Raw genomic sequence first — 112934 nt, forward strand, 5'->3', positions numbered from 1 at the left:
ACCCATTCCCTTGCCTGAGCTATCGGCTCTCGCGCTGCGGCTTGGTGCCGATGTGCCGGCCTGCCTGCTCTCGGTGCCGTTAGTGGCGCGCGGCGTGGGCGAAATTCTGTCGCCCCTACCCGAATTCCCCACGCTGCATATCGTATTGGTCAATCCGCTGGTGCCGGTCGCCACCGCGGACATCTTCCGGCGCCTGCGCGCCCATGACAATTATCCGCTGCCCGCTTTACCGTCGCCGCTGACGCGCCCGGCCCAGCTCGGCATCTGGCTGGCCGAGACCCGCAACGACCTGCAGCCGCCCGCGATCAAGCTTGTCCCGGTGATCGGTGATCTGATCGAGCTGCTCGGGCAAACCCAAGGCTGCATCTTGGCCCGGATGTCTGGTTCGGGCGCGACGGTGTTTGGGCTGTTTGGCTCGAGCGGGCAGGCCCATCAGGCCGCGCAGGTCATGCGTGCGGCGAACGCGGATCACTGGGTGGCGGCGGCGCCGTTGATTGTGCCGTAACGTTAGGGAGCCACGATCTGGCTCTCCTCCCCCTTGAGGGGAGGAGGTGGAGGGGGGGAAGTTTCCGCAGGCTGGGATTTGAGGAAGCCAAGGCGTCCGAGTTCAACCTGAGCAACCCCCACCCTGGCCCTCCCCTCAAGGGGGAGGGGACGATAGAGCGGCCATATCGTGCTTGTTTAATAAGCCCGCCGCACGCTGAATTCGACGACTTCGGCCAGCAGTGTTTTCATCTCGGAAGCCGGCAATTTCGCCAGTGCGTCGACCGCCGCCCGTGCATGATCGTCGGCCCGGTCGAGTGTCCGCGTCAGCGTATTATAGCGGCCCATGATGGTCACCACGTCGCGTACCTGGGCGTCGCTGGCATCTGCATCGCCAAGCGCCGACGAAATCAGCGCCTGCTCAGTCGGAGTGCCCTCCGCCAGCGCCAGAATCACCGGCAGCGTCATCTTGCCTTCGCGCAGGTCGTCGCCGGTATTCTTGCCCATGGCGCCGCTTTCGCCGCGATAATCCAGCACATCGTCGACCAGTTGGAACGCATTGCCCAGCTCCAGCCCATAGGCCTTGAGCGCCAGCCGGCCGGCATCGTCGGCACCACCCGCCATGGCGCCCACTTCGCAGGCCGCCTCGAACAGCGTCGCGGTCTTCGCGCGGATCACTTCGGCATAATCTTCGGGTGTCGTCGCCAGGTCCCCGGTCTTGGCCAATTGGAACACTTCGCCCTCGGCCATCGCCGCGGCAGCCGCCGCCAGCACGCCGAGCGCATCGATATCCTTGGTCTCGACCATCATCATGAAGGCCTGGCCCAGCAAGAAGTCGCCCACCAGCACGCTGGCCTGGTTGCCCCAGATCATCCGCGCAGCCGGCTTGCCCCGGCGCATGTCGCTCTCGTCCACCACATCGTCGTGCAGCAGGGTGGCATTGTGCATGAATTCGACGGCTGCCGCGAACTTGATCGCGCTGCCCACGCCGCCGCCGAACAGCGCCGCAGCCGCCACGGTCAGCATCGGGCGCAGGCGCTTGCCGCCACTCTCGATGAGATAGCGCGCCAGCTCGGGCACCATTTCGACGTGGGAATCGGCACGCTCCAGGATCAGCGCATTGACCTTGGCCATATCAGCGGAGGTCGCCGTCAGCAGGCGCTCGATCGCGTTGGCGCTGGGAGCCTGTTTTGTTTGCGTCGCCACTGACACCGGCACATCATCCTCGTTTGACCGCATTCGGCAATTCTGGTTGAGCACCGTGTGCCCAGGCATGTAAACTGGCGCCAAACCGGCCATTCGGATGCGATGTCCCTAGACCAGCCAAACGTCTTTGTAAAACACCAAACGCTGACGCGCGACGCCTTTTTGGGCGGTAGGATCACTGTGTCGCAGCCGCGCCACGGCTTTCGGGCGGGGCTGGACAGCGTCCTGCTCGGCGCCGCTATTGCTCCGGACAGCGCTGCATTGCTGGACCTCGGCTGCGGTGTCGGCACCGCCGGCCTCGTGGCGCTGGCGCACAACCCGGCATTGGCCGCGACGCTGGTCGATCAAAACCTCGAGATGCTGGCTTTAGCGAGGCTCAATGTTGAGGAAAACCGCTTCGCGGCCCGCACGACGTTGATTGAGGTCGATGTGGCCGCCAAGGGCGCCGCCCGCCTCACTGCCGGCCTGCGCGAAAACGCCTATTCCAGCGTCATCGCCAATCCGCCGTTTTTCGACAGCGCCGGTGGCACCCTGGCGCAAAACGGCGCCCGCGCCGATGCGCGCCATATGGGGGCGCAAAGCCTCGACCTCTGGGTGAAGACCGCCGCCGGCGCCGCTGCCGCCGGGGCCGAAATCATCTTCATCTATCCCGTCGAATCGCTGTCGCCGCTGCTGTCGGCCTTCGACGCCCGCTTTGGCGCCATCACCATATTGCCGCTCAGCCCCCGTGCCGACGCGCCGGTCACTCGCGTACTGCTACGCGCCATCAAGGGCTCTCGCGCACCCCTGACCATGCTGGCCACCCGCGCGCTGCACGATGCGGAAGGCCGGGCCTTTGCCCCCCAATTCGACGCAATTCTGCGTGGGACCGCCCAGCTCGTCTGGTAATTGGGTGCGATGCGCCCTAAATCTGGCGCGAGCAACATCGGAGCGGGCATGGCGCAGACACCGGCAAAACGGGGCAACTGGTTCAAGCGCCTCTTGGGGCGCGACAAGACCGTCATCCCCGTCATTCGCCTGCAAGGCGTGATCGCCGCCGACCAGCGCCAGGGCCGGCTCAATATCGCCAACGTCGCTCCGCTGCTGGCCCGAGCCTTCGCCATCAAATCGGCGCCTGCCGTGGCCATCATCGTCAACTCCCCCGGCGGCTCGCCGGTCCAGTCGCGGCTGATTTCCAAGCGCATCCGCGACCTCGCCAACGAGCACGACAAGCCGGTGCTCGTGTTTGTCGAGGACGCTGCGGCCTCGGGTGGCTATTTCATCGCCGTGGCCGGCGACGAAATCTTCGCCGATCCATCCTCCATCGTCGGCTCGATCGGCGTCATCATGGCGGGCTTCGGCTTTGTCGACGCCATCGGCAAACTCGGCATCGAACGACGCGTCCACACTGCTGGCCGCAACAAATCCACGCTCGACCCGTTCCAGCCGGAAAAGGCCGAGGACGTCGAGCGCATCAAGGGTTTCGAACTCGATATTCACCAAGTCTTCATCGACCACGTCAAATCGCGCCGTGGCAGTAAGCTCAAGGGCGCCGACGATGCGCTGTTCACCGGCGAATGGTGGACCGGGTTGCGCGGCCTCGACCTCGGGCTGATCGACGCTATCGGGGACGTGCACGAAGTGCTGCGCAGCCGCTACGGCAAGGATGTCGAGCTCAAGATGATCGCGCCCAAGCGCGGCCTGATCAATTTGCCCCGGTTCGGCTTCTCCGCGGAGAGCCTCGTGGGTGACGTTTCCGCCAGCATCGAGGACCGCGCCGTCTGGGCGCGGCTGGGCCTGTAGATGACCTACATTTTCCTCCGCCTCGCCATCTATGTCGGCATCGCGCTGATCATCTATCTCGGCATCCGCAAGATCTGGCGCGACTGGACGGGCACGTTCAAGAAGGAAGACGAAGAGGCCCGCCGCGTCCGCCGCGAACGCGACCTGCGCGAACGCGCCGAGCCCGGCGTTATTGACCTCAAGCGGGACAAGGACGGCACCTTCCGGCCGGGGGACAAGAAGTAGGCAGCGACTACAATGCCGATTGACCGGTTCCACCCGCCCCACTAGGTTCCGCCCGATATTCAGCCGGACCCGACCCATGACCGATCGCCCCTCCTACATGGACCCACGGAACTCGTTCCAGGGCCTCATCTTGACGCTGCAGCAGTTCTGGGCGGAGCAGGGTTGCGTCATCCTGCAGCCCTATGACATGCAGATGGGCGCCGGCACGTTCCACACCGCCACCACCCTGCGCGCGCTTGGCCCCAAGCCGTGGAAGGCCGCCTATGTGCAGCCCAGCCGCCGCCCCAACGATGGCCGCTATGGCGAAAATCCCAACCGGCTGCAGCACTATTACCAGTTCCAGGTGATCCTGAATCCATCCCCGGCCGACATGCAGGAGCTCTATCTGCGCTCGCTGACTGCCATTGGTCTCGATGTTGCGCTGCATGACGTGCGCTTTGTCGAAGACGACTGGGAAAGCCCGACGCTGGGCGCCTGGGGCCTTGGCTGGGAATGTTGGTGCGACGGCATGGAAGTCAGCCAGTTCACCTACTTCCAGCAGGTTGCGGGCTTTGAATGCTCGCCCGTTCCGGGCGAAATCACCTACGGGCTGGAACGCCTCGCCATGTATGTGCAGGGCGTCGAGAACGTCTACGATCTCAATTTCAACGGCGGCACGGGCGAGGACAAGGTCACCTATGGCGACGTGTTCCTGCAGAACGAGCGGGAATTCTCGAAATACAATTTCGAAGCCGCTGATACCGATATGCTGTTCCGCCACTTCAAGGACGCCGAGGACGAATGCAAGGCCATCCTGCTCAGGGGCGCCGAGGGCAACCGGCAGACCATGGCCGTCCCCGCCTATGAGCAGGTGATCAAGGCCAGCCACAACTTCAACCTGCTTGATGCCCGCGGCGTCATCTCGGTCACCGAACGCCAGAGCTACATCCTGCGCATCCGCGACCTCGCCAAAGCGTGTGGGGCGGCCTGGCTGGAAACGGCTGGCGGCGGGGCGGAGGACTAGGCTGCAACAAAGGGGCCGAGCCATGTCGACTGAGCAGGACATCATAGCCCCGACGGTCACCCAACTTGATCCCATCCTGCGCGATCTGGATGTCAGCGCACCTATCACCGTCACCGAACTGCAGGGCGGCACGTCGGCGACGTTTCGCATCAACCTGAGCGATGGTGGCGCACTGGTGCTCAAGACCTATGACGAGATCAGGGGCAAGGCACCGACCAAGGAGGCCTTCGCGACGCGCTTCCTTGATGGCCTTGACCTGCCGGTGACGCGCTATCTCTTGCTCGACGAGAGCAGGTCGCGGCTGCCGTTTCGCTTCGCCATCACGAATTACCTGCACGGTGCCTCCATCCGGGCCTTCAAGGGCCAGCCCGACGAGGCTGAAATCTACCGCCAGATGGGCGCGCTGCTGCGCAAGCTCCATGCGGTTCCAATGCCCGCCTTCGGCTATATCGGCGAAAGCGGCATCATCGATCCGGTGGCGAGCAATCTCGACTATGTCCGCGCCGAAGCTGAGCGTGAGTTCCAGCACTTCCGCGAACGTGGCGGCGACCCGGCACTAGCGAACCGGCTGGAACGCAGTGCCCGCGCCCGCTACGATCTGGCCGCGCACAGTCGCGGTCCCGTATTCGCACATAACGATTTCCATCCCGGCAATGTGCTTGTCAACCGCGACGCCGCGGGAAAACCGCAACTGACCGCGTTGATCGACTTCGGCAATGCCCGCGCTGCCGATGCCGTCTTCGATCTCGCCAAGTCCCTCTTCAACTGCGAGCATGAGTCCCCCGGCTGCACCCCGGCTATCCTCGATGGCTACGGGCCGATCGACCATCCCGATCCCGAGGCGGCACTCTGGCTCTATACGGTGCTGCACCGGATTTCGATGTGGTCCTGGCTGCGCTATGTCGGCGCCATCCCCGAGGGCGAGAATCACGAACTGATCACGGCCCTGCGCAAAATGGCGGACCAAGTCTCCGCCTGAGATGCCTTGCGGATTTCGCCGCCGTCTCGGGCGCGCGCCGGTTGTTTTAAGCGCGTGGTCTGCCCGCCAAATCCCGTTGCTTCCCCGCGTCCTCAATGCCAATGTCCCGCCGGGCATTGGGGCGGATTTCCGCCTCGCTTTGGAGGCGCTTATGGCCATCTGGATTATTCTTGCTATCGTCGTCGTCGCGGTCGTCTACGCGATCTCCATCTACAACAGCCTGGTCAAAAACCGGCAGCTGGTGCAGGAGGGCTGGTCGGGCATCGATGTGCAGCTCAAGCGCCGCACCGACCTGATCCCCAACTTGATGGAAGCCGTCAAAGGCTACATGACGCACGAGCGCGATACCCTGCAGGCGGTGACCGATGCTCGCACCAATGCGCAGAGCGCCTCCAATGCCAGCCCCGAGGAACGCGCCAAGGCCGAAGGCGCCCTGTCGGGCGCGCTGGGCCGACTGATCGCGGTGGCCGAGGCCTATCCCGACCTCAAGGCCAGCACCAATTTCCTGGAATTCCAGCAGGCGCTGCAGACCATCGAAGACGAAATCCAGCTCTCGCGCCGCTATTACAATGGCGCCGTGCGCAACCTGAATACGACGGTGGAGAGCTTCCCGTCCAACCTGATCGCCAACAACTTCAAGTTCGAGAAGGCCGAATATTTCGAGCTGGAAAACCCCGCCGATCGCGCCGTCCCGACCGTCAAGTTCTGACGCCATGCGCCCCATCGCCCGGCTTCTGCTTGCGCTGCTTGTCGGCGTGCTCCTGGCGCTGCCCGCGGCGGCGCGCGAAGAAATCCGAAATTTCACCGCCGATGTGATCCTGGCCACCGATGGCACGGTCAATGTCACCGAAACCATCGATGTGCAGGCCGAGGGCGACGAAATCCGGCGCGGCATCTATCGCGATATTCCCGTGACCCTGCTCGGACCCGAGGGCGGCAAGATCCGCCCCGGCTTCGATGTGCTTTCCGTAACCCGTGACGGCCAGGACGAGACGTTCCGCGTCGAGCGCATGGGCGATTTCCAGCGCGTCTGGATCGGCGATCCAGATGTCCTGCTCAATCCCGGCAAGCACCGCTACGTCATCAATTATACCATGACGCGCATGGCGCGCACTTTCCAGGATCACGACGAGCTCTATTGGAACGCCACGGGCAATTACTGGATTTTCCCCATCCTCAACGCTGTGGCCAATGTCACGCTGCCCGATGGCGCTGTGATCGCCAATACGGCCGGCTATACGGGCCCGGTGGGCTCGACCGAACAGGCGGTCACCATCACCCGCACCTCGGACAACACCGCCACTTTCCGCACCACGCGGGAACTGGGCGCGGGGGAGGGGATGAGCTTTGTCGTCGCCTTCCAGAAGGGCGTGCTGATCCTGCCGACGGGCCTCGACGCCTGGCTGCAATGGCTTTCCGACCTGCGCGAGGTCATTTTCCCCGTCATCGCGGCGCTGCTGGTGCTGGCGTACAATTTCCTCGCCTGGTCACGCGTTGGCCGTGACCCGGAAAAGGGCACCATCATTCCCCTGTTCCACCCGCCCAAGGACTTCTCCCCCGGCCTCGTCCACTACGTGCACAAATGGGGTTTCGATAAGTCCGGCTGGACCGCCTTCACCGCCACCATTTTCGAGCTTGGCGTGCTGGGCCTGGTGACGATCGACAATTCCGGCGACCACCTGCGCGTCACCGCCACTGGCAAGAAGCCCGATGCGCCCTTGCTGTCGGGCGAACAGATCGTTTTTAACTATTTCGCCGCCGAGGGCGACGTCACCGTCGACAAGACCACCGGGCCAGCGCTGCAGAAGAAGCGCGGCGAATTCGTTTCTGCCATCGAGAAGGAAAACCGCTCTACCTGGTTCAAGGGCAATCTCGGTTATGCGGTGCTTGGCTATGTGCTGGCGTTCGCGCTGCTTGGCGCCATGGTGCTGTTCGATGTCCTCGATCCGCTCTGGCTGATCGGCTCCATCATCATCGGCGTAGTGCTGGGCCTACTCGGAACCTCGTTCGGCTCCATCTCGCAGGGCGGCATTTTCACCAAGCTGTTCGCCGCCTTTTGGGTCTGCATCGTGGCCTTCAACATCTTCGGCTTTGCGCTGGATTCCCTCACCCACCTGACGGTCAATACCGCCGCCATCGCGGCGATTTCCATCGTGCTGATCACCGTGGTCTTCGCCGTGCTGATGCGTGCGCCCACCATTCAGGGCCGCAAGGTTATGGACCAGATCGACGGCTTCAAGATGTACCTGGACACCGCCGAAAAGGAGCGCCTCAACATCGCCGGTGAGCCGCCCATGACCGTGGATCGCTTCGAGCGCATCCTGCCCTATGCCATCGCGCTAGGCGTTGAAAAGCCCTGGAGCGACCATTTCGAGGCCGAACTCGCCCGCAACGCCGTCAGCGACGCCACCGGCGGCTATTCCCCGCTCTGGTATAGCGGCGGCAGCGGCTTCGGGGCCGGGAACATGGCCAGCAATATCTCCAACGCCGTCAGCGCTGCGGCCGCCGGCATGACCGCTGCCATGGTGGCGGCGCAGCCGGTGCAGGCGTCGTCCTCCGGGTTCAGCTCGGGTGGTGGTGGGGGATCCTCAGGCGGTGGCGGTGGCGGCGGCGGCGGTGGCGGGTGGTAATCGATGACGAGCGGTTGAGGGGGGCGAACCCTAATATTCGGGCTAACCGACACCCCTCCCAGCCTCCCCCATCACGGGGGAGGTGTCTCTCCACTCTTTGAACGCGATCCAGTTCAACCCACCGGCAGACACCTCCTCCTTGATGGGGGAGGAGGGAGGGGGTGTTAGTTTAGCCCCGATCCCCCAGACAGTCCCGCCATCACCCCAGCCAATGATGGACATCCGTCTCCCCCCAAGCTAACAAACCCGCGCCTCTAACGTCTGGTGCGTGCCATGCCCGAATTGCTGCTCGAACTTTTTTCTGAAGAAATTCCCGCCCGCTTCCAGCGTCGTGCGGCCGATGATCTGAAGAAGGCCGTCACCAACGCGCTGGTCGATGCGGGTCTGGTCTATGAGGGCGCCCGCGCTTTCGTCACGCCGCGCCGCCTGGCGCTGACCGTGACCGGCCTGCCGGCGCGTTCCCCCGATACACGCGAAGAAAAGAAGGGCCCCAAGGTCGGCGCGCCGCAGCCCGCCATCGACGGCTTTTTGCGCGCGGCGGGGCTGGCCTCCATCAATCAGGCCAAGATCGAAAGCGATCCCAAGAAGGGCGACTTCTACATCGCCCAGATCGAAAAGCCCGGCGCCGATGCCGCCACACTGCTGTCCGCCATCCTGCCCAAAATCCTCACCGATTTTTCCTGGGCCAAATCCATGCATTGGGGCAGCGGCAGCTTCAATTGGGTGCGCCCGCTGCGCGCCATCACCGCCACTTTCGGCAGCGAAAACGAAGACCCGGTAGTCATTCCATTCGCCAGCAATGAGCTGACCTCGGGCCAAACCACGTTCGGCCACCGCTTCCTCGCGCCCGACGCCATCAAGGTTCGTCGCTTCGACGATTACGTGACCGCGCTCGAACGCGCCAAGGTCGTGCTCGATCTCGATCGCCGCAAGGAAATCATCAAGGCCGATGCCGATAACCTGGCCTTCGCGCAGGGACTGACCGTCATCGCCGACGAAAACCTGCTCGAGGAAGTCGCTGGCCTCGTCGAATGGCCGGTCGTGATGATGGGTTCGTTCGATCCGGAGTTTTTGAAGCTCCCCGAAGAAGTCATCATTGCCACCATCCGCATCAACCAGAAATGCTTCTGCCTGCGCGATGGCTCGGGGAAGCTCGCGCCCAATTTCATCATCACCGCCAACACCATCGCCAGCGATGGCGGCGCCGTCATCACCGCCGGCAATGAGCGCGTCATTCGCGCCCGCCTCAGCGATGCGGCCTTCTTCTACCAGGGTGATCTGGCGACCCCGCTGGAGCATGGCCTGCCCAAGCTGGAAGACACCGTGTTCCACGCCAAGCTGGGCACCCAGTTCGCCCGCGTCGAGCGCATCGTCAAGCTAGCCGGTGATATCGCCCCGCTCGTTGGCGCCGACGTGGAGCGCGCCAAGCGCGCCGCCATGCTCGCCAAGGCCGACCTGACCACCGGCATGGTCGGCGAATTCCCCGAACTGCAGGGCCTGATGGGCCGCTATTACGCCATTGCGCAGGGCGAGCCCGCCGATATCGCCAATGCGGTCGAGCTGCACTACAAGCCGCTCGGCCCCACCGACAAGGTGCCGACCGATCCCACCGCCATCGCCGTGGCCCTGGCCGACAAGCTGGACATGCTTACCGGCTTCTGGGCCATCGACGAAAAGCCCACCGGCTCCCGCGATCCGTTTGCATTGCGCCGCGCGGCCTTGGGTGTGATCCGGATTATCGCGGAAAACGGCCTGCGCTTCCCGCTCAAGGTCGAGCCAGATCTGCTGGCCTTCTTCCACGATCGGCTCAAGGGGACGCTGCGCGATGCGGGCGCCCGCCATGATCTGGTCGATGCGGTGATCTCCGCCGATAGCGACGATATCCTGCAAATCATCGAGCGCGTCACCGCCCTGAGCGAACTGCTATCCTCCGATGACGGCGTCAACCTGCTCGCCGGCTATCGCCGTGCGGCCAATATCCTGGCTGCCGAGGAAAAGAAGTTCAATCTTGTCTACAATGGCGCGGTGGATCAGGACCTGCTGCGCCTGCCCCAGGAGACCGATCTGGCCTTCGTCGTCGATGCCGTGCATGCCGCCGTCTCGGCCCATGTCGGCCGCAACGACTACAAGGGCGCCATGGCCGAACTGGCCACGCTGCGCGGTCCAGTCGATGCGTTTTTTACCGCCGTCATGGTCAACGACGAGGACTCAATGGTCCGCGTCAACCGCCTGAACCTGCTCAGCCGCCTGCGCGAGACGATGCACCTGGTCGCCGATTTCTCGAAGGTGGCGGGCTAATTCACTGTGCGGGTAGCGCGCAGAGCACGCTGCCCATATTCGTCGTGAACATGAACGACGCCTCGCCCTTGGCGTCGGTTGTGAAGCTGCCGGTCAGCCCGATATCGGCCAGTGGCCCGCTGAGCGCGTTGACGCTATTGCCCGACGAGGCCACCTGGCCGCTGCCGCCCACCGCGGTCTTGGAGTCGAACTGATAGTCGCCGGCGACCTGCAAGGTCAGGACGCCGAAGGCCTTGCCGTTCATGTCGACGCATTGATAAACGCCGGGCGGGGGAAACTGCGCCAGCGCCGGCAGCGTTGCGACGAGGGTGAATGCGGCGGTCAGCAGTATTTTCTTCATGCCCGCGATATTGCGCCAAGGGCCAAGCGATGCCAAGTCACACTGGCGCTACAAAAGGATCGACGATGAGCATCGGACTTCTTGCCCTTCTTGATGACGTCGCGGGCCTCGTCAAGATCGGTGCGGCCTCACTGGACGATGTTGCCGGCCAGGCCGCCAAGGCCGGGGTCAAGGCCGCTGGCGCCGTGATCGACGATGCCGCCGTCACCCCAAACTATGTGCATGGCTTCGAGGCTAGCCGCGAACTGCCGATCGTGGGAAAGATTGCCTGGGGATCGATCAAGAACAAGCTGCTCTTCCTGCTCCCGGCGGCACTGATCCTGAGCCTCTTCGCCCCATGGCTGATCACGCCGCTGCTGATGATCGGCGGTGCCTATCTTTGCTATGAGGGCGCCGAAAAGGTGTTCCACGCTCTGGCGCCCCACAGCGCCGAAGCCCATGAGGCAGCGCTGGAACCTGCTGCCGTCGACCCCAAGACCTTGGAAGATCAACGCGTGGCCGGCGCAATCAAGACCGATTTCATCCTGTCGGCCGAAATCATGACCATCATCCTGGCCGCCATCGACGTGCCGGACTTCTGGACCCGCGCCGTGATCCTGGCCATTGCGGGCGTCGGCATCACCATCGCGGTTTACGGCGCCGTGGCACTGATCGTCAAAGCCGATGATTTCGGCCTGTTCATGGCCAAGAACGCCCGTACAGGTCCAGGGCGGGCGACCGGCCGCGGAATCGTGGTGTTCATGCCGGTCTTCATGCACGTTTTGAGCGTCATCGGCACCGCCGCCATGACCTGGGTCGGCGGCAGCATCGTCGCGCACGGCCTCTATCAATTTGGCCTCAACGGTCCTGAGCTGATCATCGAAGGGGCCGCCCATTGGGCAGAGCATACGTTGCCCGCAATCGGAGGCTTTGCCGGCTGGTTTGCCACCGCGCTGGTGGATTTCGTGTTTGGTCTGGTGCTCGGAGCGATCCTGATCCCAATCGCGGGATACGTGATCGCGCCGGCGTGGAAAGCGATCAAGGGTGTGCTGCCGAAGCGGGCCTGAACCTTCACCTCTCCCCCAAAGGGAGGTGAGAAGCCCCTAGACCGGCGGCATCAGCGGATCGCGCTTCTTCTGCTTGAACGGCGCCATGCCGTCATTGGCCAATTGGTCCGCGCGCTCGTTGAGGTCGTGGCCGGCATGGCCCTTGACCCATTTCCACTCGATGGTATGGCGCTTGGTCGCCTCGTCCAGCGCCTGCCACAGTTCGAGGTTCTTGACCGGCTTCTTGTCGGCGGTTTTCCAGCCATTTTTCTTCCAGCCCTTCATCCAGCTCTGCACGCCATTCTTGACGTATTGGCTGTCGGTATGGATTTCGACCGTGCAGGGGCGTTTGAGGGCATTGAGCGCCTCGATGGCCGCCGTCAGCTCCATCTTGTTATTGGTGGTCAGTTGCTCGCCGCCGCAGAGTTCCTTGGTCTTGTCGCCGTACTGCAAAATAGCGCCCCAGCCGCCGGGGCCGGGATTTCCCGAACAGGCCCCGTCGGTATGGATGATGACGGTTTCAGTCATGGGCGGGCCGTTCATAGATGTGGAACTGGCAGAGCAGCCCATTGGGTTCGGTTTCGACCCGCGTCGGTTCCATGCCGATCTTGCGGAGGACTGCGAGCGAGGGGGCGTTGCGGGTGTCGGCAAAGCCGATGAAATGAGAGGCGTCGGTGTCCCGGAAAATCCAGTCCCGCAAAGCCGATGCCGCTTCCGTCGCATAACCCTGCCCGTGATGCTCCTCAAAGAGCGCGTAGCCTATCTCTGGCTCGCCGGTGGGGGGATAAATGCCGTAGCCGGCCCGGCCGATGAAGGCCCCGTCCGATTTCCGCGTTAGCCGCAGCTTGCCCAGCTCGCGAGTTTCGAACAGCCCGATCCAGCCTTCGAGCGCCGTGCGCGCCTTAGCCTCGCTCCATGGCATGCCGTCCACCGACAGATAGCGCGACACATTCGGATTGCCATGCAACCGCACCAGGTCATCGACCTGATCCATCGTCCAGCCGCTGAGCACCAGCCGCTCGCTCTCGATCAAATCCAGGCTCATTGACCAACGGCCGCCGCGATAGTCCGCAATTCGCGCGGAATGTTGAAAGCGATATTTTCCCGCGCTGTCACCCGCGCCTCCACCTTGATCTCATAGCGCTGGGCGAACGCCTCGATCACCTCGTCCACCAGCTTTTCCGGCGCCGAGGCGCCCGCCGAAACGCCCAGCGTGCGAATGCCCTCAAGCCGGCTCCAGTCGATCTCCGAGGCCCGGTCCACCAGCATCGAGACCTTGCAGCCGGCGCGTTCGGCCACTTCCACGAGGCGCAGTGAGTTGGACGAATTGGACGAGCCCACCACGATCATCGCGTCGACCTCTGGCGCCACCGATTTGATGGCCTCCTGCCGGTTGGTCGTGGCGTAGCAGATGTCTTCCTTGTGCGGCCCGTTGATCGCCGGAAACCGCGCCTGTAGGGCTCCGACGATTTCGCGCGTGTCGTCCACCGACAGCGTCGTCTGGGTCACAAAGGCCAAAGTTTGCGGATCGCGCGGGGTGAAAGTGGCTACATCCGCCACCGTCTCGATCAGCGTGATCGCGCCCACTGGCAATTGCCCCATCGTGCCCACGACTTCGGGATGCCCCTTGTGACCGATCAGCACGATCTCGTGGCCCTCGGCAAAGTGCCGCTGCGCCTCCACATGCACCTTGCTAACGAGCGGGCAGGTGGCATCGAGGAAGAACATGTTGCGGGTGCGCGCATCGGCCGGCACGCTCTTGGGCACGCCATGGGCCGAAAACACCACCGGCGCCCCGGTATCGGGAATTTCGTCCAGTTCTTCGACGAAGATAGCGCCCTTGTCGCGCAGTCCGTCCACCACATATTTGTTGTGCACGATGGCGTGGCGCACATAGACCGGCGCGCCGTATTTCTCCAGCGCCAGCTCAACGATCTGGATGGCTCGATCCACCCCGGCGCAAAATCCGCGCGGGGCACACAGCAGAATGTCGAGATGTGGCCGCTTTTCCATTCCAGTGAGATGCTTTCTGATCATGGCCAAGTCAAGTCTTGTTGCGGTGACCGGCACTGATGGGCATTATGCAATGGTATTGACGACAAGGACTTATCGGTGAGTTTGGCGCAGGAAATGTTTGCGATTGCCCCCGCTCTGGGGAAGGCAAACCTGTCGGCCAGCCAGCTCAAGCTGCTCGCCGGCAAGGCCCGCTGGATTTTCCGCGTCGGGGAAACCGGTTTTCCCACCATCCCAACCATCGCCATCACCCGCGGCGCCTGGGAAGCCTTGCAAACCGAGCGCGCCCGCAAGGACACGCGCCTGCGCACCCATTGGATCGCCTGCCTGTTCAAGCTGGTGGGGGAGGATGCCAAGCCGCCGACGCTGGTGGTGCGTACTTCCGCCAGCCACCACAATGGCGGCCTCATGCCCGCCAAGACCGGCATCAGTCCGCCAGCAAGCCCCGAAGACGCGGTCGATCCCAGCCGCCCGCTGGCTAAGGCCATCAAGAACGCCTTCGATTCCTACGGCTTCGGTCAGGCCTGGTCCGGCCCACGGCAGGACGATGACCGCTCGCGACAAATCGTCCTGGTGCAGACCGCTGCGGCCGGCGAGCTGGAGCAGTTCCTGACCCGCAATGCCGTCACCGGCGCGCTTGGCCCAGCCCCCGTCGATGGCTTCGCATTGCCGCGCCTGCCCGAGGGCATCCATGCGCTGGTCAGCCTGCTCGACGCCAAGGCCGGGCGCCACATGACCTGCCTTGTGGCAATTCAGCGCGGGCAAGTGCAGTTCGTCTCCGCGCGCGGCATTCAGGCGACCCCGGCCGCCGAGCTCGAAGCGGCCGTCGATCGCGTGTCGCGCAAAGTCTGGTCAGCGCAGAACGCCGTCAGCCGCGTCGATCCGGCCCGTATGGCGCAATTGCTGCATCCGCGCCTGCGCTCCACCGAAAACGCTGCCCCCATCGCCATCGGCCTTGGTGTTGCCCCCGGTGCCGCCAGCGGCATCATCGTGTTCAATCCCGAGGACGCCGCGCGGCTGCGCGCACGGGGCAAGCACTGCATTTTGGTGGTCAACGAAACCGGCCCTGCCGATATCGAGGGTATGAAGGCCGCAACGGGTATCCTGACGGCGCGCGGCGGCATGTCAAGCCACGCCGGGGTTATCGCCCGCATCACCGGCAAGCCCTGCGTCGCCGGCGTGCGCAACCTGTCGGTCGATGCCACCGAGATGATCGCCCGCATCGGCGATCGCGAATTCCGCAGCGGCGACCGCCTGACCATCGATGGTAGCGACGGCCACGTCTATGCCGGCGTGCTTCCACTGGCCCAGCCGCATATCGGCGGCGCCATCGGCAAGCTGCTCGGCTGGTCCGATGCTTCCCGCACCATCGAGGTGCGCACCAATGCCGAGACCGTCGAATCGGCCCGCACGGCGCTCAGTTTCGGCGCCGAAGGCATTGGCCTCGCCCGTTCTGAACACATGTTCTTCTCGACCGAGCGCATGGTGGCACTGCGCCGCATGATCCTGAGCGAAGACGAAGATGATCGCGCCCGCGCTGTCGATGGGCTGGTGGGCTTCCAGACTGGTGACTATTCCGACCTGTTTTCGACCATGAAGGGCCTGCCGGTCACCGTCCGCCTGTTCGATCCGCCCTTGCACGAATTTCTGCCCCGTACCGATGAGGATATCGAGGAAACGGCGCAGTCGCTCGGCCTTGCCGTACGCGCTTTGCGCCTGCGGCTGGAGCGAATTGCCGAAATCAACCCCATGCTGGGGCACCGCGGCGTGCGCCTAGCTATCACCTATCCAGAAATTCTGCAGATGCAGATGCAGGCTGTCATCGCGGGGGTTCGCGCCGCCACCGAAACTCAGGACCAGCCAGTCGAGTTCGAGGTCATGGTTCCCTTCGTGTCGACCGTCAGCGAAGTGGCCTGGGTGCGGGACAAGGTCAACACCATCGTGGCCAATTCGGGTGTGCTGCGCTCCGGCAAGGTCAAATTCTCCTTCGGCACCATGATCGAGTTGCCGCGTGCCTGCCTCCGCGCTGGCGAAATCGCGCCGCTGGTGGATTTCTTCTCCTTCGGCACCAACGACCTGACGCAGACCACGTTTGGCATTTCGCGCGACGACGCGCCGACCTTCCTCGCGGCCTACCAGCGCAAGGGCATCTATGAGCGCGACCCGTTTGTCAGCATCGACGAGAAGGGTGTCGGCGAGTTGATCGCCATGGCCATCGCCCGCGGTCGCGCCACCAATCCCGGCCTCAAGATCGGCATTTGCGGCGAACATGCCGGCGATCCGGCCTCGTTGCGGTTCTTTGCCGGCCTCGGCATAGATTACGTCAGCTGTTCACCCTATCGTGTTCCGGTGGCCCGGCTGACCTTGGCTCAGGCCCTGGCTTAACTAACGCGATTGCAACCCCTATATGTACGTGGCGCAGCGCGGCACGAGACCGCGCACACGATAGGGATGTTGCTTTTGAAACTTCTGCCGGTTCTGGCGCTGCTGCTTTTGCCTCTGCTGCCTGCCACCCCCGCCTTCGCCCAGAGCAACGGCGCGAGCTGTGCCGCCGTCACCGATGATCCCGAACGGCTCGCCTGCTACGATGCCATTTTCCGCGCCGCGCCCGGCGACACTGCCAACAGCGTATCCTTCAATTCTGAGCAATTGATCCCCGCCCGGCCCAGCGGTCGCCAGCCCGCGGTGATGACAGTGGCCTGCGCTGCCAAGGTGCTGTCGGTCAAATTTGCCTTTGCGGGCAATACCATGTCGCCCATCGGCGGCGACGCCGGCATCAGCCTGCAGCTCGATCTGCAAGCCGCCCGCAACCTGACCTTGCCGACCACCGACGCCAACACCGCCCTCCTGGTGACCCGCGACGCCAAGACCTTCCTCGAGTCGTTCCAGGGCGCCACGAACCTGACCGTCCGCGTCACGCCGGTTAGCACGCGCTCGCTCACGGTGCGCTTCCGCGTCCAGGGCCTCGACCTGGCCATCGCCCCGATTATCGCGGCTTGCGAGTAGGTTTCTACCGCCGCCGATAATAGGTGGGGTGTTCGGAGCCACGATCTTAGGATCGGGGCTTAACCTCCCCACCCTTGATCCCTCCCCGAGTTGGGCAGGGTGTCGACTGCAAACGCAGTTGTCCTACTGATGGCTCACAATCCTGCGACACAATTACCCGTCACATCTGCGCCCGCATTTCCCCACGCTGTCGTCACATCGCCCGTTTACCGCCTGCTAACCCTAATCAGACATCATCACGATCGTCGGCATTTTAGCGTCACTTTCGCCGGCGATTAGTTTTGTTGCGTAAGTGTTGAGTAGCGTTTGATGGCCCATCCACACCGGCCCGTCGCCCGAAAGGGCGCGGCCAGAGCGGTTGCTCGGCGACACCCTTTTGCCCGTCTGCTGGCATTGGGCGTCATCGGCACACTGAGTTTTGCGGGCCTCACCGCTGCTGCCCACGGACCCGCGTCCGGAGATCTGGGCAATTTGGGCAAGCCCATGCCGGTGCTTGTAGAGGCCAGCATGGCTCATTCCAGCACCGATGCGATCATCACCGGTTCTGTCAATACCCTGGCCGATACCGCCAGCTTCTCTGGCCCCAACCGCGCCGAAAAATCCGATCGTCACCGGCCCACGCCCACCGCCATGGCCATCGCCATGAGCTTTGAGCGGGCCCGCATGCACATTGCCGAGATGCGCGCCGGTCCGGCCACGCCAGCCGCAACCACTCAGCTTGCCGACGCTGATCCGATCATTGTCGGCAAAGGCGAGGACCAGCCGCGCATTTCCGTCGCTGCGCTCGATCCCGCGATGGACTCCGATGCCCTGCGCGCCATTGCGGGGCTCGCCCCCGAAGCGGGCGCGACCCCCATGCCGATGCTAGCCTCGGACCAATTGGCCTATGCCCGTGCCAATGCGCCGGCTACCGGGGCTTATGCGGCGGGCGCCGTCATGACGGCCGATGCCAAGCAACTCTGGTGCCTGTCGACGGCGATTTATTTTGAAGCGCGTGGCGAAAGCTATCGCGGGCAGGTGGCGGTGGCGCAGGTGGTGCTCAACCGGGTCAAGGATCATCGCTATCCCAACACCATCTGCGGGGTCGTGTACCAGAACCAGACGCGGCGCAATTCGTGCCAGTTCTCGTTTGCCTGCGACGGCATTCCGGAGCGCATTAATGACGAGAAGTCCTGGGCGCAAGCCGAGGAAATCGCCAGCAAAGTCACTGCCGGCGAGCTTTATCTGACTGAAGTCGCGGACGCGACGCACTACCACGCCAGCTACGTCCGCCCCGCCTGGGCGCCCCGCATGACCAAGGTCACCCAGATCGGGCTGCACATTTTCTACAAGTTCAAAAACGGCTGGCTGTTCGGCTAATTGTGGCAAGCATGCTGGATTTCTTCATCGTCAGCAGGTTGTCGTATGCCGGGTGAACACGCAGGTGACGCCATTGCCGCTGAAGGTCGAGTGGTCGCGGCTGCGGATGTGCACGAAGGAGTTGCCGCGCGCCAGCGGCAACGCGATCCAATGGTGGCCAATGCCGAGGACTGAAATCGCGCCGGCATTTTCCGACGGCACTTGGTTCACTTCGATGCCCGGATACTGGATATTGTTCGAAAACATCGCGTCGGTCGAATAGGTGCCCGTGGCGGTTGTGGTGATGTCCACGTAACTCACGCGGCCGAATTCGACCTTCTTGATCCGGCTCTTGCTGGTGGGCGTGGTGTCGACCGTGTCGTCGTACTGCACATCGTAAGTGCTGCCTTCGAACTTCACCAGGCCGTTGGGATCGATGCCGGTGCGCGTTTCGTCGGCAATGGCAGCCATGACGGCGCCCGGCCCGATCGCCGCGACACCCATGCCGCACAGTACCCCTACGGCCATTCCCAGCAGCACGTTACGATCCGGCAAAGCCATGGCGGTGTGTCCCGAAATGGAGCGAATGTTCGCGCCCTCTTAACACTTCATTACCCATAATGGCGGCGCTGGAGCAAAGTTCATCCTTTGTTAGGGTTAATGTCCTTCGGTTTCAGAGCGTGATGGCGTGGAACGCGGCGACGAAGCGGTCATGGGCTTCGCGCGTCGGCCACGGCCGGATCAGGCGGTCGAAGGCGTCCACGTCAAAGGTCGGCATGCTGGGCTCGCCGAAGAATTTGCGCGCTTCAGGGGGCGCGAAGCCGGCGAGGTGGACAGCCTCGAAAAACGCTGCCTCGCGGTCCGCCTTCTTGATCAGCTTGGTGAGTGCCGCGGTGGGCAGTGCCGGCAGCGAAAAGCGCAGGTGGATCGCGCCGAGCAGACGGTTTTCCACGTCTTTGTAATTGCCGCCCATCGCCGCCTTGAAGGGGGAAATAATGTCGCCCATCACATATTCGGGCGCATCATGCAGCAGCGCCTGCAATTGTGCGGCCCCGTCGGCCTGTGGATTGTGGGCGCGGAACAGTTCGAGCACCAGCACCGAATGCTGCGCCACCGAAAATGGATAATCCCCGATCGTCTGCCCGTTCCAGCGCGCCACGCGGGCCAACCCATGGGCAATATCGCTCAGCTCCACGTCGAGCGGGGAGGGGTCCAGGATATCCAGCCGCCGTCCGGACAACATCCGTTGCCAGGCGCGGTCTTTTCCGCGTGCCATGCTGCCCCCAAAACTGATTGAGCCTTGAGGGTAGGGCAGGGCGGCCGATTCTTCAATTTCTACCCTTCACCTCTCCCTTCGGGGGAGAGGTCGGCGCGCAGCGCCGGGTGAGGGGGCCTTCACAGGGTGAAGTGCGTGGGGAACGCCCCCTCACCCGCCCCAAGAGGGTCGACCTCTCCCCCAAGGGAGAGGTGAAGAAGCGCTACGCCTCTTCGGCGCTGACCTCGCCGAAGGCGTAGGTGGCCCATGAGGGCAGTTCCAGCGTCACCGACTTCCCGTCCACGGTCGCCTCGACGTCTGCGCCAAACCGGTCCAGCCGCAAGATCCCGACCGCCGCGCCATCCACCACCCTGCCAATGGTCCCGCTATCGCGCCCATTCGCCAGCACCGGCGCTGCCGTCTCCACCCCATGTACGATCACCGGCCGCCGCCGCGCGGTGCCGCGATGCTTCATGCGGCTAACGACTTCCTGGCCGACGTAGCAGCCCTTGGCGAAGTCGATGCCATCGAGGATATCCATGCCGATATCGTGGGCGAAGACGCTATCGGGCGCAAAATCCTGCCCCAGTTCGGCAATGCCTGCCGCAATCCGGGCCTGTGCATAGTTGCTGTCGTCCGCCACCCAGCCCTTGGCTTCGTCGGCGCTGTCGATCACCCGATGGCCGATGCGCCCTTGATGCACGATTGCGCCGGGCTCCACCGCGCCCGCCCAACCCACACGATGGGTCTCGCGCAAATCATCGATCACGACGCTGGCGCGGAGGCGGTACATTTTCATGCGCTTGAAGAAATCATCTGCCACCGAGGCATGGACATCGAGCCACAGCGCTTCGCGCGCCCAGCCCGCCAGGCCCTCGGCCAGCACTTTGCCCTGCGGCGACAACAGCGCCCACCACGCCGCCTCGTTCCCCGCATTGGGGACTGGCCCGGTCACCACATCATTGAGTAATTTATGCGCGTCCGGCCCGGAAAACCGGAACACGGCACGATCGGCACGCAAATGCATGGTCATGTTGACTTGCCCCTGAGGCGCAGCTTCCGCTAAATCGGCCACGAACGATTGGCGAGCGGGACCAAGACATGGCGCACTACGAGCAGATTTTCAAGAACGGCACGCTGGTCAACCATGATGGCACCGGGCTAGCCGATGTCGGCGTGCGCCATGGCCGCATCGCCGCTCTCGGCAATCTGTCGGGCGACACCGCCGATCAGGTCATCGATTGCCACGGCCTGCACATTCTCCCCGGCGTCATCGACACCCAGGTGCATTTCCGCGAACCGGGCCTGACCCACAAGGAAGACCTCGAGTCGGGCTCTCTCTCGGCCGTCATGGGCGGCGTCACTGGCGTGTTCGAAATGCCCAATACCAATCCGCTGACCACAACGCGTGAAACCTTTGAGGCCAAGATCGCGGCGGGCACCAACCGCATGCATTGCGATTTCGCCTTCTATATCGGTGGCACCCACGAAAATGTCGGTGAGCTGCCCACGTTGGAAAAGCTGCCGGGCTGCGCCGGCGTCAAGGTGTTCATGGGCTCCTCCACCGGCTCGCTGCTGGTGCCTGATGACGACGGGGTCGAAAATATCCTGCGTGCCATTTCCCGCCGCGCCGCCTTCCATTCCGAAGACGAATACATGCTCGAAGAACGCAAGCATCTGCGCGTTCCGGGCGATCCATCCAGCCACCCGGTCTGGCGCTCGCCCGAAGTGGCGCTGAATTCCACCAAGCGCTTGGTCGCGCTGGCTCATAAGACCGGCAAGCGCATCCATGTGCTGCATATCTCGACCGGTGAGGAAATGATCTTCCTCGCCGACCACAAGGATGTCGCCAGCGTCGAGGTGACGCCGCATCATCTGACCCTGGACGAAACCGCCTATACCAAGCTGGGCACCTATGCCCAGATGAACCCGCCGGTTCGCGACGCTGTCCACCGCGCCGGCATCTGGGCCGGTGTCGATAACGGCGTAGCCGATATCCTGGGCTCTGATCACGCGCCGCATACGCGCGAGGAAAAGGACCACGCCTATCCCGCCAGCCATTCCGGCATGACCGGCGTGCAGACGCTGGTGCCGATCATGCTCGACCACGTCAATGCGGGCCGCATGAGCCTCACTCGCTTTGTCGATATGACCAGCGCCGGCCCCAACCGTCTGTTCGGCATCGCCAACAAGGGCCGCATCGCGGTGGGTTATGACGCCGACCTGACCATTGTCGACCTCAAGCGCATCGAGACCATCCGCAACGAAGACGTCAAATCCCGCGCCGGCTGGACGCCCTATGATGGCGTCTCCGTCACGGGCTGGCCCGTCGGCACCATCCTGCGCGGCAATACGGTGATGTGGCAGGGCGAGTTGGTCAGCCCATCGCTGGGCCAGCCGATGCGGTTTCTCGAGGCGTTGCCGGCCTAGGGGGCGGCCTCCTGTTAAGACGCAGCCAAAGTGCCACTCCGATAAGCGGCAACCCCCAGGCTATCCAAGCATCAAGCGCATAAAACGCCTCAAAATACTCGGACACGCCGAAGACTTTCCACAAGCCCAGATAAATCCGAAAGAACAACGCCCCCGACGTAACCGCCGCCATCATCAACATACAGGCTCGGTGAGAAGCAACGCGCCCAACCCGAATATTCCAGATGCCAAGGCCTAGCAGGACTATCCAGGTGATGCCCTGGGCCACAAACCCCGCCGCCGAAATTCCCGTCACAGGCACGACCACTGCAACCGGGATCGCCGTAATACCAGCGATTAAAATGTCTATCGCCGTGATGCGCCCCACTAAACGGTGCCATCTTGTGCCGCGCAAATATAAAACCAGCGGCACCAGCAACAGCGCCAAACCGCCCGTCACCATGTGAACGGGGAAAATAATCGGCAAGAGTTCCAGTTTTACCGCCAGCGCTTCGGGAAAGCCCTCATTGTCGAAACTTTCGGAAATACCGCGCACCGCAACATAAATGACAAAACTAGCTAAAGGCGCTAGCATTAGCCATCGGCAAACTGACCCAATCCTTGGGCTAATTTTATTCAAACCGGAGTTCCTGATGGCTCATCGCACCCACATTATTGCAAGCCTGACGCTGGGCCTAGCCCTCGGCTTGAGCGGAACTCTGGCATACGCGGCAACCGACCAATACTACGGTCGCTGGACTGTAAGCGATGACAAGCCGGTCTATTCATCTAAAGGCATTCTCTATAAAACTATTGATGTTGCCCCCTGCGGCAAAGATTTCTGCGGCGTTTCCGTTGCCGATGATAACGCCTGCGGCGAAGTTCTATTTCGCTTTTTGACGACCCATGCGGACGATGAAGAGTTGGTTGGCAAGGCCAGGTGGGGCAAGCTCAAGAAGAAGCTGCAACTCGGTTTTGGCACGGTCGAAAATGATGCGCCCTATATGTATCTGGGCTTAGGCTCCGACGATATGGACCTGAGCGGCCGTGAGGGCAGCATTCCCACTTTCCAAGCTGATTATAAGCGGGACGGCGACGCCGCCTGCACAACAGACTAACCAACATCTGGAACCTGTTCCACGCCAGTCTGAGTGGTGAGGTGCGTCGGGCACCTCACCACGACTTTGCACCTTCAGCGCCGCGGCTCCGGCTTCCACCGACCGCGCCGCATCCGGGTGGTCAGGCAGGTCCGTGGCCGTGTGAACGCTGGGTGCCGCGGGCGCGGCATGAGGCCGGCCGCTATTGCAGCACGCGGTCCAGATTGTATTCGCCGGTGCGGATGCGCTCGGGGAGCATTTTTACCAGCTCGGCGGTGGCGTCGTCGCCATGCAGCTTGACGAAGGTCGCCAGCGCCGCGAACAGCGAGGCATGCGCCAGGGCGACACTGTCCACCCCGTCGTCCTCGGCGCTGTTCCAGGCCTCGGCCAGGTATTCGAGCGCCAACTGCCGCTCGCCATGGTCGTGGTCCACCGTGCCGATGTCGTCGGCTTCTGGAAATGGGGTCTTGCTGATTGACATAAAGGTTGGGTTAGCATGGGTCTGGCGAGCCGGCGTGCAGGAAGTAACCCGAAGGTTAACGCTGGCCTAGGAATTAGACTTAACGGGGAAAAAGGCTATTCGGCAAAGCGCGTATGGATATCGCGTGCCACCTGCTCGGCTTCGGTGAGGAGCCGCGTTAGCGCTTCCTTGGCGGCGGGGGTGCAGGCGTGGTGAAACCGCGCGAAGGCCGTATAGCCGCCGTTGAACGCCCCGGCCAAGCGTTGCCGGCGGTCCTCTTCGGGCTCATCGAGATTGATGAGATCTTCCATCTGGGCCCGCCAATCGGTGGTGCCGGCGTCGCAGAGCGGCTGCAGGAAATAGAGGCTGCCCATGATCTCGGCTAGCCGCTCCATCTGCGGCTGATAGAGCGGATCGATGGCCCAGGCCGAGGGGCTGGTCAGCAGTATTGCTGCCGTCACGAACGTTCTGAAAAGCTTCAATTGTGCATCCGCATGCTGGCTTGCTTCGTCTCTATCAGTTTCGCTCGAACAGCGCGAACGCCTTGGCGAGCACAAGATCGAGACGGGACGTGGTACGCAGGCCGCCGATCTGGTCGGGACTGATCCATTGAACGCCGGCGATCTCGTGCGATGGGACAATGTCGCCGGCAAAGCTCTGCGTGGCGAACACGGCCAGTTGGAAAACCTTGTCCGCCCCCAGCGCCTGAACCATGACCGGGCGCAGCTCAGTGATGCTCAATCCCAGTTCTTCCTTGATCTCGCGGGCGGCGCATTGCTCGATGGTTTCGCCCGGCTCGATCCGCCCGCCCGGTAGGGTCCACAAATGCTGGTAGGGCGCATAGGCGCGCTTGATCAGTAGCACCTTTTGCTTGTGGATAAGGGCGACGCTGGCCGCATTGGCTGGACTGCTCATCACCGCTCCATTTGCGATTCTGCTGGCTCGGCACTACCTGTAACCCAGGCGTAAGGAGACCCCAAGCATGTGCGGACGCTACGCATCCACCCTGCCGCCCGAAATGATGCAGGAACTGTTCAAGACGCTGAACAGCATCGAGATGATCCCGCGCTTCAATATTGCGCCGACGCAACCGGTTGCCGCCATCTGGGAAGAATCCAAGCGCCGTGAGGCCCATTTCGCCCGCTGGGGGCTGGTGCCGCGATGGGTCAAGGATCCGCGCGAGTTTCCGCTGCTGATCAATGCGCGGGTCGAGACCATGGCCGAAAAGCCGGCCTTCCGCGACGCCCTCAAGCATGGCCGCTGCATCATCCCCGCCAGTGGCTATTACGAATGGCGCACCAATCCCGACAAGTCCAAGCAGCCGTTTTACATCACCCATGAGGACGGTCGTCCGATGGCCCTTGCCGGGCTTTATGCCACCTGGTCCGGTCCCGAGGGGGAGGAAGTCGATACGGTGGCGACCATCACCGTGCCGGCCAATGGGCAGCTCTCTGCTATTCACGACCGGATGCCGGCGATTCTTGAGGGCGACGCCATCGAGCAATGGCTGGATGTGCGCGGCACCGATGCCAAGAGCGCCTATCAGTTGGCGCTGCCGCTGGCCGTTGGGGCGCTGAAATTCCACCCGGTTTCGAGCCGCGTCAACTCGGCGCGCATGGACGATCCTGGGCTGATCGAGCCGGTCAGCGACGTTCGGCCTGAACCGGTCATCAAGAAGAAAGCCGGTGGGAGCGCGCAGATGGATTTGTTCTAGCCGCCCGTCGCATCTTCATGCAGTCGTGCTAGACAGTGTGGCCATATCGACCCCTCCAGCCTGCTTGCGAGTTTCCCCGTGTCCGCCCCAATTCGCCGTGCCGATACCGCCTCCCTCAAGGGCATGGCTCTGGGATTCCTCGCCTATTCGCTGTTCGCCGTGCATGACGCCGTGGTCAAGGGCATCATCATGGAACTGCCCGTGGTGCAGATCCTGTTCCTGCGCAGCCTTGTTATCGTCGTGATCACGCTCTCCATCGGACGGGCCGGCGTGCTAACCGGCCTGCGCCTGTCGCCCAACAAGCACATGATGCTTTATCGCGCGGCGCTGACGCTGGCGGCCTGGTGCATGTACTATTCCACCGGCCGCTACCTTCAATTGGCCGAGATGACGACGCTGTATTATTTCGCGCCGGTCTTCACCATCGTGCTGGCCGTAATCTTCCTCGGCGAGCGGCTGACCCTGGCGCGCGTCGGCGCCGCCGCCATCGGCTTTTTCGGCGTCATCGTCGCCTGCAATCCGGTCGGCATGAGCCTGGGCTGGCCGTCGCTGATGGTACTCGCCGCAGCATTCTGCTGGTCCGTGGCGATGATCCTGATGCGCACCATCTCCAAAAGCGAAGGCACGCTGGTGCAGACCCTGGCGATCAACCTCTGCTATGTGGCGGTGATGGGCGCGGCCTCGATCTTCTTTTGGCAACCCATGGATGCCCGCTCCATCGCCTTCGTCATCGTCGCTGGCCTCATCGGTGGCGTGGCGCAATATGCGCTCGTGGATGCCGCGCGGCTTGTCCCGGCCGGAGTGCTGGGAACCGTCGAATATTCGGCGCTGATCTGGGCCTTTGTGTTTGGCTACCTGTTCTGGGCGGAGGTGCCGTCCACCTCGGTCTATCTCGGCGCGGCCCTGATCACGACGGCGGGGCTACTGGTCGCCTGGAACGAGCGCCGGCGGGCACCCGTCCTCGAAATGCCATAGGCTGGTCGGCTCAAACGCCGATTCCGAAATAGCCCAGCGCGTCGCCGATCTCTGCTTCCTCGTAGCCGAGATGCGACAGCAGCACCCGACCGAGCGCGTCATAGACTTCCTTGGCGTCCTCGAACCGCGAGGTGCTGGGTTCGCGCGCCAGCGCGTTCAGCGCATCGATCTGCCGCACCAGCAGTTCATGCACCACCACATGCTCCGCCTGCAGCCGCTCCGCGACCTTGCGGAACGCCTCGCTCTGTTTGCTCAGCTCCGGAAAGATCGCGTAATCCTCGATCGAATGGTGCGTATTGACGATCTGGCAATGCCGCCCGCACAGATTGCCGAAGCGCCGGTAATTGCTGATGATCTCCAGGTCCGCCGTCTGCGCCGCAACCTCCTCGACCGAAACCGCTCCAACTGAGGCCCGCTCGATCAACGCGCCAATGGCGTGCATGTTCTCGCGCAGGTGGTCGTGGATCATCTTGAGGTGCTCCCCCGGCGCGCGCTGCGCCGGCGTTAGCCCCTCGAGCTTGGGCGCCTTGGGGCGCGTGGCATCATCGAGAAATTGGATATCGAGCAGCATTGGGTCTCCGAAACGGGAAAATGATCTGTTTGCTCGAAATGGGACCAGCGCCGGATGCGATCAAGTAGGTACATTTTGGTGACGATCACCCCAGCATCTTGCCGGGGTTCAAAATCCCCTTCGGATCGAGCGCGGTCTTGATCGCGCGCATCATCTCCAGCGCCACCGGGTCCTTTACCCGCTTGAGCAGGTCCACCTTGAGCTGGCCGATGCCATGTTCGGCCGAGAACGAGCCGCCCAGCTTCAGAACGATCTCGTAGATTGCCTCATGCACGGCGTCGTCCTGCGCCATCACCCATTTCGGATCGGCGCCAATCGGTTGGCTGAAGTTGAAGTGGATATTGCCGTCGCCCATATGGCCGAATGGCACCGGGCGAATGCCAGGCATGACCCGCTCCGCCGCCGCCGACCCTTCGGCGATCAGTTGTGGGATGGCGGCGATCGGCACCGACACGTCGTGCTTGATCGAGGCGCCCTCGCGCGATTGCACCTCGCTCATCTGCTCGCGGAAGGCCCACATATTGGTGCGGTCGGCGGCCGATTGCGCCATGGCCGCCGTTTCCAGAAGGCCCAGGTCCAGTCCTGCTTCAAGCGCTGCCTCCAGCGCACCCGGCTCGGTGCCCTTCATCCGCGACAGTTCAACCAGCGCATACCAAGGAGAGGGGCCGGCCGTTGGGTCGCGCGTCAGCATGCCGTGCCGCAACTGGAATTCTAGCCCGATCTGCGGGATCAGTTCGAACGCATTGAGGCGCGAGCCGGCCCGTGCCCGCAGCAGTTGAAACAGCTCCAGCGCCATCTCCGGCGACGCCACGCTGACCAAAGCCGTCTCGTGATCCTCCGGCTGCGGGAAGATTTTCAGCGTCGCTGCGGTGATGATGCCCAACGTCCCCTCTGCACCGACCAGCAGGTCTTTGAGGTCGTAACCCGTATTGTCCTTCTTGAGCGAATTGAGCCCACGATAGAGCCGGCCATCCGCCAGTACGGCCTCGACTCCCATGCACAATTCCCGTGCATTGCCGAACGCTAGTACGTTCACGCCGCCGGCATTGGACGACAGCACGCCGCCAATCCGCGCCGACCCCTGCGAGGCGAGCCATAGCGGGAACATCGCGCCCTCGGCCTCGGCGGCCTTATGCGCGTTTTCGAGAATGACCCCGGCTTCAGCCGTCATCGTCCCCGCCGCCGTGTCGATATTCCGCACCTTGTCCAGCCGCTGCAGGCTGACGATCACCTCGTCGCCGCGCAGGGGCACCTGCGCGCCCACCAGCCCGGTATTGCCGCCCTGCGGAATGAGTCCGACGCCCTGCGCATCGGCCCAGCGCACCACGGCCTGCACCTGCGCCACGTCCGCTGGCCGCACGATGGCGGCGGCCGGCGTGTGGAAGCGTTTGCGTGGTTCGTTGAGGTATGGCGCCATGTCATTCTGGTCGGCGATGACGGCGGCCGGCCCCAGCAGGCGGCTCAGCTCGGCGGCAATTTCGGCGGTGCTCAGGGCCATGAAATACCTAAATTCTTGCAATGGTTTCGCAGGGCAGCGAACTTGCCGGTGAGGGCACCCTGTGCCACAACCGATATGTTGGCTCCAACGTCGTTAGCATGAAATTGCTCGACAATGTCGAGCCCCAGGCGGGCGAATAGTCGCTCGTTTGTAACTATGTTGCGGCAGGCGGGCGCGCGCCTGCAAGAGAGATCGAACATGACCGCCTTGATCTGGCCAGAGATCTATTTCGTCCGCCATGGGGAAACCCCTTGGAACGCCGAGCGCCGCTATCAGGGGCGCAAGGATATCCCGCTCAACGAAAAAGGGCAGGGGCAGGCCGACCAGAACGGTCTGGCGCTCGCCGCCCTGTTGGCCGCGCGTGGCCTCGATCCCATGGCATTCGAGTGGCACGCTTCGCCCCTCAACCGTACCCGCGACACCATGGACCGCGTCCGCGCCGGCTTCACCACGCCGCTGCCGCCAGTCAAGTACGATGTTCGCCTGATGGAGATTTCCTTCGGTGTGCTCGAGGGCATGCTGTTTGAGGAGCTACCCGCCAACATGGCCCACGCCCCCGGCCTGCGCACCGAGTCGTATTGGGAATACCGTCCGGAAAATGGCGAAAACTACCGCGACGTCGAGGCGCGCATGGAACAGTTCGCCCACACCATGTCGGGCCCCTCCATCGTCGTCGCCCATGGCGGCATCGCCCGCACCCTGCGCGTCCTCATCGAGCGCGCTCCCATCCTCGAAGTCATCAACTGGGCCCCTCCGCAGGATGCCATCATGCATTTTACGCCGGGCAAGATGGAACTGCTAAGGGCGGGCGATATCTAGACTTCCTGTCCGGCCACATGTTCAGGCATATGTTAAGGCATATGCCTGATGGAGGCGCCCGTGAACGAGATCAAAACTGCAAGCCTGTTCCGCAATGGCCGCAACCAGGCTGTGCGCATTCCTGTAGAGTTCGAGTTGCCGGGAAAAGAGGTGACGATCATCAAGGACGGTAATCGCCTTATCATCGAGCCGAGCACCACGACCAAAGACGAACCAAGCTCCTGGGCCGAGTTTTTCGATAGTCTCGATCCGGTCGATGTGGACTTCCCAAATGTGGACGAAGGACTTCTGCCACTTGACGATATCGAGCTGTGACCGCCTATGCGGCGATGCTCGACACAAATATCATCTCTCACGCGCTCCGAGTGGCGGCGCCGCTGGCCGCTTCCGCGAATTTCCTAAGGGCGGGTTGTGCGTTTCCCTAGTTGTTGCGGCGGAACTGCGTTTTGGCGTCGACAAGTTGGGATCCGACCGCCTCAGAACTCAGGTAAATATAGCATCACGACTGTTCGACGTCCTCCCGCTGTCCCTTGATGTCATCGAACACTACTGCTCCACGCGGTTGGCTCTAGAACGGGCCGGAACGCCGATTGGCGCCAATGACCTTTTCATTGCCGCTCACGCTCTCGCGCTCGGCCTGCCGCTCATCATCGACAACATCCGCGAGTTCTCACGCGTTCCAAATTTGCGCGTTGAAAACTGGCTCGATTGACCTTCCCGCCACTCGCTCCTAAAAAGCCCGCACGCAAAGGGCCACACTATGTCTTTCAATACCTTCGGACAGCTTTTCCGCTTCACCACCTGGGGTGAAAGCCATGGTCCCGCGCTCGGCGTGGTCGTCGATGGCTGCCCGCCCGGTATTGCGCTGACCGCTGAAATGATCCAGCGGGATCTTGACCGCCGCAAGCCCGGCCAATCCAAATACACCACGCAGCGCCGCGAAGACGATGCCGTGCGCATCCTGTCCGGCGTGTTCGAGGACGAGCGCACCGACGGGTCGCGCACCACCGGCACGCCCATTTCGCTGATGATCGACAATACCGACCAGCGCTCCAAGGACTATGCCGAAATCCGCGACAAATACCGTCCGGGCCACGCCGACTACACTTATGACCAGAAATACGGCATTCGCGATTATCGTGGCGGTGGCCGCACATCGGCGCGTGAGACTGCAGCCCGAGTCGCGGCCGGCGCCGTGGCCCGCGCGGTGCTGGCGGGTATCACTATTCGCGCCAGCCTGGTCCAGATCGGCCCGCACAAGATCGATTATGCCAATTTCGATTGGGATCAGGTCGACCAGAATCCGTTCTTCTGCGCCGACGCCACGGCGGCTGCAATGTGGGCCGATTATCTTGATGGCATCCGCAAATCGGGCAATTCCGTCGGTGCCGTCATCGAGGTTGTGGCCGAAAACGTGCCCGCCGGCTGGGGCGCGCCGATCTATGGCAAACTGAGTGCGGACCTGGCCTCCGCCATGATGAGCATCAATGCCGTCAAGGCCGTCGAAATCGGCGCGGGTTTCGAAGCCGCTAGCCTCACCGGCGTGGACAACGCCGACCAGATGCGCGCGGGCCCGGACCGGCCGTATTTCCTGTCCAACCATGCCGGGGGGATTTTGGGTGGCATTTCCAATGGCGATCCCGTGGTCTGCCGCTTCGCCGTAAAGCCGACGTCATCGATCCTGTCGGAGCGCCAGACCGTGACGACGGCAAACGAGAATACCGACATCATCACCAAGGGTCGGCATGACCCCTGCGTCGGTATCCGTGCGGTGCCGGTGGGTGAGGCGATGATGGCGTGTGTTCTGGCCGATCACTATCTGCGCCATCGTGGGCAGACCGGTCGCGAGGGTGCGGTGGGATTTGAGCGGAACTAGGTCCGCGCGAACACCATTACGGTTTCCTGGTTGCCGTCGCCGCCGGTGATCGGGGAGGCCACCGACATGCGGTGGGCAAAACCCTGCGCGGCCATGAACGCCACGACCTCACCCAGTGCCTCGGCGATTGCCTCGGCGCTGGTCACGATGCCGCCCTTGCCGACGTTCTTGCGGCCGACCTCGAACTGCGGCTTGAACAGGATTACCGCGGAGGCCCCCGGTGCGCAGAGGCCCAATGGCGCGGCCAGCACTTTGGTCACCGATACGAAACTCACGTCCGACACCAGCACTTCGACGGGGTCGGTGATTTGCTCGGCGCTCAAGTCGCGGGCGTTGAAGCCTTCGATGTTGATGACCCTATCGCTGCCGCGCAGGCGTTGGTGCAACTGGTCATGGCCCACGTCGACTGCATAAATCTTGGCAGCGCCGCGCTCCATGAGCACCTGGGTGAAACCGCCGGTAGAGGCGCCGACGTCGAGACAGACCTTGCCGGTCACGTCGATCTCCGCCGCCTCCAGTCCCGCCACCAGCTTCAGCGCGGCACGTGACACATAGTTGGAGGCGGGATCGCTCAGCGCCAGTTTGTCGTCCTTGCCAACCATCTGGTTTTGCTTGACCGCAGTGACATCGTTGATCGTCACGGTGCCGCGCAAAATCGCGTCGCGGGCCCGCGCGCGGCTGGGCACGAGGCCGCGCTGCTCCAGCGCCAGGTCAAGGCGGATGCGTTCGCTCATCCGGCGATCAATCGTTTGATCTTGCCCACGGCGGTGTCGCTGGCTTCGTCATAGGCGACGGTGCTCTGGAAGGTGCCATCGGCGTTGATGAGGTAGACCAGCGCCGTGTGATCGACGAGATAATACGGGTCGCCTGGCTCGCCCTTCTTTTCGGAAAACACGCCGAACGCCTTTTTGACCGCGTCGGTCTGGGCCTGGTCGCCGACCAGTCCGATGATCGAGGGATCGAACCCTTCGACATAGCCCTTGACCTTGTCGAGCGTGTCGCGATCGGGGTCGACGGTGACGAAAATGATGCGCAAATCATCTGCACCGACGCCCAATTGTGCACGCCACGCCGTCGTCTCGGCCAGCGTCGTCGGGCACACGTCGGGGCAGAAGGTGTAGCCGAAGAATACGAGGCTCGGCTTGCCCTTGAGATCGGCCTGCGTGAACTCGCCGCCCTTGGTGGAGGCTAGCTCGAACGCCTGCCCGGTGACGCCCAGCGGACGGGCAGGAGGCTTGAACAGGTAAAGTCCCGTCGCGCCGATGGCGACCAGGACCACAAGGCTCCACAAGACGATGCGGAAATTGCGCAGGGTTTTTGGGTTTTGGCTCATCGATGTCCCGCGACGCCTTAAGCGTCCAGCGGCTCCGTCCCCGTCGCCTTGCCGTCGCGGCTGAGGGTGATCTTCTCGATCCGCGCTTCGGCCGTCCGCAGCAAACCCTCGCAATGGGCCTTCAGGGCTTCGCCGCGTTCATAGATGGCGATCGATTCCGCCAGCGGCGCGCGGCCGCTTTCCAGCTTGCCGACGATTTCCTCAAGCTGGGCCAACGCTGCCTCGAAGCTCAGCGCCTTGATGTCCTCATTGGCCTCAGCCATGGCAAAAATCCTATTCTTCCAGCCGCCCGATGGCGCCGTCCATCAGCATGGCCACGTGGTGCGAAACACCCCCGGCCAGCCCCTTGAGGTCATAGCCACCTTCGAGCAGCGACACAATCCGGTTGCCGCAATGGCGCTCGGCCACGTCCATCAGCTTGCCGGTGAGCCAGCCGTAATCCTGCGCATTCCAGTTGAGCTGGGCCAGGGGATCGCGCTCATGGGCGTCGAAGCCGGCCGATATCAGGATCAGATCGGGTGAAAAGTTAATCAGCGCCGGGAAAATCCGGCCGATATAGGCTTCGCGCATCGCCTGCCCGTCGGTATCGGGATCGAGCGGGGCATTGGTGATATTGCCGACGCCGGTTTCGCTCGGCTTGCCGCTGCCGGGATAAAGCGGCATCTGGTGGCTCGAGGCGTAGAACACGCTGGGATCGCTCTTGAAAATGTCCTGCGTGCCATTGCCGTGGTGCACGTCGAAATCGACGATTGCCACCCGCTCGGCGCCGTACTTGCGCTGCGCCTCACGCGCCACGATGGCGATGGTGTTGACCAGGCAAAACCCCATCGGGCTGTCGAATTCCGCATGATGCCCTGGTGGACGAATGGCGCAGAAGGCGTTGTCCGCCTCGCCCAGCAGCACCGCGTCCAGCGCCGCCAATGCCCCGCCTAAAGCGGTGCTCACCGTGTCCAGCGATGTGGAGGAGATGAAGGTATCGCCATCGATCTGGCCGATGCCCTCGGCCGGACGCGCATCGCGCAGGATGCTCATGTACTTTGTCGAATGCACCAGTTCCGCCAGCGTCAGGTCGCCGGAAGGGGCGGGCCGGCGCAGCAGCGCGTCGAAGCGCGACTTGGCCAGCGCATCGTCGACGGCGCGGATGCGGTCGGCGCGTTCGGGATGACCTGTCGGCGTGACGTGGCCGTCGAAATTGGGCTGGTTGATGAGAAGTGTGGTCACTCTGAAACTCTTCTCGTGGGTTCACTCCGTCTTGACGTGCCGCCGCCCGGTTGTCAAACAGCCCTCATGAGCGCTTTCCTCGATATCGCCGCCGCTGCCGCACTTCTGCGTGAGGGGAAGCTGTGTGCCTTCCCCACCGAAACCGTTTACGGCCTGGGCGCCGACGCCACCAACGCCGATGCGGTTCTGTCGATTTACGAGACCAAGGGCCGCCCCCGGTTTAACCCGTTGATTATCCACGTCGCTGATCTGGCGATGGCCAAGACCCTGGCCGAGTTCCCGCCGCTCGCCGAGCGGTTGGCTGAATTTTGGCCCGGTCCACTGACTTTGGTGCTGCCGGCGAAGCCGGGAAATGGGTTGGCGGATGTTGCTACGGCCGGGCTGGATAGCGTGGCGATCCGGGTTCCGAACCATCCGTTGGCGCTGGAACTGATCCGCGCGGCCGGCCTGCCGTTGGCTGCGCCCTCTGCCAATCCATCCGGGCGGTTGTCGCCGACAACCGCCGAGCAGGTCGTGCTGGGCTTTGAGGGTCGCGTTCCGGTGGTTGATGGTGGGCCGTGCACATCTGGTGTTGAGTCCACCATCATCCGCGTCGATGGCGATCGGTTGATCCAGTTGCGGGCAGGGGCGCTGGCCCGGTCTGACATCGAGGCGACGATCGGCCAGAGCGTGGAGCTTGCGCCCAAGGACAGCGCGATCGCGGCGCCAGGAATGCTGTTGAGCCACTATGCGCCGCGCGCGGCGGTGCGGCTGAATACGGCGCCGCAGGCTGGGGAGGCTTATTTGGCGTTTGGTTCAGAGGCAGGCTTCGCGGGCCCGGTGCGCAATCTCTCGCCAGCCGGCGACCTGCATGAGGCGGCGCGGAACTTGTTCTCGATGCTGCATGAGTTGGATGCGTCGGGGGCGGCGGTGATTGCGGTGGCGCCGGTTCCGATGGAGGGGCTGGGGGAGGCGATCAACGACCGTTTGGAGCGGGCGGCGGCACCACGATAGTGCCACGCCCTCGTGGTTCGAGGCTCGTGAAGAACTCGCACCTCACCATGAGAGCTACTGGAATAGCACAGGCCGAAAAATAGCCCTCATGGTGAGGTGCGCCTCTTGGCGCGTCGAACCACGAGGGCGTGCCACAATCAGTCCCGCACCTTGTACGGCTTGCTCTCGCGCATAAAGCGCATCAGCGCTTCCAAATCCGGATCGCCGCCCGGTGGCAAAACCACCTTGAGGTTCACGTACAAATCGCCGTCACCGTACAGCCCTTTGCCCTTGAGGCGGAGCGCCTTGCCGGTATCGACGCCTGGCGGCAGGTTTAGTTCGACCGAACCGCCCAGCGTCGGGACGCGGATTTTTGTGCCTAGTACGGCTTCGTAGAGCGCCAGGGCCACATCGGTGCGCAAATCGGCGCCGTCGCGGCGGAACTGCTTGGATTTCTGGAATTTCACCGTCACCAACGCGTCGCCGGCCTCGCCAAACGGATTGGGCGTGCCCTGGCCCTTGAGCCGGATCTGCTGGCCTTCCTCGACCTTTTCGGGCAGCTTGACGGACAGCACCTTGCCATTCGGCATCCGCACCGGCACCGAGGCCGCGTTGTTCGCGTCTTCGAGTGACACCGCCGCAGTCACGATCACGTCCTCGCCCTTGCGGCCACTGCCGCCTGGCTGCTGGGCGGCACCCGCAAACGGGTCCCATTGCGCGCCACCGGGGCCCGGACGGGCACCGCCGCCGCGCTGCGTGCCGCCGAAGCCGCTCATGAATTCCTTGAGGATGTCCTCGGCCGAAAACCCGCCCTGCGCCGTGCGCCCGCCGCGTCCCGCGCCTGCGGTGCGCGGATCAAAGCCAGCGAACTTCGGATTGCCGTCCGCATCGATTTCGCCGCGATCGAACTGGCCGCGCTTTTCGACATTGTTCAGCAGGTCGTAGGCATGCGTCGCCTCGGCGAACTTTTCATGCGCCGCGGGGTCTTCGGGATTCTGGTCGGGGTGGTATTTCTTGGCCAGCTTGCGATAGGCGGATTTGATGTCCTTCTCGCTTGCCGAGCGGGTCACCCCCAGCACGGTATATGGATCGCGCATCGTGTCCTGTCGATTGAGTCTTGGCGTTGCTTCGCCATGGTTTCCCGTCCTATATGGCGAGCGTCCCCCGCCTTGTCCAGTTTTACGGCTGTCATCATGCTGCAGACCCTGACCGAACGCCTGTTTGACGATGGCGACCGCACCGATCTCGATCCCTTTGCGCTGTTCGAGGAATGGTTCGCCCTGGCCCAGGAAGCCGAGCCCAATGACCCGCACGCCATGGCGCTCGCCACCGTCGATGCCGATGGCATGCCCGATGCGCGCATGGTGCTGCTCAACCAGCGCGACGCCCGGGGCTTCGCCTTTTTCACCAATTTCGAGAGCGCCAAGGGCGAGCAACTGCATGCCCATCCCAGCGCCGCCATGCTGATGCACTGGAAGTCGCTGCGCCGCCAGGTGCGGGTGCGCGGCCCGGTCGAGGTGGTCACGCCAACTGAGGCCGACGCCTATTTCGCCTCGCGTCACCGGGGCAGCCAGATCGCTTCGTCCGCTTCCGAACAGTCGCGTCCGCTCGATAGCCGGCAGACGCTGATGGATCGCGTTTCGGCTCTTGAGGCGCAGGCCGGCGACGGCCCGATCATCCGCCCGGCCCACTGGTCGGGGTTCCGCATCGTGCCGCTCAGCATCGAGTTCTGGAAGGACGGGCAGTATCGCCTGCATGACCGGGTGCGCTTTACCCGGCAAAGCCCCGATGCGCCCTGGGCAAATACTCGCCTCTATCCCTGATCAAGACATCTTCACCTGTCTTCCAAAAGCCGAAAGCCTCGCATAGACAGTATGCGGGGCAGCTGGGGACGCGTAATGGTCTTGGAGAGTGAGCAGGAACGGCCGGTACAGGTCGTTTTTACCGGCACGCGCCGCGAAATGGCCGGCATTCTATTGCGCGGCTATGCGCTGATGCTGCCCACCATTGGTCTTTATCGCTTCTGGGTGACCAGTTGGAAGCGCCGGTTCTATTGGTCCAATACCGAAATCGATGGCGATCCGCTGGATTACACCGGCCACGCAATGCAATTGCTGATTGGCTTCATGCTGGCGCTGATCGTCTTCGTGCCGATCTATGCGGTGTTCTTTTATCTCTCCACCCAGAGCGGGGAAGTCGCCGTCACCGGCTATGGCATCGTGGCCGTGGTGCTGTGGTTTCTCACCGGCTATGCGGGCTATCGCGCGCGCGATTTCCGCCTTTCGCGCACGCTATGGCGCGGCATTCGCTTCGATCAGGCCGGCAATGCCTTCGGTTATGCCTTCCGCCGCTTCGGCTGGACCATCCTGATGCTGCTCACGCTGGGCATCGTCTATCCGTGGATGAGCAGCAATCTCTGGCGCTATCGCTGGAACAACACCTGGTACGGCGATCGCCAGTTCAATTTCACTGGCCGCGCCCGAGCGCTGCTGGGGCCGTATTACCTGGCCTATGGCGTTGTCGTGGTTGTGGGCAGCGTTGGCGTTCTGACCAGCGCCGGAATGGGCGCTTTCACCCCCGGCGGCCCGAGCGATCCGCTCAGCGTCATCCCCGGCCTCGTGGCCGCTTTGATCTGCGGCGCCTTCGTCCTGATCTACCAATCGCGCGAAATGACCCGCTTCTGGTCGCAGGTGCATCTTGGGACGGCCAATCTGGCGGTCACCATCCGCGCCCGCAGCCTGATCGGCCAATATCTCCTGTTTGGCCTAGCGCTGTTCGTCGCCTATGTCGTGCTCGCCATTGGCGGCGTGGTGGTGTTGTTCACGCTCGCCAACGACGCCTTTGCGGGCGAACAATTCGACATGGCGCTGTTCATGAGCCATTTGCAGGGCAGCGCCGGCGTGCTGATCGCGGTGGTGGTGGGCTACCTGCTGATCCTGGCCGCGTTCAGCTTCATGCACGAACTGTTTATCGGCGTCGGCTTTTGGAAGCTGGTGGCCCGCAACGCCACGATCGGCGACGTCGCGTCCCTGCGCAGCGTGCGCGCCCGCGGCGAAGACAAGACGCTGGCCGGCGAGGGCCTCGCCGATGCGCTCAACGTGGGAGCCTATTGATGAGCGTTCCCGCACGATATCAGGATGGCCTCGTTGCCCAGGTCATCGACGTCTCCCTCGACTACGAAAGCGTCGGCAGCGCTGGTAATCTGCTACTGCGCGATCGGGAGACCAACGCCATCCTGACGCGCTGGGCGGCCGCCGATATCCACCCCGCTTATGGCCGCAAGGGTGAACTCCGCCTCAGTTCGATTACGCAGAATTCGGGTGCCCGCATCATCGTCACCGGCCCGGCCGAAATCGGTCAGGTCCGCGCCATGTTGCCGGACTTGACCACCAAGCAGGCCATGGAATTTTCCAAGCAGGTGCGCATCGGCGTCATCGCGACCGTGGCTTTGGCCACCGTGATCCTGGCCTATCTCTATGGCGTGCCCTTGCTGGCTGCGCGGGTGGTTAATTACGTGCCGCCCGATTGGGAGCGCACCATGGGCGATACGGTCGCGACTCAGATGGAGGCGAGCCTCAAGGAAACCGATAATTTCGCCATCTGCGATCCCGATCCGAACAGCGTCGCCAATGCGGCGATTGCCCGTTTCGGCGCCGCGGCGCTGGGCACCGGCTCGCCCTTCACGCTCGATATCAAGGTGGTGCGCACCGATGTGGCCAATGCCTTCGCGCTGCCGGGCGGGAAGGTCTATTTCTTCTCGGCCCTGCTCGATCGCGCCGAGTCTCCCGATGAGTTCGCGGGAGTGCTGGCCCATGAAATCGGCCATGTGGTGCACCGCCATGCCATGGAAGGGCTGATCTCCAGCGCCGGTACTGGCGCCCTGGTGGGCTTCATCCTCGGCGATATGACCGGCATTTCCATCGCCGCGGGCCTGGGCTCGACCATGATCGACACCCATTTTTCGCGCGAGGCCGAAAGCCAGGCCGACGCCTACGCCGCCGAAGTCGCCAGCCGCATGGATTTCCAGCCCGCCGGCCTTGCCGATCTGCTCAACCGCGTTGCCGAAGACGACGATTTCAGCAAGGCGCTGGCTCTGTTCAGTACCCACCCGCTCACCGAGGATCGCCGCGTGCACCTGCAGGCCCTGACCCACGAAACCCCGGCGGGACTGGAGCCGCCCTTCACCGCCGCCGAATGGACCGCGATCAAGACCATGTGCGGCAGTCCCCTCAAGGCGCCGCCCAGCAAAACCAAGCTGGGCAATTAGCCGTAAGCCCGCTTTCGGCAAATTGATTCAAACTCGCGCAATGGTTTGCCGCTAGTCTGGCTGAGCTTGGGAGATACGGCGACTTTTGCGCATACTGATCAGAACATCGAAATGGGCAATTCTAGCGCGCCGCCTCGGTAGCCTCGCTATTCCCCTGACCGTGATCCCGGTGCTGCTGCATCGCGAGCACCTGATCCCGAGCGACATCTTCCTGATTGCGGCCCTGCTGGCCGCGCTGGTGGCGGTGCTGGCGGTCTGTGTGGCGCTCGTTGCCTTCGTCCGGCTCTGGTTTACCGGGGACAAGGGCTGGGGCCTCACCTTTGCCGGCCTGTTCCTGGGGCTGCTTTGCCTCGTGCCGGTCGCCTACTTGGCCATGCTGGCCACGCGCTACCCGCCGGTCACCGATATCGCCACCACCGATCGTGGCCGCATGCCGCTGGTGCTCGAACCCGACACCACGCTGATGCCGCCGCCCAAGCTGCTGTCGCTGGCGCAAATCGATGCCATCTTCCCCAACGTGCGCACCCGTACCTATCCGCTCGATGCTCAGCAGGCCTATGACATCGTGCTGCGCATGGTCACCGATCGCGGCTGGGACATTCGCCGGCAACAAGCGCCGACCACGCCCACTGGCACTGGCCAGATCAACGCCCGCGTCGTCACCCTGTTCGGCTGGCGCGAGGAGGCGGTCCTGCTGATCACGGGCACTGCCGACGGTGTCAACGTCGATATGCGCTCGGCTTCCATCAATGCGCTGCACGACTTCGGCTCTAACGGCCAGCGCATTGAGGACTTTTTGGTAGCGCTCGATACCGAAATTACCACGCTGCTGCGCGATAACCCCAATGCCGACCAGCCGGTCGAGGCTGACCCGGACGATGGCGCCACGGACGATGCCGTTCCCGTTAGCCAGCCGCCGACACCCAGCCAGCGTCCACCGGCCGCCGTAGACGCACCCAACGAGGTTGTCGATCGAGGCTGATCGCCCCGATCGCTAATCCGCCTTGAGCCGCGCCCCGAATGGACCGTGGCGAACCGTGAGTTCGCCCAAGCCCTCGAGATATTCCACATGGGCCGTCACCGTCATCCGCGCGGCCAGCCGTACCGGCAGGGCGATCTTGGGATAAACCGCCGAAACCACCTTACCCAGCGTATCCGCCCCCGCCGTCACCGCCGCCAGCACCTGCGCGTTGCGCGCCTCGCGATGCGCCTTGAGCGCCTGGGCATAGGTCACGCCATCGGCAATCGGGCCGCCATGCGCCGGCACATAGTGCGTAAATTCCAGCGCGATCACCTTGTCCAGCGACGCCAGGTAGTCGGCCATCGACCCATCCGGCACCGATACCAATGTCGAATTCCAGCCCATGATGTGATCGCCGGTCAGCAGCGTCGGCGTTCCCACCAGCCCAAACGCCAGATGATTGGCGCAATGCCCCGGCGTCGTGTGCACGCTGAGGTGCACTCCACCGACCTCGATCACCTCGCCATCGGCTAGCTTCCGGTCCGGCACCAGGTCCCAGTCGCATGAATTCTGGATCGGATTGCGCTCGAAGCGCCGCAGTGGCCGCGACAGCCGGTGCCGCCCCTCGAGCCACAGCGGCACGCGCCATGTGTCGGCCAGCCGCCGCGCCGAGGCGCTGTGGTCGCGATGGGTATGGCTGAGGATGATCGCCTCGATCCGCCGCCCCGCCACCGCGCGCTCAAGTGCCGCTTGATGTCCCGCACTGTCCGGACCGGGATCGATCACCGCGACGCTGTCATGGCCGACAATAAAGCTGTTGGTCCCCGTGAACGTATAAGCGCTGGCATTGGGCGCCGTAACCCGCACCAGGCCGGACACCACCGGAACGGCCTCCCCAGTGTGCGCGTCGAAGTCCGTATTGAAGATCAGGGCCTGGGCAGGGGATGCCATTGCGCGAAATATTCCAAGCGATTATGAAGTTCTGGTTCTGAATCGAGATGCTCCCGGGAGGGGTGCCGGTTCATCAGATGCACGGAAGGTATAAAATGGCTGTGACTTTGACCACGCCCAATACGTTGCTCGGCGCTTTCCAGCCGAAATCGGACGCCGCCAAGCTCGCCATGGGCCTTGTGACCGTCGTTCTCGGCACCGCGCTCCTGACTGTCGCCGCCAAGGTCAACGTGCCTGTCTGGCCGGTTCACATCACGCTGCAGAGCATGGTCGTTGCCGCGCTCGCCGCGGGCTTCGGTGCTCGCATCGGTGTCGCCACCGTCCTGCTCTATCTTGTCGAAGGCCTGTCCGGCCTGCCGGTTTTCTCGACTGGCGGCGGTTTCGGCTACATCATGAGCCCGTCCTTCGGCTTCATCATCGGCTGGGTGCCGATGGCCTTCATCATCGGCATGGCTGCCGATCGCGGCGCTGCCCAGCGCCCCCTCACCATGTTCGCCACCATGCTGGTTGCCGACGCGGTCTCCTTCGCTTTCGGTTTCGCCTGGCTGATGGTCGTTGCCAATCTCATCGTCCAGGGCGGCGCCGCGCTGCCAGCCTGGCTGTCCGGTGGCAATCTGCTCACCGTGGCCTTCGATGGCGCCATCAAGCCGTTCATCATCTGGGACGTGCTCAAAATGGCTTTTGCCGCGCTGACCGTCACCGGTGCCTGGGCCCTGTTCGGCGCCAAGCGCTGATCCCAAAAAATCTGCCTGATCGAGGCCGGTCCTTCGGGGCCGGCCTTTTTTGTTGTGCCCGGGCGGAACCGCCTAACCCAGCGCACGTTGCTGCTGCAGTTCATCAGGAGAAGCGTCATGGGTATCATCTGGACGATCATTATCGGGTTTGTCGCGGGCATCATTGCCAAGTTCATCATGCCGGGCAGCAATGAGCCCTCCGGCTTCATCATGACCACGATCCTGGGCATCGTCGGTGCATTCGTCGCTTCTTACCTTGGCCAAGCCCTGGGCTGGTATGCGCCCGGCGAAGGCGCGGGCCTGATTGGTGCCGTCGTCGGCGCCATCATCGTTCTGTTCGTCTGGGGCCTGATCGCCCGCCGCCGCGCCTGATCCAGGTTATAGGAGACTGAAAATGGGCAATAATGGGATGCATTCAATGGTTGCCTTGCTCGGCCTGCTGGCCGTCGCGGGCTTCCAGAACCGCGACAAGCTCGGTGGCCTGCTCAATGGGCTGGGCAACCAGCCGGCCGATCCTGCTAATCCCGGTCGTGCTACCGGCGGGCTCGGCGATATCCTGGGTGGCCTCGGCGGAGCGCTTGGCGGCGCTTCCGCTGGGGGCGTGCTCAGCGGTGGTCTTGGCGATCTCGTCGATCGCTTCCGCCAGACCGGGCGCGGCGCTCAGGCGGATAGCTGGATCGTTCCGGGCCAGGAAAATGCGCCCGTTCAGTCCACCGATCTGGAAGAGACCTTGGGCGAAGACACCATCACGGAGCTGACGCAAAAGACCGGTCTGTCGCGCGCCGAGCTGCTCGATCGCCTGACCAAGACATTGCCCCAGGCGATCAATCACCTGACCCCCGAAGGCCGCCTGCCGACCGAAGCCGAAGCCCAGCGCTTGGCTGGCTAGACTTCGATCGCACCGCATTCGCCGAATCACGACTAACAAAAAACCCCGGCCTCGTGGGAGGCCGGGGTTTTAATTGGTCGGAGTAGAGTGATTCGAACACTCGACCCCCTGCTCCCGAAGCAGGTGCGCTACCAGGCTGCGCTATACTCCGTCACTGGCGCAGGCCCGAAGGGCCTTGCGATGCGGCGGGTTATACCCGCGCTTCCCCTCCCGTTCAAGCGCTTCCACAGGCGAATTATCCTTGGCTCCGTCATTATTGCGAAGCACCCACAAACCGTGTAGGAACCGCGCAAGTTGGGGCGTCGCCAAGCGGTAAGGCAGCGGCTTTTGATGCCGCCATTCCCAGGTTCGAATCCTGGCGCCCCAGCCAGTTTATTCTAACCTTTTGAAATCAATGATAAAAGTACGTTGGTCTGCGCCGTAGTCGCAGCGAGTGCCCTCAGCCAGTGCCTCAGTGGAACGCCATTGGGGCAAACGGGCGGGCCACAGACGAATCCAATGGCAAATTCGAGTCGCGAAAGCGGCGTATTGCTCATCGTCCGATGGGTAGCGCTGGCCGAACCCAGCATTCGTCAGCGCAGCACCCGCGCAGCGGGCTGGGGCCGGCGGTTGTGACCGGTCCCAGAGCCCGACTACTTCAGCAGTCCGGGCGACACAGAGCCCTGTAGCTGACGCTGGAAGATGATGTAGGTGACCAGCACCGGCAGTACCGTGATCACCACCGCCGCGAACAGGGACCCAAAGTTGACGGCATAGCCGGCCTGCGATGCGAACGAGGCCATGCCTTGCGACAGCACGTAATTGTTGGAATTGGTATTCAGCGCGATCGGCAGCAGGAACTGGTTCCACAGTCCCAGGAAGTTGAAGATCGCCACCGATGCGATCCCCGGCTTGGCCATGGGCAGCATGATGGTAAAAAAGATGCGCCACGGGCCGGCACCATCGATCATGGCCGCCTCGGCGACCTCTTGCGGCAGTGTCTTGAAGAAGGCGAACAGGAAGAACACCGTGAACGGCAGCGCGAAGGCCACATAGGTGATGATCAGGCCGGGAAAGGTGTTCAGCAGCCCAAAGCCCTTGAGCGTCTGGAACAACGGCACGACGGCCAGGAAGACCGGGAATGTCAGGCCGGCCAGCATCAGGTAATAGATCACCTTGCTGCCCTTGAACTCGTAGCGCGCCAGGTAATAGGCACACATCGAGCCGAGCAGCATAACGATGACGAGCGCGCAGCCAACGACGATGACCGTGTTGACGAAATAGGTGCCGATGCTCGCCGAGGTCCAGGCCGAAACGTAGTTGTCGAAGTTGAAACTGGTGGGCAGCGTGAAGGGCGACTGGAAGATCTGCGAGGTCGTCTTGAACGAGCTCATCAGTACCCACAGCAATGGGGCGCAGATGACCAGAACCCAGACGATCAGGGCGATGTGCGAAATCGTGGCAACGGTCGTGTCCGTCCAGATGGTTGCGCGTGTCACCGCGCGCTTGAACGGGACAACGGCTTTTGCTGGCGTCGCCACTGGTGCGGCCCGCACGACAGGCGTAACCCGAACGACCGGATCGGCCTCGGTGCTCACCCGAACCGACTTTGGGGGCCGGCCAGTCCACCAGAATACGAAGAACACCAGCGCGGCGAAGACCAGCGTGATGACCGCCAGCGTTGCACCCATCGATGTCGCGTAGCCGAACTTGCCCTTCTTGAAGGCAGTGTTCAGCAGGTGCTGGGAAATCACCACGGTGGAATTGGCCGGACCGCCGCTCGGGTTAAGCGCCTGCATATAGACGAAAGCGTCAAGCGCCAGGATGCCAAGATACACATAGGCCGTGCGGATGCTGTCGCGGATCATCGGCACGGTGATGCTGATGGCGGTGCGGAAGCGCCCGGCGCCATCGACGCGCGCGGCTTCATAGATCTCGGATGGAATGCCTTTGATGGCCGCGATGAACAGCACCATGTAGAAGCCGACCATCGACCAGGTGATGACGAAGATCGAGGCGCCCATTGCCGTGCGCTCGTCGCCGAGCCAAGCGAAAGACTTGAAGAAATCAAAGCCCATCCCGGTCAGAATGCCGTTCAACAGGCCGCTGGACGGATCATACATCTGCGCCCAGAGGATGCCGATGACGATCGCTGGCACGGTGTAGGGAAAAAACGAGATGACGCGGTAGATGCCGGAATGTTTGAGACCCCGGATTTCTCCGCGGTTGGCTCCACCGATGGTCACCAGCGTCGCGAGCGTCAGCGAGAGGAGGATGACAAGCGGTGGCAGGACCAGGACCAGCACAAGGCTGTTGTAGACAGCCTTGGTGAAGACCGGATCGTGCACCAGCGCGAAATAATTGGCCAGGCCAACGAAGTTCATAGACTTCGAAAAGCCTGACCAATCTGTCATCGAGTAGTAGAAGGCCTGCACGAATGGCGAGATCACGAAAATAACGTAGATCGCAAGCGGTAGCCCGAGGAACACCAGCATGAAGCTGGTGTTCTCCAAGTCCCGCAGCTTCCACCGTCGCTTGACGGCGGGAGCTCTCGCCATTGTGCCTTCCATCACTTCACGACTACCTTAGTGACCGATGCGTCGTTGTAGACGGCATCTGTGATCGCCTGCAGCGCGGCGGTGAAGGCCGCCACATCAAGCTTGCCATCGAGGAAGCTGTTCCACGCCACGAGTTCGTCCTGGTTGGTGCCGTAGAGATCGAACGAATTCCAGGTAAACACGTTGCTGCCAGCGTCGGCCAGCAGCTTGCTTTGCGAGACGAGGGCGGACGAGCCAAAACCGTCGGCGGGCACAGTGTCCTTGACGATGGTTGGCGCAAGCTTGGACTTGGCGAAGTTCGCCGCCGCTTCCTTGGACAGCATGGTGCGGAGCAGTTCCTTGCCACCGGCAAGGTTGAGAGCACCGAGCGGAATGATGAACGGCTCGCCGGCCGTGGAGTGAACGGCGGTCTTGGGCAACTTGTCGTTCGCGTCGACGGACAATTCCGGCATGCCGGTCATCTTGAAGCCGTCCTTGGTGGCCGACTTCATCTCGTTCTCGATCCACGAGCCCGAGGGATAGAGGAGGAACGACTCGTCGTTCGACCACTGCGCCTGGGCAGCGGTGAACTGCGTGCCAGCGCCGCCCGGCTTGACCATGCCGCCCGAGATGATCTCGTGCAGCGCGGTCAAGACCGACTGCATGGCCGGAAGCGACCAGCAGCCGGGGGTGAAGTTGTCGATGGCCAGGCGCACTTCATCGCCGCCCGCCTTGATCGCCGAGGCGACTGCGGTGGTGCGGTAATAGGTGGCGGCTTCCTTGCCCCAACCAAACAGATAGATGTTCTTTTCCTTGGCCTTCTTGCCCAGCTCGATAGCTTCGGCCCAGGTGGTCGGCGGGGTCCAGCCGTTGGCCTCGAACAGGCTGGCGGAGTACCAGATCGCGTAAACCGTCATGACGTAGTTGAGCGCGACGAACTTGTCGCCGAAGGTGCCAGGCAGCTCGACGCCGCCCACCAGCGTGTCGCGGATCTTAACGCCTTCCAAGTTCGGCGCATCGAGCACCGAGTTCATATCTTCGAGCTGATCGATGATGGCGCTGAAGCCGATAGCCTGAGCGCCGGAATTGTCGATCAGATCAGGTGGGTTGCCGCCGAGGAAACGTGGCTGCAATTCCTGGGCGATCTGCGTCGACGGCGAGACCTTCACAGTGACCTTAGGGTGGTTCTTCTGCATGAGGTTGGCGGCGAACTCGACATAATCGATGCCGTAGCCGCCGTTGAAGATGACCGCGTCAACGGTCGAGCCCTCGGCGACGGCGAACGGATTGGCCGCATCCTGCGCAAATGCTGCGGTGCTGAACGCCGTTGAACCCAACAGGCCGGCAAACGGTGCCGTCACTGCAAGTGCCGTTGTTCCCTTGAGGAACGAGCGGCGATCGAAAGTATCATTCATCCTAGTTCTCCCTGTTATAATTATTGGACTAATTCACTCCACGCCGAACGTTCCCGCAAGTTGGTTATGCCTCCCTGCGGATACGCGCGCCGTACAGATTCTCCAGAGCAGTGTTGTGCTCGTCGCCGCCCGGAATGTTTGCCGAGATATAGACGGGGGGCGTTTTACCGCGCTGGCGCATCGTTTCGGCGACGCCGATGGTGATGCGCTGGGCAATAAAAGCTGCAGTGATGGAGGACACGGCGCCGATGCCGATCCCGCCCTCGAGCACCATCGTGCTGTCGCCGAAGGGCGCCAGATTGTCGATGGTCACCTCGGCGACTTCGCAGAGGCGTTTGCCGCTCGGATGCTTGGGCGTGACCTTCATGGTGTGATCCATGCTGGTCAGCGCGATCACCTTGTGGCCGCGCGCCTTGGCCGCCAGCGCCACGCCAAGGATCGATCCGTTGACGCCGGAATTCGAGGCGATCATGAAAATGTCGTTCGGCTGGACGTCAAACAGCGAAATCAGGTTCTCGCCGACATTGGGGTCACGCTCGAATTCGGCGCCGCCGAGCGCCGAGATATCGCGCCCGCCGCGCAGCACCAGGGTGCGCAGCGCGATACGATTGGTGGCGATCAGACCGCCGGCGCGACCGGCGATTTCCATCGCGAAGGCCTCTGAGTGACCGGTGCCGAAGGCCTGGATGACGCCGCCCGCCTCGAGCGCATCGGCGGTGAGCTTGACGGCCTCGTCGATCGCCGCATTCGGGCCCGCAAGACGCTCAAGCCGGGTCGTGACTTCACGCAGAAACTGGGCGGTAAGGGTGGTCATAGTGCACTCGGTTCTTTGGGGCGTTCGGCCACCGCAAGACCTGCGGCGGACTGGGAAAAGGCGCCGCGGCGGAACGGCCGGCGACGGGGCGCTACTGCGGCGCCGGAGGCGGCAAGCAGGCGGGTGGTGCGATCGTAGTCGAGCTGCGCGATCAGCAGATAGAGCAGATCGACGACAAACAGCTGGCAGTGTCGCGCGGAAAGGTCGGCAGGCTGCAGATAGCCATTGGGCGAGGCGGCGATGAGGACATCATGGGCAAGCTTGGCCAGCGGCGACGTCGGGTTGGCGGTGATCGCCACCGTGTACGCACCGGCCGCCTTGGCGACCGCCAGCATCTGGATGGTTTCTTCGGTGCGGCCCGTATTGGAGATACCGATGGCAACACAGTGCTGGTCGAGAATGGCGGCACTGGTGAGCCCGTCGTGGATTTCCGACCACGCATGCACGCCGATGCCGATGCGATAGAGCCGTGCCTCGGTTTCAAGCGCGGTCAGCGCGCTGCCACCAACGCCATAGACATCGAGGTGGCGCGACGCAACGATGGCCTTGGCGACGCGAACGGCGGTGGGTATATCGATCAGGCCGGCCGTCGTCTGGAGTGACAGCATATGGGTGTTGAACAGGGCGTCGCGGATGTCCTCGGGTGGATCGTCCGGGCCAAAGGAACGGCCGATATCGGCGATCCAGGCGGCCTGGGAGCCACCGCGACCGACGTCTTCGGCGATACCAACACGCAGGTCGGAGAAACCCGCATAGCCAATCAGGCGGCAGAAGCGGGTGACGGTGGCTGCGGAGGTGCCGGCGCGCTTGGCGAGCTCGGTGATCGACAGAGCAAGCGGGGCCCTGGGATCCGCGATAAGCACCGCCGCAATCTTTGCCATCGTGACCGGCATCTGCGACTGATACGTCACGATGCGATCCACCACGCTGAACGTCTTTGCCGCCCCAGTCATCGCATGTTACGAGCCTATGTTGAAAATCAATCTCAAGACGGCCGACAATCGCTGAAAACAATTCTTATCGAGCAAGTATAGTGCTGGCAAGCGGGGGGATAGCGAAATGATCACAGCTTTGTTGGCCCTCGACATCGGCGGCTCGACCTCCCGTGCGACGCTGGTGGACATGGAGGGGCGCTGCCTTGGCCAAGGCAAGAGCCGCGGGGGCAACCCTGGCTCGAACCCGCCGGACCAGGCTGCCGCCTCGATCATTGCTGCCGCCGATGCCGCCGTCGCCGATGCCGGCGTGCCGCTCAACATGGTGGTGGCGTTGCTCGCCATGGCCGGCCCCAGCGTGAACGTCGCACAGACGCGGATCGAAGCGGCCTTACGTGCGCTCGGCCTGAGTGGTCCGCTGGTTTTCAGTGGCGACCTCAACGCCCTGCTGCCTTCCGTAACCGCAACGACCAGCGGCTACTGCGTCGTCTGCGGCACCGGCGCGGGCGCGGTGCGCGTTCATAATAGCGAGATCGTGGGCGTCGCCGATGCGGCGGGCTGGCTGCTCGGCGACCTCGGTTCGGGCTACTGGCTCGGGCACCAGGCCGCCATCGCCATCGTCGCCGCGCTCGAAGGCCGCGGCCCCAAGACCGCCCTGACCAAAGCCATCCTCGATACCTTCAACATTGCTCTCACCGACGCGCGCGCTTTCGATGGCCGACCGATGCCGCTGCGCCTGCTGATCGACGCCATCTATTCGATGGCGCCGATCGAACTTGCCAAACTTGCGCCATTGGTAATCGCGAATCGCGACGATGCGGTTGCGGCAGCGTTGCTGGCCCAGTCCGAGCGTTACCTGCTCGCCGATTTCCAGCAGGTGTTTTCTGCCGACATGCCCGGGCCGGTGGTCTTGAGCGGCGGTATCGTTGCGCATCTCGGGGGCCTGCCCTCGGCCATCGCGCAGGTGATGCGCACTGCCGGCCACGAGCCGGACATCCGCCTTTCGGGCGACGGTTCGGTGGGCGCCGCGGTGCTGGCGCTCCGCCACCAGGGAGTGGCCGTCGATGAGGCGATGCTCATCGCCATCGCCGCATCGGTGAAAGCCCGCGCCACTAAGGCGACTGCGCCGGCTTAAGTCTCGTCGATCGCGTGCATGCGCAGGTTGAGCGCGCGGGGCACAGGATGGGCCTTGAGGTCGGCCTTGACCTCATCAACGCTAGCGGGACGCTTGAGCTGCGCCTCGATCCGCCCGCGCCGGAGGCGGACCCACAGATCAGACAGCAGCGTCTCTCCTTCGCGAATGGTCGCAAAAGGTCGATCAAAGAGCAGGCGTTCGAGTTCGTCGAAATCACCATCGTTGGCCGCGACGGCAGCACGGGCGAGTATGATGCGTTCGTTGCTCCGGATGTGTGCCGGCAGCCCATCAACGAAGGCTTTGAGTTCACCCGAAAGCCGCATGGTCACGAAATACTGCGCGATTTCGACCGCCAGCTCAGGCGGCGCGTCGCTGGCGTTCCAGGCGCGCAGATAGCTGCTCGATGCATCCACCGGAGTGGTGGCCAACAAGGCCTCGATGCGATGGGCGGCCCAGCTTGGCTTGAGTGCGAGGGACTGCGCCACATGCTCGCTTGCCGCCTGGCGATCATTGCGATCGAGCGCGGCGGTGGCCAGCGTCAGTTCGCCCACCCATGTCGGCGCATTGGCTTTGATCCGCTCGATCCACCGGGGCGACAGGGCGACGCCGACAGGCATGTCGCGCAAGTTCGAGGCGGCGATGGCGGCGCCACTCGCCAAGTCGTCCCAGAAGTCGTTGGCCCCGTCCACGCTGAAGTCGAGACCGGCTGCGAGGGGTTTGCCGATCAGGCGTTCCTCTCGCGCGCCCCAGCGCTCGCCAGCGGAGTGGCGAACATCGAGAGGAAGACGGGCTTGTTCGGCCAAGAAGGCGTGCACCTGCGCCAGTTCATGGGCGGGTATTGCCAGCTCGATGGCGTTGGCTGCATGGGCGGTCGCGGCTCGATAATCGGGGTCATGGGCTGTCGCGTCGAGTTGGAGCGGCATGAACGCCTCGGTCCATTCGCGCTCCTCGTGCGCCGCGAGTTCGAAGCGCTGGTTCTGCGTCGGCGTCATGCCGCTCTGGATTTCGAGATAATTGCCTTCGCCGGGCCGGGACAGATAGTCCATCCAGTTCTGGCCGCCGGCGCCGCTGCCGAAATAGAAGAACTTCCGACCCGGCATTTCGCGCGTACTGCACTGCGCCAGGCCGTAGCCGTGGCGATCGATGGATGCAATGAACAGGCGCGGCGCGGACGGGGCGCGGAAGAACACCGACGTCGCGTTCTCCCAGTTCTGCGGATAGGATGCGTCCCAGTCCTCGCGCGGGAAGTCGCAGCGGCCCAGATTATTGCCGGGCCAGATGTGCTCGATCGAATAGTCTGCCGGGCTCAGCACGCGCGTGCCCGGCGTCATCGGCACGGCGACATTGGTCCACCAATAGGCCAGGCGGGCCGTGTCCGACGGGTTGACGATACGGCCATGTGCGAACAGGACATCGGAGTCCTCTGGCAGGAACAGATCAATCTGCCAGGTAGCTTCGACGATACGGTCGAACTCGTAGAGCCGCAGGACGGGCCCGCGCGACGTCTCACGCACACCCGCAAACACCGGCGCGCAGGTGAACGGGGTATGTCCGGGAATGAGGCCGTTCCACTCGATGCCGCCCGAGAACCAGGCGTTGAGCGCCGCGAGGTTTGCTGGCTGCAACACCGGATTGCTAAACACCAGATCGCGGCCTGTGCTCAGGTCCTTGAGCTCGAGCAGGCGGCCGCCGAGCGTGGGCGCGACAACGGCCCGGAGGCGTGCGTTCTCGATGACGAGGACCTCAAGCGTGCCGGGCTTCAGGTCGCGATCGTAATCGTCGGATACCTGGTAGGGCAGTATCGAGTCCTTGCCCCATTGAAAGCCATGACTGCTCTCATCGGCCGAAAGGCCAAAGTGTGGCGGCGTCTCATTGTCGGGAATGGGTTGCTGCCAGCGGAAGCGTGGAACATTGCTCGGCTGGCCGAGGCGCGATGCAGGCAGGGTCAATGTCTCGGCGTGAATAGAGGTCGTCATTGGATCATTCGTCCTTTGAGGATCAGTTCAACGATCATCCTACGACGTCGGGCTCCTTGAAAAGGGGGAGCGGTGTCCGCCGCCCCGTATCTTACCAGCGAATTCAGCTAATTGGCCCGCATCCCGCTGGCATTGGTCGGGCTGCGGGTCCATTTTGCGGCAAGCCCCGGTTCCGGCTGGGGTTGGCACGGATACGGGGGAGATGGATATTGCTCTCGCGGATATTGCATCGTCAGACGATCGGTCATGATAGTTTCCAGTGTTACGGTGCTGGAAATGAATGGCGTGACACGTTCCGGTCCGCGAGTGCACAAGGAACGCTTCAGGCGCCGGTGACGTCGATGGTCCACAGGACGGTCCACGGGCCCAGCCGGTGTTCGTCGACGAAGCCCTGCAGCCACAGGCGGCGGCCGATGATCGGGGGGACATCCTCCTGCGCTTCGCTGCACAGGTTCAGGTAAAGCCGCAGGATCGAGCCGTCGCCGAGGCGCCAGTCCACCAGCACGGAATTGTCGCCCAGCACCTGGTGATGACTGGAAAAGCCTTCCATCCGCACCAGCCGGGGCACGATCTCCATGTGCCGCAGGTCGATCAGCGTGCGGTAATAGTTCAGCCAGTCGCGGTGTTCGTGCTGCCGCAGCGCCGCCCAGTCCAGCTTGGCGGAGGCGAAGGTGTGGGGGCTGGTCGGATCGGCGGTTTCGCTGACGTCGGCCTTTTTGGGGTCTTCGTGCTCCGGCGTCTGTTTCAACTGCTCCTGCCGCCCCTCGCGCGTGATCTGGCGCAGGCTGGCGGGAACGTCGGAAAAGAACGGGAAGGGCTGCTTGGCGGCCCATTCTTCGCCCATGAACAGCATGGGGATTTGCGGGCTGAGCAGGTAGACTGAGATCAGCGCTTTGATAGCGTCGGGACTGGCCAGTTCCGTGATCCGGTCGCCCATGATGCGGTTGCCGATCTGGTCGTGGTCCTGGATATAGGTCACGAAAGCAGTGGCGGGCAGGCCGTTGCTCGGCTCGCCGCGGGCCATGCCTTCGCGCTTCTTGAACTCGCCCTGATAGGCGAAACCTTCCGCCAACGAACGGCCGAGCTTGTCGAAGCGCGAGCGCAGGTTGTCGAAATCGGAATAGTAGCCGGTGTTCTCGCCGGTCGCGGCGGAATGGAGCAGATGGTGCATGTCATCGTTCCACTGCGCCGTATAATGCACCGGTTGCAGGCCGCTATTGCGCTTGAGCCAGCGCTCCTGGTTTTCCGAATTCTCGACGATCAGATGGGTGTGGCGTTGCGGGCGGGAGGCCAGCACCCGTGCGGCGAGGATTTCCAGAATATGGGTGGTGCTGTCATCCGCGATGGTGTGAACGGCATCGAACCGCAAGCCATCGAGGTTGAATTCGGTGACCCAATAGAGCGCGCTTTCGATTGCCAGCTCGCGCACCACGGAGGCGCCTTTGCCGTCGAAATTGATGGCTTCGCCCCAAGGGCTTTTATGGGCCTTGGTGAAGATCGGCGCGATCGATGGCAAATTGTTGCCGGTGGCGCCGAAGTGGTTATAGACGACGTCGACGAACACCATCATCGCCCGCTGGTGCGCGGCGTCGACGAAGGCCTTCATATCCTCGGGTCGTCCATAGGCCGATGAGGGCGCGAACCACAGCACACCGTCATAGCCCCAATTGAAGTCGCCATAGAACTCGGCCAGCGGCATCAACTGGATCGCGGTGATCCCGAGCGCTGCCAGATGATCGAGATGCTGGGCGGCGGCGGCGAAAGTACCGGCCGGGGTGAAAGTGCCGACGTGCAATTCATAGATGACGGCTTCCTCCCAAGGCCGTCCGACCCAGTGCGTGTCGGTCCATACGAAGGCCGTCGGGTCGATGACTTCGCTGAAATCCTCGACATTGTCGGGCTGGTAGCGAGACGCCGGATCGGCGATCTCGGTGCCGTCGGGGAGCACATATTTGTAGCGCGTGCCGGGGCCGGCATCGGGCACCTCGAGGCGATGCCAGCCATCGCCCTGGGGCAGCAGATCGAGGAGCTTGCGGCGGCCCTTGAGCTTGAGGCGGATCGATTTGCACCGCGGGGCCCAGAGCTTGAACCGTGTCGTTTCGGCCCGCACCTCAGCGCCGAAGCGCATTTTGTGGGCGCGGGCAATGTCGGTGGAACGCCGGGAATTCTGATGCACAATGAAGGCCTATAGCTGGAGGGTGCCGGGGATCACGACAAGGACGATGCGTGAACTGAGGCAACATGGTCGCCGACAATGTCGCGGAAGCGGCCCTGGTTCCCTCCCTCGCAAAGCAAATTGACAATATCAACGCTTTGCTCAGCGAGGTCTCAGATGTGCTTGGCAGGACGCAGGCCTGGAGAGTGCGCTGAGCGCATTGACGTGGGGATGCGCAGCGCCCTTGCATAGTGCGGTCCATCTGCTAAACTGAACTACATGGTTCAGTATTATCAAACTCGCTTCGATGCTTCCTTCGCCGCGCTCTCGGACGCTACCCGCAGGGGCGTTCTGGAACAGCTTGGCCGTTCGGACGCTTCGATCACGGACCTTGCCGAGAAGTTCCACATGACGCTGACAGGCATGAAGAAGCATGTCTCCGTGCTGGAGCAGGCGGGCCTCGTCACGACCGAGAAAATCGGACGCGTGCGCAAATGCAGGCTTGGCCGGAGCCGGCTGGAGGAGGAGGCGGGGTGGATCGAGCGGTATCGCCAGCTTTGGGACGCACGCTTCGACGAGTTGGACAAGATTGTCGAAGAACTTAATCAGAAGGAGAAGACCGATGGACGCAATAAATGAACGCACGAATATGGAACGCCGGTCCGAGCGTGAGCTGGTCGTTACGCGAACCTTTGCGGCTCCGGCCCGCATCGTGTTCGAGGCGTGGAGCAAGCCCGAGCTGTTCAAGCGGTGGTGGGCGCCGAAATCGATCGGCATACCCCTGCTGTCCTGCGAGATGGATGTTCGCACCGGTGGCACATACCGTCTCGAATTCGGCCATGATGCGTCGACCTCCTGGGTTTTCCACGGCAGGTACATCGAAGTGATCCCAAACGTGCGGCTTGTCTGGACCAATGAAGAAGCTGCGGACGGCGCCGTGACGACGGTGACCTTCGAGGAAAAGGACGGAAAGACACTGCTGGTGGTGCACGACCTCTATCCCACAAAGGACGCTCTCGACGAGGCAGTGGCCTCCGGCAGCACGGGTGGGTTTGACGAGCAGTTCGAGCAACTGGACGCGCTTCTCATTGCCTTGGGCGCAAGCCCCGTGGAGCGCTAAACTCCCTGCGGTGGCAGGGCTTCCCAGCCGGTTAGGGCGCCCTCCCAGCCGGGAAACCATTCCAGCAGGACGATCTGCGCTGTGCGGTCCCAGCCCAGCCAAATGGCTAGGCCCGTCAGCACCAGCACTATGCCGAAGACGCGCTGGATCGCCCTCGCGTGGCTCTGGAACCAGTTGAGGCGGCGCACCAGTTGCCGGCCGCCGAACAGCACCGCCGCCATGGGCAAAGCTGTGCCCAGCGAGAACGCAAGCGTGATGGCAATGGCCCCTGGTCCGACGGCCTGGTTGAGCGCCAGGGTGATCACCGAGGCCATGATCGGGCCGACGCATGGCGTCCAGGCCAGGCCCAAGCCCACGCCCACAGCGAGCCCGCCGCCGAAGCCGGCTCCGGCAGGTGCCGGAGCGCGGCCGGCCAGGCTAGCGGTCCAGCGCTCGAACACTAACTGCAGGCCCGGCACGATCAGCACCAGTCCGAGCACGGCCAGGACAATGGCGCTCAGGGTACGATTGACGTCAGGCGGTACGCCCAGCGTGCGCACCAGCAGGCTGAGCGCCAGCGTGGCTGCGCTAAAAGCAACGACGAAGCCGACAATGACGCCGAAGGGACGCGCCCTGCCGTCCTGCGTCGCCGTCGCCAGAATCATCGGCAGCAGCGGCAGTACGCAGGGCGAAAGGATAGTGATGACGCCTGCAAGAAAGGCGAAGGCCAGGGTCAGCGCCATGCCGATCAGAGGCTGGCGTGCTGGTTGAGGCCGTTAACGCCGCCACTGTTCCACACGTCTACGCCCTTGCCGGCGTTGTCGAGCAGCACGAAGGTGTCCTGATAGGTGACGCCGAACTTGGCCTTGAGCGCCTGCTCCTTGTCATAGTCGGCAATGACCAGGGTCAGGCCCGGAGTGACCTCGCTCCAGCGCGCGTTCAGCTCGGTGACCGTTGCACGGCAGTTGGGGCACCAGGCGGCATAGAAGAAGACGACCGTCTTGCCCTTGGCGGCGAGGGCGTTGAGCTGGGCCTCGTTTTCGAAGGAGATCACAGCGGCGGCCGGCGTGGCGGTTGCGGCCGCATCCTCGGCCATGGCGGGGGTCAGCGTGACAGGCAGGGCGAGCAGCAGGGCGGCAAGCAGGAGGCGGGCGAGGAAGGTCATCAGGATATTCCGAACATTGCGCCGGCATTATCACCCGGCGCGCCGGATATGCCTATGGCATCCCCTGGAAATTGATTGTCGTGCATCGGGCATAGTTAGGATCGAAAGTTTCCGGCGCTGCCTGGATTTGGAATGGTGTAGGCAGCCTTGGTGGGGGCGAGGCACTATGATGGCGCCAGTTCAATTCCATTGGGATACTCCAAATGCGTTTAAACATCCTCGCCACCGCGCTCGTGCTCGGCCTTGCCGCAGTCGGCAGCGCGCATGGGGAGCGCCTCACCGATCAGCCATTGGTTGACGCCGCCTGGCTCAACAGCCAGCTTGGCCAGCCGGGCCTTGTGATCATCGACATTCGCGACAAGCCCAAGGACGGCACCGCCCCTTATGCTGCCGGCCACGTGCCCGGCGCCGTGGAAGCGCAATATTCCGCCTATGGCTGGCGCGCCAGCATTGATGGCGCCCCCGGCATGCTGCCCAAGCTCGACGACATCACCGCCAAGATCGCGGCGCTCGGCGTCAGCAACGACACCCAGGTTGTGATCATTCCCGCCGGTAGCGATGTCAGCGAGTTCGGTGGCGCGACCCGCGTCTACTGGACCTTCAAGGTGCTGGGGCACGATAACGTCGCCATTCTCGATGGTGGCTACAAGGCCTGGACCGCAGCCGGCGAGCCGGTCTCGACCGATGCCGTAACCCCCGGCGCAGGCAGCTTCACCGCGGCCCCGCGGCCAGAGCTGCGTGCAGCGGTGGCCGAGGTGCAGGAGGCGATCGCCAGCGACGTGAACCTGATCGATGCTCGCACCGTGGCGCAGTTCATCGGCAAGGAAAAGACCGCCACGGTGAAGGAACTCGGCACTATCCCAACCGCGGTCAATCTCAACTTCGACAGCTTCTGGGACAAGGATAACGGCCGCTTCGCCAGCAAGGCGACGGTCGACGCGCTGGTGAAGGCGGCCGGGGTCACCGACACCAACGGCATCATCACCTTCTGCAATACCGGCCACCTCGCCTCCATCGCTTGGTTCGGCCTGTCCGAGGTCGCCGGCCTCAAGGGCGTGCGGCTCTATGATGGCTCGATGTCACAGTGGACGCTCGATCCGCAACGCCCTGTCGTCGTGCAGAACTAGCCATTGCTGCAACTTGTAACGGCGCCCGGGATTGCGGTCCCGGGCGCTGGCGTTTAGAAAATTCGCGGCCCCGCCCGGCCGTTGCTTCAGGATCAGTTTGCCCGTGACCGACTTCAGCGCATCCCCATCGTCTTCCTCGTTCGCTTGGCCCAAGCTCGACCGCGGCCCCGTTGCGGTGGCTCTTGGCATGCTGGTGATCGGTACAGTGGTCATCGCGCAAATCGTCGACCTGCGGCAGGCCGTGCTGTTCCTCGTTGGCGGACTGTTTGGTGCAACGCTCTATCACGCCTCGTTCGGCTTCACCGGCGGCTGGCGCCGGCTGGTTGTCGAACGCCGTGGCGGCGCGGTGCGGGCGCAGATGCTGATGGTGGCAATCGCAGCGGTGGTCTTCATCCCGCTGCTGGCGCAGGGCAGCGTGTTCGGTCAGCCGCTTGCAGGCGCGGTCGCGCCGGTAGGCGTATCGGTGCTGGTCGGCGCGGCGATGTTCGGCCTGGGCATGCAATTGGGTGGCGGCTGCGGCTCGGGCACCCTGTTCACCGTGGGTGGCGGCAGCGCCCGCATGCTGTTGACGCTGGCGTTTTTCATCTTCGGCGCATTGGTGGGCACCGCGCATTTGCCCTGGTGGCTGACGCAGCCCTCGCTGCCAACGATCAGTCTGGGCACCAGCCTGGGCGCACCGGTCGCGGTGGTGGTGACGCTAGTGGGATTGGCGGCGGTCGCCGCGATCACGGTACTTGTTGAAAGGCGGACGCATGGCGCGTTGGAGCGTCCCTCCAAGCCGAAAACGCGCGGCCTGTCGCGACTGCTGCAAGGGCCGTGGCCGCTGGTGGGCGCCGGCGTGCTGCTGGCGCTGCTCAACATCGCCACGCTGCTGATCGCGGGGCATCCGTGGTCGATCACCTATGGCTTTGGGCTTTGGGGCGCCAAGATCGCCCAATCGGTCGGAGTTCCGGTGGCGAGCTGGGAGTTCTGGAGCGCACCGGCCCAGGCGCTGGCGCTCAACCGCAGCGTGCTGTTCGATATTACGTCGGTGATGGATTTCGGCACCCTGCTTGGCGCGGCACTGGCCGCCGGGCTGGCGGGAAAGTTCGCGCCCAAGGCCAACCTGCCGCCCAAATCCGCACTGGCCGCCGCGATCGGCGGGGTACTGATGGGCTATGGCGCGCGCCTGTCGTTTGGTTGCAATATCGGGGCGCTGTTCAGCGGCATCGCCTCGGGTAGCCTGCATGGCTGGGTGTGGTTCGCCGCAGCGTTCCTCGGCAGCTATGTCGGTATCGCACTGCGGCCCACCTTTGGCATGGACGGATTCAAGAAATGAACGGCACGCGAAACACCATACTGTTCGGCGCCGCGCTGCTGGCGGCGACCGCAGCGGTCGCTGCCGATCAGGTTACGCGGGGGAGCGGCGAGGCAGCGCCAGCGGCGATGGCGGCCGGAGTTGATGCGGTGCCGACGAGCGATGCCGCGGCCAGCCCCTGTGCTGCGACCGCACCCTGCGCCGCAGCCTCGCCTTGCGCTGCCGCCGCACCGTGTTCCGCCGCTGCACCTTGCGCGGCGGCTGCACCCTGTGCTGCGGCTGCACCCTGTGCTGCAGCAGCGCCTTGTGCCGCGGCCGCTCCGTGCGCGGCAGGCGGCGTGTAATGCCCGTCGACGACGATCTGGTCCGGGCGGCGCAGGAAGCGCTGTTCTGCGAGCAGGTGCTGTCGAAGGGTGGCGAAACCGTGCTTCGAGCGACGCTTCGCGATGCGCCCGTGGCGGCGTGGACGCACTATCCTGCCAATGATGTGTTCGACCCGGTCTCGGGCGGACAATGGTATTATCATTGCCACCTGCCGCCGGAAGAGGCCGAGCATGGACATTTCCATTGCTTCGTCCGCCCGGATGGCAAGGATGGGCCGGTGCATCATCTGGTGGCTGTTGGCGTTGATGCCCATGGCCGGCTGCAGCGCCTATTCACGGTCAACCAATGGGTCGTGGGTGACACGTGGCTCGACGCTGAGCCGAGCATTGCCCTGCTTGAACGCTTCGACATGCAGATGCCACAGCCATCATACCTGGCCAACCGTTGGCTCACTGCGGTTTTGCGACTCTATGGGGCAGAGATCGCCACCCTCATCCGCCAGCGCGACGTCGCCCTGGCCACCCACCCGACAACTGACGGAACTCCGGTGCGCGAAGATCGGGCGCTGGAAGTCACGTCGGAATTGCGGGTTGATCTGATGGCCAGGGTGAAGGATCTCGGCCTTTAGCACTGCGGCAAATGTACTGGCAGTAGGCAGTCTATCCCGCCGCCAGCACTAACTCGGCCGCGCGTTCGGCGATCATGATCACGGGCGAGTTGGTATTGCCCGAAACGATGGCGGGCATGATCGAGGCGTCGACCACGCGCAGGCCCGCGAGGCCATGGACTCTCAGTCGGTCATCGACCACGGCCATCGGATCTGCGCCCATCTTGCAGGTGCCCACTGGGTGGAAGATGGTCGTGGCGATATCGCCGGCCTTGGCGGCGAGTTCGGCGTCGCTGGCGAAGTGCGGGCCGGGCAGGAATTCTTCGGGCTCGAAGGGGGCCACCGCCTTGGTGCGCATGAGCGCCCGCGCGTGGCGGATGGAATTTGCAGCCACGAGCCGGTCGTTCGGCGTCGTCAGATAGTTGGGCCGGATTTTGGGCGCTTGCGCGGCGTCCGGGCTCTCCATGTGGATTGAGCCGCGGCTTTCGGGACGCAGGTTGCAGACCGAGACTGTGACGGCATCAAACCGGTGCAGCGGCTCGCCCAGCCGGTCGGTGGAGAGCGGCTGCACGTGATACTCCAGGTCCGGCGTGGCGAGCCGGTCATCGGACTTGGCGAAAATGCCCAACTGGCTCGGCGCCATCGACAAGGGCCCGCTGCGCTTGAGGGCATATTCGAGCCCCATGCCGGCGCGCGAAAGCAGGTTGTGGTAGCGCGTGTTGAGCGTCTGCGCATTGCGCATCTTGAAGACGGTGCGAATTTGCAGGTGATCCTGCAAATTCTCGCCCACCCCATCCAGCCGATGCTGGACCGCGATGCCGAGCGGACCCAGAACGTCGGGTCGACCTATGCCGGACAATTCCAGCAGTTTGGGTGAATTCACCGCGCCAGCCGAGAGCAGCACCTCCCGCCCGGCCGAGGCGGTGACAATCTTGCCATTGTGGCGAATGCGCAAGCCGGTGACTTTTGTGCCCTCAAGCACCAGGGCTTCGGCCTCGGCATTGGTCAGCACCCGCAGGTTCGGCCGCTTCAGCGCGGGCCGCAGGAAGGCCTTGGAGGTATTCCAACGCACGCCGCCGCGCTGGTTGACCTCGAAATAGCCCGAACCGAAATTGTCGCCACCGTTGAAATCGGTGACGCGCGGAATGCCCAGTTCTTCCGCCGCGGCCTGGAAGGCGTCGAGCACCGGCCAGTTGAGCCGCTGCTGCTCCACCCGCCATTCGCCGCCCGTCCCATGCCCGTCGCTGGCCCCGCCATGATGGTGCTCGGACTTGCGGAAATAGGGCAGCACGTCATCCCAGCCCCAGCCGGTATTGCCCATTTGGCGCCAGCCGTCGTAGTCGGCTGCTTGTCCGCGCATATAGATCATGCCGTTGATGGAGGAGCATCCGCCCAGCACCTTGCCGCGCGGATAGGGCAGGGCCCGGCCATTCAGACCTGCCTCGGGTTCGGTCTTCATCATCCAGTCAGTGCGCGGATTGCCCATGCAGTAGAGGTAGCCGATGGGGATATCGATCCAGTGATAGCGGTCGCTGCCGCCCGCTTCGAGCAGCAGCACACTGCGCCGCGGATCGGCACTCAGCCGATTGGCAAGGACGCAGCCGGCCGAGCCGGCGCCGACGACGATATAGTCATACGTACCCAGATCGTCGATCACGGCCGGCCCATTTCCGCCCAGATCGGGCCCATCGCGCGGGCGAGCTTTCCATAAATGCTATAGCGCCGTCCATAGTGCACTGCCGCTTCGGTGACAGGCTCATAGTGGCGCGCCGGCGCGGTCATCGCCGCGACCCCTGCCGCATAGTCAGCAAAGAGCCCGACGCCCGTACCCGCTGCGATGGCGGCGCCCAGTGCGCCGGTTTCCTGACTGCGCGCCACCGTGACCGGCAGGTCCAGTGCGTCGGCGAAGATTTGCGGCCAGATGGCACTGCGCGAGCCGCCGCCCGACAGCGTCGCCGAAGCGATGCTCGCACCAGCGCCGCGCAGCACGTCGACGTGCCGTTTGTGCTCGAACACCACGCCCTCGAACAGGGCGCGAACCAGGTGGGCTTGGGTATGCCAGCCCCCAATGCCGTAGAACCCGGCCCTCGCATTGCCGTCTTGCTGGGCGCCGTAGAGGAAGGGATGATAGATCGGCACATCGGCCGACGCCGGGACCGAGGCCACCATGTCGCCCGCCCGGCCGAAGGCGTTGCCTTCGCCATGCTCCATGAACTGATGCACCAGCCATTCGAGATTGGCCGCCGAGGTGGCGCTTGACTCGATGGCCAGCCACCGGTCGCGATCGAACGTCGAGAGCATGAAAACAGAAGGGTCGCGCAACGGTTCGTCGCAAACCACCTGGTTGATGCTCCAGCTACCCGCGATGATTGACGCAGCGCCCGTTGCTTGCACGCCCGAGCCGAGCGCACTGGCAACCACGTCGAACAGCCCGGCCACCACCGGCGTGCCCACGGCAAGCCCGGTCGCCTTAGCCGCCTCCGGCGTTATCCGCCCGGCGATATCGGCGCTTTCCAGAACCTCCGGCAGCATCGGCATGGCGTCGGCGAGCCCGTATGCCGCCAAGAGATCGGCGGAGTAGCGGCGGTCGGGGATGCCGAGCAAGCCGCAGCCCGACATATCGGAGGTGTCGGTGACGCGCGCGCCGGTCAGCCGGCCAACCACGAAATCCTTGCACAGCAGCACAGTGCCGATTTCGCCATAGAGGTCGGGCCGATGCCGCTTGACCCAGGCCAGCAGCGTCGGGGTCTGGGCCACCCAGGGTTTCTGCAGGCAGATCGGATAGGCCCGCTCGCCCACCGCGTCGGCGGCCCACTCGGCGATGATGCCGGTAGCGCGCGTATCGAGGGATTGAATCCCGATCAGCGGCTTGCCGGCGCGGTCGAGCGCGTAAAGGCCATTGCCGTGCCCGGCGCAGCCGATGGCCCTGATGTCACGCGCGTCGATGCCGGTCTTGGCGATGCAGTCGCCGATGACGGCGACGGCGTTGGTCCACAGTTCATCGAGATCGCGCTCGACATGGCCGGGAGCCGGCATGGTGGCGCGGCCATCGCGAACCGCATAGGCCAACTCGCGCCCGTCGGCAGCATCGAACAGCACGGCCTTGATGACGGTATTGCCCGCATCGAGCCCCAGAAGGTAGTCGGTCATTGATCAGCCTTTTTGGTAGGTCGCCCAGGCTTCCGCCCCGCTGGCGCCGTCATGGATCAGTGTCATCAGACCGCGCACAACAGCGGCTGGGTTGGCGTGCTGGTAGATATTGCGGCCATAGACCATGCCTTGGGCGCCCTGGCCCATCAGCGCCGCCGACTTGTCGAACACAGCCTGGAGGTCTTCCTTGCCGCCGCCGCGAACCAGCACCGGGCAGCGCGCCGCCTCGACCACCTTGTGGAAGTCCTCGGCATGGGTGGTGGGGTCGGCCTTGACGATATCGGCGCCCATTTCGCGAGCCAGGCGCGTCAGGGTCACGATCTTTTCGGCATCGCCATCGACCATGTAGCCGCCGCGTTCCGAATTGCCCAGCATCACCAGCGGTTCGATCATCAGCGGCATGCCGTACTTTTCGCAGTCCGCGCGGACCCGCGAGATATTGCCAACGCACTGCCGGAACAGCTCCGGCTCGTCGGGCAGCATGAAGAGATTGAGCACGACGCAGGCGGCGTCCATCTGCAGCGCCCCGATCAGCGGTTCGGCCTCGTTCTGCAGCATCGCCCACATGCTGCGGTGGCGCTGCTTGTTATAGGGGTTTCCCATGTCCAGCCGCATCACCAGCGCGGGCTTGTCCTTGCCCGGAACGGCTTGCAGCAGGTCGGCCTGGCCATAGTTCATCTGGATGGCGTCAGGCCCGGCGCTGACCAGTGCGGAGACCACAGCCGGCATGTCCTCCAGCCCGTCGAGAAAGCTCGGCTCGTTGCACACGCCATGGTCGATCGCCACGTCGAGGCATTTGCCCTTGCCGAACAGGCGGTTGAGGCGAAACTTGTGGCTGGTCATGCGATAGTCCTTTGGTCGCGAGAAACAAGCGTGGCGCGGTCAAGGCCGTGCCGGGTCAGGAGTTCGGCGAGAAACGCGTCGCGTGCCGCTTCGCACTTGGTGGGCGACCAGCCTTTGGCCTCCGCCAGCAGGGCGAGACAGGTGTCGATCACGCGCAGCGAAAGCGCGCCGGTGATGGCGATCGTAGTGCGGCGCAGCAGCAGGTCCGCCAGCGTCTCGACGTGTTCGCTCGCCACCAGGAATTCCAGCTCGGCGCGGGAATGGCCGGCGACGTCGTCACTGGAACCGGCGATCTCGGCCATGGAGCCCGCCGCCGAGCCGTAGCGGTCCAGCAGGGCCGCGACCCGGCTCGTGGACAAGCCAGTGCTGCGGGCGGTTGCTGCAACCCAGTCCGCGGGCTCGTCCGGAAAATCCTTCCCGCCGCCGATCGGCAAGTTCTCTGTGTCGATAGTCCGTGCATGCCCCAACCGGTCGAACACCATGTCGGCGGCCATCGCGCCGAACGAGCGGAACGTCGTCCATTTGCCGCCGATCATGCACAGCACGGGCGGCTCGCCCTCGATCAGTTCGCAGAAATGATCGCGCGGAATACTGCCCGTCACGGCGGCATCGCTGGTGGGCAGCGGCCGTACGCCGGCGAACTGGAAGACGATATCCGCGGGGGCGATGGCAATGGAGGGGAACACGACGGCCAGCGACGCCAGGATATAGGCCTGCTCCTCGGCCTCCCACCGCACTAGGTCGGGATTGTCGACCCGCACATCGGTCGAGCCGACCAGCACATTGCCCAGATACGGAAAGGCTATGCAGATGCGCCCGTCCTCGTTCTCGTAATAGATCATGTGGCCGTCGAGCGCTTCGGAAAGCGCCCGGTTGGCGATCACCAGATGCGAGCCCTTGGTGCCGCCCATCAGCTTCTGGCTGGTCGCTCCGATCTCCACATTCGTGAGGTCGATCCAGCCGCCGGTGGCATTGATCACCAGATCGGGCGCCACAAGAATGTCCTCGCCGCCGATGGCGTCGCGCAGCATCAGGCCATCATCGGTCCGCGCGACTGCTGCGTGGTTGAGCGCCAGGCCGCCGGCCGCGATGCCTTCCTGCAGCATCTCGAGTCCCAGGCGCTCTGGGCGGCTGACCCAGGCGTCGAAATATGTCGCCGAGGCGCGCACCGCTGGGTTCATGGCCGGCCAGCGGCGAACCGTATTGCGGCGCCCATGGAACTGATGCGGCGGGAGCACCCTCCGCCCGCCGGTGAAGAAATCGTACAACGTCAGGCCGGTCTTGATGACGACGGCGCCGCGCCGCCCTTGCCGTCGGGCCAATCCCAGGAAGCGCATTGCGCCATTGGCCAGCCCGGCAAAAGTGTCGAAAATCGGCACCGTCGTGGGTAGCGGGCGCACGAAATGGGGCGCGTTGGCAAGCAGGCGATCCCGCTCCAACAGGCTCTCGCGCACCAGCTTGAATTCGCCGTTCTCGAGGTAGCGCAATCCGCCATGCACCATGCGCGACAGGGCCGCGCTGGCGCCGGAGCAGAAGTCGTCCTTGTCGGCCAGCACGACGTCGATGCCATTCAGCGCCAGTTCGCGGAACACCGAGATGCCGTTGATGCCGCCACCGATGACGAGCACAGTGGTCCCCGGCCGATCCTTGAGGCGGGCAATTGTCTCCGAACGGGTCATGGAATGGCCGACAGATAGCTCGTGCGCGCCGCGTCGATGGCCGCCAGTTCGTCGGTAGCGAGCATGAGCGTGCCGGCTCGCGCATTGTCTCGCGCCTGGCGAGGATCGCGCGCGCCACAGAGCGCAAACGTGATGCCGCGTTGCTGGAGCGTCCAGGCGATGACCAGTTGCGCGATGCTGGCCTGGTGCTGGTCCGCGAGTGGCTGCAACGCCGCCGCGAACTGCGCCACAAACTGCCGATTTTCCGCCGAGAAGCGTGGATTGCCCAAGCGCTGGTCGTCACCCTCGAACTGCCGGCCCGCGCCGATCTTGCCGGTGAGCAACCCCAGCGCCAGCGAAGAATAGCTCAGCGTCGATGCGCCCGCAGTCGTGGCGATTGGCAGCAGCGTCCCCTCGATCTCGCGATCGAGCATGGAATAGCGCTCCTGGATGGCGTCGATCTGCCCGGCCGCCACATAGGCGCGCAGGTCGTCCTCGCTCAGGTTGCTGGCGCCGATAGCCCGTATCTTGCCCGCCTGCTTGAGCCGCGCCAGCGCCTCCATGGTCTCGGCGACCGGCGTCGTCGGGTCCTGCCAATGGGTGATGTAGAGATCGATATAGTCGGTCCCCAGACGTCTCAGGCTCTGTTCCAACTCGAACACGATGCCGTCGGCGCCGAGATACCGATGCACCGGCTTGCCGGCTTCATCGAAGAAATGATTGCCCTTGCCGTGATGCCAGTTGAGGCCGCACTTGGTGGCGATGACCACACGGTCGCGCTTGCCCCGAATGGCCGCGCCGACCAGTTCCTCACTGTGGCCAAGACCGTAGGCGGGCGCGGTGTCGATGAGGGAAATACCGGCATCGATGGATGCTTCGATCGCCTCGATGGCGGCGGCTTCGTCGGTGCCGCCCCACATCCAGCCACCAATGGCCCAGGTCCCCAGTCCCACCGCCGAGGCCGTTATGCCCGAGTGGCCGATTTCGCGTGTAAGCTGGTTCATGCTGCTTCTGCCAGGTCAATGATTTTACGGGCGGTGGCTTCGTCGGTCACCAGCGTGTCGAGATAATTGCCGCGCATCGCTGCCAGCACGGGCCGCGCCTTGTTGGGTCCGCTGGCAATGCCGATGGTGCGCGGAATGGCCGCCAACTCGTCCAGCGTCAGCGCCACCAGCGAACGATTGGGCGCGTAATCGGCAACCTGCCCATCGCCATCCACCAGATGGGCCAGCAATTCGCCGGTTGCCTTGGATTGCTCGATGGCATGGCGATCTGCCGAGGACGAGGGGTGCAGGTCGTAGTAGCTGCTGTCGTCCGACAGGATAGAGCCGATGCCCACGATGGCGATGGTGGCTTCCCGCGCCCGCCGGAACACGTCGGCGACGGAGCGCATGTGCATCACCATCTCCCGCTCCTGCGGACTGTCGGCGAACAGAGGCGCATGCATCTGGTAGGAGCGGCCACCCAGGCGATCTGCTAGCATCGTCGCCACGTGATTGACGTCGGTATAGTGCTTGCCCTGCACCAGCCCCGTGGCCGGCACCACTTCGACGTCGTAGCGCCGCGACGGCGTCAGCCCCGCCACGATCGCGCTCACGCCCTTGCCGCCGCTGATGCAAATTCGGTCGCCATCGGCAAGGCTCTCGAGCAGGAGATTGGCGCCCAGCGCACCGACATCCAGCAGCGTCGTCTCGACATTGTCGCTGACCGCGGGCGCCACCACGGCGCGGCTGATGCCGCCGATGGCCACCAATTGCGCTTCGACGCCGACGAGATGCTGGATCGGCGATTTCACCTTGATCTCGACCAGCCCCAGCGCCCGACCGCGTTTGATCAGCCGGTTGACTGTGGCGTGGCTGAGGCCGAGCACCTTGGCGATCTCCGCCTGGGTCTGGCCCTCGATGAAATGCAGGACCAGCGCCTGATGCATCTGCCGTGCGGCCGTGATGTCGTCGTTTGTGGGAGGCATGGAATGGACCTTCGTGGAAGAGGCGCGAGGCGTCAGGCCGACCGGCCGCGATGCAGGAAGTGATCGATAGAAACCGCCGACAGCAGGATACAGCCGCGGATCACGTCCTGCCAATAAACCGGCACATTGAGCAGGATGAGCGAGGAGGTGACCACCGAGAGCAGCCCAATCCCCAGGATCGCGCCAAAAATGCTGCCCGATCCGCCCGTCAGGGAGGCGCCGCCGATGACGGCCGCCGCGATGATATTGAGCTCCATGCCCACCCCGAATGTGGGCGTGGCCGAGCCGAAGCGGCTCATGTAAACGATCCCCGCCAGCCCGGCGAGGGCCGAGCACAGCACCGTCACCCAGAACTTCACCTGGTTCGTCTTGATGCCGGAATACTGCGCGGCCTTCTCGTTGCTGCCGGTGTAGAACACCTTGCGGAACGCCGTAGCCCGGCGAAGCAGGAAATCGAAGATCACCACGACCGCAAGGAAGATGATGATGACGATGGGAATGCCATAGAACTCGCCCTGGCCGATCGCCTTGAATTCCGGCGGCAGCGTAAACAGCGACAGCGGCGTGCCCTTGGTGATCAGCAGGCACAGGCCCCGCACGATCACCATGGCGGCGAGCGACGTGATGAAATGGCTGAGTCCCACCACGGTGACGAAAAAGCCGCTGACCGCCCCCACCATGGCGCAGGCGCCGATGGCGATGAGGCTGGCTGTCCAGGGATCGAGGCCCATAAGGAACAGCGATCCGCCCACCACCATGGCGAGGCAAACGACCGAGCCGACGGCCAGGTCGATGCCGCCTACGATCAGCAGCACGGTCATGCCCACCACGACGATGCCCTCGACCGAGAAGCTCATCAGCATGGCGCGCACATTGCCCCAGGTAGCAAAGTAGGGTGAGGCGAAGCTCATCGCCACGCACATGGCCACGATGATAGCGATCAGCCCGGCTTCGCGCATCGAGCCCAGCGATCCCAGCGAGAAGCGGGGCGAATTGAGCGGGGCGGCGGCCATTGGCCGGTCCTCCTGGCTAAGCGACATGGTGCAATTCCTCCTTGAGGCCGGAGGCGAGGCGGATCACCGCTTCCTCCGTTATGGTCTGGGTCAATTCGCCGGTGACCTGGCCCTCGCGCATGACCAGCACCCGATCGGCAATGCCGATCAGTTCGGGCAGTTCGGACGAGATGACGATGATTCCGGTGCCGGCATCGGCGAGTTGCCGCAGCAGTTTGTGAATTTCAGACTTGGCGCCGACATCGATGCCGCGGGTGGGTTCATCCATGATGATGACCTTGGGCTTCACCGACAGCTGCTTGGCGATGGCGACCTTCTGCTGGTTGCCGCCCGAGAGCGAGGCAACCTTGTCGGCAATGCCCCCCATCTTGACCCCCAGCCGCGTCGCCAGCGAAATGGCCTGCGCGGCTTCAGCCCGCCGGTCTATGAGGCCGCTACGGGTGAGCTTGCCCAGGTCGAGCACCGAGATATTCTGGGCAATCGAAAGGTCGAGAAATACGCCAGAATGCTTGCGATCCTCGGAGAGGTAGACGAGGCCCTGGCGAACCGCGTCCGCATAGATACCAATGTCGACCGCTTGTCCGGCCAGGCGGACGGAGCCGCCCGTCTTGCGTGTCAGGCCGCAAAGGGCCAATGCTAGTTCCGTCCGGCCCGAGCCGATGAGGCCGCCAATGCCCAGGATTTCGCCGCGCTTGAGCGCCAGCGACACCGGGCCGACATCGTCCGACACCAGGTTTTCGACCGCCAGCAGCGTCTCCGCGCCGATGGCCTGCGCCTTGGGTGGGTACATCTGGGTGATCTCGCGTCCCACCATGCGGCGCACGACATCGTCAGGTGTCATGTCGGCAACGCGATCGGTCGACACATGGCGCCCATCGCGCAGCACGGTGACGCGGTCGCAGAGCGCGAAAATTTCGGCCATGCGGTGGGAAATGTAGATGATCGAGATGCCGCGTGACTTGAGTTCGCGGATGATCCCGAATAGCGCCTGGGCTTCGCTTTCAGTTAGCGCCGCCGTGGGTTCGTCAAAGATCAGCACACGGCAATCGAGCGTCAGCGCCTTAGCGATCTCGACGAGTTGCTGATTAGAAATGGAAAGCTCGGCCACGCGCCGGCTGACCGGTATGGGCGCGAGGCGGTTCATCACCTGCTGGGCGTCGGCATTGAGCTGACGGTAGTTCATCAGCGGCGCGCGGCGCGCATTGGTGGCGGCCATCAGAATATTCTCGGCCACCGTCGCATCGCGGCAGAGCGCGATTTCCTGGTGCACGAGGCCGATGCCGAGCCTCTGGGCTGTGGCGGGCGAGGCGATGGTCACGGCTTGCCCGTTGAGCACGACATTGCCCGAACTCGGTTGCAGGATGCCGGCGATGATGTTCATCAGCGTCGACTTGCCAGCGCCGTTCTCGCCGCAGAGGGCGTGGACTTCGCCCGGCGCCAGCGAGAAGGACACATCGGTGAGTGCCTGGACCGGGCCGAAATTCTTGGAAATATTGCGGATTTCGAGAACGCTTTGGTCGCTCATGATCGTCCTCCCTGTTGAGGTTCCCGGGGCGTCGTGGCGCCCCGGGAGTTCGTGGCTGGATTATTCTTCGATACCCTTGGTGCCGCGGCGCTTCAGGTAATCGTCCCAGTAGAAGTCGTCGGCGTTTTCGGCGGTGACGATCGAGAAGCCGTTATCGACGAAGGGCACGGCCATCGCATTGTCGCCGGAACGGGCATAGTCGTTCATCGGATCGATCAGCTCAGGATGAGCGGCCATCCACAGCAGCATGAAGCCCATATAGCCCTGCATGCCCTGGTTCGGATTGACCGAGCCGAAGATGTCGCCGGCCTTGATCATGTCGAGGATGTTCTCGTTGACGTCGGCCAGCATGACACGGACCTTACCGCCGCTTTCCTTGCTGGCCTGAGCGGCGCCGATTGCCGAATTGGCTTCCGGCATGAACACTGCGCCCAGGTTCGGATTAGCCTGGATCAGGCTGAGGACAGCCTGGTAGGCCTTGGCGGGATCCTGGTTGGAGGCAGCGCGGCCGACCAGCTTCATGTCAGGCCACTTGGCTTCCATGCGGGCGATAAACGCGGAGACGCGCTTGTCGTGGTTGTCTTGGCCCGGATTTTCGAGAACGGCATATTCGCCCTTGCCACCCATGTCTTCGGCAACGGCGTCAGCCGCATAGGTGCCTTCAGCCAGGTTGTCGGAGGTGATGAAGGAGGTGCGCTTGGAGTTGGGCGAGTCGGCCGCGAAGGTCACCACGGCCACGCCCTGGTCGACGGCGCGATTGATTGGCTCGACGAACGGATCCGAATTCATCGGGTGAACGAGAATGCCGGCCGGGTTCTGTGCCAGCACCTGATCGAAGCTGGCGATCTGCTTATTGACGTCGTATTCGGTCGTGCCGGTATATTCGGTCTCGCAGCCGAACTGCTGGCCGGCCTGCTTGAACATCTCATAGACCGGGAACCAGTATTCGACGCCCGAGACCATCACGTTCATGACGTATTTCTCGCCCGGTTCGCACTTGAACGGATTGACCGTCTGTGCGGCGGCGTGCCCGGCGCTGAGCCCCGAAGCCATAGCCGTCATTGCGAGCATGCTCAAAATTTTACGCAAGATTCCTCCCCACGGCCGAAGCCGTTTGCGAAATTGACCTGCCGCCAGCGCGTGCCGTCGGCTGATATCTGAAAGCCTCGGCTCCTCCGAACCTCAGCGAGCGGACACTTGCACGAGCAAAATACCAGCGTCAATAAAATTCATCACGTGAAATATCTTTCACGTTTATGCCGCTGTGGCGACTGGTGGCGACAGCATTGCGGATGTGAACAAACGCCCCCGGACGCGGTGCGGGTGCATTCTCAAGGTCAGTGCAGGGAGGGGCTTCGCCTTAGCCTTGCCGACGGGGTTACCGAATGCGCAGCGCCCATCCTGGCCTCATCAAGACCCGGTAGGCCAGGCCCACCTCATGATGACCGCTACAAGTCGCGCAGGAGTCGTGCCGGCCGCGACGATGCCGCGCGCAAGATGGTCATCGACCCCAAAAGGGCAGTGATAAGCGCCGCCACGGCTAGAACGGCCACCAGTGCATCGGTGTCGAGCGTGAAGTCTACTTCCAGCATGACCAGTCCAACGAGCCAGGCGAGACCAATGCCAAGGGCCGCGGCGGGGATGGCGGCCAGCAGCGCCAGGATGAAATACTGCACGAAGGCGGTCGCCAGCAGTTCGAACCGCGTGGTGCCCAGCACCTTGCCGATTACCGCATCGGCCTCGCGCTGCCGCCGTCCCGTCGCGAGGCTCCCGATCAGCACCAATAGGCCATTGCCCACCGCCAGGCCTCCGACCAAGGTCGCCGCGAAGGACAACTGGCTCAGCGCATTGGTAATCTGCTCAAGCGTATCGCCGATGGCGACGAAGCGAATGTCGGGCAGGGCGGTCGCCAGCGAGCGTTTCACTGTCTCCTCGTGCCCCGGCGCAGCCGTGACGGCTGCAAAGAGCGTCGTGGGAAACGCGTCGAGCACGCCGGGCGAGAACGTCGCTAGGAAATCGATGCCGCCCTGCCACGAATAATCGCGGAAGCTGGCGACCTTGACGGTGACGGTGTCGCCGAAAATGGCGAAGGTTAGCGTGTCGCCAAGATTGACACCGAGCCCGGAACGCAGGCTCTGGTGCAACGACACGAGGCCCGGACCGGTATAATCGGCGGGCCACCACTGCCCATCAATGAGCTTGGACGATGCCGGCATCTCCTGCCGAAACGTCAGCGGCACTTCGCCCGACAGCAGGAACGTGGCCTCCGGACCGCGCGTGCGGATGGTGTCCGCCGCCACGCCATTGATCTGCGTGAGCGCGCCGCGCAGCATGGGCGTAGACACGAATTTGGGGATGTCGGTCCCGGGACCCGACATGGCGACGAGCGTATCAACTTCGTCGGGAAACAGGTCGGACGCCACGAAAGTGGGCACGTCAAACGATGACGCGCCCAGAAATTCCTGCCGCAGATTGCCCTGCAACACCAGCACTACCGTCAGCATGGTCAGCGCCATGCCGGCCGCCACCACGACCGCCGCGGTATTGGAGCCGGTGTTGGCAATTCTGCGCAGGGCGTGGCGCAGGATGCGGTTGGACGGCACCGGCATGCGGCGCAAGGCCCATTGGGCGAGGCCGACGAAAAGCTGGAACGCCAGCACGGCGGCGGCGCTGGCCGCAGCGAATGCGCCGACCAGCAGAAGGTCCCCCGTCATGGCAAAAGCGAGCAGCAGGAACGCCACGAGGGCCACCACCATGGGCAGTATCTGCCAGGAGGTCAGCAGGCTCCGCCACTCCACCGGCGGAGCCGACAGCCCCTTGGAGCGGAACAGATGCACCGGCCGGATCGCCTGTGCCTGCTGCAGTGGCAGATAGGCGAACCCGAATGCCGTGACGAACCCCGCAGCTGCGGCGACCACCAAAGGCTGCAAGTGCAGCGCGGGCTGCAGGCTGATGCCGACAGCCTGCCCGACCAGCGGCAGGATGCCATAGGCAATTCCGCCACCAACCAAAAGGCCAATACCCACGCCGACTGCGGCCAGCATGGCAACCTGGGCGAAGAAGTGCACGAACACCCGCCAGCGATCGGCGCCCATGCTGCGCAGGATGGCGATCACCGTGGCGCGCTCGGCGATGTAGGCCTGCATGCCGGCCCACACGCTGACGCCGCCGATCAACAGCGAGCCCAGGCCGACAATGAGCAGGAAGCGCATGAACAGATCGTAGTAGCGCACCATTGGACCCAGACCGTCGCGCGCCGAGCGCACAGTCCAGCCGCTATCGGCGAACTGCGTTTCAAGCGCCGCCTTGGCCTCTTCCACATCGCGTCCGTCGAGCAGGATCTTGTAGCGGAACCAACTGCCAAGGCCAGGCAGGGGCGAGGTGCGATCCGACACCATCGAAAAGCCCTCTGCGGTGATCAGCGTGGTCAGTCCAAGCCGGAAGCCGCGCACCGGCGCATCGGGTAATTTGGCTAGAGTGCCGCGCGCCTGGAACGTCGTGCCGCCAAGCTGGAATTCATCGCCAACCGCAATCCCGAGCTGATCCAGCATCAGCGGATCAACCAGCGCTCCGGGCACCTCGTCGCGCAGGCCCAGAAGCTCGGCCACAGATGTGCCAGCCGGCAATTCGGCACTCTGGACGTGGCCGACCAGCGGATAGGTATCGCCCGCCGCCGCCAGATCGACAAAGGCGTCGCCCTTGTCCGTCTGCGCGCGCAGGTTGGTATCGACCACCGAGGCAATCGAACCATAGGCCTCCATGGCCTGCAATTCGTCGCTATTTGCGGGCCGGTCCGCGCGAGAAAGTTCCAGATCGCCGCCCATCAGTTCGGCCGCGCTGGCATCGACGGCCTGCGCGATACTGGTGCCTACCGAATTCACCCCGGCGATCAGGGCCGTGCCCACCGCCAAGCATACCACCAGCAGCACGAAGCGCCGTATGTCGCCGCGCAAGTCCAGCAGGCCGACGCGAATGGCAGCCCACATCGCGCGCATCAATGCGCCGCCGTGGTTTCGGTCAATTCGCCGCTGGTCATGGTGAAAACCCGGTCGGCCCGCGCCGCGAGGCCCGGATCATGGGTAATCAGCACCACGGCAGTTTTTTGCTTTCGCGCGAGGTCGAACATCAAATCCACCACCACGGCGCCGGTCTGCTGATCGAGATTGCCGGTGGGCTCATCGGCCAACAACAAGGGAGGATTGGTGACCATCGCCCGGGCCAGGCCCACGCGTTGCTGCTCGCCGCCCGACAGCGCCGTCGGGCGATGGTCCAGGCGCTCGCCCAGCCCCACGGCGCGCAGCGCTTCGGCGGCGGCCTCATGGGTCTGCTTCAGGCTCAATTCGGGGGAGGCGATTTCCAGCGCCAGCGCGACATTGTCGAGCGCCGTCAGCGAGGGGATCAGGTGAAAACTTTGAAACACAATACCGAGCGACTTGCGGCGGAAGCGGGCCAGATCGTCCTCGCCAAGCTGCGACAGGTTCTGCCCGCGAACCTGCACCGTGCCGGAGGAGGCGCGTTCCAGCCCCGCCAGCAGCATCAGCAGAGACGTCTTGCCGCTGCCTGAGGGCCCCACGATCGCCACAACTTCGGCCGGCGCCACGCGCAGCGATACGCCTTTGAGAATGTGCAAGGGCCGGCCGCCGACCTCGAGGCTATAGGTTACGTCTGCGGCGTCGATGATCGGGGCATCATTCTCGTTCACGGCCAGAAATTCCCTCATGCCTCAATGTGCCCGCAGGTTTTGGCGACGATCATCACGCGGCCAGCACATGGAACCGGCGGATACGCACTATGATGGGTTATCGGGCAAAAGGAACCGAGGCACGCAGGACATCCCCGGAATTGTTGAATTCCACCTCGAAATTGACCGTGATGTTGCCATCGATCAGCATGATCTGCGAGCCGATCCTCACATCGCTGCCGCTGCGATCCTTCTGCCGCTCTTTCAGGTCGAAGGTAATGTCATCGCCGCGCAACCTGCCGACCGCCAGACCGGTAAAACCGGCATTGGAGCTCATAGCGGCTTCGTACTGCCCCTGCGCGTCGTTGAAAGCGATAGTGCCGCTGATCGACAGATTGGCGCTGACCAGGCTGCAACGTCCTGTATAGGTCACTTTCTGCTGGTTTCCCTTGGCGATGGACATACGGCAGCGGAATGGCTCGGGCTTGTCGCCGCCCACCAGCGCGCCTTCGCCCTGCCAATTGCCCACATAGGACGTCAAAACCGCCAGTTCGGTCTCCCCGGCCGAAACCTGCGAGGCACCCAGCGTCGCCAACTGCAACAACAGGGCGACCCCGACTACCTTGAAAAAAGCATTCATTACTATCCGCCCTGTCTGTTTGATTGGTACCAGCTTCATGTTTGAAAAGGTAGCGGCCGTCCTCGAACCTATGAATCAACTCTTACACGTCCGTGCGCGCCGATTTCTACTGCCAACTTGCGTCAATCCACTCCGCAAGTTTCTGCCCGCACGGTCTATGCCACGGCACCGGCCGAAGACCATTGTGGCGGCAAATCATCGCTTACTCCGTAATTGCCGATCACGCCCCGTCCGTTTCCCCAGTATGCCAACCCGATTACGGCAAAGCCTGCGAGAAGGGATGCGCTGGGTAGTTTCTGGCACGTTCCGGCAAGCACATCCAATCACGGGTTTATTGCTGGGCTGCGGCGATCAGCTCGAACGAACGCAACCGCGCCGAATGATCATAAACGTCCGAGACGATGATCAGTTCATCCACCCCGGTTTCGGCAACGAACGCTGCCATGCCCGCCCGCACGGTGTCCGGCGCCCCGACAATGCGGCGCGCCAGCATCTGGGACGCCTGTGCTTTCTCCTGCGGCGTCCAATAGGTTTCGATATCGTCGATTGGCGGCTGGCTCAGCCCCCTCGCGCCGCGGAAAATATCGGCAAACGACATCAATTGGGTCGTGGCCAGCCGATGCGCCTCGGCATCGGTATCGGCGGCAACGATATTAAGGCCGGCCATCGCATAGGGCTCCGCCAATTGCTCGGACGGCTTGAACCGCTCGCGATAGAGCGCCAGAGCGGGCATGAGCTGCGCCGGCGCGAAATGGGAGGCGAACGCATAAGGCAGGCCGAGCTCCGCCGCCAGCACCGCGCCGAACGTGCTCGATCCCAAAATCCACAGCGGCATTTCCGTCCCCGCCGCCGGCACGGCCTGCAATCGCTGGCCGGGCACCGCGGGCGCGAAATAGGCCTGCAATTCCAGCACGTCATTGGGGAAATTCTCGGCATTTTCCGGCGAACGGCGCAGCGCGCGCACCGTCATCTGGTCAGTGCCCGGCGCGCGTCCCAGCCCCAGATCGATCCGTCCTGGAAAGAGGCGCGCCAAAGTGCCGAACTGCTCGGCGATAATATAAGGCGCATGGTTGGGCAGCATGATGCCACCCGAGCCAACCCGAATGGTTTTGGTGCCGGCGGCGATATGGGCGATCACCAGCGATGTTGCCGCGCTCGCAATGCCGGGCGCATTGTGGTGTTCGGCGACCCAGAAACGGCGATAGCCCCAGCCTTCCGCATGGGCCGCGAGATCGCGCGCATTGTCTAGCGCGCCGCGGGCATCGGTGCTTTCGCTGACGCGCACCAGATCGAGGATGGACAAGGCAGTCATGGCAAATTCTCCGAGGTCGGAATGCTTATATCGGCAAACGACGATGCGTCCACGTAAACCTCTGGCGCATATGGGGCGCGTCCCGCCCGTTTGCCACTGCGAGCGCAAAATTAACCGGCCGCGGCAGCTATCCCGGAACATTTCCCGCCTGCCCCAGGTTGCAGCACCGGCCCGGCTAGGCCATTCTAGAAAATCACAAAGAGTATCCCGGTGACCGAACGCGCTTCGCCTCTCGCCCCTTTCGCCCATCCGACCTTTCGCAGCATCTGGCTGGCCAATCTTGCGTCCAGTTTCGGCGGGCTCATCCAGAGCGTCGGCGCGGCCTGGTTAATGACCTCGATTGCCTCCTCCGTCGATATGGTTGCGCTGGTGCAGGCCTCGATATCGCTTCCGATTATGATGTTTTCGCTGGTGGGCGGCGCCATCGCCGATAGCTTCAATCGCCGCCGTGTCATGCTCGCGGCCCAATGCTTCATGCTGGCCGTGTCCGCCGCCCTGATGGTGCTGACCTATCTGGGCATGATGTCGCCCTGGGTGTTGCTGGCGTTCACCTTCCTGCTCGGCTGCGGCACTGCCATCAACAATCCGTCCTGGCAGGCTTCGGTCGGCGATCTGGTGCCGCGTGATCACTTGCCTTCGGCAGTGGCGCTCAACTCCATCGGCTTCAATCTGTCGCGCAGCGTCGGCCCGGCCGTCGGTGGCATCGTTGTGGCCGCGGCTGGCGCGGCCGCGGCCTTTGCCATCAATACGCTCAGCTATCTGGCATTGATCGTCGTGCTATTCCGCTGGAAGCCCGGCAATGCCGTAGCGCTGCTGCCGCGCGAATCCATGGGCGCGGCCATGCTGTCGGGCATCCGCTATGTCGCCATGTCGCCCAATATCTACCAGGTCCTGCTGCGCAGCTTGATCTTCGGCTTCACCGCCATCGCGGTGATGGCACTGCTGCCCGTGGTGTCGGCGACGCTGCTTGGTGGCGGGCCGCTGACCTATGGCCTGATGCTGGGTGCGTTTGGGCTCGGGGCCGTGGGTGGCGCCTTGCTGGGCAATCGCCTGCATCAGCGCTTCAGCAGCGAGGCTGTGGTGCGGATGGCCTTTATCGGCTTCGCCATCTGCGCCGCCGTCACCGGCATCAGCACCTCGCCCTTCCTGACCGGCGCGGCCCTGCTCATTGGCGGCGCCGGCTGGGTGCTGGCTTTGTCGCTGTTCAATGTCTCGGTCCAACTGGCCTCGCCGCGCTGGGTCGTGGGGCGGGCGCTATCACTCTACCAAACAGCGACCTTCGGCGGAATGGCGCTGGGCAGCTGGCTCTGGGGCGTCGCCGCAGAGCTTTATGGCCTGCAACTCGCGATGGGAGGGGCAGGGCTGTTGATGCTCGTCGGGGCCGCTCTTGGCCTGTTCCTGCCATTGCCGCAGCGTTCGACGCTCGATCTCGATCCGCTCAATCGCTGGAAGGAACCGGCCCTCGAACTCGACCTCGAAGCGCGCAGCGGCCCGATCGTGATCCAGATCGCCTACATCATCAAACCCCACCATCTGGCGGAGTTCCTGCGCGTCATGTCCGACCGCAAGCGCATCCGCCGGCGCGACGGTGCCCGCCATTGGACCCTGCTGCGCGATCTTGGACATCCCGACGTGTGGGTGGAGCGCTACCAGACGCCCACCTGGACCGAATATGTCCGCCACAACCTGCGCATGACCAAGGCCGACGCCGAAGTCGGCGACCACGTTCGTGCTTTGCATGAGGGCCCCGACGCGCCGGCGGTGACGCGCTTCGTCGAACGCCCGACCGATTGGCTGACCGCCATCGCCGAGCCGCGCAGCACCATCGATCCGCCGTAAATATGGAGGCCTCGCCCTGGACTTGAACCAAGGGTGTGGGGAGTTGCAATCCCCCGCGTAACGCTCCGCCACGAGGCCATGGCGCACACTAGTCACGGGTGTGTTATTTAAGTCTTTAAAGTTACCCGCAGATCATGACTTGGAGCGGACCGCCACTAACTAGCGGCGATCAGCTCACGCGTATAGCTCTGGGCAATATCGCGGCTGCGCAACTGCTCGCGACTGAGCGTTTCCACCGCTTCCGCATTGCGCATCACCATGAGGCGATCACACATATAGGAAATCACCGCCAAGTCGTGGCTGACGATCACGAAGGTCAGGTTCAGCTCCCTGCGCAACTGATTGAGCAGGTTGAGGATTTCTGCCTGGATCGACACGTCCAAAGCCGAGGTTGGCTCGTCCAGCAGCAGGATTTTTGGGTTGAGTGCCAGCGCCCGCGCAATGGCCACGCGCTGTCTCTGCCCCCCCGAAAGCTCATGCGGGAAGCGGAACCGGAACTGCCCGGGCAGGCCGATCAGGTCCAGCAATTCAACCGTGCGCTTCTCCGGATCGGGCAGCTTATTGATCCGCATCGGCTCGGCAATGGCCTGGCCGATGACATAGCGCGGGTGCAGCGACGCGTAGGGGTCCTGGAACACCATCTGCGCCCGTCGCGCCAGATCGGTGCGGCTGGTCGATTTGGTATCCTGCCCGTCGATCTTGATCGAGCCCGACCAATCCGGGTTGAGCCCCATGATGGTGCGCAGAATCGTGGACTTACCCGATCCGCTTTCGCCGACCAGTCCAAAGCTCTCGCCTTGTGTCACCGAGAAGCTGACATCGCGCACGGCGACCGAAGGTCCGAAATTGACCGTCAGGTGATCGACCTGGATCATGGCCGCGCCTCCAGCCAGCTGGCCTGGCGTTGCAGTACGGGCAGGGGGTCGAGCGGCCCGTCAATCGTCGGCAGGCAGGCAAGCAGGCCTCGCGTGTAGGGATGGGTGGCCTCGTTCAGCCGGTCGGCGCGCAGCGTCTCGACGATCTGGCCGGCATACATGACGATGACCCTATCGCAGAACCGCGACACCAGCCGCAGATCGTGGCTGATGAAGATCAGCCCCATGCCCCGGCGTGTTACCAGTTCATCGAGGATCGAGAGCACCTGCGTCTGCACTGTCACGTCCAACGCCGAAGTCGGCTCGTCTGCGATCAGCAGGTCCGGCTCGCGCACCACCATCATGGCGATCATGACGCGCTGGCCCATGCCGCCTGACAGCTCATGCGGGTAGAGCGAAAACACCCGCTCCGGGTCCCGGATATGCACCGCCTCAAGCACCGCCAGTGCCTGTTTGAATGCCTCGCGCTTGGGCAGCTTCTTATCGCCGATGCGGATCGCCTCGACGATCTGCAAGCCAACCCGCATCACCGGATTGAGCGAAAACTTCGGATCCTGCAGGATCATGCCCATCCGCCCGCCACGTAGCGAGCGGCGCAGTTTTGGCGAGGCGGCCGTCAGGTCGATGCCGTCGAAGACCATCTTGTCGACGCTGATCCGCGCATAGCTCGGCAAGACGCCCAGCAGCGCCCGCCCGGTCAGGCTCTTGCCTGATCCGCTCTCGCCCACGATGCCCAGCTTCTCGCGACCCAGCGACAGCGATACGCCGCGCACGGCATCGCTCATGCCGCCTTCGCGAGGGAAGGCGATGCGCAGGTTTTCGATTTCGACCAGAGTGTCGCTCATCGGCGCTGCCTCAGATGGGGATCGAGCAGGTCGCGCATGGCGTCACCCAGGAGGTTAAAGCCCAGGCTGACGATGAAAATGGCAAAGCCCGGCACGGTCGCCACCCACCACTGATCGAAGATGAACTTGCGCCCGGTCGAGATCATCGCGCCCCATTCGGGCAGCGGCGGTTGCGCGCCGAGGCCGATAAAGCCCAGCCCCGCCGCCGTCAGGATGATGCCCGCCATGTCGAAGGTCATGCGCACGATGACCGAGGACAGGCACATCGGCATGATGTGGTAGACGATGATGTGGAAGTCCGACGCCCCCGCGAGCCGGATCGCATTCACATAATCCGAATTGCGTACGATCAGCGCCTCGGCCCGCGCCAGCCGCGCATAGGGCGGCCACGCCGTCAGCGTGATTGCCAGCGCCGCATTGACGATGCCCGGTCCCAGCGCCGCGACGAACGCCAGTGCCAGCAGCAACTTGGGAATGGCCAGGAACACATCGGTGATGCGCATGAAAATGCGATCGACCCAGCCGCCGTAGTTGCCGGCAATGGCGCCGATGACGAGGCCAACGGGGGCCGAGGTGACGATCACCAGCGCCACGATCAGCAGCGTCAGCCGCGAACCGAAAATGATGCGCGAATAGATATCGCGGCCCAGCTCATCCGCGCCAAACCAGTATTCCGCGCCCGGCGCGGCGAGCCGGTCGCTCAGTGCAGGCAGGTAGGGATCATGCGTCGCCAGGATCGGCGCCAGCGCCGCGCAAACCAGCAGCGCAATGACGATGATCAGCCCGACCATGCCGAGTGGATTGCGCGCAAATCGACGGGCGAAACTTTTGAATTCGGCAATCCGCGCGGCGCGGAGGGCGCGCTTGGGATCGATGATGGGATCGGCGATAACGCTCATGGTTCCCTCCTAGCGCGAACGCGGATCGAGCGTGCGATAGAGCACATCCGACAGCATGTTGAGGAACACGAAGACCACGCCGACCAGCAGCGTACCGCCCAGCACCGCGTTCATGTCGGCCGCGAACAGCGACGAATAGATGTAATTGCCGATGCCCGGCCAGGAAAAGATCGTCTCAATCAGCACTGAGCCTTCAAGCAATCCGCCATAGCTGAGCGCGATCACCGTCACCAACGGAATGGCCGCGTTGCGCAGCGCATGCCCCATAACCACGCGGAATTCACTGGCGCCCTTGAGCCGGGCCGTCAGCACATATTCGCGGGTGAGTTGGTCCAGCATCACCGAGCGCGTCATGCGCGAAATATAGGCCAGGCTATAATAGCCGAGCAAAATTGTCGGCAGCGTCATATGGCTGATGGCGTTGAAGAAGATTTCCCATTCGCCCTGCAGCGCGCTGTCGATCAGGATCGAGCCGGTCCAGCGATCCACCACGCCGACGAAAAACACATCGAGCTGGCCGGGGCCGGAGACCCAGCCGAGCCGGTAATAGAATACGAACAGCCCAACCAGCCCGAGCCAGAAGATCGGCACCGAATAGCCGATCAGCCCGACGATGCGGATGAGGTGGTCCGGCCATTTCTCGTGCCAATAGGCCGAGGCGACACCCATGGGCACGCCGAGCACGACGCCCAGCAACAGGCCGAGCGTCGATAGCTCCAGCGTTGCGGGGAAAAAATTGAGCAGATCGGTCAGCACCGGCCGGGTCGTTGAAAACGACGTCCCGAAGTCCCCGCGCAGGATCTTCGTGATGTATTCCCAGAACTGCTGCCAGAGGGGTTTGTCGAGCCCCAGTTCAAGAAATACGCGCTGATAGACTTCCGGCGACGCCTTTTCGCCGACGATCTTGAGCACCGGATCGATTGGCAGCACGCGCCCAATGAAGAACGTCAAAGCCGCTAGGCCCAGCAGCGTGATCGCCACCGTGAGCAGCCATGAGGCGATGCCGAAGATGATCCGTAGGGCGGGGTGGACGGGAGCGTTCAAGCGGTCTGGCCGATCATTCAAAGAGGAGCCGGGGACGCGAACGCCCCCGGCGAATATTGCGGATTATTCCTTCGTCACCGCGCCATAGCGGTCGTCCGAGAAGGTGATGCCGAGCACGACACCCTTGACGTTGGAGCGCATGGCAACCTTGCGGCTGTCCTGGAACATGTAGACGAATGGCGAGCTATCGGTGTGCGCGCGCTGGATGGTGTCATACATCGCCTTGCGCTTTTCGACGTCCTGCTCCTGCACGGCGGCGAGAACCTGGTCCGACAGCGGGCCCGAATCCCAGCCGAAGCGATCAGCGAGGTTGCCGTGCTGGCCATCGGGATTGGCCTTGTCGTTGACCGTGAACGCCTTGGCGTTGGAATGCGGATCGGGATAGTCCGGACCCCACAGACCGAACCAGATGTCGAGATCGTGCGAACGATAGCGATCCAGCCACTGGCCGCCATCCACAACCTGCAGGTCCAGCTCGATGCCGGCCTGCGCCATGGTCGCCTGAACGGCTTGGGCATATTCGGTATAGGGCGAGGTGTTCCAAACCACCGTCGCCAGCTTGATCGGCAGCGCCACGCCGCTCTCGGCGATCAGGGCCTTGGCCTTCTCGACGTTGAGCGAATAGGGGTTATAGTTGATGCCGCCGCCCAGGAACCCGTCGGGGATCATGGTCTGGTGCACCTTGACGGTGCCGCGGCCGATGCTGTCGGCAATGCCCTGGTAATCCACCAGGTACTTCATTGCTTCCACAACCTTGGGATTGCTGAGCGCGGGGTTGCGCAGGTTCAGGCCGAAATAATAGATCGTGGAGGAATTGCCTTCCATGATCGACACGTCGGGATTGGCCGAAACGGCGCCGATATCATCGGGCCCCAGCTTGTTGGCGATATCGATATCGCCCTTTTCCAGCGCCAGACGCTGGGTGGCGCTTTCCGGCATATGCTGCAGGAAAATGCGCTCGACGCCCGGAGGGGTCTGCCAGAAATTGTCGTTGCGCGACAGCAGGATCGAAACCTTCGGATCCCACTTGGTCAGCACATAGGGCCCCGAGCCGGCCGAATTTTCGCTCTTCAGCCAGGCATTGCCATAGTCGTTGCCGCCAGCGGCCAGCACGCCCTCATGCTGCTTGACCAGCACGGAGTCGACGATGCCGCCAGTGTAGGAAGACAGCACATAGAGGACGAAGCTGGTCGCATATTTCTGATCGACTTTGATCACCAGCGTGGAGTCGTCGGTGGCCTTGATGTTCTCCGCCACGTTGTCCTTGTTCAGGCCGAACTGGGTCAGGATGAACGAGATACGGCTGTCGATCATAATGACGCGCTGCAGGGAATAGGCGGCGTCATTGGCGGTCACCGGATTGCCTGAGGCAAACTTGGCGGCTGGGTTCATCTTGAAGGTGAAGGTCTTGCCGTCTTCCGAAACGGTCCAGCTTTCGGCCAGAACGCCGTAAATCTTGGTGGCGTCGGATGGGTCGAAACTCACCAGCGGCTGGTAAATCTGCTGGCTGGCGAGCACGCCGCCAACTTCGCTGACTTCACCCGGATCGAGGGTGATGATGTCGTCGATCGCGTCCGCGATGACGAGGGTATTCTTGGGCGTCTCGGCTATTGCTCCGGAAACGGTCAGCACCGCTCCGAAGGCGACAGCCGCGAGCGTCTTGAACAGGCGCATGGCAGTCTCCCTGGTTGAAGGATTGTCGGTCCGGCGCAAGCGGCCGGTTGCAGGCGCGTACATCATCGCTCGCTGATCCCCTGGAAGGTGAAAATCAGCGCGGCAATGGGCAGAAGGGTGTTGATTTCGGCAAGGGCGGCCGAGGTAAAGATGCCCGCATCGCCCAGCAGAGCCACGACGCCGCGTGTCTCGCCGGCGATGACGATGGGAAAGCACGAGCAGGCGCCATAGCCCATGGCCACCAACTGGTCGACTTCAGGAATGAACGCCGCTACGCCGGGCACGTCGTTCCCGATCACGGGCTTCATTTCGCGCAGGATGCGGTTGTTCCACGGGCTGTCGTCGACCGGATCGACATTGCCGATCGGGAAATCAGTGGGATTTGACGTGCCGATCCGGTGCGTTACCGGCCGATCCGGCGCCGTGGCGATAAAGGTCGCAGTCCGAATGCCCGGGATGGCGGTGAACAGACCGGACAGCAGCGCGAACATAGCCTGCGGGCCAGCAGCGAGTGCCTCCGACAATTCCTCGGCAACAGCTGGATTGAGCATGCTCATTCCGGAAACAACCTCATCGTGCCGACCCAGAGTTCGACCGCGGTCTCGGTGCCGATATTCTCACCCCGATGCGGCTTGTGCGAGTCGAAATGCAAGGTATCGCCGGGACCACAAAGATAGGTCTCGCCATCGACCTCATAGCGCATGGTGCCGGACACCAGGTAGACGAACTCCTCGCCCTCATGGCTCATGATTTCGGTTATGTGGCCGGGCGGCAAATGCGACAGGCAGGCATTGAGCTTGGCATCGGGAAAGCCGCGCTCGAGGAATTCATAAGACCGCGCCGCGTCACCCATATTGTAGGTCTGGCGCTGGCCGGAATGGCTGACCACGCTATGGTTGCGCGCCGGGGCTTTCGAGACGAAATGATCGACCGTCGTTTCCAGCGCCTGGGCGACATTGTAGAGCGAGGCCAGAGACGGCGTGGAGATGCCACGTTCGATCTGGGAGATGAAGCCTACGGTCAGCGAGGATTCGGTGGCCACCTGCTGCAGAGTTTTGCCGATCGCCTTGCGGCGCGACCGCAATCGCTCGCCCAGAGTCATGTCGACAGCAAATCCGGCCGGTTCGGCTTTCGCACCATGCTCGGCATTCAACTCCGACAATACATAACCTCAGCTGCCCCAATGATTTTAGCCAGACTAAATTACGGCGAGACTTTGTCAACGTCCGTGCGTCAGTTTTGCGACAGCTCCCACGCAATGGTGCGCTCCAGCGCCTCGCGCTCGCTGATCGTCTCGGCATAACCCAGCTCCGCGCGGATGCGTGTGCTGTCCAGCGTCAGCGGATAGTCCATGTTCGACGCCTCGGCGCGCTCGACCATAATGCCCTTGGCGTCAGGCGGAACTTCGGTGATCTCGGCTTTAACCCCCATCACATCGAGGATGGTCTCCGCCCACTGCCGCACCGTCCGAAGCTCGCGCTGTGCTGCATTGTATGTCCGTCCAGCCGCCGCAGGATGAAGCGCTCCCAGCACCAGCGCCTCGGCCATATCATCGATATAGCCATAGGAATTGAGCGCCTTCGCCGCCCGCGCATCGATGGCGAACGGCTTGCCTGCCGCCGCGTTCCGGATCGCCCAGGCAAAGCGATGCTGCTTGTCCTCGGGGCCAAAGATCATCGGTAGGCGCAGGATCGTGGTCTCGAACCGCGTATCCGCACGCGCCGCCTCCTCGACGGGGATTTTGTCATATTCGTCGAACAGGATGTCATCGACACCCTTGGGCCGGCGCGGATTGCCGAGATAGGGAAACCGCAGCGTGCGCAGCGGGGAATCCTCGGTCGCCGGCTCCAGCCGGATCGCCGGATTTTCCTTTTTCAAAAGCCCGCCATAGTTGGAATAAACGTCGGTCGAGCTGACCAGCACGTAGCGCCCACCCACCGTGCCGACCGCATCCAGCACCGGTTGCGTATTGCGCAAGCTCAGCGTGAAAATATCGATGACGGCCGTGACGCCATTGGCCTTGAGCAGGGCGGCGATGGCTCCCGAATCCATCCGGTCGGCCATCTCAAACCGCACGCCCGGCGGCAGCGCCACTGGCTCGCGGCCCCGCGCCATCACCAGCACATCCTGGCCATGTGCCAGCAGGCGCTTTGCCACCGCCTTGCCCAGAAAACCCGTGCCGCCAATAACCGCAACCGTCATGCTCTCACTCCACACCATAAAAGTGCCGCCGCGAGCGTTCGCGGCGGCACCATGATTCTAGTTGGTCTATTCGGCGATCGTGGCGTCGCGGAAATACGGCACATTCAGCGTCGAGCGCCAGAAGCCCGTCACTTTGGGGCTCATCATCATGTAGTTGTTGCGGTGATATTCCGGCAGGATGATGTGCTCGTTCATCACGATCGCCTCGGCGGCGCGCATGTCCTTGAGCGACTCCGCCTCGTCGCCCGTGGCCTTGGCCGCGGCGACATCAGCGTCATATTCGGCGTTGGACCAGCCCGCGAGATTGTTCGGGCTGCCGGTGACGAAATTGTCCAGAAAGGTCATTGGGTGCGGATAATCGGCGCCCCAGCCCATCTGCGCGATCTGGTACTGCACCTTCTGCACTTCGGGATAGAACACCTGCCACTCGCTGGCCTGGATCTTCACGTCGATGTTGAGATTCTTCTTCCACATCTGCTGAATGGCTTCGAGCAGCTTCTCGATCGGCGGGGACGAGTAGGTCACGAACACCGTATCGGGGAACCCCTTGCCGTCAGGATAGCCGGCTTCAGCCAGCAGCGCCTTGGCACCCTCGACTTCGGCGGTGGGGGCCAGGCCGAAGGTGTCGCGGCCCTCGGTGAATTCCTGACCGTCCACGATCATCCCCGGCGGCACCACGCCCATGGCTGGGATATCGGCCGATTGCAGCACGAACTCGACGATCTCCTCGCGATCGATCGCCATCGACAACGCCTTGCGGACGCGGACATCATCGAGCGGCTTCTGCGCCGGGTTGAAGAACGCATAGGTTGTGCCGAGTGCCGGCACGACCATGAAGGCGTCGCTTTCGACCGACAGACGTGGAATTTCCGGCGCCGGCACCGCTTCGATGCCGTCGATGTCGCCCGCTTCCATCGCGGCCAGAGCCGTTGCGGGATCGGGGATCAGCCGGAACGTGAGCTTGTCGAGGCTGACGGCTGCGGCGTCGTAATAGTTCGGGTTCTTTTCGAAAACTACGGATTCGCCGGCATTGAACTGAGTGACGCGGAACGGCCCGGTGCCGATGAAGGTCGCCGGATTGCGCGTCCAGCCTTCCGGATCGGCGGCGACCACGTCTTCGCGCACAGGGAAGAAGGTGGTGTAGGTCAAAAGCTGCATCATGTAGGGGACGCGCGCCTTGAGCGTGAACGTTAGCGTCTTGTCGTCGGGGGCGGAGACGGAAATGTCGCCCTTGCCGGCGGCATTGTAATGCTCCTCGGCTCCCACGATGGGGTAGAGCATGGCCGAATTCATCGCCCCGGTCGCGGGGTCGAGCACGCGGGTCCAGGCATAAACGAAATCGCCGGCCACGACTGGCTTGCCGTCGCTCCACTTGGCGTCGCGCAGGTGGAACGTATAGGTCAGGCCGTCCTCGGAGACTTCCCATTTTTCGGCCAAAGCCGGGACGATCTCGCCCGCCTTGTCGAAGCGCACCAGCCCCTCAAAGGTGTTGCCGATGATTGGCGCCGCAAAGGTCTCGGCGGTCGTGCCGGGATCATATTTGGCGCTTTCATTGTTGACCACATAGGTCAATTCGCCCGCGGCCATCGCCCAGGCGGTGCTGGCGAGCAGGGCGGCTGTCACCAGTGGCAGTATCAGCTTGTGCATGTGTCTCTCCTGTTGTTGGCCGGTTCGATCCGGCCTGGTTGATGGCGGGCTGCGATCACGCAGCCTGTCCCGTTTGCATGGCCGTGTCACCGGCATAGTGGCAGGCGGCGAGGTGCCCCCCGCCGATATCGCGAAGCGGCGGCTCGTGCGCCGCGCAGAGTTCTGTCGCCAGCGGACAGCGCGTGCGAAACCGGCAGCCACTGGGAATATCGATCGGGCTGGGGATTTCTCCCCGCATCGGCTCTGACGTGCTGCGCACGCTCGGATCAGGCACCGGAATGGAGGCCAGCAGCGCCAGCGTATAGGGATGGCTGGGCCGCGCATAAAGGTCGTGATTGCTCGCGAGTTCGACGATCTTGCCCAGATACATCACCCCGATCCGGTCCGAGATATGGCGCACCATCGACAGGTCATGGGTGATGAACAGGTAGGTCAGCCCCAATTCGTCCTGCAGATCCTCCAGCATATTGACCACCTGCGCCTGGATCGACACATCCAACGCCGAAATCGGCTCGTCGCAGATCACCAGGTCCGGGTTGAGCGCAATGGCGCGAGCGATACCGATGCGCTGGCGCTGGCCTCCGGAGAATTCATGCGCAAACCGTGTCGCATGATCCGGATTGAGCCCGACCCGCTTGAGCAGTTCCATCACCCGCTCGGTCCGGCTCTGCGGCGTGCCGATCCGCGCAATTTCCAGCGGCTCGGCAATCAGGTCGCGCACCGTCATCCGCCCATTGAGCGACGCATAGGGGTCCTGAAAAATCATCTGCATCCGGCTGCGAAACGGCGCCAGCGCCCGCTCATTCAGCGGCGCAATGTCGGTACCGTCGAACAGCATTTCGCCTGACGTCGGCTGGTAGAGCCGGATCAGCGTCCGCGCCAAGGTCGACTTGCCGCACCCACTCTCACCCACCAGGCCCAAGGTTTCGCCACGCCTGATATCCAGATCAACGCCGTCCACCGCACGCAGGACGGCCCGGTTGCGGCCCAGCAGGTTGCCGCCGAGGTTGAAGTGTTTTTTGAGATTGCGGAGCGAAACAAGAGGAGCATCCATCACGCTGCCTCCACCATATTCACCCCAACCACCCGCGGCGCTTCGGGGTGCTGCAACCAGCACCGTGCCCCATCGAATAGCGGCGGCATCGCCGCGACGCACTGCTTCATCGCATGCGGACACCTTGGCGCAAACGGACACCCCTCCGGCGGATGCGCCATATCGGGCGGCGACCCCGGGATCGGCGTCAGCCGATGATGCGTGTCGTCCCGCAAATCCGGCACTGCTGCCAGCAGCCCCTGCGTGTAAGGATGGCGCGGCCGCGCGAACAGGTCGCGCACATCGCCCTGTTCCATCACCATGCCGCCATACATCACCACGATGCGGTCGGTGACCTCCGCGATCACCCCCAAGTCATGCGTGATCAAAATCACCGCCATGCCCAGCCGCGTCTGCAATTCCTTCAGCAGCATCAAAATCTGTCGCTGGATGGTGACGTCGAGCGCCGTCGTCGGCTCATCGGCAATCAGCAGCTTCGGATCGCAACTCAGCGCCATCGCGATCATCACCCGCTGCCGCATGCCACCCGAAAACTCATGCGGATACGACTTGAGCCGCGCTGCCGCCGAGGGGATGCGCACCAGTTCGAACAGCTCGATTGCCCGCTGCCGCGCCTGTGTCCGCGTCACCCGGCGATGCCGCAGGATAGTCTCGATGACCTGCTCACCAACCGTCAAAGTCGGGTTGAGGCTCGTCATCGGGTCCTGAAAAATCACCGCAATATCGTTGCCGCGCAGATCGCGCATCTCGTCTTCATCGAGTTTGAACAGGTCGCGCCCGTCGAACAATGCTTCCCCGCCCTTGATCCGCCCGTTGGCCTTGAGCAGCCGCAGGATCGACATGCAGGTGATCGACTTGCCCGAGCCGCTCTCCCCCACGATGCCTATCATTTCGCCCGGCGCCACATCAAAGCTGACGCCGCGCACCGCCTGCACCTCGCCGCGCTGCGAAAAGAAACTGGTGCGCAAATCCCGCACGGAAAGGATCGGAACACTCATTTGCGCAACCTCGGATCGAGCGCATCGCGCAGCCCGTCACCCAGGAAATTGAACGCAAACATGGTCAGGCTGATTGCCGCCGCCGGAAAGAACAATTGATGCGGATAGGCCCGTAGCGTCTCCACGGCTTCGGAGGTTAGCGTCCCCCAACTCGCCAGCGGCGGCGTCACGCCCAACCCGATGAAACTCATGAAGCTCTCGATGAAAATCGCGCTCGGGATCAACATGGTCAGCGTCACGAGGATCGGTCCAACCGAATTGGGCAGCAGGTGCTTGGTCAGTATCCGCCCCGTTCCCGCGCCCATGGTCCGCGCCGCCGCCACATAATCCTGGCTCTTGAGCATCAATATCTGCCCGCGCACCATTCGCGCCATATCCACCCAGAACACCGAGCCGATCGCCACGACAATGGAAATCAGCCCGCTATCGAGCACCACCATCAACAGGATCACGTAAAGCGTCAGCGGTATCGTCGAGATGATCTCGACGATGCGCATCATCACCGCGTCGGTCTTGCCGCCCACATAGCCGGCAATGCCGCCGTAAAAGATGCCGATGAAAAAATTCACCAGCGTCGCCACGAACGCCACCGTCAGCGAAATGCGGGCCCCGATCATCTGCCGCACCAGCACATCGCGCCCCAACTGATCGGTGCCGAACAGATAGGTCATGTTCCACTGCAGGCCCTCGGGGCGCAGCACCGAACCATCGGCATTGAGCAGCTTGGCCGGCAAGCTGGAATAGTCGAGCGTCACCGCCTGATCGCCAAACTTGAACGCCTGCCGCTTCTTCAGCATGTCCTTGCGCTCGCCGCGGATAATCTCCTCCACCTGTCCGCCTTCGGACACCTGGTAGAGGTTGAAATTGGAGGCGTTGAGGAAAAATCGCGTCGACGCGCCGCTGCTGTCGGTAACCCGATACGGCTCGAACACCGGCGGTAGGTTAGCCAGTTTCAGGTTCTGGTCGGAATAGGAGAACGGGCTGAAAATCGGCCCGAAAATCGCCGCGAGGATCAGCAGCACGATAAACCCGATGCTGACCACCGCCGGCTTGTTCGCCCACAACCGCTTCCGCACATCCTGCCAATAGGTCAGGCTCGGCGTCGCGATGACCTCGGTTTCGCTCGCTGAACGGTCGAGCTTTTCCCACATGGCGGGGGCGATCGTTTCCTCGCTCATGCCGATTGCCCCGACAGCTTGATGCGCGGATCGAGCCACAGGTAGAGCAGGTCCACGATCAGGATCATCACCATCAACAGGGCCGCGTAGAAAATGGTGATGCCCATGATCGCCGTATAATCGCGATTGGTGATCGACAGCACGAAATGCCGCCCAATGCCGGGCAGGGCAAAAATCTGCTCGATCACGAACGAGCCCGTCACCAGGTTAGCCACCACCGGCCCCAGCACTGTCACCACCGGGATCAGCGAATTGCGCAGGCCGTGCTTGAACAGCACCTGTCCGGGCCGCAGCCCTTTGGCGCGCGCCGTCGTCATATAATCTTGCTCGAAGGTCTCCAGCAGGCTCGACCGCGACAGTCGCGCCACAAAGGAAATCCAGAATCCCGCCAGCGCCAGTACCGGCAGTATATAGCCGCGCCAATCGTCCAGCCCGAAAGTCGGCACCCAGCCGAGCTTGAGCGCGAACACATACAGCAGCACCGTCGCGATCACATAGGAGGGAATAGCGACGCCCATCGTGGCCAGCAGCATGACGCCGGTATCCGGCCATTTATTGCGGTTCAGCGCCGCCACAATCCCCATCGGCACGCCCAAAGCCACCACGCAGATCACCGCCAGCAGCCCCAGCCGCAACGTCACCGGCAGACCATCGGCGATCATCTGATTGACCGAAACGCCGGGATATTTGAACGACGGCCCCAGATCGAACATCGCAATGCCGCGCAGGTAATGCAGATATTGCAGCCAGATCGGATCGCTCAGCCCGAATTTGGCATTGAGCGACGCTTCGATCTCGGGCGCCAGCATCCGTTCTGACACAAAGGGGCCGCCCGGCACGGCATGCATCAGGAAAAACGTCAGCGTAACGATGGCGAACAGCGTCAGCAGCATCAGTCCCAGCCGCTGGATGACATAAGTCGCCATCTAGTGCGCCTGGCCGATTGCCCATTGGGCAATTGCGTCAGGCGGCAATGGTCGGGCAGCGAGCGGCGGGCTAATCATGCCGCTATACCAGCATCTTGGGCCCCGCGGTTCAATAGACCCGACACAAAATTTTAGTGTGCCTAAAGCGTAAAATGCCTGCGCAGAATCAGAAACGTCACGACGGCCGGCACGATCAGCGCCTGCGCCGCCTCGGCCTTATCCGCGCGGTAGCGCCCTTCGGCGTCGAGCGCATTGATGGTCCCGAGTAGCTCATTGCCCGCCATGGCCGGCACGCTGATCGAGGCGTTGCAGCCCAGCGTGCGGATCAGGTCGAGATCGCCGAAATTGCCTTCCATCCCGGCGGCCGTATTGATCACGTCGATCGCCCGTTCCGTCCGCATCCGCTCGAACCAGTCGTCGATCTCCAGCGGCTTGGTGCCGAGCAGCGGATAGACATCCTCATGGCTGGAATAGACCCGCCGCACGTGGCCCGCTTCCATATTGATCGCCGTCAGCGTGAACACCTTGACCCCGATCACCGCCTCGGCCAGCCGATGCAGCGCCGCGCCAACCTCAATAGGATCAGCGTAACGCGCCAGGGTTTGCTCAAAGGCACGCAGCGCGGAAGCAGTGGTCATAAGCGATGTCTCGACGGTTCGATTCGACAGGCGATATCCCTATGGCAACTGGCGCAATCGCTCAACCGGCCATGACGAGCGCATCTGCGTCGAACGCCACCAGGCGGTCGCGGCCCTGCGTTTTCGCGGCATAAAGGCGTCGGTCGGCCGCGGCAATCAGATCGTCGCCGCCCTCGTCACCGGTGCCGGCAGCCAGGCCGATACTGGCTGTGACCCTGAGGTCGGCGGCGATGTCGGACCAGTCTGCGTCCGCAATGGCAAGCCGGACCGTGTCGCAGAACACCGAGGCGTTGGCAGTGACGGCGCCGGGAAATATCAGCGCGAATTCCTCGCCGCCCAGACGGACCGCGTGACCATGCACGCCGATCTGCTCCACCATGATGCGCGCCACCCGCCGCAGAACGGTATCGCCGACTTGATGCGAGAAGCGGTCGTTGACCGATTTGAAATGGTCCAGGTCCAGCATGCCTACCGCATAGGGGGTGCCATCCAGGCGGCTCAGGATCTGATCGAAACAACGCCGATTGGCGATGCCGGTAAGGGGGTCGAGCATGACCTGCATACTCAGTTCCTGGGCCCGCGCCCGCAAGTGTTCGCTCTCGAGTTGGATTTCGGCGATCTTGGCGCGGCGCCGCGTGGTTTCCCCCGATTGCCGCACATAGAGGGCATGAAAGCGCCGGTGCAGCCCCAGCGCCGTCTCGAACTGCCCCAAGGCCTCCGCGTTGAGCTGATGGTCGATCTGGTTGCCCGTTTCGGCCTGGGCCAGCGCTTCGGCACAGGTATTTCGCGCGTCTTCCAGCTTGCCGACCCGCAATTGAACGTTGCCCAGCGTATAAAGATAGTGGATGCGCAAGCCGACGCCCGGATCGCCCGGCAACGCCGCCCAAGCATCGAGATACGCCATGGCCGGGTCCAGATTGCCGCTACGCGCCTGGTATTCGGCCCCGTTGGCCAGTGCAGTGCGCAATGTCCAGGCATCGCCACACAGCCGGGCGGCAGCGATGGCGGCGTCATTGGTTTCAATCGCCAGGTCCAGCCAATGACGGCCCTCTGACGCTCGCTCGCTCATCTCGGCATCGTCGACGAGCTGTATCTGGCAAAAACCCAGATTGAGCAGATGAAAGGCGCGGTCGGTTTCCTCTTTGGGACCCTGCGTCAGCGCAACGGCGCGCTCCAGCAGCTTGGCGCCCAGTTCCGGCTGTCGGCACAACGCGAGGATCACGCCCTTGACGTTATAGGCGAAGGCCGTGACGGCGTCCTGACCGGCCGCTTCGGCGGTAATGACAGCCAGTTCGGCGGCCGCGAAGGCTTCGTCGCTCAAGCCCAAATCTAGCAGCAGGAAGGCTTCGATCGCATGGGTCCGGGCTTGCTCGGCGCCGTCGTCACCGCGCTGATCCAGCCGCCTGGAACCGATCAGGCAATCCAGCCCGGTCTCGGGATCGCCAAGCTTCATGCAACACCAGGCCAGCTGCACCAGCGCGCGCGACATCAGCGCCTTGTCGCGGCGGCTTTGTGCTTGCGCAAAAACCTGTTTGGTGGCCGCCAGCGCCTCCACGCATTGCCCTTTGGCCAGCAAATGCCGGGCCAGGACGAGTCCATCGTGATGCTGGTCGGAGGCGTTGGGCAAGGGCGATACTCTGGTCACTGCGAGGACAAGTCTAGATCGATTCTATCGACCAATTCCTAATGCTTGGCTGGTTTCCGATCACGCCTGAGTGGCCCTCGGAGCGGCATCCACAAGCAATTTTGTAGCCGCACCGCGCGGCGCGGTTTGCAGTTGGCCGCCATGCCTGATAGGCACGCGCACCCATCAGAACCAGGAGCCGAGCCCCGTGTCCCCCACCAAGGTTATTTTCGATACCGATCCCGGCATTGATGATGCGATGGCGCTGCTGTTCCTCAAATCCTCGCCGGCGCTCGACCTGCTGGGGATCACCACCGTGCTCGGCAATGCCTCGATCGAGACCACCACGCGCAACGCCCTGTTCCTGCGCCAGCATTTCGATATCACCGCGCCCGTAGCCCGCGGCGCAGCGGCTCCGCTCAATGGGGTGATCGCCGATGTGCCCGAAATGGTGCATGGCGCCAACGGCCTTGGCGACATCCCGCTGCCCGAAATCGACACGTCAGGCCTGCATGCGCTGGACGCCGCCCATTTCCTCATCGAAACGGTGCGCGCCAATCCGGGCGAAGTGACCATCATCGCCGTCGGCCGCATGACCAACTTGGCCCTGGCGCTGCGGCTCGATCCCGATTTCGCCACGCTGGTAAAATCCGTGGTCATCATGGGCGGCGCCTTCGGTTTCAAGGGCCACAGCGGCAATGTCACCCCCGTCGCCGAAGCCAATATTCACGGCGACGCGCTGGCAGCCGACGAAATCTTTGCCGCCAACTGGAAGGTCGTCGTCATCGGCCTCGACGTCACCCAGGAAGCCCTGATGACAAACGCCTATCTCGCCCAATTGCGCGATGGCGCCGGCGCCAACGGCCAGTTGATCTGGGACATGACCCGGCTCTACGCCAAGTTCTACAACGACGTGACTGGCGTCGACGGCGTCTTCGGCCACGACTCGCTGGCCGTCGCCTATGTCATCGCGCCTGAGCTGTTCACCACCCGCTCTGGCCCGATCCGCGTGATCACTGAAGGGCTCGCCGAGGGCCAGACCATCCAGCAGCCCGACATCCGCAAGTTTGCGCTCAGCGCATGGAGCGGCCTGCCATCGCACGACGTTTGCATAGAATGCGACACGCCGGCGATTTTGGATTTGTACATGAAGACCATCGTCGACGCGGCCTAACCATTTGGCCGCCAACGCCACATACCAATTCCACCCACGGCGTCACTTCCGCTTTCGCGGGAATGACGCTGCGGATGCTTGGAAACCGCAAGACCACTCCAAATTCGCGTGGCGGTGCGTCCAGGCGGGCGACTAATCTCGCCCGCGAAACCGCCGTTGATAATCCGGATCGTAGAGCGCACTTTCGCGAAAATCCTCGGCCTCCAGGCCGGGGCCGACAAAGATGATCGCCGTCCGTTCGATCGGGTCGCTGGCGACCTGCGCCTCGATATCCCCCAGCGTGCCCCGCACCACCCGCTCATCCGGCCACGATGCCCGCGCGACAATCGCCACCGGGCAATCCGCCCCATAGATCGGCGTCAATTCTGCCACTACCCGATCCAGCGCATGGATTGCCAGATGGATCGCCAGCGTCGCTCCGGTCGCGCCAAAGCCCGCCAGCGTTTCATCAGCCGGCATCGGTGACGCACGTCCTGAAACACGCGTCAGCACCAGGCTTTGCGCCAGCCCCGGAATGGTCAGCTCCCGCCCCAGCGTCGCCGCCGCAGCCGCGAAGGCGGGAACACCCGGCGTTAGCGTATAGCCAATCCCCAGCCGCTCCAGCCGCCTGATCTGCTCGGCCACCGCGCTCCACACCGACAGATCGCCCGAATGCAGCCGCGCCACGTCCAGCCCAGCCGCCTCTGACGCCGCATATTCCGCCTCGATGTCATCCAGCGATAGCGGCGCCGTATCAACGATCCGCGCATTCGTCGGGCAATAAGCCAGCAATTCCTTCGGCACGATCGAGCCCGCATAGAGACATACCGGGCACCGCGCCAACAGGTCGCGTCCGCGCACGGTGATCAAATCCGCCGCGCCGGGCCCAGCGCCGATGAAATGCACCGTCATGGCTTGATCCAGTTCCACTGTGTAATCGGCATCGCCGGCCGCCACCCCGTCATGCCGCCAATCGGCGCAGCGCGGTCGATGGCGATGCGGGTCAGTTGCCCACCGAGTTCGCCATGCCGGGCTAGCAGCAGCGCCTCCATTTGTGTCGTCACCGCATTGGCCACCAGCCGCCCGCCTGAGGGCAGGGCAGCGATAACAGCCTCAATCACACCCGGCTCCGTCCCGCCACCGCCAACAAAGATAGCAGCCGGCTGCGGGAGGTCGGCAAGCGCCGCTGGAGCCGCGCCGTGAACCACTCGCAAATCAGGAACCCCGAACATCGCCGCATTGCGCCCGATCCGCGCCACCCGCTCAGCGTCCGCCTCAATAGCAATAGTGCGCAAGCTCACATCAGCCAGCATCCACTCAATGCCGACCGAGCCCGAACCCGCGCCAATATCCCACAACAATTCACCCCGCCGCGGCGCCAGCGCCGAAAGCGTCAGCGCCCGAACCTCGCGTTTGGTGATCTGCCCGTCATGCTCGAACAACGCATCGTCCAACCCCGCCGCCAACGTCAGCACGCGCGCGCCGGGAACCGTCACCACATCGATGGCGCAGATGTTTAGCGGATTGATTTGGTCCAGCGTGAATCGCGAGGCAACCGCGCCCTTGATCTGCTCGTCAGGTCCGCCCAGGGACTCCAGCACGGTGATGATCGAGCGACCAAACCCGCTACTGTCGAGCAACTTCGCCAGACCTGCCGGACCGTCGCCGTCGGATGTCAGCGCCAAAATACGCGCCCCATCATACAGGTGCGGCCGGATCAGCTCCATCGGCCGCCCATGCAGAGACAGGCAGACGACATCCTGCAGCGGCCAGCCCAACCGCGCCGCCGCGAGGCTGAATGAGGATGGATGCGGGAACACATCCATTTCGGCAGCATCGACATGGTGCGACAGCGTCGCCCCAACGCCGTAGTGAAACGGATCGCCGGAAGCCAACACGCAAACCGCGCGCCCTTGCTCTGACAGCACCGCCTCGATCGAGCGCATGAATGGGCTATCCCACGACCGCCTCTCCCCGGTGATGATGGCCCCCGCCAATTCCAGATGCCTTGCGCCGCCGAAAACGACATCGGCATCGGCAATACGCTTGCAGGCAGCTTCGCCGAGCCCCGCAATCCCGTCCTCGCCAATGCCCACGATAGACAGCCACCTCACGGCGTCGCTCCGCTCGCACGCGGTGAATACACCAGCGGTTGCCGCCCCGGCCGTTCGATGAGGCGCGTCTCTGCCGAGCCAATGATGACGCATGTCGCCATGTCGGCGCGCGTCGCGTCGGCGTCGGCCAGCGTGGTCACCGCAATCGCTTCGTCCGGCCGCCCGGCCGCCCGCCCGAAAATCACCGGCGTGGTCCACGGCAACACTTCGCGCAGAATGGCGAAGGCCGAGCCAAGCTGCCACGGCCGCGCCCGGCTGATCGGATTATAGAGCGCGATCACCAGCCCCGCCGTTGCCACGGCCCGCAAGCGCTGCTCGATCACCGCCCACGGCTTGAGATTGTCCGACAGCGAAATCGCACAGAAATCATGCCCCAGCGGCGCCCCCGCCCGCGCCGCTACCGCCAGCATCGCGGTCACGCCGGGCACCACTTCGAGGTCGATTTCGCGCCAGGATTCCACATCCTCCTCGATCGCCTCGCACACGGCCGCCGCCATGGCGAAAACCCCCGGATCGCCCCCCGAAACGACGCAGACATGCGCCCCGCCCGCCGCCGCATGCAGCGCCGCCTTGGCGCGGCTCAGCTCCTCGCGATTGTCCGAAGCGACGCGCCTCTGATCGGGCCGCAGCGCCAACCGGTCGAGATACGGCCCATAACCAAAAAACACTTCCGCCGCCGCCACAGCTGCGCTGGCCTGCGGCGTGATCTGTTCAGGACTGCCCGGCCCAAGCCCAACAATAACCAACTTCCCACTCATGGCCGCGCCGCCCAGCCAGGCACCAAGATCAGGGCAAAGTAGGGTGCCTCATCATCCGGCTTGTCAGCGAGCCGCATCGAATACCCACTCGCCATCGTGCCGCGCTCGACATAGATCGCGCTATCCAGCTTGCCGGCCTCCGCGATAGCACGGCGTATCTTCGGCAAGTTCCGCCCAACCTTCATGATCACCGCCCCGCCGGTATCACCCAGCCGTCGCGTCAGTTCGGCCTGGCCCAAAGTACCGGGAAGCACGCTCAAAATATCGTCGCCCTGCACCAGCGGCATCCCGGCCTGCGACCAGCAGCCCGACATGGCGGTAATGCCCGGAATAACCTCGGTCTCGAACCGCGTCGCCAGCCGCACATGAAGATGCATATACGAGCCATAAAACAGCGGATCGCCCTCGCTCAACACTGCCACCGTGCGGCCGGCGCTGAGATGCCCCGCGACCCGCTCCGCCGCCTCGGCATAAAACCCATCGATGGCCGAGGTGTAATCTGCATGCTCCCGCGCCACTTCCGTGGTCACCGGATAGTGCAGGGGCTCCTCGATCTGCCTCTTGAGCAAATCGGCAACGATGGCCCGCGCATTGCTGGCATTGCCGCGCTTGGCGAAATACGCCACCACATCGGCGCGCTCGATGGCCCGCACCGCCTTGAGCGTCAGCAATTCCGGATCGCCCGGCCCAGTCCCGACCCCGATCAAACGCCCGCTCACAGCCCCGGCCTCGCCAGCGCATTCAGCGCCGCCGCGGTAATCGCGCTGCCCCCCAGCCGTCCGCGCACGATAGCGAACGGCACGCCGTATGAATTGTCCGCCAGCGCATCCTTGGATTCCGCTGCGCCCACAAATCCCACCGGCATCCCCAGAATGGCCGCCGGCTTTGGTGCGCCATCGCGCAGCAACTCAAGCAGGTGAAACAGCGCTGTCGGCGCATTGCCGATGGCCACCACTGAACCCTCCATGCGCTCCACCCACAGCCGCAACGCCGCCGCCGAACGCGTATTGCCGATTTCTGCAGCGATACCCGGAGTACGCGGATCGCGCAGCGTGCAGATGACCTCATTATTCGCCGGCAACCGCGCCGCCGTCACGCCTCGCGCCACCATTTCCGCATCGCACAGGATCGGCGCGCCGCTCTGGAGTGCTGCCCGCGCCGCTGCCACAAATCCGGCCCCGAACACGAACTGCCGCGCCGCCTCCACCAATCCAGCGGCGTGCACCATGCGGACGGCGACGTCGGTCTCCTCCGGCGAAAAGCCCGAAAAATCGGCCTCCGCCCGGATGATGGCGAACGACGCTCGATAGATCGCGTCACCATCCTTGATGTAGTCGTAGTCTGTCATTGCCGTCCTTGCTGAACCGTCGCGGCGATCGAGGCCGCGCCGAGCCGCTTGAAGCACGAAGCGACGGATTCTCCCAGCTTTCGTTCGTCGCGCCACAGCGTCGCGAGCCGCTCCATGGCCAGCGGCACGGCGTCGCTCGCCATGCGCAATGCCGGCGCTCCTTTCGCACTGCCATCCACGACGAGGTCTACCCCGTCCTCATTGCCCACCAGCGTCAGCAGCGCCGGACCCGGATGCGCGCAGCCCTTGGCACACCCCGACACATGCAGCGCAAACGAGCCATCGAAAAATTCGGGTTCCGCCCGCGTCAGCGTTTCCGCCACGCGCCGCGCCGCGATCGTGCCTGACGCACAGCCCTCGCTGCCAATGCAAGCGCTCACCGCACCGCGCGGATCGGCCGAGGTAGTGATGAAGCCCAGCGTCCCCGCCGCCTGCGCAAAGCGCGCCGCATCAGCCTCCGTTGCACAAATGGCAATCAACTGATGCTGCGGCGCCAGATGAAACTCCGCTATGCCGACCGCCTGCGCTGCATTCGCCAATGCGCTCAACGTCGCCGCATTTGCCGCGCCAAACGCCAGGCCCACAGCCGCGCCAGCGCGCCCATCGGCCAGCGCGATCCGATCCTGGGTCAGCCGGGCAGGGGGATGTTGCGGCGCCCCTGCAACGAGGATCGGCGCGAGGGCTTGGTACAAGGCCCTCCCATCCAGATCGCGCCCTCGCCCAAGCGGCCCGAGCCCGGCGATCAAACTGAGTGCCGCCCAAACCGCCCCCGCCGCATCTTCCGCCCGAAGCAGGCCAGTTCCTTGTCCCCCCACCTCAAGCGCCCACATCGGCGCGTCCGCAGAACCCACCGCCGTCAGCCGTATGTCAGCCGCCAGTTCATCGCGCCCGATGCACCCGCCGCCATCGACCACGACTGTAACCTTGGGCCCAAGCGCTGCCTCCAGCGCGCCATCGGCAACCGCAAGCCGGATCGCCTCCGCCAGCGGCCGTGGATCGGCAATTTCATGTCCATCAAGCCCCGCGAGTGGCGATGTCTCGATCACCAACCCGCTTTCAATGGCGACGACAGCCTCGATACCCTGCGCAAACTCCGCCACAACGTCGGCCCGCAGCCCTCGCACCTGCAGATTGCCCCGCGCAGTAACCTCAATCTGCCCATTGCCAAACCGCTCAGCCAAGTCCGCCACGGCCCGCAACTGGTGCGGCGAGATCACGCCCCCCACCGGCCGCAACCGCGCCAATAGCCCGTCGTCAGTCTGCATCGGCTCGCGCAACGTTGGACAGGCGCCGCGGCGCTGGTCGCGGGCAGGGCTTGACGCTGATGGTGCAAGGTTAAGCTGGGTCAAAAGACAGTTCCGGCAGATCGGGGTTTGATCTTTATACGATCACCGTTCGGGGACAAAGTGCGCGATGCAGAGATAGGGGCTAACCACACCCCCTCCCATCCTCCCCCATCAAGGGGGAGGTGCCGTCTTGTGGGTTGAACGCTATCGAGTCTCAAGAGTGGAGAGAAACCTCCCCCTTGATGGGGGAGGTAGGAGGGGGTGATGCCCCGATCCAACGATTGGCCGCGCTACTCCCGCGCCCGCAGCAGATACGTATCCATGATCCAGCCATGCCGCTCACGCGCCAACCGGCGCGTCTCAATGATACGCTCAGCCACATCGCGCAGCCGCCCGCTGATCAGCAGTTCATCGGCCGTTCCCAAATACGCACCCCAGAAGATATCCAGTTCCGCATCCACACCAGCAAACGCCGCCTGCCCGTCGAGCATCACCAGCGTATCCCCATGCCGGTCGCCCTGCGCCAGCCGCCGCCCGGTGGTGATATGCACCGGCTCGCCAATCCGGTTCAGCGCAATACCATGGGCGGCCGTCAGTGCCTGGATGCTGCTGATCCCCGGAATAATCTCGAGCCCATAAGCATCCGGCGCATCGGCTCGCAGCCGGTCGAAAATCCGGATCGTGCTGTCATAAAGTCCCGGATCGCCCCACACCAGAAACGCCGCAACACCGCCGTCGCCGACATGCTGATCCAGCAAGTCTCCAAACTGCCGTGCCAACTCGCCGTGCCAGTCTGCCACTCGCTCGGCATAATCGGGCGTGCCCGCATCGCGCACCGGCGGCGCAAACTCTACCGATCGGCTCGCCGGATTGGTCACATACCGCCGCACGATATCGCGGCGCAACTGCGCCAGCTCGCCCTTGCTCTCGCCCTTGTCGGGGATAAGCAACACATCGGCGCGGTTGAGCGCGTTGATGGCCTGAATGGTCACATGCTCCGGATTGCCGGTGCCGACGCCCACGAGCAGAATGGTTTTCACGCCTTGCTCTCGGGCTCTTCGTCTGCGGTAGCGGCGAGGAAATCGCCCAGCCGGTCCAGCCGCTTGACCCAATTGGTGCGGCGTTCGTTGATCCATTGTTCGGCCTGGCTCAGCGCCTCCGCCTCAATGCGCACCGTGCGCACCCGCCCCACCTTTTCGGAGCTGACCAGCCCGCTGGCCTCCAGCATCTGCAAATGCTGCACCACGGCCGGCAGGCTCATCGCGAACGGCTTGGCCAATTCGCTGACCGACACCGGGCCACGGCTCAACCGCTCGACCATGCCCCGTCGCGTCGGATCGGCAAGAGCCTGGAACATGAGATCAAGATTCGGGTGCGACTGTTGGTTAAGCATAGCCTTAACTAACAATTCCGCCCCATTATGTCAATGCGAATGCGCGTGAACCGGCTGTGTCGCCTGGGGCAGGGGACATGTGCCAACCGAACCGCGCCAGTCGATTTCCACTGTCGCGTGGCCGATGGCATAGCGCTCGGCCAACACCGCCTTGACCCGCTCGGTCGTGGCCGCCGCGTCGGCACCGTCGGCGAGCGACAGTTCCAGCGTCGCCGCCGGTTTGCCCGAGGTGATCGACCAGATATGCATGTGAGAAATGGCCTTGACGCCCTCCACCGATGACAGCGCACCCCGCACCTCATCGATCACCACATTGCCCGGCACCCCCTCCATAAGGATATTGAGCGAACTCTTGAGCAGCGACCAGCCGCTGCGCAAAATCAGCGCCGAGAGCAGCACCGACAGGATCGGATCGATCGGCGTCCAGCCGGTAAACCAGATCACGATCGCTGCGCCAATGGCCGCGACCGAGCCCAGCATATCGCCGACCACATGCAGCATGGCGCCCTTGATATTGATGTGCTCCTTGTCGCCCCGCGTCAGGATGAAAAACACCAATCCGTTGACGATGAGCCCCGCAACCGCGACCGCCAGCATGGGCCCGGCCAGGATATGACCCTCGCCCGACAGCAGCCGCATCGCCGCCTCGTAGACGATCCACACCGTTAGCCCCAGCAGCGCCAGCGCGTTGACAAACCCCGCCACCACCTCGAACCGCAGATACCCGAAGGTGCGTTTGCCGTCCGAAGCCCGCCGCCCCAGCCGAAACCCGGTCCAGGCCAGCGCAAGCGCTGCAGCATCGGTCAGCATGTGCCCGGCATCGGCAATCAGCGCCAGCGAGCCCGACATGGCGCCGCCGATGATTTCGACCACCATGAACCCTGCCGTCAGCACCAGCCCGGCCAGCACCACTTTTTCGTTGGTGCTGCTGACGGCAGGCGCGTGGCTATGCCCTTCATGGCCATGATCGTGGCCAGCGTGATCATCCCCGGCATGGTCGTGCCCAGAATGGTCATGCTCGTGGGCGCTATGGTCGTGAGCGGTCATGGTCGATCCGTGTTGCTTCGTGACATATGAATACACGTTCATATGATTTGTTCAACCCACGCACTGTTCTGCCGCGAAAAACTCTGATGCGCCTGCGGGCTTGACCTTCCCATGGGTCAACACCGCACAACCGCCGCACCATCCTAAAAGGAGAACGCCCATGAAACCCTTGCTGCTCGCATCCGCTCTCATCCTGGCCCTCGTTCTGCCCGTCGCCGCGCAGGAAATGAAAATGGATCACGGCGCCATGGCCACCGACAGCGCCGCGACCAAGGCCTACAAGGCCGCCAACATGGACATGCATTCCGCCATGGAGATCGACTATTCCGGCGACGCCGATATCGATTTCGTCCGCGGCATGATTCCCCACCACCAGGGCGCCATCGCCATGGCCAAGGTCGTGCTGGAGCACGGCACCGATCCCGAGATCAAGAAACTGGCGCAAGAGATCATCACCGCCCAGGAAAGTGAAATCGCCTGGATGCAGGACTGGCTGACCAAGCACCCGGCGCCTTAAGCCGGACATTCCCACGGCCACGCTCCCCCACCCACGCCGTCATTCCCGCGGACGCGGGAATGACGGCGCAATGGAGCAGCACAGAATATTACCGCTCATACCCCGGCCGGCTCACTGAATTCCGCACGATCAGTTCCGCCCGCAGCAACACTTCCGGCTCCTTCGGCGGCTTGCCTTCCAGCAGCGCCAACAGCAGGTCCATCGCCTTCTCGCCGATTTTCAGCCGCGGCTGCTTCATCGTCGTCAACGCCGGGGTCACGAAGCTGGCGAAGGAAATATCGTCGAACCCCATGATCGAAAAATCACGCGGCAGGTCATACTTGCGCGTGTTCAGCGAGATGATCACCCCAAGCGCCGTTGCGTCGTTGACACAGAGGAACGCGCTCGGCAGCACATCGCGCACGAACATATGCTCGGCAGCCGCGCGCCCGCTCTCCGTCGTGCCGTCCCCATCCAGGATCATGCGTGGATCGACCTCGATCCGGGCCGCCTGCAACGCCGCGCGATAACCCTGTTCGCGCAGCATGTTGACCGCCTTGCTGGTCGAGTGGCCGATAAAGGCGATGCGGCGGTGGCCCTGCGAAATCAGGTGCTCCGCGGCCACCCGCGAACCCTCGAAGTTGTCCACCCCAACGAACGGCACGTCCGCATTGGCCACCGGCTCGTTGACCGCCACCATCGCCGGCAGCCGCGCTTCGCCACCCTCCTGGCCGAAGCCATAGGGTAGGTGCCCGGTGAACAGGATCAACCCGTCGGCCTGGTTGGAACTGATGAAGCGCAGATAGTCGGTCTCGCGGGTCGGATCGTTCTGCGTATTGCCGATCAGCACCCCATAGCCGCGCTTGCTGGCCTCGGTTTCGAGCCCGACGAGGATATTGGAAAAATTTGGGTCGCCCACGTCGGGCGCGAGAATCAGGATCATGTTGCTGCGGCGCATCCGCAGCGAGCGCGCCATCGCGTTGGTGGTGTAGCCAGTCTTGGCGACCGCCTCCGTCACCTTGCGGCGCGTGGCGTCGGCCACCTTGGTCGGCTCGTTGATAGCCCGGCTGACCGTGGCGATCGACACGCCGGCCAGCGCCGCGACATCCTCGATGGTGGCCAGTTTCTGGTGCTGCACGCTGCGCTCCACCCCGCGCGGTCTCGTGTCGGGGTTGGGGCACCCATCGCGGCGCGAGCCTCTTAGCAGGCCCTTTGAACCGCGCGACATCAATTGTGCGAGGCTTATACAGATTTGCATCTATGTAAACCTTTACATGATTCATGAAAACCTTTACATCGGTGATCACGGGACGAATGAGCAGGCGCCAAGCCAGCCGCGTCAGGGGAGGGGTTCAGGTCAATGGCGAGCAGTGTCGGCGAAAGCGCGCCTATAATTTTGGCCGCCAGCCGCGTCAGCAAATCCTTCGGCGAAATCCCGGTACTGTTCAGCATTGATTTCGATATTCGCCCCGGCGAAGTTCATGCCGTCATTGGCGAAAATGGCGCCGGCAAGTCGACGCTGATCAAGATTCTGTCCGGCCTCGAACAGCCCACTTCGGGCTCAATCATCTACGATGGCCAGACCGTCGTGCTGCCGCCCAATGGCGCCGCCGAAGCCATGGGCATCGTCCTCATCCACCAGGAAATGAACCTGGCCGAACACCTGACGGTGGCAGACTCGATCTTTCTCGGCCGCGAACTCAAGAAATTCGGTTTTCTCGACGTCCGCGAGATGCGCAAGCGCGCCGCTGCCGTCATGGAAACGCTGCACGTCCATGTCGATCCCGATGCGCGCATCAACACGCTCTCGGTCGCCGACAAGCAGATGGTGGAAATCGCCAAGGCCATCAGTCGCGATGCTCGCGTGCTGATTATGGATGAGCCGACAGCCGTGCTCTCCGTCGGCGAAACCCAGACGCTGTTCGAGCAGATCCGCCGCCTCACCGCGCGCGGCGTCGCGGTGATCTTCATCTCGCACAAGCTCAACGAAATCATGGAACTGGCCCAGCGCGTCACCGTGCTGCGCGACGGCCAGTTGATCGCCACCGTGGGTACCGAGGCCCTAACGCCCGACTCCATCGCCCAGATGATGGTGGGCCGCGAACTGTCCAACCTCTATCCGCCCAAGCACGAGCCCGATGTCGATGCGCCCGCCGTCCTCACCGTGCGCAATCTCAGCGCAGCCGGCGTCAGCGATGTCTACTTCGACCTGCGCCGCGGCGAAATCCTCGGCTTTGCCGGGCTGATCGGCTCCGGCCGCACGGCCGTGGCCGAAGCCATAGTGGGCCTGACCCACCGCACCGGCGGCGATATCACGCTCGACGGCAAGCCGGTCGACTTTACCCGCGTGGTACAGTCCGTCGATGCCGGCCTCGCCTACATGACCAAGGACCGCAAGGGTAAGGGCCTGCTGCTCAATATGGGCCTGCGTCCCAACCTGACCCTACTCACAGTCAAAAAACATCTCCGCGCCGGCTTCCTCGACAGCGCCAGCGAAACCCGAGCGCTGGAGCGCGCGGTGCGCCGTTTCGACATCCGTGCGCGTGATGCCTCCGTCGCCGTCGGCCGCCTGTCGGGCGGCAATCAGCAGAAGCTGATGCTGGGCAAGACCATGGAGAGCGAGCCCGACATCATCATCATGGATGAGCCGACGCGCGGCATCGATGTCGGCACCAAGCAGCAGATTTATCACATCATCGCGGCGCTCGCCGCCGAAGGTAAATCGATCATCCTCATCTCCTCGGAGCTGCAGGAAGTGATCGGCCTCAGTCATCGCGTGGTGGTCATGCGCGGAGGGCGCGTGGCCGGCGTTCTCGAAGGCGCCGAAATCACCGAATCCGAAATCATGCGGTACGCCGCGGGCATCAAGCAGAGTGGAAACGATGAGCGCATCAGCGCCTGATACAGCGGCAAAGCCCCGGCGTGGCTTCCGCATCGATTTGAAAACAGCCGGCCCGCTGCTGGCGCTGGCTCTGCTGGTGCTGCTCGGCATTACGCTCAACGAGAATTTCCTGAGCTACAGCAATCTTACCAACGTGCTGGCGCGCTCGTCCTTCATCGGCATCATCGCCATCGGCGCGACTTTCGTCATCACCGCCGGCGGGCTCGATCTGTCTGTCGGCTCCATGGCGGCGGTTATTGCCGGCGTCATGATCATGGTGATGAACTGGCTGATCCCCACCATGGGCATCGGCTGGGGCGTGGTCCTCGCCGGCATGTTGGCGGGCATCCTGCTCGGCGGCGTCGCGGGCGTTTTCAACGGCTTGATGATTACGCGCGGCCGCATCGAAGCCTTTATCGTCACGCTGGGCACCATGGGCATCTTCCGCTCGCTGGTCACCTTCCTCGCCAATGGCGGCACGCTGTCGCTCAATTTCAACGTCGCCGACGTCTACCGCCCCGTCTATTACGATGGCGTGCTGGGCGTGCCGTGGCCGATCATCGTCTTCGCCGTCGTGGCGATTGCCGGCGAAATCGTCATGCGCCGCACCGCCTTCGGCCGCTATTGCGCCGCTATCGGCTCCAGCGAGCAGGTTGCCCGCTATTCCTCGATCAATGTCGATAACGTGCGCCTCCTGACCTACATCCTGCAGGGCGTGCTCGTCGGCGTCGCCGTGCTGCTCTATGTGCCGCGCCTCGGCTCGGCCTCAAGCACCACCGGCGTGCTCTGGGAACTCGAAGCCATTGCCGGCGTCATCATCGGCGGCACCACCCTCAAGGGCGGCTATGGCCGCATCTGGGGCACCGTGGTTGGCGTCGTCATCCTCGGTCTCATCGGCAATATCCTCAACCTGCAAAGCCTGATCAGCCCCTACCTCAATGGGGCGTTCCAAGGCGTCATCATCATTCTCGCCGTGCTGCTGCAACGCGAACGCCTCACCAGCTAGGCGACTAACAATTTACATCGCCCAACAATGGGCACTTACGGGAGGACTGCAATGAAACTGGCAAAAACTCTATTGGCGGCGGCGGTTGTCGTCGGCAGCCTCGGCGGCATCGCCGTGGCACAGGACAAGGTCGTGATCGGCGTTTCCGTACCGGCAGCCGACCACGGCTGGACTGGCGGCGTGAACTACTTCGCCCAGCAGGCGATCGATCGCCTCAAGGTGACCTATCCGAACGCCGAATTCGTCTTCGCTTCGGCCCCTGATGCGCCCAAGCAGATCGCCGATATCGAAGACATGGTCGCCACCCGCGGCATCGATGCGCTCGTCATCCTGCCCGGCGATCCGGACGCGATGACCTCGGCGATCAAGCAGGTCAAAGACGCTGGCAAGTTCGTCACCGTCGTCGATCGCCAGCTCTCGATCAATGGCGTGGAAAACCTCTATGTCGCCGGTGACAATCCGGGCCTCGGCGCCAATGCCGCTGCCTACTTCAAGGAAGCGCTGCCGGATGGCGGCAACATCGTCATCCTGCGCGGCTTGCCGATCCCGATCGATCAGCAGCGCTTCGACGGCTTCATGGCCGGCATCAAGGACACCAATCTGAAGGTGCTGGACGACGAATTCGCCAACTGGAACCGCGATGACGGCTTCAAGGTGATGCAGGACTTCCTGACGCGCTTCCCCGATATCAAGGGCGTGTGGACGCAGGACGACGACATCTCCCTGGGCGCCATCGAAGCCATCAAGCAGGCTGGCCGTGAGAACGACATGTTCGTCGTGGGCGGCGCCGGCATGCAGCAGATCATCCAGGCCGTTGCCGCTGGCGACAAGCTGACTCCCGTCGACGTCAGCTACAGCCCGGCCATGATCGCCACGGCTATCGAGTTGACCACTGCGCACCTTGTCAGCGGTGTCCAGGTTTCGGGCCGCTACGTCCTCGACTCGACCCTGATCACCAAGGACAATGCAGCCGGTTTCCTCGACGCCTCCAGCCCATTCTGATCGGGCAGGATCAGAGTACGGAAAGGGCGCCTTGGGGCGCCCTTTCTTTTTGTGGGGAAGTCCATCGACCGATCGTGCCAGCGAAACACCCCCTCCCAGCCTCCCCCATCAAGGGGGAGGTGTCTGCCGGTGGGTTGAATTGGATCGAGCCCCAAGAGTGGAGAGAAACCTCCCCCTTGATGGGGGAGGTAGGAGGGGGTGACCTCAGCGAACTCGGAGGTCGGGTCCGCCCAACCTAAACCGCTTCCGGCGTATACCCCGCCTCGCGAATAGCCTCCGCGCCCTTGTCCGCATCCCCCACGAACTCCGCCCTATGCGTCGCCAAATCCACCGAAACCGCTGCCCCTGGAAACGCCTCTTCCAGCGCCCGCTTCACCGTCCCGACGCAATGACCACACGTCATGTCGTTCACTGCAAAAACCGTCTTTTCACTCATCTCAATGTCCTTTCGTCTTGATTGTTTCGCCCGCCAGATCATCCAAGATCGGGCAATTCGGCCGCTCGTCGCCACCGCAGCAATTGGCCAGGTGTTTCAGCGTCTTCACCATGCTTTGCAGCTCGACGATCTTGGTTTCCAGCGCCCCGATGTGACCGGTGGCGATGGATTTGACCTCGGCGCTGGCGCGCTCCTTGTCCTGCCACAGCCCCAGCAGCGTCGCCGTTTCCTCGACCGAAAACCCCAGCGTTCGGGCCCGTTTTACGAAGCGCAGCGTGTGCACCTCATCACTGCTATAAACCCGGTAATTGCTTTCCGTGCGTAGCGGCGCGCGGATCAGCCCGATGGATTCGTAATAGCGGATCATCTTGGCCGACACGCCCGTGGCGCTCGAGGCCTCTCCGATATTCATAGCTTTGCTCCTTTCACACCGCGCAGGCGTTGCGCATTGCCGACCACGAAGACGCTCGACAGCGCCATCGCCCCGGCCCCGATCATCGGCGACAGCAGCACGCCGAAAGCCGGGAACAACACCCCCGCCGCGACCGGGATCAACACCACATTGTAGCCAAACGCCCAGAACAGGTTTTCCCAGATGTTCTTCATGGTAGCCCGGCTCACCGCGATGGCGTCGAGCACACCCTTGAGGTCGCCGCCGAGCAGCACCACGTCGGCGCTCTCGATAGCGGCATCCGTGCCGGTGCCCACCGCGATGCCGATATCGGCCGCCGCCAAAGCCGGCGCATCATTGATGCCGTCCCCGACATAAGCCACCTTCCGCCCACCTTGCCGCAGCGACGCCAGCGCCTCGATCTTGCCCGCCGGCAACACCTCCGCCCGCACCTCATCAATGCCCAACAACCGCGCGATCGCCTCGGCCGTCCGCCGATTGTCGCCCGAAATCATCGCCGTCTTGATGCCCTTGGCATGCAGCGCCGCGATCACCGCCTTGCTGGTTGGCTTGATGGTGTCGGCTACCACGATTGCAGCCGCCAGCTTGTCATCAATCACCGCAAACACCGGCGTCTTGCCCTCATCGGCCAGCTTCTGCGTTGCCGCATCGAAATCGGTGAAATCGAGATGAGCAAACTGCCGCTGCGCCCCGATGGCCACCAGCCGTCCGTCCACGCGGGCCTGCACACCGCGGCCCGGCACCGAATCGAACTCCGTCACCTCGCCCAACGTCAGCCCAGCCTTTTCCGCCGCCGCCACGATAGCCGCCCCGATAGGATGCTCCGACCGCGCCTCCACCGCCGCCACCAGCGCCAGCACTTCATCATGCTCGAAATCATCGTCGAGAATGATATCGGTCAGCTCCGGCGTGCCCTTGGTCAGCGTGCCGGTCTTGTCGAAGGCCACCACCGTCACGTCGCGCAACTGCTGCAGCGCTTGGCTCTTGCGGAACAGCACGCCCAGTTCCGCCGCCCGGCCAGTCCCGACCATGATCGAGGTCGGCGTCGCCAGCCCCATGGCACACGGGCAAGCGATGATCAGCACCGCGACCGCGTTGACCATGCCGAACACATAAGCCGGCTCCGGCCCCCAGATCGCCCAGACGCCAAAGGTCAGCACCGCCAGCGCAATCACCGCCGGCACGAACCACATTGTGATCTTGTCCACCGTGGCCTGGATCGGCAGCTTGCCGCCCTGCGCTTCCTCGACCATGCGGATGATCTGCGCCAGCATGGTATCCCCGCCCACCTTGGTGGCCCGGAAATTGAAGCTGCCCGACGTATTGAGCGTGCCGCCCACCACCAGAGCGCCGACGCCCTTGGAGACGGGCAGGGGCTCGCCTGAAATCATCGACTCATCGATATTGCTCTGCCCGTCGACAATCTCGCCATCGGTGGCGATCTTCTCGCCCGGCCGCACCACGATGATATCGCCGGCCACCACCTGCTCGATCGGCAGCTCGACCACTTGGCCAGTCCGCTGCACCTGCGCGGTCTTGGCCTGCTCGCGCACCAGCCTTTGAATAGCTTCGCCGGTGCGCCCCTTGGCCAGCGCCTCCAGCAACCGCCCAACCAGGATCAGCGTCACGATCACGGCGGCGGATTCGTAATAGACATACTGTGTCTGCGCCGGCAGCCATTGCGGCGCGAACGTCACCACCACCGAGAACAGGTAGGCCGCGCCGGCCCCCAGCGCGACCAGCGAGTTCATCTCTGGCGCCCCGCGCAACAGCGCCGGAATACCGATCTTGAAAAAGCGCCAGCCGGGCACGAACAGCACAATGCTGGCGAGCACGAAATAGGCGATATACAGCGCCTGCTGCGGCACCAGGCTCAGCAGTGCCATGTGGAAGTCCATGAAGAAGTGGCTGCCCATTTCCAGCACGAACAGCGGCAGCGTCAGCACCGCGGCGATGGTGACATCGCGCTTGAGCACGCCCGCGTCCTCGTCATGATGCTGGTGGCCGCCATGCATATGATGGCTGTGGTCGGTCTGCTTGCCACTATAGCCAGCCTTCTCGACCGCCTTGAGCAGCGCGTCCACATTGCTGGTATCGGCCAGGCGCACCGTGGCGCGCTCGGTCGCCAGGTTGACCGATGCCGATGTCACGGACGGTACCTTGAGCAGCGCCTTCTCGACGCGCGCCACGCAGGATGCGCAGGTCATGCCCTCGATATCGATGGAAATGGGTCGGGTCTGCAGTTCTGTATCAGTCATGATTTCACCTCGTCCCACAGCATATAGAGGTTCCCATCATGGGAAGGTCAAGGGCCGGAGCGAGGATACGCCAATTAACCGGATTAAGGGTGCGTTAACCTTCGAATATTGCATGGCTGTTGTGACATAACTCTATCTACCCGGTCGGCAATAACAGCCCTAGATATAGGCCACCAAACAGAAGGGGAATTTGAAATGAACATCCGCCAGAAACTTGCTCAGTTCGCTCAGTATCAGCAGACCGTCCGTGAGCTGAACGCTCTCGACAACCGCCAGCTCAACGATCTCGGCATCAGCCGCGTCGATATCAAGGCCGTTGCCCGCGCTGCTCGCTAAGCCGGACACTCTCTACCAAAGCTGAAGATGAAGGCGTCCATTCGGGCGCCTTTTGTCTTTTCTGGGACTCCGAAACCTGAATCCAGTGTGAACGTCCTGCCTCATTCTTGTGCGCCAAATGCATAATAGATGTGCATAGAGTCCATCTTCTAATCACGACCCCGCGGCCATAGATAAGGGCCATCAACCGAAGGGGAAATGAAAATGACCATCCGCCAACGCCTTGCACAATTCGCCCAGTATCAGCGCACGATGCGCGAGCTCAGCAATCTCGACAACCGCCAGCTCAATGACCTGGGTATCACCCGCGCCGACTTCAAGGCGATTGCTACCGGCAAGCTTGCTCAGTAATCGATCTGATTTCAGTGCCGTAGATGAAGGCGTCCATGCGGGCGCCTTTTGTCTTTCTGGGCTCAGCGAATGACGTCTGCGGGCTTCGCGTCCAGCGCCGCGATGGCGTCATCGGGCTTCATGCGCACCTGCAAGCCGCGCTGCCCGCCATTCATGAAAATCTCGTCCAGCAGCACCACGGTTTCTTCGATCACCGTAGGCACCTTGCGCTTCTGTCCGAACGGGCTGATGCCGCCCACCTTGTAGCCGGTCAGCCGCTCTGCATCGACGGGCTTCATCATCGCCGCATGCTTGCCGCCAACCGCGGCAGCGAGCTTTTTCATGTTCACTTCTTCGTCCGACGGCACCACTACACACACCGGCTTGCCGTCGACTTCGGCCATCAGCGTCTTGAACACCGCGCCGGGTTCCACTCCCATCGCCTCTGCCGCCTGCAAGCCGACGCGGTCGGCATCGGGGTCATACTCATAGGTGGCCAGCGCGAACGGCAGGCCGGTCTTGGTGATGGCGACGGTGGCGGGCGTGGTCTTGTGCATTGCCCATTTCTAGCCGATTGCACCCGGCGATCAAGCGCCGCCGCTACCAGCGGCGCTCGGTTAAAGTCAGTCGATCGATGCCAAGATCGCGCTGCAAACTCTCCGAAGCAAAGCGAAGATCGACTGTGGTCTGGCGCTGCCGGCGCGTCGGCCGCGTAGCCAGCCAGGCTCCCAGGCGGGCGAAGAGAGTGGGCTTGCACGGCTGGGCATGAGATGATGCGATCAAGGTCATAGCTCTAACGGCCCTTATGTCGGGCCGCCTCCTATCCATTCCGATGCACCAGATTTAGGCCTTTGCAGGCTGGTTATCCAATCGAAGCTCGATTACCATGCATAAGGAGAGGTTATGCATCATGAGCCAGTCGCTGCCGCCATTGACCGCCATCCGCGCCTTCGAGGCGACTGCGCGGCACCTCAGTTTCACCAAGGCCGCCGATGAGCTGGGCATGACCCAGGCCGCCGTCAGCTACCAGATCAAGTTGCTTGAGGAGCGCGTCGGCGCGCCGCTATTCCTGCGCAAACCGCGCCAGATCGCGCTCAGCGAGTTGGGGGCAAAACTGGGCCCCGAAGTCACCAGAGCCTTCGATACAATGCGCGAGGCCTTCGCCGATACGCGCGGCCGCGCCGATGGCACGCTCGCCATTTCCTCGGTGCCCATCTTTGCCAGCCACTGGCTGGCGCAGAATGTCGGCCTGTTCCAGGTCGATCATCCCGACATTGCGGTGCGTATCGAAAGCGACGTGCGGCTGACCGATTTTGCCGCTGACGAGATCGACGTGGTCATTCGCGGCACGCGCAAGATACTGCCCGGCTTGGTCGGCCATCTGCTGATCAAGGCCGACTTTACCCCCATGCTGAGCCCCGGCCTCGCCGCGACCATCGGCGGCATTCGCCAGCCGGCGGACCTGTTGAAACTGCCCTTCGTCAACAGCGGGGACGACTGGTTTGAGCTGTGGTTCGAACAGGCCGGTGTCAAGGATCGTACCGTGCCCCAA

At 63.4% G+C, this 112934-nt stretch carries 114 protein-coding genes and 2 tRNA genes (2 of these 116 only partly in view); 45 read left to right on the top strand and 71 right to left on the bottom strand.

The genetic code is table 11. The features are described from left to right. A protein-coding gene (locus JWP26_RS15575) for a 4-(cytidine 5'-diphospho)-2-C-methyl-D-erythritol kinase (protein ID WP_299729635.1) crosses the window boundary here: on the top strand, positions 1-505 show its 3' portion. Its footprint begins 365 nt before the window's first position; 505 of the gene's 870 nt are visible here — the last part of the coding sequence; the start codon falls outside the window, past its left edge; it ends in the stop codon at positions 503-505. A 176-nt stretch (positions 506-681) separates the two neighbouring features. On the opposite strand, the gene JWP26_RS15580 is transcribed toward JWP26_RS15575, so the two are convergent. Beyond that, the gene (locus JWP26_RS15580; protein ID WP_299730332.1) at positions 682-1617 is read right to left on the bottom strand and encodes a polyprenyl synthetase family protein; all 936 of its coding nucleotides are present in this window, start codon (positions 1615-1617) and stop codon (positions 682-684) included. A gap of 252 nt (positions 1618-1869) precedes the next feature. On the opposite strand from JWP26_RS15580, the gene JWP26_RS15585 reads away from it, so the two are divergent. From JWP26_RS15585 to glyS, 8 genes are all read left to right on the top strand, one after another. After that, the gene (locus tag JWP26_RS15585) at positions 1870-2577 is read left to right on the top strand and encodes a methyltransferase (protein ID WP_299729638.1); all 708 of its coding nucleotides are present in this window, start codon (positions 1870-1872) and stop codon (positions 2575-2577) included. A gap of 48 nt (positions 2578-2625) precedes the next feature. Further along, a complete protein-coding gene (locus JWP26_RS15590; protein WP_299729641.1) occupies positions 2626-3471 on the top strand; it encodes a S49 family peptidase in 846 nt (281 codons plus the stop codon). Next, positions 3472-3696 (top strand): hypothetical protein, encoded by a 225-nt coding sequence (locus JWP26_RS15595; protein ID WP_299729644.1) that lies wholly within the window; start codon positions 3472-3474, stop codon positions 3694-3696. Positions 3697-3793: 97 nt separating this feature from the next. Continuing rightward, entirely contained in the window at positions 3794-4699 is a 906-nt protein-coding gene (locus JWP26_RS15600) for a glycine--tRNA ligase subunit alpha (RefSeq protein WP_299730334.1), read from the top strand. A 22-nt stretch (positions 4700-4721) separates the two neighbouring features. Next, positions 4722-5678, top strand: coding sequence for an aminoglycoside phosphotransferase family protein (locus JWP26_RS15605; protein ID WP_299729647.1), 957 nt, complete (start codon positions 4722-4724; stop codon positions 5676-5678). A 157-nt stretch (positions 5679-5835) separates the two neighbouring features. Next, the gene (locus tag JWP26_RS15610; RefSeq protein WP_299730336.1) at positions 5836-6387 is read left to right on the top strand and encodes a LemA family protein; all 552 of its coding nucleotides are present in this window, start codon (positions 5836-5838) and stop codon (positions 6385-6387) included. Between the two features lie 4 nt (positions 6388-6391). After that, positions 6392-8308 carry a DUF2207 domain-containing protein gene (locus tag JWP26_RS15615; protein ID WP_299729650.1) on the top strand — a complete coding sequence of 639 codons (1917 nt, stop codon included), beginning with the start codon at positions 6392-6394 and terminating at the stop codon, positions 8306-8308. Positions 8309-8581: 273 nt separating this feature from the next. Next, complete coding sequence (gene glyS, locus JWP26_RS15620; protein WP_299729653.1) at positions 8582-10606, top strand: glycine--tRNA ligase subunit beta; 2025 nt, start codon at positions 8582-8584, stop codon at positions 10604-10606. A gap of 1 nt (position 10607) precedes the next feature. Here the strand turns inward: glyS and JWP26_RS15625 are convergent, their stop codons facing one another. Beyond that, entirely contained in the window at positions 10608-10946 is a 339-nt protein-coding gene (locus JWP26_RS15625; RefSeq protein WP_299729657.1) for a hypothetical protein, read from the bottom strand. Between the two features lie 65 nt (positions 10947-11011). Here JWP26_RS15625 and JWP26_RS15630 point away from each other — a divergent pair, with 65 nt between their 5' ends. Continuing rightward, complete coding sequence (locus tag JWP26_RS15630; protein WP_299729660.1) at positions 11012-11992, top strand: DUF808 domain-containing protein; 981 nt, start codon at positions 11012-11014, stop codon at positions 11990-11992. Between the two features lie 36 nt (positions 11993-12028). Here the strand turns inward: JWP26_RS15630 and rnhA are convergent, their stop codons facing one another. Genes rnhA through ispH form a run of 3 tightly spaced genes read right to left on the bottom strand, consistent with a single transcriptional unit; the run spans position 12029 to position 13984 of the window. After that, entirely contained in the window at positions 12029-12499 is a 471-nt protein-coding gene (rnhA, locus tag JWP26_RS15635; protein WP_299729663.1) for a ribonuclease HI, read from the bottom strand. Continuing rightward, positions 12492-13016, bottom strand: coding sequence for a GNAT family N-acetyltransferase (locus JWP26_RS15640; RefSeq protein ID WP_299729666.1), 525 nt, complete (start codon positions 13014-13016; stop codon positions 12492-12494). The genes rnhA and JWP26_RS15640 overlap by 8 nt, the downstream gene beginning before the upstream one ends. Beyond that, positions 13013-13984, bottom strand: a complete 972-nt coding sequence (gene ispH / locus JWP26_RS15645; RefSeq protein ID WP_299730339.1) for a 4-hydroxy-3-methylbut-2-enyl diphosphate reductase — start codon at positions 13982-13984, stop codon at positions 13013-13015. The genes JWP26_RS15640 and ispH overlap by 4 nt, the downstream gene beginning before the upstream one ends. A gap of 99 nt (positions 13985-14083) precedes the next feature. Between ispH and JWP26_RS15650 the strand changes: the two genes are divergently transcribed. The 3 genes from JWP26_RS15650 to JWP26_RS15660 all read left to right on the top strand — a co-directional run bounded on the left by JWP26_RS15650 (position 14084) and on the right by JWP26_RS15660 (position 18349). Beyond that, positions 14084-16369 (top strand): putative PEP-binding protein, encoded by a 2286-nt coding sequence (locus JWP26_RS15650; protein ID WP_299729669.1) that lies wholly within the window; start codon positions 14084-14086, stop codon positions 16367-16369. Positions 16370-16444: 75 nt separating this feature from the next. Further along, positions 16445-16990, top strand: coding sequence for a hypothetical protein (locus JWP26_RS15655; RefSeq protein ID WP_299729672.1), 546 nt, complete (start codon positions 16445-16447; stop codon positions 16988-16990). Between the two features lie 507 nt (positions 16991-17497). After that, entirely contained in the window at positions 17498-18349 is an 852-nt protein-coding gene (locus JWP26_RS15660; RefSeq protein WP_299729675.1) for a cell wall hydrolase, read from the top strand. Positions 18350-18379: 30 nt separating this feature from the next. On the opposite strand, the gene JWP26_RS15665 is transcribed toward JWP26_RS15660, so the two are convergent. The 3 genes from JWP26_RS15665 to JWP26_RS15675 all read right to left on the bottom strand — a co-directional run bounded on the left by JWP26_RS15665 (position 18380) and on the right by JWP26_RS15675 (position 20616). After that, positions 18380-18889 (bottom strand): hypothetical protein, encoded by a 510-nt coding sequence (locus JWP26_RS15665; RefSeq protein ID WP_299729678.1) that lies wholly within the window; start codon positions 18887-18889, stop codon positions 18380-18382. 112 nt (positions 18890-19001) lie between these two features. Then, entirely contained in the window at positions 19002-19604 is a 603-nt protein-coding gene (locus tag JWP26_RS15670) for an HD family hydrolase (protein WP_299729681.1), read from the bottom strand. 202 nt (positions 19605-19806) lie between these two features. Continuing rightward, positions 19807-20616 (bottom strand): folate-binding protein, encoded by an 810-nt coding sequence (locus tag JWP26_RS15675; RefSeq protein ID WP_299729684.1) that lies wholly within the window; start codon positions 20614-20616, stop codon positions 19807-19809. Between the two features lie 68 nt (positions 20617-20684). On the opposite strand from JWP26_RS15675, the gene JWP26_RS15680 reads away from it, so the two are divergent. Then, positions 20685-22013 (top strand): dihydroorotase, encoded by a 1329-nt coding sequence (locus JWP26_RS15680; protein WP_299729687.1) that lies wholly within the window; start codon positions 20685-20687, stop codon positions 22011-22013. On the opposite strand, the gene JWP26_RS15685 is transcribed toward JWP26_RS15680, so the two are convergent. Continuing rightward, complete coding sequence (locus JWP26_RS15685) at positions 21961-22632, bottom strand: DUF2306 domain-containing protein (RefSeq protein ID WP_299729690.1); 672 nt, start codon at positions 22630-22632, stop codon at positions 21961-21963. The two genes, JWP26_RS15680 and JWP26_RS15685, sit on opposite strands and share 53 nt — an antisense overlap. Before the next feature lie 13 nt (positions 22633-22645). Between JWP26_RS15685 and JWP26_RS15690 the strand changes: the two genes are divergently transcribed. Continuing rightward, the gene (locus tag JWP26_RS15690; RefSeq protein WP_299729692.1) at positions 22646-23110 is read left to right on the top strand and encodes a hypothetical protein; all 465 of its coding nucleotides are present in this window, start codon (positions 22646-22648) and stop codon (positions 23108-23110) included. Between the two features lie 181 nt (positions 23111-23291). On the opposite strand, the gene JWP26_RS15695 is transcribed toward JWP26_RS15690, so the two are convergent. The 3 genes from JWP26_RS15695 to JWP26_RS15705 form a co-directional block, all read right to left on the bottom strand. Further along, positions 23292-23570, bottom strand: a complete 279-nt coding sequence (locus tag JWP26_RS15695) for a hypothetical protein (RefSeq protein WP_299729694.1) — start codon at positions 23568-23570, stop codon at positions 23292-23294. Between the two features lie 95 nt (positions 23571-23665). Next, positions 23666-24031 carry a TIGR02301 family protein gene (locus JWP26_RS15700; protein ID WP_299729697.1) on the bottom strand — a complete coding sequence of 122 codons (366 nt, stop codon included), beginning with the start codon at positions 24029-24031 and terminating at the stop codon, positions 23666-23668. Positions 24032-24065: 34 nt separating this feature from the next. After that, entirely contained in the window at positions 24066-24464 is a 399-nt protein-coding gene (locus JWP26_RS15705) for an NUDIX domain-containing protein (protein WP_299729700.1), read from the bottom strand. Between the two features lie 67 nt (positions 24465-24531). Here JWP26_RS15705 and JWP26_RS15710 point away from each other — a divergent pair, with 67 nt between their 5' ends. Both JWP26_RS15710 and JWP26_RS15715 read left to right on the top strand, forming a co-directional pair. After that, positions 24532-25263 (top strand): SOS response-associated peptidase, encoded by a 732-nt coding sequence (locus tag JWP26_RS15710; RefSeq protein WP_299729702.1) that lies wholly within the window; start codon positions 24532-24534, stop codon positions 25261-25263. 78 nt (positions 25264-25341) lie between these two features. Next, entirely contained in the window at positions 25342-26238 is an 897-nt protein-coding gene (locus tag JWP26_RS15715; RefSeq protein ID WP_299729704.1) for a DMT family transporter, read from the top strand. Positions 26239-26248: 10 nt separating this feature from the next. Here JWP26_RS15715 and JWP26_RS15720 read toward each other — a convergent pair whose 3' ends face one another. Together JWP26_RS15720 and JWP26_RS15725 are read right to left on the bottom strand one after the other, a co-directional pair. Beyond that, positions 26249-26809, bottom strand: a complete 561-nt coding sequence (locus JWP26_RS15720) for a hemerythrin domain-containing protein (RefSeq protein ID WP_299729707.1) — start codon at positions 26807-26809, stop codon at positions 26249-26251. A gap of 85 nt (positions 26810-26894) precedes the next feature. Continuing rightward, the gene (locus JWP26_RS15725; protein WP_299729710.1) at positions 26895-28307 is read right to left on the bottom strand and encodes an FAD-binding oxidoreductase; all 1413 of its coding nucleotides are present in this window, start codon (positions 28305-28307) and stop codon (positions 26895-26897) included. Positions 28308-28505: 198 nt separating this feature from the next. Between JWP26_RS15725 and JWP26_RS15730 the strand changes: the two genes are divergently transcribed. Genes JWP26_RS15730 through aroC form a run of 4 tightly spaced genes read left to right on the top strand, consistent with a single transcriptional unit; the run spans position 28506 to position 31002 of the window. After that, positions 28506-29126 carry a histidine phosphatase family protein gene (locus JWP26_RS15730; protein WP_299729713.1) on the top strand — a complete coding sequence of 207 codons (621 nt, stop codon included), beginning with the start codon at positions 28506-28508 and terminating at the stop codon, positions 29124-29126. Between the two features lie 60 nt (positions 29127-29186). Then, positions 29187-29441, top strand: a complete 255-nt coding sequence (locus JWP26_RS15735) for an antitoxin (RefSeq protein ID WP_299729716.1) — start codon at positions 29187-29189, stop codon at positions 29439-29441. Further along, a complete protein-coding gene (locus JWP26_RS15740) occupies positions 29398-29838 on the top strand; it encodes a PIN domain-containing protein (RefSeq protein ID WP_299729719.1) in 441 nt (146 codons plus the stop codon). The genes JWP26_RS15735 and JWP26_RS15740 overlap by 44 nt, the downstream gene beginning before the upstream one ends. 48 nt (positions 29839-29886) lie before the next feature. Then, the gene (aroC, locus tag JWP26_RS15745) at positions 29887-31002 is read left to right on the top strand and encodes a chorismate synthase (protein WP_299729723.1); all 1116 of its coding nucleotides are present in this window, start codon (positions 29887-29889) and stop codon (positions 31000-31002) included. On the opposite strand, the gene JWP26_RS15750 is transcribed toward aroC, so the two are convergent. From JWP26_RS15750 to JWP26_RS15765, 4 genes are read right to left on the bottom strand one after another with little or no spacing between them, the layout of a single operon-like run. Then, positions 30999-31736: a TlyA family RNA methyltransferase gene (locus JWP26_RS15750; RefSeq protein ID WP_299729725.1), complete on the bottom strand. Its 738-nt coding sequence runs from the start codon at positions 31734-31736 to the stop codon at positions 30999-31001. The genes aroC and JWP26_RS15750 overlap by 4 nt on opposite strands. Beyond that, positions 31733-32335: an SCO family protein gene (locus tag JWP26_RS15755; RefSeq protein WP_299729728.1), complete on the bottom strand. Its 603-nt coding sequence runs from the start codon at positions 32333-32335 to the stop codon at positions 31733-31735. The genes JWP26_RS15750 and JWP26_RS15755 overlap by 4 nt, the downstream gene beginning before the upstream one ends. Before the next feature lie 17 nt (positions 32336-32352). Further along, complete coding sequence (locus JWP26_RS15760; RefSeq protein ID WP_299729731.1) at positions 32353-32598, bottom strand: exodeoxyribonuclease VII small subunit; 246 nt, start codon at positions 32596-32598, stop codon at positions 32353-32355. A gap of 10 nt (positions 32599-32608) precedes the next feature. Continuing rightward, the gene (locus JWP26_RS15765) at positions 32609-33556 is read right to left on the bottom strand and encodes a histone deacetylase family protein (RefSeq protein ID WP_299729733.1); all 948 of its coding nucleotides are present in this window, start codon (positions 33554-33556) and stop codon (positions 32609-32611) included. 66 nt (positions 33557-33622) lie between these two features. Between JWP26_RS15765 and JWP26_RS15770 the strand changes: the two genes are divergently transcribed. Beyond that, positions 33623-34549, top strand: coding sequence for an L-threonylcarbamoyladenylate synthase (locus JWP26_RS15770; protein WP_299730342.1), 927 nt, complete (start codon positions 33623-33625; stop codon positions 34547-34549). A gap of 137 nt (positions 34550-34686) precedes the next feature. Here the strand turns inward: JWP26_RS15770 and JWP26_RS15775 are convergent, their stop codons facing one another. Next, complete coding sequence (locus JWP26_RS15775) at positions 34687-35625, bottom strand: DnaJ C-terminal domain-containing protein (RefSeq protein WP_299729736.1); 939 nt, start codon at positions 35623-35625, stop codon at positions 34687-34689. A gap of 96 nt (positions 35626-35721) precedes the next feature. Between JWP26_RS15775 and pdxH the strand changes: the two genes are divergently transcribed. The 4 genes from pdxH (at position 35722) to JWP26_RS15795 (ending at position 39777) form a co-directional block, all read left to right on the top strand. Then, positions 35722-36351 carry a pyridoxamine 5'-phosphate oxidase gene (gene pdxH, locus JWP26_RS15780; protein WP_299729739.1) on the top strand — a complete coding sequence of 210 codons (630 nt, stop codon included), beginning with the start codon at positions 35722-35724 and terminating at the stop codon, positions 36349-36351. A gap of 75 nt (positions 36352-36426) precedes the next feature. After that, positions 36427-37641, top strand: a complete 1215-nt coding sequence (locus JWP26_RS15785) for a DUF898 family protein (protein WP_299729741.1) — start codon at positions 36427-36429, stop codon at positions 37639-37641. After that, a complete protein-coding gene (locus tag JWP26_RS15790) occupies positions 37641-38795 on the top strand; it encodes a M48 family metallopeptidase (protein WP_299729743.1) in 1155 nt (384 codons plus the stop codon). Before JWP26_RS15785 ends, JWP26_RS15790 begins: the two co-directional genes overlap by 1 nt. An 85-nt stretch (positions 38796-38880) precedes the next feature. Beyond that, positions 38881-39777 carry a DUF1499 domain-containing protein gene (locus tag JWP26_RS15795; RefSeq protein WP_299729745.1) on the top strand — a complete coding sequence of 299 codons (897 nt, stop codon included), beginning with the start codon at positions 38881-38883 and terminating at the stop codon, positions 39775-39777. A 12-nt stretch (positions 39778-39789) separates the two neighbouring features. Here the strand turns inward: JWP26_RS15795 and JWP26_RS15800 are convergent, their stop codons facing one another. Continuing rightward, positions 39790-40707 (bottom strand): MBL fold metallo-hydrolase, encoded by a 918-nt coding sequence (locus JWP26_RS15800; protein ID WP_299729748.1) that lies wholly within the window; start codon positions 40705-40707, stop codon positions 39790-39792. A gap of 95 nt (positions 40708-40802) precedes the next feature. On the opposite strand from JWP26_RS15800, the gene JWP26_RS15805 reads away from it, so the two are divergent. The 3 genes from JWP26_RS15805 to JWP26_RS15815 all read left to right on the top strand — a co-directional run bounded on the left by JWP26_RS15805 (position 40803) and on the right by JWP26_RS15815 (position 42330). After that, positions 40803-41441: a biotin transporter BioY gene (locus JWP26_RS15805; RefSeq protein ID WP_299729750.1), complete on the top strand. Its 639-nt coding sequence runs from the start codon at positions 40803-40805 to the stop codon at positions 41439-41441. A 117-nt stretch (positions 41442-41558) separates the two neighbouring features. After that, on the top strand, positions 41559-41813 hold the full coding sequence (locus JWP26_RS15810) for a GlsB/YeaQ/YmgE family stress response membrane protein (protein ID WP_299729752.1): 255 nt from the start codon (positions 41559-41561) through the stop codon (positions 41811-41813). Between the two features lie 46 nt (positions 41814-41859). After that, on the top strand, positions 41860-42330 hold the full coding sequence (locus tag JWP26_RS15815; protein WP_367184155.1) for a YidB family protein: 471 nt from the start codon (positions 41860-41862) through the stop codon (positions 42328-42330). A gap of 74 nt (positions 42331-42404) precedes the next feature. Here the strand turns inward: JWP26_RS15815 and JWP26_RS15820 are convergent. Then, a tRNA-Pro gene (locus JWP26_RS15820) sits at positions 42405-42481 on the bottom strand. Positions 42482-42625: 144 nt separating this feature from the next. Here JWP26_RS15820 and JWP26_RS15825 point away from each other — a divergent pair. Then, positions 42626-42700, top strand: a tRNA-Gln gene (locus JWP26_RS15825). Positions 42701-42962: 262 nt separating this feature from the next. On the opposite strand, the gene JWP26_RS15830 is transcribed toward JWP26_RS15825, so the two are convergent. The 4 genes from JWP26_RS15830 to JWP26_RS15845 all read right to left on the bottom strand — a co-directional run bounded on the left by JWP26_RS15830 (position 42963) and on the right by JWP26_RS15845 (position 48028). Continuing rightward, positions 42963-44867 (bottom strand): ABC transporter permease subunit, encoded by a 1905-nt coding sequence (locus JWP26_RS15830; RefSeq protein ID WP_299729754.1) that lies wholly within the window; start codon positions 44865-44867, stop codon positions 42963-42965. A gap of 11 nt (positions 44868-44878) precedes the next feature. Continuing rightward, complete coding sequence (gene ngcE / locus JWP26_RS15835) at positions 44879-46261, bottom strand: N-acetylglucosamine/diacetylchitobiose ABC transporter substrate-binding protein (protein WP_299729757.1); 1383 nt, start codon at positions 46259-46261, stop codon at positions 44879-44881. Between the two features lie 64 nt (positions 46262-46325). Then, a complete protein-coding gene (locus JWP26_RS15840; protein ID WP_299729760.1) occupies positions 46326-47075 on the bottom strand; it encodes an SIS domain-containing protein in 750 nt (249 codons plus the stop codon). Next, positions 47072-48028 (bottom strand): MurR/RpiR family transcriptional regulator, encoded by a 957-nt coding sequence (locus JWP26_RS15845; RefSeq protein WP_299729763.1) that lies wholly within the window; start codon positions 48026-48028, stop codon positions 47072-47074. Before JWP26_RS15845 ends, JWP26_RS15840 begins: the two co-directional genes overlap by 4 nt. Positions 48029-48134: 106 nt before the next feature. Between JWP26_RS15845 and JWP26_RS15850 the strand changes: the two genes are divergently transcribed. Beyond that, the gene (locus JWP26_RS15850) at positions 48135-49142 is read left to right on the top strand and encodes an N-acetylglucosamine kinase (RefSeq protein WP_299729766.1); all 1008 of its coding nucleotides are present in this window, start codon (positions 48135-48137) and stop codon (positions 49140-49142) included. On the opposite strand, the gene JWP26_RS15855 is transcribed toward JWP26_RS15850, so the two are convergent. Both JWP26_RS15855 and treZ read right to left on the bottom strand, forming a co-directional pair. After that, positions 49139-51118: a DUF5107 domain-containing protein gene (locus JWP26_RS15855; RefSeq protein WP_299729768.1), complete on the bottom strand. Its 1980-nt coding sequence runs from the start codon at positions 51116-51118 to the stop codon at positions 49139-49141. The two genes, JWP26_RS15850 and JWP26_RS15855, sit on opposite strands and share 4 nt — an antisense overlap. Before the next feature lie 322 nt (positions 51119-51440). Beyond that, entirely contained in the window at positions 51441-53294 is a 1854-nt protein-coding gene (gene treZ, locus JWP26_RS15860; RefSeq protein ID WP_299729770.1) for a malto-oligosyltrehalose trehalohydrolase, read from the bottom strand. A 258-nt stretch (positions 53295-53552) separates the two neighbouring features. On the opposite strand from treZ, the gene JWP26_RS15865 reads away from it, so the two are divergent. After that, positions 53553-53912 (top strand): helix-turn-helix transcriptional regulator, encoded by a 360-nt coding sequence (locus tag JWP26_RS15865; protein WP_299729773.1) that lies wholly within the window; start codon positions 53553-53555, stop codon positions 53910-53912. Beyond that, the gene (locus JWP26_RS15870) at positions 53896-54393 is read left to right on the top strand and encodes an SRPBCC family protein (RefSeq protein ID WP_299729775.1); all 498 of its coding nucleotides are present in this window, start codon (positions 53896-53898) and stop codon (positions 54391-54393) included. Before JWP26_RS15865 ends, JWP26_RS15870 begins: the two co-directional genes overlap by 17 nt. Here the strand turns inward: JWP26_RS15870 and JWP26_RS15875 are convergent. Next, a complete protein-coding gene (locus JWP26_RS15875) occupies positions 54390-55115 on the bottom strand; it encodes a cytochrome c biogenesis CcdA family protein (protein WP_299729778.1) in 726 nt (241 codons plus the stop codon). The two genes, JWP26_RS15870 and JWP26_RS15875, sit on opposite strands and share 4 nt — an antisense overlap. A gap of 5 nt (positions 55116-55120) precedes the next feature. Beyond that, positions 55121-55537, bottom strand: a complete 417-nt coding sequence (locus tag JWP26_RS15880) for a thioredoxin family protein (protein ID WP_299729780.1) — start codon at positions 55535-55537, stop codon at positions 55121-55123. A 203-nt stretch (positions 55538-55740) separates the two neighbouring features. Between JWP26_RS15880 and JWP26_RS15885 the strand changes: the two genes are divergently transcribed. The 3 genes from JWP26_RS15885 (at position 55741) to JWP26_RS15895 (ending at position 58913) form a co-directional block, all read left to right on the top strand. Further along, positions 55741-56664 (top strand): sulfurtransferase, encoded by a 924-nt coding sequence (locus JWP26_RS15885; protein ID WP_299729783.1) that lies wholly within the window; start codon positions 55741-55743, stop codon positions 56662-56664. 103 nt (positions 56665-56767) lie between these two features. Then, positions 56768-57982 carry a YeeE/YedE family protein gene (locus tag JWP26_RS15890; protein WP_299729786.1) on the top strand — a complete coding sequence of 405 codons (1215 nt, stop codon included), beginning with the start codon at positions 56768-56770 and terminating at the stop codon, positions 57980-57982. 322 nt (positions 57983-58304) lie between these two features. After that, positions 58305-58913, top strand: a complete 609-nt coding sequence (locus JWP26_RS15895) for a hypothetical protein (protein WP_299729789.1) — start codon at positions 58305-58307, stop codon at positions 58911-58913. Positions 58914-58944: 31 nt separating this feature from the next. Here JWP26_RS15895 and JWP26_RS15900 read toward each other — a convergent pair whose 3' ends face one another. The 13 genes from JWP26_RS15900 to JWP26_RS15960 form a co-directional block, all read right to left on the bottom strand. Then, positions 58945-60549, bottom strand: a complete 1605-nt coding sequence (locus JWP26_RS15900) for a GMC family oxidoreductase (RefSeq protein ID WP_299729791.1) — start codon at positions 60547-60549, stop codon at positions 58945-58947. After that, a complete protein-coding gene (locus tag JWP26_RS15905; protein WP_299729794.1) occupies positions 60546-62042 on the bottom strand; it encodes an FGGY-family carbohydrate kinase in 1497 nt (498 codons plus the stop codon). The genes JWP26_RS15900 and JWP26_RS15905 overlap by 4 nt, the downstream gene beginning before the upstream one ends. A 3-nt stretch (positions 62043-62045) precedes the next feature. Next, positions 62046-62885: an aldolase gene (locus tag JWP26_RS15910; RefSeq protein WP_299729797.1), complete on the bottom strand. Its 840-nt coding sequence runs from the start codon at positions 62883-62885 to the stop codon at positions 62046-62048. Continuing rightward, positions 62882-64564, bottom strand: coding sequence for a glycerol-3-phosphate dehydrogenase/oxidase (locus tag JWP26_RS15915; protein WP_299729800.1), 1683 nt, complete (start codon positions 64562-64564; stop codon positions 62882-62884). The genes JWP26_RS15910 and JWP26_RS15915 overlap by 4 nt, the downstream gene beginning before the upstream one ends. After that, a complete protein-coding gene (locus JWP26_RS15920) occupies positions 64561-65547 on the bottom strand; it encodes an aldo/keto reductase (protein ID WP_299729803.1) in 987 nt (328 codons plus the stop codon). The genes JWP26_RS15915 and JWP26_RS15920 overlap by 4 nt, the downstream gene beginning before the upstream one ends. Beyond that, a complete protein-coding gene (locus tag JWP26_RS15925) occupies positions 65544-66512 on the bottom strand; it encodes a sugar-binding transcriptional regulator (RefSeq protein WP_299729806.1) in 969 nt (322 codons plus the stop codon). Before JWP26_RS15925 ends, JWP26_RS15920 begins: the two co-directional genes overlap by 4 nt. Before the next feature lie 32 nt (positions 66513-66544). Continuing rightward, a complete protein-coding gene (locus tag JWP26_RS15930; RefSeq protein WP_299730348.1) occupies positions 66545-67525 on the bottom strand; it encodes an ABC transporter permease in 981 nt (326 codons plus the stop codon). A gap of 16 nt (positions 67526-67541) precedes the next feature. Continuing rightward, positions 67542-69050, bottom strand: a complete 1509-nt coding sequence (locus JWP26_RS15935; protein ID WP_299729809.1) for a sugar ABC transporter ATP-binding protein — start codon at positions 69048-69050, stop codon at positions 67542-67544. A gap of 60 nt (positions 69051-69110) precedes the next feature. Beyond that, the gene (locus JWP26_RS15940) at positions 69111-70139 is read right to left on the bottom strand and encodes a substrate-binding domain-containing protein (protein ID WP_299729812.1); all 1029 of its coding nucleotides are present in this window, start codon (positions 70137-70139) and stop codon (positions 69111-69113) included. 359 nt (positions 70140-70498) lie between these two features. Next, a complete protein-coding gene (locus JWP26_RS15945; protein ID WP_299729815.1) occupies positions 70499-73045 on the bottom strand; it encodes an FtsX-like permease family protein in 2547 nt (848 codons plus the stop codon). Next, positions 73045-73752 carry an ABC transporter ATP-binding protein gene (locus tag JWP26_RS15950; RefSeq protein ID WP_299729818.1) on the bottom strand — a complete coding sequence of 236 codons (708 nt, stop codon included), beginning with the start codon at positions 73750-73752 and terminating at the stop codon, positions 73045-73047. Before JWP26_RS15950 ends, JWP26_RS15945 begins: the two co-directional genes overlap by 1 nt. 97 nt (positions 73753-73849) lie before the next feature. Continuing rightward, the gene (locus JWP26_RS15955) at positions 73850-74371 is read right to left on the bottom strand and encodes a heme-binding beta-barrel domain-containing protein (RefSeq protein WP_299729821.1); all 522 of its coding nucleotides are present in this window, start codon (positions 74369-74371) and stop codon (positions 73850-73852) included. A gap of 331 nt (positions 74372-74702) precedes the next feature. Then, the gene (locus JWP26_RS15960; RefSeq protein WP_299729824.1) at positions 74703-75683 is read right to left on the bottom strand and encodes an LLM class flavin-dependent oxidoreductase; all 981 of its coding nucleotides are present in this window, start codon (positions 75681-75683) and stop codon (positions 74703-74705) included. 210 nt (positions 75684-75893) lie between these two features. On the opposite strand from JWP26_RS15960, the gene JWP26_RS15965 reads away from it, so the two are divergent. Then, complete coding sequence (locus tag JWP26_RS15965; protein WP_299729827.1) at positions 75894-77522, top strand: MFS transporter; 1629 nt, start codon at positions 75894-75896, stop codon at positions 77520-77522. A gap of 155 nt (positions 77523-77677) precedes the next feature. On the opposite strand, the gene JWP26_RS15970 is transcribed toward JWP26_RS15965, so the two are convergent. The 15 genes from JWP26_RS15970 to JWP26_RS16040 all read right to left on the bottom strand — a co-directional run bounded on the left by JWP26_RS15970 (position 77678) and on the right by JWP26_RS16040 (position 93129). Then, positions 77678-78397, bottom strand: coding sequence for an ABC transporter ATP-binding protein (locus tag JWP26_RS15970; protein WP_299729830.1), 720 nt, complete (start codon positions 78395-78397; stop codon positions 77678-77680). After that, the gene (locus JWP26_RS15975) at positions 78394-79242 is read right to left on the bottom strand and encodes an ABC transporter ATP-binding protein (protein WP_299729833.1); all 849 of its coding nucleotides are present in this window, start codon (positions 79240-79242) and stop codon (positions 78394-78396) included. The genes JWP26_RS15970 and JWP26_RS15975 overlap by 4 nt, the downstream gene beginning before the upstream one ends. After that, positions 79239-80141, bottom strand: coding sequence for an ABC transporter permease (locus JWP26_RS15980; RefSeq protein WP_299729836.1), 903 nt, complete (start codon positions 80139-80141; stop codon positions 79239-79241). The genes JWP26_RS15975 and JWP26_RS15980 overlap by 4 nt, the downstream gene beginning before the upstream one ends. 9 nt (positions 80142-80150) lie before the next feature. Further along, complete coding sequence (locus tag JWP26_RS15985; protein WP_299729839.1) at positions 80151-81185, bottom strand: ABC transporter permease; 1035 nt, start codon at positions 81183-81185, stop codon at positions 80151-80153. A 63-nt stretch (positions 81186-81248) separates the two neighbouring features. Beyond that, entirely contained in the window at positions 81249-82859 is a 1611-nt protein-coding gene (locus JWP26_RS15990) for an ABC transporter substrate-binding protein (RefSeq protein ID WP_299729841.1), read from the bottom strand. Positions 82860-82921: 62 nt separating this feature from the next. Beyond that, complete coding sequence (locus JWP26_RS15995; protein ID WP_299729843.1) at positions 82922-83410, bottom strand: GAF domain-containing protein; 489 nt, start codon at positions 83408-83410, stop codon at positions 82922-82924. 2 nt (positions 83411-83412) lie between these two features. Continuing rightward, positions 83413-84021, bottom strand: coding sequence for an XRE family transcriptional regulator (locus JWP26_RS16000; protein WP_299729845.1), 609 nt, complete (start codon positions 84019-84021; stop codon positions 83413-83415). Positions 84022-84092: 71 nt separating this feature from the next. Beyond that, complete coding sequence (locus tag JWP26_RS16005; protein WP_299729847.1) at positions 84093-85061, bottom strand: NAD-dependent epimerase/dehydratase family protein; 969 nt, start codon at positions 85059-85061, stop codon at positions 84093-84095. A 66-nt stretch (positions 85062-85127) separates the two neighbouring features. After that, the gene (locus JWP26_RS16010) at positions 85128-86708 is read right to left on the bottom strand and encodes a peptide ABC transporter substrate-binding protein (RefSeq protein WP_299729850.1); all 1581 of its coding nucleotides are present in this window, start codon (positions 86706-86708) and stop codon (positions 85128-85130) included. 55 nt (positions 86709-86763) lie between these two features. After that, positions 86764-87765 (bottom strand): ABC transporter ATP-binding protein, encoded by a 1002-nt coding sequence (locus JWP26_RS16015; protein WP_367184156.1) that lies wholly within the window; start codon positions 87763-87765, stop codon positions 86764-86766. Next, entirely contained in the window at positions 87762-88760 is a 999-nt protein-coding gene (locus JWP26_RS16020) for an ABC transporter ATP-binding protein (RefSeq protein WP_299729856.1), read from the bottom strand. Before JWP26_RS16020 ends, JWP26_RS16015 begins: the two co-directional genes overlap by 4 nt. Beyond that, on the bottom strand, positions 88757-89938 hold the full coding sequence (locus JWP26_RS16025; protein ID WP_299729859.1) for an ABC transporter permease: 1182 nt from the start codon (positions 89936-89938) through the stop codon (positions 88757-88759). The genes JWP26_RS16020 and JWP26_RS16025 overlap by 4 nt, the downstream gene beginning before the upstream one ends. Further along, a complete protein-coding gene (locus tag JWP26_RS16030; RefSeq protein WP_299729862.1) occupies positions 89935-90864 on the bottom strand; it encodes an ABC transporter permease in 930 nt (309 codons plus the stop codon). The genes JWP26_RS16025 and JWP26_RS16030 overlap by 4 nt, the downstream gene beginning before the upstream one ends. 140 nt (positions 90865-91004) lie before the next feature. Then, the gene (locus JWP26_RS16035) at positions 91005-91502 is read right to left on the bottom strand and encodes a GAF domain-containing protein (RefSeq protein WP_299729865.1); all 498 of its coding nucleotides are present in this window, start codon (positions 91500-91502) and stop codon (positions 91005-91007) included. A 61-nt stretch (positions 91503-91563) separates the two neighbouring features. Next, on the bottom strand, positions 91564-93129 hold the full coding sequence (locus JWP26_RS16040; protein ID WP_299729868.1) for a GGDEF domain-containing protein: 1566 nt from the start codon (positions 93127-93129) through the stop codon (positions 91564-91566). A gap of 205 nt (positions 93130-93334) precedes the next feature. Here JWP26_RS16040 and JWP26_RS16045 point away from each other — a divergent pair, with 205 nt between their 5' ends. Further along, positions 93335-94300, top strand: a complete 966-nt coding sequence (locus tag JWP26_RS16045; protein ID WP_299729871.1) for a nucleoside hydrolase — start codon at positions 93335-93337, stop codon at positions 94298-94300. A gap of 132 nt (positions 94301-94432) precedes the next feature. On the opposite strand, the gene cobM is transcribed toward JWP26_RS16045, so the two are convergent. From cobM to JWP26_RS16090, 9 genes are all read right to left on the bottom strand, one after another. Then, positions 94433-95191: a precorrin-4 C(11)-methyltransferase gene (gene cobM, locus JWP26_RS16050; protein WP_299729874.1), complete on the bottom strand. Its 759-nt coding sequence runs from the start codon at positions 95189-95191 to the stop codon at positions 94433-94435. Further along, positions 95188-96393: a precorrin-6y C5,15-methyltransferase (decarboxylating) subunit CbiE gene (cbiE, locus tag JWP26_RS16055; protein ID WP_299729877.1), complete on the bottom strand. Its 1206-nt coding sequence runs from the start codon at positions 96391-96393 to the stop codon at positions 95188-95190. Before cbiE ends, cobM begins: the two co-directional genes overlap by 4 nt. Next, the gene (locus JWP26_RS16060; protein WP_299729880.1) at positions 96390-97151 is read right to left on the bottom strand and encodes a precorrin-3B C(17)-methyltransferase; all 762 of its coding nucleotides are present in this window, start codon (positions 97149-97151) and stop codon (positions 96390-96392) included. Before JWP26_RS16060 ends, cbiE begins: the two co-directional genes overlap by 4 nt. After that, positions 97148-97870 carry a precorrin-2 C(20)-methyltransferase gene (locus tag JWP26_RS16065; protein ID WP_299729883.1) on the bottom strand — a complete coding sequence of 241 codons (723 nt, stop codon included), beginning with the start codon at positions 97868-97870 and terminating at the stop codon, positions 97148-97150. The genes JWP26_RS16060 and JWP26_RS16065 overlap by 4 nt, the downstream gene beginning before the upstream one ends. Continuing rightward, positions 97867-98499, bottom strand: coding sequence for a precorrin-8X methylmutase (locus tag JWP26_RS16070; protein WP_299729886.1), 633 nt, complete (start codon positions 98497-98499; stop codon positions 97867-97869). Before JWP26_RS16070 ends, JWP26_RS16065 begins: the two co-directional genes overlap by 4 nt. Further along, positions 98496-99848, bottom strand: coding sequence for a precorrin-3B synthase (gene cobG, locus JWP26_RS16075; RefSeq protein WP_299729889.1), 1353 nt, complete (start codon positions 99846-99848; stop codon positions 98496-98498). The genes JWP26_RS16070 and cobG overlap by 4 nt, the downstream gene beginning before the upstream one ends. 227 nt (positions 99849-100075) lie before the next feature. After that, positions 100076-100825, bottom strand: a complete 750-nt coding sequence (gene cobF / locus JWP26_RS16080) for a precorrin-6A synthase (deacetylating) (RefSeq protein WP_299729891.1) — start codon at positions 100823-100825, stop codon at positions 100076-100078. Then, positions 100822-101178 carry a metalloregulator ArsR/SmtB family transcription factor gene (locus JWP26_RS16085; protein WP_299729893.1) on the bottom strand — a complete coding sequence of 119 codons (357 nt, stop codon included), beginning with the start codon at positions 101176-101178 and terminating at the stop codon, positions 100822-100824. Before JWP26_RS16085 ends, cobF begins: the two co-directional genes overlap by 4 nt. 30 nt (positions 101179-101208) lie before the next feature. Continuing rightward, the gene (locus JWP26_RS16090) at positions 101209-102225 is read right to left on the bottom strand and encodes a cation diffusion facilitator family transporter (protein WP_299729895.1); all 1017 of its coding nucleotides are present in this window, start codon (positions 102223-102225) and stop codon (positions 101209-101211) included. A 160-nt stretch (positions 102226-102385) separates the two neighbouring features. Between JWP26_RS16090 and JWP26_RS16095 the strand changes: the two genes are divergently transcribed. Further along, positions 102386-102742 (top strand): DUF305 domain-containing protein, encoded by a 357-nt coding sequence (locus JWP26_RS16095; protein ID WP_299729897.1) that lies wholly within the window; start codon positions 102386-102388, stop codon positions 102740-102742. A gap of 88 nt (positions 102743-102830) precedes the next feature. Here JWP26_RS16095 and JWP26_RS16100 read toward each other — a convergent pair whose 3' ends face one another. Beyond that, a complete protein-coding gene (locus JWP26_RS16100; protein WP_299729900.1) occupies positions 102831-103859 on the bottom strand; it encodes a LacI family DNA-binding transcriptional regulator in 1029 nt (342 codons plus the stop codon). 222 nt (positions 103860-104081) lie between these two features. Here JWP26_RS16100 and JWP26_RS16105 point away from each other — a divergent pair, with 222 nt between their 5' ends. From JWP26_RS16105 to JWP26_RS16115, 3 genes are read left to right on the top strand one after another with little or no spacing between them, the layout of a single operon-like run. Next, on the top strand, positions 104082-105623 hold the full coding sequence (locus JWP26_RS16105) for a sugar ABC transporter ATP-binding protein (protein WP_299729903.1): 1542 nt from the start codon (positions 104082-104084) through the stop codon (positions 105621-105623). Continuing rightward, the gene (locus tag JWP26_RS16110; RefSeq protein ID WP_299729906.1) at positions 105604-106608 is read left to right on the top strand and encodes an ABC transporter permease; all 1005 of its coding nucleotides are present in this window, start codon (positions 105604-105606) and stop codon (positions 106606-106608) included. The genes JWP26_RS16105 and JWP26_RS16110 overlap by 20 nt, the downstream gene beginning before the upstream one ends. Positions 106609-106659: 51 nt before the next feature. Then, on the top strand, positions 106660-107610 hold the full coding sequence (locus JWP26_RS16115) for a substrate-binding domain-containing protein (RefSeq protein WP_299729909.1): 951 nt from the start codon (positions 106660-106662) through the stop codon (positions 107608-107610). Positions 107611-107845: 235 nt separating this feature from the next. On the opposite strand, the gene JWP26_RS16120 is transcribed toward JWP26_RS16115, so the two are convergent. From JWP26_RS16120 to JWP26_RS16130, 3 genes are read right to left on the bottom strand one after another with little or no spacing between them, the layout of a single operon-like run. After that, positions 107846-108046 carry a heavy-metal-associated domain-containing protein gene (locus JWP26_RS16120; protein ID WP_299729912.1) on the bottom strand — a complete coding sequence of 67 codons (201 nt, stop codon included), beginning with the start codon at positions 108044-108046 and terminating at the stop codon, positions 107846-107848. A gap of 1 nt (position 108047) precedes the next feature. After that, positions 108048-108458: a Cu(I)-responsive transcriptional regulator gene (cueR, locus tag JWP26_RS16125; protein ID WP_299729915.1), complete on the bottom strand. Its 411-nt coding sequence runs from the start codon at positions 108456-108458 to the stop codon at positions 108048-108050. Continuing rightward, positions 108455-110716 carry a heavy metal translocating P-type ATPase gene (locus JWP26_RS16130; protein WP_299729918.1) on the bottom strand — a complete coding sequence of 754 codons (2262 nt, stop codon included), beginning with the start codon at positions 110714-110716 and terminating at the stop codon, positions 108455-108457. The genes cueR and JWP26_RS16130 overlap by 4 nt, the downstream gene beginning before the upstream one ends. 195 nt (positions 110717-110911) lie before the next feature. Here JWP26_RS16130 and JWP26_RS16135 point away from each other — a divergent pair, with 195 nt between their 5' ends. Next, complete coding sequence (locus tag JWP26_RS16135; RefSeq protein WP_299729921.1) at positions 110912-111052, top strand: DUF1127 domain-containing protein; 141 nt, start codon at positions 110912-110914, stop codon at positions 111050-111052. 204 nt (positions 111053-111256) lie between these two features. Further along, positions 111257-111403, top strand: a complete 147-nt coding sequence (locus JWP26_RS16140; RefSeq protein WP_299729924.1) for a DUF1127 domain-containing protein — start codon at positions 111257-111259, stop codon at positions 111401-111403. Between the two features lie 62 nt (positions 111404-111465). On the opposite strand, the gene ybaK is transcribed toward JWP26_RS16140, so the two are convergent. Then, entirely contained in the window at positions 111466-111939 is a 474-nt protein-coding gene (ybaK, locus tag JWP26_RS16145) for a Cys-tRNA(Pro) deacylase (protein ID WP_299729927.1), read from the bottom strand. A 353-nt stretch (positions 111940-112292) separates the two neighbouring features. Between ybaK and JWP26_RS16150 the strand changes: the two genes are divergently transcribed. Continuing rightward, positions 112293-112934 carry the 5' portion of a LysR substrate-binding domain-containing protein gene (locus JWP26_RS16150; RefSeq protein WP_299729930.1) on the top strand. The gene runs 258 nt beyond the window's last position, so 642 of the gene's 900 nt are visible here — the first part of the coding sequence; its start codon is at positions 112293-112295; the stop codon falls past the right edge of the window.

The organism is Devosia sp., assembly GCF_028290435.1.
Taxonomy (GTDB): Bacteria; Pseudomonadota; Alphaproteobacteria; order Rhizobiales; family Devosiaceae; genus Devosia.

Excerpts from the sequence above, each read along its gene's own strand:
- JWP26_RS16010 (WP_299729850.1), bottom strand. The coding sequence starts at position 86,708 with ATGCACAAGCTGATACTGCCACTGGTGACAGCCGCCCTGCTCGCCAGC.
- glyS (WP_299729653.1), top strand. The coding sequence starts at position 8,582 with ATGCCCGAATTGCTGCTCGAACTTTTTTCTGAAGAAATTCCCGCCCGC.
- JWP26_RS15590 (WP_299729641.1), top strand. The coding sequence starts at position 2,626 with ATGGCGCAGACACCGGCAAAACGGGGCAACTGGTTCAAGCGCCTCTTG.
- JWP26_RS15935 (WP_299729809.1), bottom strand. The coding sequence starts at position 69,050 with ATGAGCGACCAAAGCGTTCTCGAAATCCGCAATATTTCCAAGAATTTC.
- JWP26_RS15660 (WP_299729675.1), top strand. The coding sequence starts at position 17,498 with ATGGCTCATTCCAGCACCGATGCGATCATCACCGGTTCTGTCAATACC.
- JWP26_RS16020 (WP_299729856.1), bottom strand. The coding sequence starts at position 88,760 with ATGAGTGTTCCGATCCTTTCCGTGCGGGATTTGCGCACCAGTTTCTTT.
- JWP26_RS15790 (WP_299729743.1), top strand. The coding sequence starts at position 37,641 with ATGAGCGTTCCCGCACGATATCAGGATGGCCTCGTTGCCCAGGTCATC.
- JWP26_RS15980 (WP_299729836.1), bottom strand. The coding sequence starts at position 80,141 with ATGAGCGTTATCGCCGATCCCATCATCGATCCCAAGCGCGCCCTCCGC.
- JWP26_RS15845 (WP_299729763.1), bottom strand. The coding sequence starts at position 48,028 with ATGACTGGGGCGGCAAAGACGTTCAGCGTGGTGGATCGCATCGTGACG.
- JWP26_RS15910 (WP_299729797.1), bottom strand. The coding sequence starts at position 62,885 with ATGACCAGCCACAAGTTTCGCCTCAACCGCCTGTTCGGCAAGGGCAAA.
- JWP26_RS15615 (WP_299729650.1), top strand. The coding sequence starts at position 6,392 with ATGCGCCCCATCGCCCGGCTTCTGCTTGCGCTGCTTGTCGGCGTGCTC.
- JWP26_RS15680 (WP_299729687.1), top strand. The coding sequence starts at position 20,685 with ATGGCGCACTACGAGCAGATTTTCAAGAACGGCACGCTGGTCAACCAT.
- ispH (WP_299730339.1), bottom strand. The coding sequence starts at position 13,984 with ATGGAAAAGCGGCCACATCTCGACATTCTGCTGTGTGCCCCGCGCGGA.
- JWP26_RS16130 (WP_299729918.1), bottom strand. The coding sequence starts at position 110,716 with ATGACTGATACAGAACTGCAGACCCGACCCATTTCCATCGATATCGAG.
- JWP26_RS15995 (WP_299729843.1), bottom strand. The coding sequence starts at position 83,410 with ATGCTCAATCCAGCTGTTGCCGAGGAATTGTCGGAGGCACTCGCTGCT.
- JWP26_RS15865 (WP_299729773.1), top strand. The coding sequence starts at position 53,553 with ATGGTTCAGTATTATCAAACTCGCTTCGATGCTTCCTTCGCCGCGCTC.
- JWP26_RS15840 (WP_299729760.1), bottom strand. The coding sequence starts at position 47,075 with ATGACCACCCTTACCGCCCAGTTTCTGCGTGAAGTCACGACCCGGCTT.
- JWP26_RS16090 (WP_299729895.1), bottom strand. The coding sequence starts at position 102,225 with ATGACCGCTCACGACCATAGCGCCCACGAGCATGACCATTCTGGGCAC.
- JWP26_RS15960 (WP_299729824.1), bottom strand. The coding sequence starts at position 75,683 with ATGACTGCCTTGTCCATCCTCGATCTGGTGCGCGTCAGCGAAAGCACC.
- JWP26_RS15690 (WP_299729692.1), top strand. The coding sequence starts at position 22,646 with ATGGCTCATCGCACCCACATTATTGCAAGCCTGACGCTGGGCCTAGCC.
- JWP26_RS15915 (WP_299729800.1), bottom strand. The coding sequence starts at position 64,564 with ATGACCCGTTCGGAGACAATTGCCCGCCTCAAGGATCGGCCGGGGACC.
- JWP26_RS15600 (WP_299730334.1), top strand. The coding sequence starts at position 3,794 with ATGGACCCACGGAACTCGTTCCAGGGCCTCATCTTGACGCTGCAGCAG.
- JWP26_RS16110 (WP_299729906.1), top strand. The coding sequence starts at position 105,604 with ATGAGCGCATCAGCGCCTGATACAGCGGCAAAGCCCCGGCGTGGCTTC.
- JWP26_RS15775 (WP_299729736.1), bottom strand. The coding sequence starts at position 35,625 with ATGCGCGATCCATATACCGTGCTGGGGGTGACCCGCTCGGCAAGCGAG.
- JWP26_RS15805 (WP_299729750.1), top strand. The coding sequence starts at position 40,803 with ATGGCTGTGACTTTGACCACGCCCAATACGTTGCTCGGCGCTTTCCAG.
- JWP26_RS16085 (WP_299729893.1), bottom strand. The coding sequence starts at position 101,178 with ATGCTTAACCAACAGTCGCACCCGAATCTTGATCTCATGTTCCAGGCT.
- JWP26_RS15665 (WP_299729678.1), bottom strand. The coding sequence starts at position 18,889 with ATGGCTTTGCCGGATCGTAACGTGCTGCTGGGAATGGCCGTAGGGGTA.
- JWP26_RS15830 (WP_299729754.1), bottom strand. The coding sequence starts at position 44,867 with ATGGCGAGAGCTCCCGCCGTCAAGCGACGGTGGAAGCTGCGGGACTTG.
- JWP26_RS15895 (WP_299729789.1), top strand. The coding sequence starts at position 58,305 with ATGCCCGTCGACGACGATCTGGTCCGGGCGGCGCAGGAAGCGCTGTTC.
- JWP26_RS15760 (WP_299729731.1), bottom strand. The coding sequence starts at position 32,598 with ATGGCTGAGGCCAATGAGGACATCAAGGCGCTGAGCTTCGAGGCAGCG.
- ngcE (WP_299729757.1), bottom strand. The coding sequence starts at position 46,261 with ATGAATGATACTTTCGATCGCCGCTCGTTCCTCAAGGGAACAACGGCA.
- JWP26_RS15720 (WP_299729707.1), bottom strand. The coding sequence starts at position 26,809 with ATGCTGCTCGATATCCAATTTCTCGATGATGCCACGCGCCCCAAGGCG.
- JWP26_RS15770 (WP_299730342.1), top strand. The coding sequence starts at position 33,623 with ATGAGCGCTTTCCTCGATATCGCCGCCGCTGCCGCACTTCTGCGTGAG.
- JWP26_RS16035 (WP_299729865.1), bottom strand. The coding sequence starts at position 91,502 with ATGACCACTGCTTCCGCGCTGCGTGCCTTTGAGCAAACCCTGGCGCGT.
- aroC (WP_299729723.1), top strand. The coding sequence starts at position 29,887 with ATGTCTTTCAATACCTTCGGACAGCTTTTCCGCTTCACCACCTGGGGT.
- cueR (WP_299729915.1), bottom strand. The coding sequence starts at position 108,458 with ATGAATATCGGAGAGGCCTCGAGCGCCACGGGCGTGTCGGCCAAGATG.
- JWP26_RS15730 (WP_299729713.1), top strand. The coding sequence starts at position 28,506 with ATGACCGCCTTGATCTGGCCAGAGATCTATTTCGTCCGCCATGGGGAA.
- JWP26_RS16105 (WP_299729903.1), top strand. The coding sequence starts at position 104,082 with ATGGCGAGCAGTGTCGGCGAAAGCGCGCCTATAATTTTGGCCGCCAGC.
- JWP26_RS15800 (WP_299729748.1), bottom strand. The coding sequence starts at position 40,707 with ATGGCATCCCCTGCCCAGGCCCTGATCTTCAATACGGACTTCGACGCG.
- JWP26_RS16115 (WP_299729909.1), top strand. The coding sequence starts at position 106,660 with ATGAAACTGGCAAAAACTCTATTGGCGGCGGCGGTTGTCGTCGGCAGC.
- JWP26_RS15755 (WP_299729728.1), bottom strand. The coding sequence starts at position 32,335 with ATGAGCCAAAACCCAAAAACCCTGCGCAATTTCCGCATCGTCTTGTGG.
- JWP26_RS16060 (WP_299729880.1), bottom strand. The coding sequence starts at position 97,151 with ATGAGTGGGAAGTTGGTTATTGTTGGGCTTGGGCCGGGCAGTCCTGAA.
- JWP26_RS15880 (WP_299729780.1), bottom strand. The coding sequence starts at position 55,537 with ATGACCTTCCTCGCCCGCCTCCTGCTTGCCGCCCTGCTGCTCGCCCTG.
- JWP26_RS15605 (WP_299729647.1), top strand. The coding sequence starts at position 4,722 with ATGTCGACTGAGCAGGACATCATAGCCCCGACGGTCACCCAACTTGAT.
- JWP26_RS15640 (WP_299729666.1), bottom strand. The coding sequence starts at position 13,016 with ATGAGCCTGGATTTGATCGAGAGCGAGCGGCTGGTGCTCAGCGGCTGG.
- rnhA (WP_299729663.1), bottom strand. The coding sequence starts at position 12,499 with ATGACTGAAACCGTCATCATCCATACCGACGGGGCCTGTTCGGGAAAT.
- JWP26_RS15875 (WP_299729778.1), bottom strand. The coding sequence starts at position 55,115 with ATGGCGCTGACCCTGGCCTTCGCCTTTCTTGCAGGCGTCATCACTATC.
- JWP26_RS16095 (WP_299729897.1), top strand. The coding sequence starts at position 102,386 with ATGAAACCCTTGCTGCTCGCATCCGCTCTCATCCTGGCCCTCGTTCTG.
- JWP26_RS16025 (WP_299729859.1), bottom strand. The coding sequence starts at position 89,938 with ATGAGCGAGGAAACGATCGCCCCCGCCATGTGGGAAAAGCTCGACCGT.
- JWP26_RS15925 (WP_299729806.1), bottom strand. The coding sequence starts at position 66,512 with ATGCCTCCCACAAACGACGACATCACGGCCGCACGGCAGATGCATCAG.
- JWP26_RS16140 (WP_299729924.1), top strand. The coding sequence starts at position 111,257 with ATGACCATCCGCCAACGCCTTGCACAATTCGCCCAGTATCAGCGCACG.
- JWP26_RS15750 (WP_299729725.1), bottom strand. The coding sequence starts at position 31,736 with ATGAGCGAACGCATCCGCCTTGACCTGGCGCTGGAGCAGCGCGGCCTC.
- JWP26_RS15725 (WP_299729710.1), bottom strand. The coding sequence starts at position 28,307 with ATGGCCCTGAGCACCGCCGAAATTGCCGCCGAGCTGAGCCGCCTGCTG.
- JWP26_RS15580 (WP_299730332.1), bottom strand. The coding sequence starts at position 1,617 with ATGGCCAAGGTCAATGCGCTGATCCTGGAGCGTGCCGATTCCCACGTC.
- JWP26_RS15920 (WP_299729803.1), bottom strand. The coding sequence starts at position 65,547 with ATGAACCAGCTTACACGCGAAATCGGCCACTCGGGCATAACGGCCTCG.
- JWP26_RS15970 (WP_299729830.1), bottom strand. The coding sequence starts at position 78,397 with ATGATCCAGGTCGATCACCTGACGGTCAATTTCGGACCTTCGGTCGCC.
- JWP26_RS15955 (WP_299729821.1), bottom strand. The coding sequence starts at position 74,371 with ATGAATGCTTTTTTCAAGGTAGTCGGGGTCGCCCTGTTGTTGCAGTTG.
- JWP26_RS15785 (WP_299729741.1), top strand. The coding sequence starts at position 36,427 with ATGGTCTTGGAGAGTGAGCAGGAACGGCCGGTACAGGTCGTTTTTACC.
- JWP26_RS16120 (WP_299729912.1), bottom strand. The coding sequence starts at position 108,046 with ATGAGTGAAAAGACGGTTTTTGCAGTGAACGACATGACGTGTGGTCAT.
- JWP26_RS15870 (WP_299729775.1), top strand. The coding sequence starts at position 53,896 with ATGGACGCAATAAATGAACGCACGAATATGGAACGCCGGTCCGAGCGT.
- JWP26_RS15625 (WP_299729657.1), bottom strand. The coding sequence starts at position 10,946 with ATGAAGAAAATACTGCTGACCGCCGCATTCACCCTCGTCGCAACGCTG.
- JWP26_RS15930 (WP_299730348.1), bottom strand. The coding sequence starts at position 67,525 with ATGGCCGCCGCCCCGCTCAATTCGCCCCGCTTCTCGCTGGGATCGCTG.
- JWP26_RS15705 (WP_299729700.1), bottom strand. The coding sequence starts at position 24,464 with ATGAGCAGTCCAGCCAATGCGGCCAGCGTCGCCCTTATCCACAAGCAA.
- JWP26_RS16005 (WP_299729847.1), bottom strand. The coding sequence starts at position 85,061 with ATGACGGTTGCGGTTATTGGCGGCACGGGTTTTCTGGGCAAGGCGGTG.
- ybaK (WP_299729927.1), bottom strand. The coding sequence starts at position 111,939 with ATGCACAAGACCACGCCCGCCACCGTCGCCATCACCAAGACCGGCCTG.
- JWP26_RS15975 (WP_299729833.1), bottom strand. The coding sequence starts at position 79,242 with ATGAGCGACACTCTGGTCGAAATCGAAAACCTGCGCATCGCCTTCCCT.
- JWP26_RS15905 (WP_299729794.1), bottom strand. The coding sequence starts at position 62,042 with ATGACCGACTACCTTCTGGGGCTCGATGCGGGCAATACCGTCATCAAG.
- pdxH (WP_299729739.1), top strand. The coding sequence starts at position 35,722 with ATGCTGCAGACCCTGACCGAACGCCTGTTTGACGATGGCGACCGCACC.
- JWP26_RS15990 (WP_299729841.1), bottom strand. The coding sequence starts at position 82,859 with ATGCGCCTGTTCAAGACGCTCGCGGCTGTCGCCTTCGGAGCGGTGCTG.
- JWP26_RS15885 (WP_299729783.1), top strand. The coding sequence starts at position 55,741 with ATGCGTTTAAACATCCTCGCCACCGCGCTCGTGCTCGGCCTTGCCGCA.
- JWP26_RS16030 (WP_299729862.1), bottom strand. The coding sequence starts at position 90,864 with ATGGCGACTTATGTCATCCAGCGGCTGGGACTGATGCTGCTGACGCTG.
- JWP26_RS15630 (WP_299729660.1), top strand. The coding sequence starts at position 11,012 with ATGAGCATCGGACTTCTTGCCCTTCTTGATGACGTCGCGGGCCTCGTC.
- JWP26_RS15710 (WP_299729702.1), top strand. The coding sequence starts at position 24,532 with ATGTGCGGACGCTACGCATCCACCCTGCCGCCCGAAATGATGCAGGAA.
- JWP26_RS16070 (WP_299729886.1), bottom strand. The coding sequence starts at position 98,499 with ATGACAGACTACGACTACATCAAGGATGGTGACGCGATCTATCGAGCG.
- JWP26_RS15675 (WP_299729684.1), bottom strand. The coding sequence starts at position 20,616 with ATGACCATGCATTTGCGTGCCGATCGTGCCGTGTTCCGGTTTTCCGGG.
- JWP26_RS15815 (WP_367184155.1), top strand. The coding sequence starts at position 41,860 with ATGGTTGCCTTGCTCGGCCTGCTGGCCGTCGCGGGCTTCCAGAACCGC.
- JWP26_RS15595 (WP_299729644.1), top strand. The coding sequence starts at position 3,472 with ATGACCTACATTTTCCTCCGCCTCGCCATCTATGTCGGCATCGCGCTG.
- JWP26_RS15740 (WP_299729719.1), top strand. The coding sequence starts at position 29,398 with ATGTGGACGAAGGACTTCTGCCACTTGACGATATCGAGCTGTGACCGC.
- JWP26_RS15855 (WP_299729768.1), bottom strand. The coding sequence starts at position 51,118 with ATGACGACCTCTATTCACGCCGAGACATTGACCCTGCCTGCATCGCGC.
- JWP26_RS16135 (WP_299729921.1), top strand. The coding sequence starts at position 110,912 with ATGAACATCCGCCAGAAACTTGCTCAGTTCGCTCAGTATCAGCAGACC.
- JWP26_RS15670 (WP_299729681.1), bottom strand. The coding sequence starts at position 19,604 with ATGGCACGCGGAAAAGACCGCGCCTGGCAACGGATGTTGTCCGGACGG.
- JWP26_RS15945 (WP_299729815.1), bottom strand. The coding sequence starts at position 73,045 with ATGCGCGCGATGTGGGCTGCCATTCGCGTCGGCCTGCTGGACTTGCGC.
- JWP26_RS15695 (WP_299729694.1), bottom strand. The coding sequence starts at position 23,570 with ATGTCAATCAGCAAGACCCCATTTCCAGAAGCCGACGACATCGGCACG.
- cobM (WP_299729874.1), bottom strand. The coding sequence starts at position 95,191 with ATGACGGTGCATTTCATCGGCGCTGGGCCCGGCGCGGCGGATTTGATC.
- JWP26_RS15850 (WP_299729766.1), top strand. The coding sequence starts at position 48,135 with ATGATCACAGCTTTGTTGGCCCTCGACATCGGCGGCTCGACCTCCCGT.
- JWP26_RS15810 (WP_299729752.1), top strand. The coding sequence starts at position 41,559 with ATGGGTATCATCTGGACGATCATTATCGGGTTTGTCGCGGGCATCATT.